General features: G+C 68.9%; 90 protein-coding genes and 3 pseudogenes (1 of these 93 running past the window's edge). 54 read left to right on the top strand and 39 right to left on the bottom strand.

The window, feature by feature from the left end; translation table 11 throughout:
• The 4 genes from HUA76_RS07705 to HUA76_RS07690 form a co-directional block, all read left to right on the top strand.
• Positions 1–624, top strand: the 3' portion of a protein-coding gene (locus HUA76_RS07705) for a lysophospholipid acyltransferase family protein (RefSeq protein WP_174460421.1). 99 nt of this gene lie to the left of the window's left edge; only the last 624 of its 723 coding nucleotides appear in the window; its start codon lies beyond the left edge, outside the window; it ends in the stop codon at positions 622–624.
• 103 nt (positions 625–727) lie between these two features.
• On the top strand, positions 728–1,516 hold the full coding sequence (locus HUA76_RS07700) for an alpha/beta fold hydrolase (protein WP_371817290.1): 789 nt from the start codon (positions 728–730) through the stop codon (positions 1,514–1,516).
• A gap of 169 nt (positions 1,517–1,685) precedes the next feature.
• Positions 1,686–2,621, top strand: coding sequence for a proline dehydrogenase family protein (locus HUA76_RS07695; protein ID WP_174460419.1), 936 nt, complete (start codon positions 1,686–1,688; stop codon positions 2,619–2,621).
• 186 nt (positions 2,622–2,807) lie between these two features.
• On the top strand, positions 2,808–3,683 hold the full coding sequence (locus HUA76_RS07690) for a hypothetical protein (protein ID WP_141647934.1): 876 nt from the start codon (positions 2,808–2,810) through the stop codon (positions 3,681–3,683).
• A gap of 64 nt (positions 3,684–3,747) precedes the next feature.
• Here the strand turns inward: HUA76_RS07690 and HUA76_RS07685 are convergent, their stop codons facing one another.
• Entirely contained in the window at positions 3,748–4,311 is a 564-nt protein-coding gene (locus HUA76_RS07685) for a hypothetical protein (RefSeq protein ID WP_174456169.1), read from the bottom strand.
• Positions 4,312–4,972: 661 nt separating this feature from the next.
• Here HUA76_RS07685 and amrB point away from each other — a divergent pair.
• Positions 4,973–5,785: an AmmeMemoRadiSam system protein B gene (gene amrB, locus HUA76_RS07680; RefSeq protein ID WP_174460418.1), complete on the top strand. Its 813-nt coding sequence runs from the start codon at positions 4,973–4,975 to the stop codon at positions 5,783–5,785.
• A gap of 6 nt (positions 5,786–5,791) precedes the next feature.
• Here the strand turns inward: amrB and HUA76_RS07675 are convergent, their stop codons facing one another.
• On the bottom strand, positions 5,792–6,406 hold the full coding sequence (locus HUA76_RS07675) for a TIGR02265 family protein (RefSeq protein ID WP_141647931.1): 615 nt from the start codon (positions 6,404–6,406) through the stop codon (positions 5,792–5,794).
• 133 nt (positions 6,407–6,539) lie between these two features.
• On the opposite strand from HUA76_RS07675, the gene HUA76_RS07670 reads away from it, so the two are divergent.
• Both HUA76_RS07670 and HUA76_RS45180 read left to right on the top strand, forming a co-directional pair.
• Positions 6,540–7,346, top strand: coding sequence for a hypothetical protein (locus HUA76_RS07670; RefSeq protein ID WP_174460417.1), 807 nt, complete (start codon positions 6,540–6,542; stop codon positions 7,344–7,346).
• A gap of 69 nt (positions 7,347–7,415) precedes the next feature.
• On the top strand, positions 7,416–7,889 hold the full coding sequence (locus tag HUA76_RS45180) for a hypothetical protein (RefSeq protein WP_254614011.1): 474 nt from the start codon (positions 7,416–7,418) through the stop codon (positions 7,887–7,889).
• On the opposite strand, the gene HUA76_RS07660 is transcribed toward HUA76_RS45180, so the two are convergent.
• Positions 7,880–8,185 (bottom strand): DUF3817 domain-containing protein, encoded by a 306-nt coding sequence (locus HUA76_RS07660; RefSeq protein ID WP_174456167.1) that lies wholly within the window; start codon positions 8,183–8,185, stop codon positions 7,880–7,882. The two genes, HUA76_RS45180 and HUA76_RS07660, sit on opposite strands and share 10 nt — an antisense overlap.
• A 166-nt stretch (positions 8,186–8,351) precedes the next feature.
• Here HUA76_RS07660 and HUA76_RS07655 point away from each other — a divergent pair, with 166 nt between their 5' ends.
• The gene (locus HUA76_RS07655) at positions 8,352–8,756 is read left to right on the top strand and encodes a hypothetical protein (RefSeq protein ID WP_174460416.1); all 405 of its coding nucleotides are present in this window, start codon (positions 8,352–8,354) and stop codon (positions 8,754–8,756) included.
• Positions 8,753–9,919: a hypothetical protein gene (locus HUA76_RS07650; protein ID WP_174460415.1), complete on the top strand. Its 1,167-nt coding sequence runs from the start codon at positions 8,753–8,755 to the stop codon at positions 9,917–9,919. The genes HUA76_RS07655 and HUA76_RS07650 overlap by 4 nt, the downstream gene beginning before the upstream one ends.
• A gap of 59 nt (positions 9,920–9,978) precedes the next feature.
• Here the strand turns inward: HUA76_RS07650 and HUA76_RS07645 are convergent, their stop codons facing one another.
• Entirely contained in the window at positions 9,979–10,605 is a 627-nt protein-coding gene (locus HUA76_RS07645; protein WP_174460414.1) for a molybdenum cofactor guanylyltransferase, read from the bottom strand.
• Between the two features lie 354 nt (positions 10,606–10,959).
• On the opposite strand from HUA76_RS07645, the gene glp reads away from it, so the two are divergent.
• The 12 genes from glp (at position 10,960) to HUA76_RS07585 (ending at position 25,748) form a co-directional block, all read left to right on the top strand.
• Positions 10,960–12,219, top strand: coding sequence for a gephyrin-like molybdotransferase Glp (gene glp / locus HUA76_RS07640; protein WP_174460413.1), 1,260 nt, complete (start codon positions 10,960–10,962; stop codon positions 12,217–12,219).
• Between the two features lie 242 nt (positions 12,220–12,461).
• Complete coding sequence (gene mobB, locus HUA76_RS07635; protein ID WP_174460412.1) at positions 12,462–13,868, top strand: molybdopterin-guanine dinucleotide biosynthesis protein B; 1,407 nt, start codon at positions 12,462–12,464, stop codon at positions 13,866–13,868.
• 315 nt (positions 13,869–14,183) lie between these two features.
• Positions 14,184–15,674: an exopolysaccharide biosynthesis polyisoprenyl-phosphate hexose-1-phosphate transferase EpsZ gene (gene epsZ / locus HUA76_RS07630; protein WP_141647187.1), complete on the top strand. Its 1,491-nt coding sequence runs from the start codon at positions 14,184–14,186 to the stop codon at positions 15,672–15,674.
• A gap of 107 nt (positions 15,675–15,781) precedes the next feature.
• Positions 15,782–17,332 (top strand): exopolysaccharide biosynthesis flippase, encoded by a 1,551-nt coding sequence (gene wzx / locus HUA76_RS07625; protein WP_371817289.1) that lies wholly within the window; start codon positions 15,782–15,784, stop codon positions 17,330–17,332.
• 18 nt (positions 17,333–17,350) lie between these two features.
• A complete protein-coding gene (gene epsY / locus HUA76_RS07620) occupies positions 17,351–17,989 on the top strand; it encodes an exopolysaccharide export protein EpsY (protein ID WP_174460411.1) in 639 nt (212 codons plus the stop codon).
• 3 nt (positions 17,990–17,992) lie between these two features.
• Entirely contained in the window at positions 17,993–19,243 is a 1,251-nt protein-coding gene (epsX, locus tag HUA76_RS07615) for an exopolysaccharide export protein EpsX (RefSeq protein WP_174460410.1), read from the top strand.
• Positions 19,244–19,254: 11 nt separating this feature from the next.
• Positions 19,255–19,431 (top strand): hypothetical protein, encoded by a 177-nt coding sequence (locus HUA76_RS07610; RefSeq protein ID WP_174456159.1) that lies wholly within the window; start codon positions 19,255–19,257, stop codon positions 19,429–19,431.
• A gap of 29 nt (positions 19,432–19,460) precedes the next feature.
• Positions 19,461–19,865 (top strand): exopolysaccharide biosynthesis response regulator EpsW, encoded by a 405-nt coding sequence (gene epsW / locus HUA76_RS07605; RefSeq protein ID WP_141647184.1) that lies wholly within the window; start codon positions 19,461–19,463, stop codon positions 19,863–19,865.
• A gap of 2 nt (positions 19,866–19,867) precedes the next feature.
• The gene (epsV, locus tag HUA76_RS07600; RefSeq protein ID WP_217439474.1) at positions 19,868–21,379 is read left to right on the top strand and encodes a PCP family exopolysaccharide biosynthesis protein EpsV; all 1,512 of its coding nucleotides are present in this window, start codon (positions 19,868–19,870) and stop codon (positions 21,377–21,379) included.
• A gap of 22 nt (positions 21,380–21,401) precedes the next feature.
• On the top strand, positions 21,402–22,610 hold the full coding sequence (epsU, locus tag HUA76_RS07595; RefSeq protein WP_141647182.1) for an exopolysaccharide biosynthesis GT2 family glycosyltransferase EpsU: 1,209 nt from the start codon (positions 21,402–21,404) through the stop codon (positions 22,608–22,610).
• Between the two features lie 162 nt (positions 22,611–22,772).
• The gene (locus tag HUA76_RS07590; RefSeq protein ID WP_217439471.1) at positions 22,773–24,866 is read left to right on the top strand and encodes a von Willebrand factor type A domain-containing protein; all 2,094 of its coding nucleotides are present in this window, start codon (positions 22,773–22,775) and stop codon (positions 24,864–24,866) included.
• A gap of 102 nt (positions 24,867–24,968) precedes the next feature.
• Positions 24,969–25,748, top strand: a complete 780-nt coding sequence (locus HUA76_RS07585; RefSeq protein ID WP_174456155.1) for a carboxypeptidase-like regulatory domain-containing protein — start codon at positions 24,969–24,971, stop codon at positions 25,746–25,748.
• A 15-nt stretch (positions 25,749–25,763) separates the two neighbouring features.
• Here the strand turns inward: HUA76_RS07585 and HUA76_RS07580 are convergent, their stop codons facing one another.
• Entirely contained in the window at positions 25,764–27,038 is a 1,275-nt protein-coding gene (locus tag HUA76_RS07580) for a serine hydrolase domain-containing protein (protein WP_371823438.1), read from the bottom strand.
• Between the two features lie 358 nt (positions 27,039–27,396).
• On the opposite strand from HUA76_RS07580, the gene HUA76_RS07575 reads away from it, so the two are divergent.
• Entirely contained in the window at positions 27,397–29,586 is a 2,190-nt protein-coding gene (locus HUA76_RS07575; RefSeq protein WP_174456153.1) for a von Willebrand factor type A domain-containing protein, read from the top strand.
• Here the strand turns inward: HUA76_RS07575 and HUA76_RS07570 are convergent, their stop codons facing one another.
• On the bottom strand, positions 29,587–31,284 hold the full coding sequence (locus HUA76_RS07570) for a DUF4091 domain-containing protein (protein ID WP_174460407.1): 1,698 nt from the start codon (positions 31,282–31,284) through the stop codon (positions 29,587–29,589).
• Positions 31,285–31,475: 191 nt separating this feature from the next.
• On the opposite strand from HUA76_RS07570, the gene HUA76_RS07565 reads away from it, so the two are divergent.
• The 4 genes from HUA76_RS07565 (at position 31,476) to HUA76_RS07550 (ending at position 34,315) form a co-directional block, all read left to right on the top strand.
• On the top strand, positions 31,476–32,189 hold the full coding sequence (locus tag HUA76_RS07565; protein WP_174460406.1) for a hypothetical protein: 714 nt from the start codon (positions 31,476–31,478) through the stop codon (positions 32,187–32,189).
• A gap of 154 nt (positions 32,190–32,343) precedes the next feature.
• Positions 32,344–32,754, top strand: coding sequence for a carboxypeptidase-like regulatory domain-containing protein (locus HUA76_RS07560; protein ID WP_246137745.1), 411 nt, complete (start codon positions 32,344–32,346; stop codon positions 32,752–32,754).
• Positions 32,755–32,859: 105 nt separating this feature from the next.
• Positions 32,860–33,444 (top strand): type IV toxin-antitoxin system AbiEi family antitoxin domain-containing protein, encoded by a 585-nt coding sequence (locus HUA76_RS07555; protein ID WP_174456150.1) that lies wholly within the window; start codon positions 32,860–32,862, stop codon positions 33,442–33,444.
• A gap of 70 nt (positions 33,445–33,514) precedes the next feature.
• Positions 33,515–34,315 (top strand): nucleotidyl transferase AbiEii/AbiGii toxin family protein, encoded by an 801-nt coding sequence (locus HUA76_RS07550; protein ID WP_254614009.1) that lies wholly within the window; start codon positions 33,515–33,517, stop codon positions 34,313–34,315.
• Positions 34,316–34,323: 8 nt separating this feature from the next.
• Here the strand turns inward: HUA76_RS07550 and epsH are convergent, their stop codons facing one another.
• Positions 34,324–35,631, bottom strand: a complete 1,308-nt coding sequence (gene epsH / locus HUA76_RS07545; protein ID WP_141648136.1) for an exopolysaccharide biosynthesis glycosyltransferase EpsH — start codon at positions 35,629–35,631, stop codon at positions 34,324–34,326.
• A gap of 54 nt (positions 35,632–35,685) precedes the next feature.
• Here epsH and wzy point away from each other — a divergent pair, with 54 nt between their 5' ends.
• Positions 35,686–37,269 (top strand): exopolysaccharide repeat unit polymerase, encoded by a 1,584-nt coding sequence (wzy, locus tag HUA76_RS07540; RefSeq protein ID WP_371823437.1) that lies wholly within the window; start codon positions 35,686–35,688, stop codon positions 37,267–37,269.
• A 4-nt stretch (positions 37,270–37,273) separates the two neighbouring features.
• Here wzy and mgtE read toward each other — a convergent pair whose 3' ends face one another.
• The 4 genes and pseudogenes from mgtE to epsE all read right to left on the bottom strand — a co-directional run bounded on the left by mgtE (position 37,274) and on the right by epsE (position 43,128).
• The gene (mgtE, locus tag HUA76_RS07535; protein ID WP_174460404.1) at positions 37,274–38,593 is read right to left on the bottom strand and encodes a magnesium transporter; all 1,320 of its coding nucleotides are present in this window, start codon (positions 38,591–38,593) and stop codon (positions 37,274–37,276) included.
• A 245-nt stretch (positions 38,594–38,838) separates the two neighbouring features.
• A pseudogene (locus HUA76_RS07530) lies at positions 38,839–39,822 on the bottom strand (hypothetical protein); the annotation flags it as partial.
• A gap of 102 nt (positions 39,823–39,924) precedes the next feature.
• Entirely contained in the window at positions 39,925–41,487 is a 1,563-nt protein-coding gene (gene epsF, locus HUA76_RS07525) for a response regulator EpsF (RefSeq protein ID WP_174460403.1), read from the bottom strand.
• Positions 41,488–41,826: 339 nt separating this feature from the next.
• Positions 41,827–43,128 (bottom strand): exopolysaccharide biosynthesis GT4 family glycosyltransferase EpsE, encoded by a 1,302-nt coding sequence (gene epsE / locus HUA76_RS07520; RefSeq protein ID WP_371817287.1) that lies wholly within the window; start codon positions 43,126–43,128, stop codon positions 41,827–41,829.
• A gap of 70 nt (positions 43,129–43,198) precedes the next feature.
• Here epsE and HUA76_RS07515 point away from each other — a divergent pair, with 70 nt between their 5' ends.
• The 8 genes and pseudogenes from HUA76_RS07515 (at position 43,199) to HUA76_RS07485 (ending at position 52,686) form a co-directional block, all read left to right on the top strand.
• Positions 43,199–43,720, top strand: a complete 522-nt coding sequence (locus HUA76_RS07515) for a hypothetical protein (protein ID WP_254614008.1) — start codon at positions 43,199–43,201, stop codon at positions 43,718–43,720.
• Positions 43,717–44,745 (top strand): exopolysaccharide biosynthesis glycosyltransferase EpsD, encoded by a 1,029-nt coding sequence (gene epsD / locus HUA76_RS07510; RefSeq protein ID WP_174460401.1) that lies wholly within the window; start codon positions 43,717–43,719, stop codon positions 44,743–44,745. Before HUA76_RS07515 ends, epsD begins: the two co-directional genes overlap by 4 nt.
• 5 nt (positions 44,746–44,750) lie before the next feature.
• A complete protein-coding gene (gene epsC / locus HUA76_RS07505) occupies positions 44,751–45,305 on the top strand; it encodes a serine O-acetyltransferase EpsC (RefSeq protein ID WP_254614007.1) in 555 nt (184 codons plus the stop codon).
• A gap of 36 nt (positions 45,306–45,341) precedes the next feature.
• Entirely contained in the window at positions 45,342–47,696 is a 2,355-nt protein-coding gene (gene epsB / locus HUA76_RS07500; RefSeq protein WP_174460400.1) for a GH44 family glycoside hydrolase EpsB, read from the top strand.
• Positions 47,693–48,505 (top strand): exopolysaccharide biosynthesis glycosyltransferase EpsA, encoded by an 813-nt coding sequence (gene epsA / locus HUA76_RS07495; RefSeq protein ID WP_174460399.1) that lies wholly within the window; start codon positions 47,693–47,695, stop codon positions 48,503–48,505. Before epsB ends, epsA begins: the two co-directional genes overlap by 4 nt.
• A gap of 393 nt (positions 48,506–48,898) precedes the next feature.
• A pseudogene (locus HUA76_RS45175) lies at positions 48,899–49,801 on the top strand (DUF6310 domain-containing protein).
• Positions 49,798–50,553 (top strand): DUF5953 family protein, encoded by a 756-nt coding sequence (locus tag HUA76_RS07490; protein ID WP_174460470.1) that lies wholly within the window; start codon positions 49,798–49,800, stop codon positions 50,551–50,553. The pseudogene HUA76_RS45175 and the gene HUA76_RS07490 overlap by 4 nt, the downstream one beginning before the upstream one ends.
• A 135-nt stretch (positions 50,554–50,688) precedes the next feature.
• Positions 50,689–52,686: a serine/threonine-protein kinase gene (locus HUA76_RS07485; RefSeq protein ID WP_174460398.1), complete on the top strand. Its 1,998-nt coding sequence runs from the start codon at positions 50,689–50,691 to the stop codon at positions 52,684–52,686.
• A gap of 12 nt (positions 52,687–52,698) precedes the next feature.
• Here the strand turns inward: HUA76_RS07485 and HUA76_RS07480 are convergent, their stop codons facing one another.
• The gene (locus HUA76_RS07480; protein ID WP_141642489.1) at positions 52,699–53,319 is read right to left on the bottom strand and encodes a hypothetical protein; all 621 of its coding nucleotides are present in this window, start codon (positions 53,317–53,319) and stop codon (positions 52,699–52,701) included.
• A gap of 123 nt (positions 53,320–53,442) precedes the next feature.
• Positions 53,443–55,662, bottom strand: a complete 2,220-nt coding sequence (locus tag HUA76_RS07475; protein ID WP_174460397.1) for a phosphodiester glycosidase family protein — start codon at positions 55,660–55,662, stop codon at positions 53,443–53,445.
• A gap of 267 nt (positions 55,663–55,929) precedes the next feature.
• Here HUA76_RS07475 and HUA76_RS07470 point away from each other — a divergent pair, with 267 nt between their 5' ends.
• Both HUA76_RS07470 and HUA76_RS07465 read left to right on the top strand, forming a co-directional pair.
• On the top strand, positions 55,930–57,507 hold the full coding sequence (locus HUA76_RS07470; RefSeq protein WP_174460396.1) for a serine hydrolase: 1,578 nt from the start codon (positions 55,930–55,932) through the stop codon (positions 57,505–57,507).
• 147 nt (positions 57,508–57,654) lie between these two features.
• Positions 57,655–58,485: an alpha/beta hydrolase gene (locus HUA76_RS07465; protein WP_174460395.1), complete on the top strand. Its 831-nt coding sequence runs from the start codon at positions 57,655–57,657 to the stop codon at positions 58,483–58,485.
• 33 nt (positions 58,486–58,518) lie between these two features.
• Here the strand turns inward: HUA76_RS07465 and HUA76_RS07460 are convergent, their stop codons facing one another.
• The 6 genes from HUA76_RS07460 to HUA76_RS07435 form a co-directional block, all read right to left on the bottom strand.
• A complete protein-coding gene (locus tag HUA76_RS07460; RefSeq protein WP_174460394.1) occupies positions 58,519–60,093 on the bottom strand; it encodes a hypothetical protein in 1,575 nt (524 codons plus the stop codon).
• Positions 60,094–60,096: 3 nt separating this feature from the next.
• Entirely contained in the window at positions 60,097–60,738 is a 642-nt protein-coding gene (locus tag HUA76_RS07455; protein ID WP_174456137.1) for a peptidoglycan-binding domain-containing protein, read from the bottom strand.
• A 164-nt stretch (positions 60,739–60,902) separates the two neighbouring features.
• Positions 60,903–62,162 (bottom strand): RNA polymerase sigma factor, encoded by a 1,260-nt coding sequence (locus HUA76_RS07450; RefSeq protein WP_174460469.1) that lies wholly within the window; start codon positions 62,160–62,162, stop codon positions 60,903–60,905.
• Entirely contained in the window at positions 62,162–62,557 is a 396-nt protein-coding gene (locus HUA76_RS07445; protein WP_174460393.1) for a YciI family protein, read from the bottom strand. The genes HUA76_RS07450 and HUA76_RS07445 overlap by 1 nt, the downstream gene beginning before the upstream one ends.
• 198 nt (positions 62,558–62,755) lie before the next feature.
• Positions 62,756–64,138 carry an FAD-binding oxidoreductase gene (locus HUA76_RS07440; RefSeq protein ID WP_174460392.1) on the bottom strand — a complete coding sequence of 461 codons (1,383 nt, stop codon included), beginning with the start codon at positions 64,136–64,138 and terminating at the stop codon, positions 62,756–62,758.
• Positions 64,139–64,315: 177 nt separating this feature from the next.
• Positions 64,316–65,035, bottom strand: coding sequence for a FadR/GntR family transcriptional regulator (locus tag HUA76_RS07435; protein WP_174460391.1), 720 nt, complete (start codon positions 65,033–65,035; stop codon positions 64,316–64,318).
• Positions 65,036–65,123: 88 nt separating this feature from the next.
• Between HUA76_RS07435 and HUA76_RS07430 the strand changes: the two genes are divergently transcribed.
• Both HUA76_RS07430 and HUA76_RS07425 read left to right on the top strand, forming a co-directional pair.
• Positions 65,124–65,687 carry a DJ-1/PfpI family protein gene (locus HUA76_RS07430; protein ID WP_141642479.1) on the top strand — a complete coding sequence of 188 codons (564 nt, stop codon included), beginning with the start codon at positions 65,124–65,126 and terminating at the stop codon, positions 65,685–65,687.
• A 302-nt stretch (positions 65,688–65,989) separates the two neighbouring features.
• The gene (locus HUA76_RS07425) at positions 65,990–67,522 is read left to right on the top strand and encodes a Fic family protein (RefSeq protein ID WP_174460390.1); all 1,533 of its coding nucleotides are present in this window, start codon (positions 65,990–65,992) and stop codon (positions 67,520–67,522) included.
• 58 nt (positions 67,523–67,580) lie between these two features.
• Here the strand turns inward: HUA76_RS07425 and HUA76_RS07420 are convergent, their stop codons facing one another.
• Positions 67,581–67,895 carry a hypothetical protein gene (locus HUA76_RS07420; protein ID WP_174456131.1) on the bottom strand — a complete coding sequence of 105 codons (315 nt, stop codon included), beginning with the start codon at positions 67,893–67,895 and terminating at the stop codon, positions 67,581–67,583.
• 134 nt (positions 67,896–68,029) lie between these two features.
• Between HUA76_RS07420 and HUA76_RS07415 the strand changes: the two genes are divergently transcribed.
• From HUA76_RS07415 to HUA76_RS07405, 3 genes are all read left to right on the top strand, one after another.
• Positions 68,030–68,800, top strand: a complete 771-nt coding sequence (locus tag HUA76_RS07415) for a class I SAM-dependent methyltransferase (protein WP_174460389.1) — start codon at positions 68,030–68,032, stop codon at positions 68,798–68,800.
• 187 nt (positions 68,801–68,987) lie between these two features.
• Positions 68,988–69,269, top strand: a complete 282-nt coding sequence (locus HUA76_RS07410) for a hypothetical protein (RefSeq protein WP_141642476.1) — start codon at positions 68,988–68,990, stop codon at positions 69,267–69,269.
• A gap of 17 nt (positions 69,270–69,286) precedes the next feature.
• On the top strand, positions 69,287–69,709 hold the full coding sequence (locus HUA76_RS07405) for a DUF4326 domain-containing protein (protein WP_174456247.1): 423 nt from the start codon (positions 69,287–69,289) through the stop codon (positions 69,707–69,709).
• A gap of 13 nt (positions 69,710–69,722) precedes the next feature.
• On the opposite strand, the gene HUA76_RS46235 is transcribed toward HUA76_RS07405, so the two are convergent.
• Positions 69,723–74,669 carry a tetratricopeptide repeat protein gene (locus HUA76_RS46235; RefSeq protein WP_174460388.1) on the bottom strand — a complete coding sequence of 1,649 codons (4,947 nt, stop codon included), beginning with the start codon at positions 74,667–74,669 and terminating at the stop codon, positions 69,723–69,725.
• A 257-nt stretch (positions 74,670–74,926) separates the two neighbouring features.
• Entirely contained in the window at positions 74,927–75,076 is a 150-nt protein-coding gene (locus HUA76_RS07395; RefSeq protein WP_174460387.1) for a hypothetical protein, read from the bottom strand.
• 79 nt (positions 75,077–75,155) lie between these two features.
• On the opposite strand from HUA76_RS07395, the gene HUA76_RS07390 reads away from it, so the two are divergent.
• The 5 genes from HUA76_RS07390 (at position 75,156) to HUA76_RS07370 (ending at position 85,114) form a co-directional block, all read left to right on the top strand.
• Positions 75,156–76,115: an ornithine cyclodeaminase family protein gene (locus HUA76_RS07390; protein ID WP_174460386.1), complete on the top strand. Its 960-nt coding sequence runs from the start codon at positions 75,156–75,158 to the stop codon at positions 76,113–76,115.
• Between the two features lie 484 nt (positions 76,116–76,599).
• Positions 76,600–79,452: an Ig-like domain-containing protein gene (locus tag HUA76_RS07385; RefSeq protein ID WP_174460385.1), complete on the top strand. Its 2,853-nt coding sequence runs from the start codon at positions 76,600–76,602 to the stop codon at positions 79,450–79,452.
• 262 nt (positions 79,453–79,714) lie between these two features.
• Positions 79,715–81,556 carry a chloride channel protein gene (locus tag HUA76_RS07380; RefSeq protein ID WP_174456126.1) on the top strand — a complete coding sequence of 614 codons (1,842 nt, stop codon included), beginning with the start codon at positions 79,715–79,717 and terminating at the stop codon, positions 81,554–81,556.
• A 14-nt stretch (positions 81,557–81,570) separates the two neighbouring features.
• Positions 81,571–81,888, top strand: a complete 318-nt coding sequence (locus HUA76_RS07375; RefSeq protein ID WP_371823436.1) for a hypothetical protein — start codon at positions 81,571–81,573, stop codon at positions 81,886–81,888.
• Positions 81,889–82,270: 382 nt separating this feature from the next.
• On the top strand, positions 82,271–85,114 hold the full coding sequence (locus HUA76_RS07370; RefSeq protein ID WP_174460384.1) for an Ig-like domain-containing protein: 2,844 nt from the start codon (positions 82,271–82,273) through the stop codon (positions 85,112–85,114).
• A gap of 15 nt (positions 85,115–85,129) precedes the next feature.
• Here the strand turns inward: HUA76_RS07370 and HUA76_RS07365 are convergent, their stop codons facing one another.
• Both HUA76_RS07365 and HUA76_RS07360 read right to left on the bottom strand, forming a co-directional pair.
• Positions 85,130–85,609, bottom strand: coding sequence for a cupin domain-containing protein (locus tag HUA76_RS07365; protein WP_174460383.1), 480 nt, complete (start codon positions 85,607–85,609; stop codon positions 85,130–85,132).
• A gap of 19 nt (positions 85,610–85,628) precedes the next feature.
• Positions 85,629–86,123 carry a hypothetical protein gene (locus HUA76_RS07360; RefSeq protein WP_174460382.1) on the bottom strand — a complete coding sequence of 165 codons (495 nt, stop codon included), beginning with the start codon at positions 86,121–86,123 and terminating at the stop codon, positions 85,629–85,631.
• Positions 86,124–86,576: 453 nt separating this feature from the next.
• On the opposite strand from HUA76_RS07360, the gene HUA76_RS07355 reads away from it, so the two are divergent.
• Positions 86,577–87,869, top strand: a complete 1,293-nt coding sequence (locus tag HUA76_RS07355; RefSeq protein ID WP_174460381.1) for a serine/threonine-protein kinase — start codon at positions 86,577–86,579, stop codon at positions 87,867–87,869.
• A gap of 136 nt (positions 87,870–88,005) precedes the next feature.
• Here the strand turns inward: HUA76_RS07355 and HUA76_RS07350 are convergent, their stop codons facing one another.
• On the bottom strand, positions 88,006–88,386 hold the full coding sequence (locus HUA76_RS07350; RefSeq protein WP_141642466.1) for a helix-turn-helix domain-containing protein: 381 nt from the start codon (positions 88,384–88,386) through the stop codon (positions 88,006–88,008).
• 160 nt (positions 88,387–88,546) lie between these two features.
• Positions 88,547–89,074 carry a hypothetical protein gene (locus HUA76_RS07345; RefSeq protein WP_141642465.1) on the bottom strand — a complete coding sequence of 176 codons (528 nt, stop codon included), beginning with the start codon at positions 89,072–89,074 and terminating at the stop codon, positions 88,547–88,549.
• Positions 89,075–89,427: 353 nt separating this feature from the next.
• Between HUA76_RS07345 and HUA76_RS07340 the strand changes: the two genes are divergently transcribed.
• The gene (locus HUA76_RS07340) at positions 89,428–89,697 is read left to right on the top strand and encodes a hypothetical protein (protein ID WP_254614006.1); all 270 of its coding nucleotides are present in this window, start codon (positions 89,428–89,430) and stop codon (positions 89,695–89,697) included.
• Positions 89,698–89,715: 18 nt separating this feature from the next.
• Here HUA76_RS07340 and HUA76_RS07335 read toward each other — a convergent pair whose 3' ends face one another.
• Positions 89,716–90,093 (bottom strand): response regulator transcription factor, encoded by a 378-nt coding sequence (locus HUA76_RS07335; protein ID WP_254614005.1) that lies wholly within the window; start codon positions 90,091–90,093, stop codon positions 89,716–89,718.
• A 308-nt stretch (positions 90,094–90,401) separates the two neighbouring features.
• On the opposite strand from HUA76_RS07335, the gene egtB reads away from it, so the two are divergent.
• Positions 90,402–91,748 (top strand): ergothioneine biosynthesis protein EgtB, encoded by a 1,347-nt coding sequence (gene egtB, locus HUA76_RS07330; RefSeq protein ID WP_141642463.1) that lies wholly within the window; start codon positions 90,402–90,404, stop codon positions 91,746–91,748.
• Between the two features lie 4 nt (positions 91,749–91,752).
• Complete coding sequence (gene egtD, locus HUA76_RS07325; RefSeq protein WP_174456121.1) at positions 91,753–92,781, top strand: L-histidine N(alpha)-methyltransferase; 1,029 nt, start codon at positions 91,753–91,755, stop codon at positions 92,779–92,781.
• A gap of 64 nt (positions 92,782–92,845) precedes the next feature.
• Here the strand turns inward: egtD and HUA76_RS07320 are convergent, their stop codons facing one another.
• From HUA76_RS07320 to HUA76_RS07290, 7 genes are all read right to left on the bottom strand, one after another.
• The gene (locus HUA76_RS07320; RefSeq protein ID WP_174456120.1) at positions 92,846–93,031 is read right to left on the bottom strand and encodes a hypothetical protein; all 186 of its coding nucleotides are present in this window, start codon (positions 93,029–93,031) and stop codon (positions 92,846–92,848) included.
• 266 nt (positions 93,032–93,297) lie between these two features.
• Positions 93,298–93,765, bottom strand: coding sequence for a CoA-binding protein (locus tag HUA76_RS07315; protein WP_174460380.1), 468 nt, complete (start codon positions 93,763–93,765; stop codon positions 93,298–93,300).
• A gap of 218 nt (positions 93,766–93,983) precedes the next feature.
• Positions 93,984–94,532 carry a hypothetical protein gene (locus HUA76_RS07310; protein ID WP_141642459.1) on the bottom strand — a complete coding sequence of 183 codons (549 nt, stop codon included), beginning with the start codon at positions 94,530–94,532 and terminating at the stop codon, positions 93,984–93,986.
• A gap of 1 nt (position 94,533) precedes the next feature.
• Positions 94,534–94,992, bottom strand: a complete 459-nt coding sequence (gene bacM / locus HUA76_RS07305; protein WP_141642458.1) for a bactofilin BacM — start codon at positions 94,990–94,992, stop codon at positions 94,534–94,536.
• A 3-nt stretch (positions 94,993–94,995) separates the two neighbouring features.
• A complete protein-coding gene (locus tag HUA76_RS07300; RefSeq protein ID WP_141642457.1) occupies positions 94,996–95,886 on the bottom strand; it encodes a ParB/RepB/Spo0J family partition protein in 891 nt (296 codons plus the stop codon).
• A 67-nt stretch (positions 95,887–95,953) separates the two neighbouring features.
• On the bottom strand, positions 95,954–96,745 hold the full coding sequence (locus HUA76_RS07295) for a ParA family protein (RefSeq protein ID WP_141642456.1): 792 nt from the start codon (positions 96,743–96,745) through the stop codon (positions 95,954–95,956).
• Positions 96,746–98,461: 1,716 nt separating this feature from the next.
• A complete protein-coding gene (locus HUA76_RS07290; protein ID WP_174460379.1) occupies positions 98,462–98,707 on the bottom strand; it encodes a hypothetical protein in 246 nt (81 codons plus the stop codon).
• A 5,986-nt stretch (positions 98,708–104,693) separates the two neighbouring features.
• On the opposite strand from HUA76_RS07290, the gene HUA76_RS07285 reads away from it, so the two are divergent.
• Positions 104,694–105,575, top strand: a complete 882-nt coding sequence (locus HUA76_RS07285; protein ID WP_174460378.1) for a hypothetical protein — start codon at positions 104,694–104,696, stop codon at positions 105,573–105,575.
• A 51-nt stretch (positions 105,576–105,626) separates the two neighbouring features.
• On the opposite strand, the gene HUA76_RS07280 is transcribed toward HUA76_RS07285, so the two are convergent.
• The 4 genes from HUA76_RS07280 to mnmG form a co-directional block, all read right to left on the bottom strand.
• Positions 105,627–106,019, bottom strand: a complete 393-nt coding sequence (locus tag HUA76_RS07280) for a VOC family protein (RefSeq protein ID WP_174460377.1) — start codon at positions 106,017–106,019, stop codon at positions 105,627–105,629.
• Positions 106,020–106,215: 196 nt separating this feature from the next.
• Positions 106,216–106,884, bottom strand: a complete 669-nt coding sequence (locus tag HUA76_RS07275; RefSeq protein ID WP_174460376.1) for a hypothetical protein — start codon at positions 106,882–106,884, stop codon at positions 106,216–106,218.
• 156 nt (positions 106,885–107,040) lie between these two features.
• Positions 107,041–107,694 carry a 16S rRNA (guanine(527)-N(7))-methyltransferase RsmG gene (gene rsmG / locus HUA76_RS07270; RefSeq protein WP_174460375.1) on the bottom strand — a complete coding sequence of 218 codons (654 nt, stop codon included), beginning with the start codon at positions 107,692–107,694 and terminating at the stop codon, positions 107,041–107,043.
• A gap of 98 nt (positions 107,695–107,792) precedes the next feature.
• The gene (gene mnmG / locus HUA76_RS07265) at positions 107,793–109,640 is read right to left on the bottom strand and encodes a tRNA uridine-5-carboxymethylaminomethyl(34) synthesis enzyme MnmG (protein WP_174456115.1); all 1,848 of its coding nucleotides are present in this window, start codon (positions 109,638–109,640) and stop codon (positions 107,793–107,795) included.
• A gap of 889 nt (positions 109,641–110,529) precedes the next feature.
• Here mnmG and HUA76_RS07260 point away from each other — a divergent pair.
• Together HUA76_RS07260 and HUA76_RS07255 are read left to right on the top strand one after the other, a co-directional pair.
• Complete coding sequence (locus tag HUA76_RS07260) at positions 110,530–111,777, top strand: multidrug effflux MFS transporter (RefSeq protein ID WP_174460374.1); 1,248 nt, start codon at positions 110,530–110,532, stop codon at positions 111,775–111,777.
• 436 nt (positions 111,778–112,213) lie between these two features.
• Positions 112,214–112,369, top strand: a pseudogene (locus HUA76_RS07255) (ClpX C4-type zinc finger protein); the annotation flags it as partial.
• Between the two features lie 139 nt (positions 112,370–112,508).
• Here the strand turns inward: HUA76_RS07255 and HUA76_RS07250 are convergent.
• On the bottom strand, positions 112,509–115,316 hold the full coding sequence (locus HUA76_RS07250; protein ID WP_174460373.1) for a pitrilysin family protein: 2,808 nt from the start codon (positions 115,314–115,316) through the stop codon (positions 112,509–112,511).
• Positions 115,317–115,343: the final 27 nt, after the last annotated feature.

Below are 115,343 nucleotides of genomic sequence, written 5' to 3'. Positions count from 1 at the left end.
ACCGAGCACCTGCCGTCGAGCGGCCCCGTGTTGCTGGTGGGAAACCATGGCGTGTGGGGTTACGAAACGCCCGCGTTCTTCCATCTGCTGCACCAGGCCACCGGGCGCCGGGTGCTGGGGTTGGCGGAGCGAGGTTTCTTCCGCATTCCCGTGGTCCGCACGGTGTTGCCCCGGCTGGGTGGCGTGGAGGGGACCCAGGACAATGCGTTGGCGGTGCTGCGCGACGGAGCGCTGGTCGTCTGTTACCCGGGCGGCGCGAGAGAGGTCTTCAAGCGGCCGCGCGGGCGCTATCAGTTGCGCTGGGAGCGGGCGCTGGGCTTCGCGCGGGTGGCCTCCGATGCGGGGGTGCCGGTGGTGCCCTTCGCGGGCTTCGGCGTGGACGACACCTTCCTCTGGCCGCCCGGCGAGGCGCGGCTGGGCGTGCACCTGACGAACGAGGCGAAGTATCGCGTGCCGCTGCTGGTGGGGCTGGGCCCTCTCCCATTTCCGGTGCGCCTCACCTTCGCGCTGGGCAATGCCCACAGCCCGCCGCCCTCGGGGGCCTCCGAGTCGCGGCTGCGCGCGTTCCGCGACAGGGTGGCCACCAGCGTGCACCGGCTGCTGGTCAGGGCTCGCCATGCTTGAGACACCTCCGGGCCCGAAGGCCCGGGCCCCCGCGCCGTCGCGCGTCCCGGACGTCGAGGACATTCCCTCTGGCTACGCGCACTTGCATTGCGAGGAGCGCCGGGTGAAAGGCACACCTTCGCGGCTGTTCACCTTTCCCAACGGCGATACGGATGTAGCCCGCACCGTGGTGTGTCTGCCGGGGTTGGGTGCCAGTGGAAGGTCCTTCGCGCCCATGGAGCCGCTGGCCGGACGGTTCCGGTTGTTGCTGTGGACGCCGCCTTTGCACACCCCGGCCACCCACACCCCGCTGCAGTGGAACCTGGCCGTGCTGAACGACCCCGAGGCACGGCTACCGGAGCGCTTCGCGCTCGTGGGTTCCTCCTATGGCAGCCTGCTGTCCATCGCCTTCGCGCTGGCGCACCCGGAGCGGGTGAAGGCGCTGGTGCTGGTGTCTCCGGTGGCCAGCGTGCGCCGGGTGAGGCGGTTGGCGGTGACGCTGTCCACGCTGGTGCGCACGCCGCGCCCGCTGGCGTATCTCTTCGCACCCACGGTGGCGCGAGTGCTCGGCGGCGCGCGGTTGCCCCCGGAGGGGCGCGCGGAAATCGTGCGCGAGGCGCGGCGGTTGACCCCCGTGGAGTTGCTGCGCCGGCTGCGCGACGTGCTGGCCGCGGACTTCCATCCCCGGCTCCATCAACTGCGAGTGCCCACGCTCGTCATCCAAGGTGGCAGGGATTTGCTGGTGCCGCCCCGGGCCGCGCACGACGTGGCGGAGCACATCCCTGGCGCACGGCTGGAGCTGCTCCGCGACGCGAGCCACCTGCCGTACATGAGCCACCCGGAAGCCTTCAACGCCGCCGTCGGCGCGTTCCTCCAGGAGCACGGCGCCGACACTCCGGAGCTCGGGCCATGAGCCGCACCACCGAGCGACTCTCACGCTCCGCTGTTCCTGTCGCGCCCGGAGCACGGTGCCGGAACTCCGAGGCTCGCGCCATGAGCCACACCACCGCGCGATTCTCACGCTCCGCTCTGCGGTTCCTGTCATGCCTGGAGCAAGGCATCGACACTCCAGGGCGCGCGCCATGAGCCACACCGCCGCGCGACTCTCGCGCTCCGCCCTGCTGTTCCTGTCACGCCAGGAAGGGCTGAAGGACCGGGCAACGCGCCTGGGACCACTCCGACGCCTTTCACGGCGCTTCGTCGCGGGCGAGAGTCTGGAAGAGGCAATGGACGCGGTGAAGGCACTCACCGCGCGCGGACTCTGGGCGTCGTTCGACCATCTCAACGAAGCGGTACGCGACGCGGCCCAGACGCGGGACGAGGTGCGCGAGTATCGACGGTTGCTGGCGCGCATCGACCAGACGGGCGTGAAGGCCAACGTGTCGCTGAAGCTGACGCAGTGTGGACTGCTGCTCGACCCGGCGCTGGCACTGGAGAACGCGCGCACCGTCGTGGCCGATGCGCGAGCACGAGACACCTTCGTGCGCATCGACATGGAGCACGGCGCGGTGACCCAGGCGACGCTCGACATCGTCCGCCAGTTGCACACGAAGCACGGCGAGCGACACGTGGGCGCGGTGCTGCAGAGCTGTCTGCGGCGCACGGAAGCAGACTCCCACGCGCTGTGCGCCGAGCGGGTGCGCATCCGTCTGTGCAAGGGCGCCTATCTGGAGGGGCCGGACATCGCCTTTCCAGACAAGAAGGACGTGGATGCCAGCTTCGTACGGTGCATGAAGGTGCTGCTCGACAGCGGCGTGTATCACGGCATCGCCACGCACGATGAGCGGATGATTGACGCGACGCTGGAGCATGCCGCGCGGCGACAACTGCCGCGTGAAGCGTTCGAGTTCCAGATGCTCTACGGCATCCGGGAAGACCTCCAGCAACGACTCTCCGAGCAGGGTCATCCGGTGCGCATCTACGTCCCGTACGGACCCCACTGGTATCCCTACCTCATGCGCCGCATGGCCGAGCGTCCGGCGAACCTCGCGTTCGTCCTGCGCCACCTCGCGCGGTGAGCGGCGACCCCGGCGCACCGGGCAGCCGGGCGTGGGGGAATGGACAAACGTCCCGTCCGCCAGTCCCGAGCGCTCAGGAATCCCTCACCACGCGCGTCTTTGCCTCACAGGAATACCCTGTCGGCCCGCGCGCCCCGCGCAAGCCCAATCCAACCCGGTGACGCTGTCACCCGGAGGGGGAAAGCCATGTCCATGCGGTCCATTCACCACGGACTCCGGGTGTGCGCTCGGACCGTGGGTGTCGTCATCCTCGCGACGAGCCTCGCGTGCGCGTCCGGCGGCACGGGCGGCTCGGGACGCGCGGGGACGGACGAGCCTTTCGAGCACGAGGAGGCCCGTCGCCAGGAAGCGCGGGAAGTGGCCCGGCAGGTGGCGGCGCTGGCGGGTGGCGTGCGTGACGTCGGCTCGCGCCTGGAGCTCACGTTCTGGTCGGAGCGCGGCGCCCTCACGCTGGTGGGCTACCAGTCGGTGCAGCGCGGCGGACGGCCGGGACGCGGCATCGACTCGGATGACTTGCGGCGAACAGTGGCCCGGGCGCTGATGTCCACCACGAGTCACTCCGCGGGCGAGGTGGTGCTGCGGCTGCGTCGCGACGCGTCCTCGTGGGCCCTGGAGCCGAGCGCGTCCTTCTCCACCGAGCGGCCTCCCGAGGCCCTTCACCTCGCCGGACGGCGTGAGGCCTCGACGCCCGAGTCGACCTGGATGGCCGCAAGCGTCCAACGCCTGCTCATGCCGGTGCGGGTGCCCGTGGACGGCACGGTGTGGGCGGACGTGTCCGTGCACGTGAGGGACGGCCGCGTGGTGGGTTGGGAGTTGGAGGGCTGGCGCGTGGTGCGAGCGGGCCGGGGGAACACGACGCGGTCGGTGTCACGCCGGGTCGTCGAAGAGGCGGCGGCGGTGCTGCGCCTCTACTCACCGGGCACGGGCTCGCGCACGCTGCACCTGGGCCTGCGGCTCATCCACGAAGGCAACGCGCCGTCCGCGGAGGGCTGGGTGGAGGAGACCCGCGTGGGCCGTCCACTCCGTCCGGGCGGGGGCGTCAGCCGCCTCACGCTGCCCTGACGAAGACGACGAAGCCCCGGCGCGCGGCGGGACACAGCCTGCCGCGCGCGGGGCCTCGAAACCGCTAGAAGTAACCGCCCACCGTGGTGCCGACGCTGAACGTCACGTCGACGTCATCACCCAGGCCGAAGGCCAGGCGAGGACCGGCGCCCACGAAGAAGTGGGACGTCACGTGGTACAGGAAGGGCGCGTAGCCCTCCAGGATGACCGTGGAGGCCGAGCCCGTGCCGTCGGGGAGCGACAGGATGTTGTCGCCGACGAACAGCGTGACGATGGCCTTGGGCCACACGGAGACCTTCTCCGTGAGGGAGATGTTGTAGCCCACGCGCGCGTTGATGCCGAAGGCGGCCACCGTGTCGCCTTCGCCGAACAACACCGCCAGGTTGACGCCGCTACCGATGGAGAGGTTCTCCTTCAGGAAGTAATCCACGCTCGGCGCCAGGTTGAAGAAACCGTACCCCGCGCCCTCCGTCGTGTAGCCCAGGTTCGCCGACGCATCCGAGCTGACGACAATCTGCCCGGCGTTGCCGAAAGCACCGGAACCACCACCCGTCGACTGCGCCAATGCACTCGTCGACACCATCAACCCGGCCGCTACGGCCATGGCCTGCCACTGATTTGCCTTCATGAAGCGTCCCTCCGTTGCGTGTGCCCGCGGTCATTCCCGGGCGCTCGGCGGCCCCTTCTAGTCAATGCGCGCCTGCGCGCATCCTTTTTTCGTTCCCTGTGTGTCATGTACCGCATGAGCGCAACTTGAGAATTCGCTCGGCGGAGCCGTTCCTCGCGCCATCTGCCGAGGAAACTCGCTCCCGGAGACGCCGCGCGTGAGACATCGCTGAGACATGGGCCCGGGCCTGGACACGGGCGCGCGGCGGGCCCGCATGGGCCAGGGCTCACGGACGGGAAGGTCGGCCAGGGTGGAGGAGTCAGAAGTCCCAGCCGGCCCTCCCATGCGCGAGGTTCCGTGCCCCGAACGGCCCTGAACCGCTCGGAAGGAGCGCACGGAACGAAGTCACCGGTAGCAAGCCTCACGCCAGACGAACGGCCGGTGAAATCAATCCTTTGTCATTCGTGGAGGGCCGGGAATGAGGCGCGAGGCGCTCGAAGTCGGGACCCGCACGTCCCATAAGCGAACAGACTTGCAATGATTCGCATATCCTCGCGTTGCCGTCTGTCCGTAGGATTCCACCCGGAGCCACGTTCGTGTGGAGCCCGGGGCCGCTGGTGGGACAGCCCGCCCCGCCCGTCAGTGCTCGCGGCGCCGCCCAGGGAAGGACGGGTTGGAGGACATGCCTCGTGTGCGTGCGCCCGCGGTGGCGGGCACCTTCTATTCCTCCAATCCCACCACGTTGATGACGCAGGTAGACGCGTGGCTGGAGCAGGCGCGGGGGCCGGGGGAGGGGCTTCCCACCGCGCTCATCGTTCCGCATGCCGGGTATGTCTATTCAGGCGCGGTGGCGGCGGCGGCCTACGCCACGTTGTGGGCTCGGCGAGCGGAGCGCACGCGGGTGTTGTTGCTGGGGCCGTGTCACTTCCACAGGCTGCGCGGCCTGGCGTACCCGGAGGTGGACCTGCTGTGTACGCCGCTGGGGGACGTGCGACTGGATGTGGACCTGCTGCGCCGGGCGACCGCGCTGGGACAGGTGAGCGCCTCGACGGAGGCGCACGAGTCGGAGCATGCGCTGGAGGTGCAGCTCCCCTTCCTCCAGCGCGTGTTGGAGCGCTTCACGGTGTTGCCGCTGGTGGTGGGGCGCACGGACGAGGAGGAGGTCGCCCAGGTGCTGGAGGCGTTGTGGGACGAGGACGTGTTGCTCGTCGTCACGTCGGACCTGTCGCACTACCGGCCGTATGAGGAGGCGCGGCGGGCGGACCATGCGACGGCGGCGCGGGTGCTGGCGCTGGAGGGGCCGTTGGACGCGGGCAGCGCGTGTGGCGCGGAGGCCATCAGCGGTCTGCTGCGGGTGGCGAAGCGGCGGGGGCTGCGGCCCAGGTTGATGGCGCTGCGCAGCTCCGGGGATGCGGCCGGGGCACGGGACGAGGTGATTGGGTACGGCGCCTTCGTCTTCGATGCGGATGCGCCCGCGAGGGGCGCGTCCCGGTAGAAGCGCTCAGTCGTCCCAGGAGAGGGAGTACTCGCTGTCGAGCAGCGATGTCTGGCGGCCCTCGACGCGGATGTCCTGGGCGCCGACGGCCTGGAGGGCACCTTCGAGCATGCCTTCGTTGTAGGCGACGGGGGTGAAGATGCGGCGCATGTGGATGAGGCCGGCGCGAGGCGCGGTCCATTCGACCTGGAGCTCGCCGAAGTCGATGGCCATGCGGTAGGCCTCTGGGAGCATGTTGACGAGGAGCTTTGGATCTCCGCCGACCTGCTGACGGACCTCGGTGCCGAACATGGAGCGGACGAAGGCGAGCGTGCCCTGGACGCCAATCTGGCGCATGGCCTCCTCGACGCCGCCGAGTTGGGGCGCGAGCAGGTTGGCGGAGGCGAAGAACAGCCTCATGAAGGGAGGGACGGGGTAGAGCTCGGTGGGGTCAAGGTCGGGGGGGAAGTCACCGGCGTCGACGATGTGTTTCACCGCCTGCTCACCGCCCAGGAAGCGCACGGTGTCGAGCACGGCGGCGAAGTGCATGCCGCGAATGTGCTCGGAGGACTGCACGAGGGCGAGCCGCGAATCCAGCTCCCGCTGCACTGCCTCTGGCGTGTTCCAAGTGCCGCGTTCCATGAGCCGACCTCCACCGCGAAAAAGCGCGCGGAATGCTCGCACAGCTTCCTCGCGCGCGCGAACTCCTGGAGGTCATCCACACCCTGGCGCGTCCCGTTCCTGGGAATGCGGCCAATGCACTACGTTGGGTGAAATGACGCTCTCGCGCATTCCCGCACGGCTCCGGCGCCTCGCGCCGCGGTGGATTGCCTGGCTCGGTCTGCCACTCGTCATCGCCTGCGCGAGCACACGACGCTACTACCTGCATTCGGAGTTGCCTTCGCTGGACGGTGACACCTTCCTGGCGGTGGCGCCGGGACCCTGGCCCGAGGTGCCCACCGTGCTCGACACGTCGGCGGCCGTTCCGGATGACCTGGTCCTGCCCACCCTCCAGGCGTTGATGGCGCTCCCCAGTTCCATGGACGCCTGCGACGCCCGGACGGGGCGTCCCCGTCCCGATGCGACCGAGTACTGCGTCGCCATCTACCGCACGCCGGACGACTGGCGTGTGTCCTGGCCCATTCGCGATGGGGGAACATCAGCGAGCGCATGCCGACCTCCATTTGGCGGCGTGGATGACGTGGACTTCGGAAGGGACCTGCCCATCTTCGGCTATGCCCACAACCATCCCTGCGGAGCGGAGGTCAGCGCCAAGGACCTCGTCGTCTGGCCCCTGGCGAAGTCGGGCGAGGGACTCTGGGTGATGATGGCGTATGCGACCACGCCGAGCGGCAGACTGGCCCGAGATGCGCGAGGGCAACCCGTTTCGACCTGGGGATGGCTCGCCACGGGCCATCGAAGCGCGCCTCGGTTCTACAAATGGAACCCGGCGGGTGAGGTCTTTCTCTGGGACTCCGCCCGGAAGAAATGGAGCTTCCAGGCCACCTGTCGCCCTCGCCCCTCCAGCGCCATCAGGCCTCACGGCACTCCTCCTGATTGCTCTTCCGCGATGTCCCCATAGGCTGCTCGACGCCACGCCCATGAGCCCTCGCGCCACGTCCCGCCGTCCCGCACGTTCATCAGGTGCCACATGCTGAGACTGAATCCCCTGCTCCTGCTGGTGTCCCTGCTGACGGATGGCGGCGCTGCTCCGCCCACGCCCGACGCGGGGAGCCCGGATGCGGGAGTCGTGAGACCTCAGCCCACGACGACGAGGGATGCGGGGCTCTCTCCGACTGCAACGGGCGAACGCCCCATTCAATGGCCAGAGGAGATTCGCCCGCTGGCCACGTTGGATGGCCCCGCCGTGCTCGCCGCGCACACCGCGCTGCAAGAGGCCATGAAGCGCTTTCCGAAGCAGCACACCCAGCAGTGTGCGTTCTCGCCCCGCTCCCTGGAGCTGCGCGTCGGCTTCGAGGCCGGTATCTACTTCGTTCAAGTCGAGCGACGCGTGGACAGGTGCCCTGGCTTCGGCCCCGGCGTCACGCTCGAGTTCGATTGGTTCGAGGTCTACGCCATCGCGCCGGATGGGCGGTTCCTCGAGCGCGCCCCGTATCACCCCTGAACAGGGGCGTTCTCCTTGCGCAGCTTCGCGTCGAGCAGGAAGTTGCCGAAGGGCACCAGCGACGCGCCGAACGCCACCGCCACGCGCACGAAGGACCAGCGCAGCGCGATGGCCGCCTCCATCAACGCGAAGAGGTACAGCACGAACAACAGCCCGTGCGCCATTCCCGTGAAGCGCACCGCCAACGGCATGTCCGCCGCGTACTTCAGCGGCATCGCGATGAACAACAGGCACACGAACGACAGGCCTTCCAACAAGGCCACCGCGCGGAACCGTCCAAGAGGGGTCTTCAACATGGCGCTCTCCCCCTCCTGTCTCCCACCCTCCGACCCTCCCGTCCATGCGTCAGGGTGACGCACCCGGTCGCCCGCCCGCCTGGCTTCTTTCCACGTCATCCCTCCCACTAGAATGAACCGGGTGAGGCCGGCAAAGCCCGCCATCACCCGTCGAGGGGGGAACACCATGTCAGGCAACGACAAGCTGGAGTCCATCATCCAGGTGCCACGCGCGGACCGGAAGGGCGTGAAGCTGGTGCTGGAGCGGCCCTCCGGTGTCCTCAACACCGTCGCCATGCGCCTGGTCGTCAGCGGGAAGATGCAGGGCCAGGAGCGCCGCCAGCTCCACTCGGACGTCTTCACCGGCGACGGCACCGTCCCCCTGCCCGACGACTTCCTGCCCACCGCCGCCCAGGGGTGGGTGCGCGCCGTGTTCTCCGTCGCGGACCCGACGGGCGCGGGCGCACGGTTCCTCCAGCGCGCGACGCTCGTCTTCGAGAAGGGCCAGAAGGAAGCCCTCTGGGACGACTTCTCCCTCCAGCAGGGCGCGGTGGCCGACTTCATCACCCTCACCTGGACGGTGGTGGAATGAGGGCGCTCCTCGCGCTGCTCCTCCTCTGCGCCTCCGTCGCGAACGCCCAGGATGGTGGCACGCCGGACGCGGGCACCGTGGAGCTCGACTTCCCCAGCATCCTTCGAGGCGGCTCGGAGACCGCCGCCGGCCTGGACATCGCCACCGCCGGAGAAGTCGTCCACCCCTCCAACCCCTCCGCCCTCGTGGCCAGCCTGCGCGGCGTGGGCGCGGTGCTCGACGGCACCCAGGCGTCCTTCGCGCTCCAGCTCAACCCCTACCTGCTCACCGACGGCTTCGAACGGCTCTACTCGGAGGCCGTCGCCGCGCGGAACGCCTCCGTCCTCACCCGCCTGCTCCAGGACACCGCCCTCACCCTCGGCGTGGGCCAGGACACGCCCTTCCAGGACGCCGTCCCGGAGAAGGGCCGCTTCGCCACCGTGATGGCCGGCCTGTCCGTGGACGTCCTCGGCGAGCGCAGCATCTACGGCTCCACCTACAACACCTGCATCACCCGCGTCCTCGCGGACCCGAGCCTCTACGAGTTCCCCGACAAGCCCCTGCCCGGCGACCATGTGAATCCCGCCGACTTCGAGAAGGCCCTCGCGGACTACCGCCTCGCCATGGAGGCCGCGCGCCAGGCGGGCATCGCGAAGATTCGCCAGGGCCTCCCCGCCTGCACCCGCGAGACACGCCAGGCCTCCAGCGCCCTCTTCTTCTCCGTCGGCGGACGCTGGGTGACACCCGGCCTCAAGTCACATGACGGCGACGGCGTCGCCATCCAGCGCGGCTTCGGCGCGGCCACGCTGGAGCTGTTGAGCAGCGCGGACTCCAACCTCGAGGTCGCCATGCAAGTGCGCGTACTCCAGGAACGTCCGCGCCCGGAGCTCTCCATGGACAGATGGGTCGACGTCGGCCTGTCCTTCGGCGTCGCCTCGCAGCGCTTCCAGCTCAAGCTCGAAGCCACCCAGTCACTGTTGAAACTGGGAAACACGGACACGAAACGCGCCAGCGTCGTGGCCACCACCCGCGTCATGGTGGGCGACCGCTTCACCGTGGGCCTGGGCGTACAGGGCCAGGGCGAGGACATGTCCGATGCCGTCGGCCAGATTCGCCCCAGCCTCGTGCTCGACCTGGCGGAGCTGCCCACCCTCCTCCAGCCCGTCCCGACGCCTCGCTCCTGACGGCGCCGGGCGGTGCGAGGCGATGGCACGCATTCATGGCGCGTGTCTCGAAGTGAGGACTACTCGCCAGGCAGCGTCACCGCGTACCGCGTGAGGTCCTGAGGGGTGTTCACGTTCACCAGCGCGCGCAGCGACGGGTCCACGGCGCGCAGCGCGGACTCGGGCAGCAGTCGCGCGCGGAAGCGGGAGAGGAGCTGACGCAGCGACGGGTCTTCGGACAACGTCGCGCGCCAGACCCGCGCGAGCGCGGCGCGGTACACGGCCAGCAGGGGCTCCACGCGTCCGCCCGCGTCGAAGCACACCGCGTCCACGTCGTCACCGCGCGCGTCGAGCAACACGCGCAGGACATCGGGCGAGATGAAGGGCATGTCACATGCGACCGCCACCACCCAGGGCGTCCGCGCCGCGGAGAGTGCCGCGTGGACGCCGCCGGGCGCGCCCTTGTCCGGCACCACATCCGCGACGGTGCGCAGCGCATAACGGGCGTAGGGCTCCGGTGCGTTGGCGACCAGGAGCACCTCACCGAAGCGGGGCGCCAGCGCGAGCAGTCGCGCCAGCACCGTGCGGCCCTCCACCTCCAGCATGCCCTTGGGCACACCGGACAGTCGTCGTCCCTGGCCTCCCGCGATGATGGCCAGCGTCACGTCCGGATATGTGTTGCCGAGACTGCCGCTGTTGGGGTCCATGGCTCGTGTCTCGCTCTCCCCTGGAACGTCGGCACTTGCCCCCGGCCACGCGCGACGTCACACGTTCCATCCCGAGTGCCGCGAAGCACGCACGAGAGCCCTTCCCCTCAGAATGCCACACCTCGCTCGGAGAGGTGAGCACGCCCCTTCGATTCGAGGTCACTCGCGAAGTGACGCGGCGAGTCCACGCGCTGCCTCTCCGAGCACCGAGGCCCTGCATCGAGGATCCATGTCGAAGCGGTGCATCCCACGCCGCGCCATGCCCGAGCCCACCGCGAAGGACAGCAGGCGAACAGACGGCCCGCGGCCCCGTGGACAACGGACAGGGCCCGCGGCGTAGTCTGCGCGTCCCCGATGCCGCTCACGTCCCTCTCCGCCGCCCGGCAGGCCGCGCTCGAAGCCATTGCTCCCGCGGCTCCCGAGCCCGTGCCCCTGCTCGATGCCCACGGCCGCTTCCTGGCCACGGACGTCCGAGCCTCGCGCTCGCTGCCCGGCTGCGACAACTCCGCCATGGATGGCTGGGCCGTGCGCGCGGAGGAGACTCGCGGCGCCAACCGTGACAGCCCCACGAGGCTGCGCGTCATCGACACCGTCTACGCGGGCGCCCTGCCCGCTCGCGCACTCCAGCCCGGCGAGGCCGCGCGCATCTTCACCGGCGCGCCCATCCCCTCCGGTGCCGATGCCATCGTGCGACAGGAAGCCGCGCGCGCCTCGGACGATGGCCTGGCCGTGGACCTCTTCATCACCGTGCCCCCCGGCCACGACATCCGCCGCACGGGCGAGGAGGTCCGCGCGGGCGCGCCGCTGTTCCGCGCGGGCCAGTGTGTGAATGCCTCCGTGCTCGGCGTGCTCGCGTCCCAGGGCGAGACCACCGTCCGCGTGCGTCCGGCACCACGGGTGGCCGTGCTCGCCACGGGTGACGAGCTCGTGCGCCCCGGTGAGCCCGCGCTCGCGCATCAGGTCTACGAGAGCAACCTGGTCCTGGTCGCGGCGCTCGCGCGCGAAGCGGGCGCCCACGTGCTCCACATGTCCCGGGCCTGCGATGACGAGGACGCCCTGCGCGAGGCCCTGACCGAGCTCGCGCCGCGAGTCGACGTGCTCATCACCACGGGCGGCGCGTCGGTGGGAGACAAGGACCACGTGAAGCGCGTGCTCACAGCGCTGGGCGCGCATTTCTTCGTCGACGGCGTGGCCCTGAAGCCAGGCAAGCCCGTGGCCGTCGCGCGCCTGGGGGACACCGCCATCGTCGTCCTGCCGGGCAACCCGGGCGCGGCCACCGTCGCCTTCGACCAGCTCGCGAGGCCGCTGCTGCTCAAGCATCAGGGCGTGCTCGAAACGCGCCGCCGCGTCCGCGCGCGCCTGTCCGAGCCCCGTCACAAGCAGGCCGGCCTCACCTACCTCATCACCGCCACGCTGGAGCACGGCGACGAGGGTCTTCGCGCCTGGCTGCGCCCCCAGGGCGCCGGGCAGATTCTCCAGAACGTTCAAGCAGACGGCTGGGCCGTCCTGCCTCCGGGCCGCGCCGACTTCAACGAGAACGACCTCGTCGAGGTGGAGCTGTTCGACCGCCCCCACCACCACCCGGCGGACTCAGCCCCGGACACCGCGCCGTGAGCCATGTGCCCGCTCTCAACGCCGTCGAGCCATTCGACCGCCACCACCACTACCCGGCGCACTCAGCCCCGGACACCGCGCCGTGAGCCATGTGCCCGCTCTCAACTCCGTCGAGCCATTCGACCGCCCCCACCACCACGCGGCGGACTCAGCCCCGGACACCGCGCCGTGAGCCATGTGCCCGCTCTCAACGCCGTCGAGCCATTCGACCGCCCCCACCACCACGCCGCGGACCTGAAGCCATGAGCCGCGTGCCCGCCCTCAGCATCGTCGGCTGGTCCGGCGCCGGGAAGACGACGCTCCTCACGCGGCTGCTCCCGGAGCTCGCCTCGCGAGGACTGCGCGTCGCCGCTGTGAAGCACTCCTCGGACACCCACCCGCTCCACCGGGGAGGCAGCGACACCGCCCGCTTCCAGGAGGCCGGCGCCTGCCTCACCGGCTTCGCCACACCCCAGGGCGTGCAGCTCACCACCGGCACCGCCCCCACGGAGGCCCTTCCGGAGCTGCTCATCCGCCTCGCGGGCACCCTGGACCTCGCGCTGGTGGAAGGCTGGAAGGACGGCCCCCTCCCCAAGCTGGAGGTGTGGCGCGAGGGATTGGGCCCGCCCCTCGCCTCCTCCCGTCCGGAGGTCTTCGCCCTCGTCACGGACGCGCTCGTGTCGAGCCCCTCCGCGGCGCGGCTGCTGTCACCGGTCGACACGCGCGCCATCGCGGACGCCCTCCTCGAACACCTGCGCCCGCCCCGACGCGCGCCACTGCCGCCCCAGGATGCGCGGGGCGTGGCCTCCCGTCCGGTGCGACGCTGGAACGGCGCCACCCTCCTCCCCGCCGAGGACGACACCATCGCCGTCGAGGAGCCGCTCGAGCTGCGCGTCAACGGCGAAGCCCTGGCCACCACCATGCGGACACCCGGACATGACCGGGAGCTGGCCGTGGGCTTCCTGCTGGCCGAGGGCCTCATCCGAAGCGCGGACGACCTGGGCACCCTCTCCCACTGCGGCCGGCCAGGCGAGGAAGGCTGGGGCAACGTGCTCGAGGTCACTCCCGCCCCAGGTGTTGTCATTGACCCTGATCCACTAAAGGCCACGCGACGGGGCACCCTCACCACCTCCGCATGTGGCGTCTGTGGCCGGCGCAGCGTGGAGGACCTGCTGTCCCGCTGCACCCCGCTCCCGCCCGGCCCCCGGCTTTCCCCAGAAGTCGTGGCCCGCGCCACCGAGCGCCTGCGCGATGTGCAGCGCAACTTCGCCCGGACCGGGGGAGTCCACGCCGCCGCCGCGCTCGACGCCGACGGCCAATTGCTGGCGTCCTTCGAGGATGTGGGCCGCCACAACGCCGTCGACAAGGTCGTGGGCGCTCTCGTCCTGGCCAGGGCTCCGCGCGCAAGCCCGGCGCCGCCCGTCGCCCTGACGCGTCAGCCCGTGCTGCTCGCCGTCAGCGGACGCGTCAGCTTTGAAATCGTCCAAAAAGCAGTCATGGCCAGAATCCCAGTCATTGCGGGTGTTTCCGCGGCCAGCACGTTGGCCATCGACCTGGCGCTGCGTTCCCACGTGACGCTGGCGACGTTCGTCCGGAACGGGCGCTTCAACGTCCACACCCACCCGGAACGGCTGGAATCCGCGCAACCCCGCGAAACTCCTGGACCCTGACCCCATGCATCCATCCCACCCACGCGCTCCGTACCGTTCGCGTCAGACCGGCACCGTAGATGCAATGTGTTGGGGGACGTCACCTTCGCGCGGGGAAGCGAAGGGGCGACTCCCGGTGTTCGCTGGGACCCCCTGAGATGCGACGAGAGTCGGATGATCCAAAGATTTCACACCATGTCACGTCTTACTCACAGTGCGGGGGGTTGCAACGCGCCGCACAAGCATGGCAAAAAGCAGTTCTTTCCGACTTGAAGATTTTCAGCCTCAACGGCATCCTCTACCGGAACTGAACACTCAGTGGGCGGGTAGAGGGGGGTGGACACGATGAGCAGCGCAAGTACTGGTGCGGCGGTCGGTGCTCCTGGGTCGGCATCCGCTCAGGGCAATGTGGGGGGCGCGGCGGAAGAGCTGGTTCCCGGGCCCAAGCTGGCGCCCGGCTTCGCGGCGAAGCTGAACCTCACCGTAGACCTGGTCTTGATGTCGGCGGTGCTGACGGCCTCGGCGTGGCTGGACGGGCTGCTGTGGGCCCAGCCCGGCTGGCTGTTGCCCGCGCTGGTCATCGCGTCCCTCATCGTGTGGATCATCACCGGCACCGCGCTGTGTCTGTACGACTCGCGCTTCGCGGAGCGCAGCAAGCTGGACCACGTGGCCCTCGTGTCGGTGACGACGCTGGCCGTCGTCACGGTGCTGGCCGTGGTGCACCTGGCGCTGCCGGAGACGATGAAGGTCCCCGGCCTTGCCCCGCTGCTCATCCTCTTCTGGCCCGTGGCGTTGCTCCTGCGGCTGTTCGTCTTCCGCTCGGTGGCCTCCCAGGAGCGCCCCACGGACACGGTGGTCATCGTCGGCACGGGCGCCATGGGCCGCTACTCCGGCGAGGACCTGGCGCGCCGCGGCCGTCGTCAGCTCATTGGCTACGTGCGCTTCCACGACGACACGGGCTCCATCGGTGAATTGCCCGCCAAGGTGCTGGGCACGGTGGATGACCTGGAGCACATCCTGCGCAACACCGCCGTGGACGAAGTCTACATCGCCGGCAACACGCTCAAGCAGGGCGAGGCGATGCAGGCGTCCATCAAGCTGGCCGAGCGCTTCGGCGTCCCCTTCGCGCTGCCCGCGCACAGCTTCCGCCTGGACCGCGCGCGTCCGGTGGACAGCCGCGCGGTGGCGGATGGCTTCCTGCACTTCGCGGCGGTGAGCCCCAAGCCGCACCAGATGGCGATGAAGCGCCTGTTCGACATCTGCGTGTCCGCCGTCGCGCTGTGGATGCTGCTGCCGCTGCTGGGCTTCGTGGCGCTCGTGGTGAAGCTCACGTCGAAGGGCCCCATCTTCTTCAAGCAGTACCGCGTCGGGCAGAACGGCAAGCCGTTCTACATGCTCAAGTTCCGCTCCATGGTGGTGAACGCGGAGGAGCTGAAGGAGAAGCTGGCCGCGCAGAACGAGCAGACCGGCCCTGTCTTCAAGATGAAGAACGACCCGCGCATCACCGGCATCGGTCGCTTCATCCGCAAGTTCTCCATCGACGAGCTGCCCCAGTTCATCAACGTGCTGCGCGGCGAGATGAGCATCGTCGGCCCGCGTCCGCCCGTGCCCAACGAGGTGGCCAAATACGAGACGTGGCAGCGCCGCCGGCTGTCGGTGCGCCCGGGCCTCACCTGCATCTGGCAGGTCTCCGGTCGCAACCAGATTTCGTTCGAGGAGTGGATGTACCTGGACATGCAGTACATCGACCACTGGACCCTCACGAGCGACCTGCGCCTGTTGCTCCAGACGGTGCCCGTCGTGATTACCGGGCGCGGGGCCAGCTAGGCTTCCAGGCGGCCTGACTTCCTCGGGGGCGGCATTGACGCGCCGCTCCCGCTCGTCTTCTATGCACACGGGCTGGCCGGCCAATTGCCGGAGCGCCCGCTCCCACCGTGACGACCCACAGCGAATCCTCTCAGCATGACGCCCAGGAGCGTGAACGCTCCCATGAGGCGATGGGCGCGGTGCGCAACGGCCTGCAGCTCGGCGGCTCGCTGCTGGTGACGTATGCCATCGCCTTCGGCATCCGTCCCCTGCTGACGCACTACCTGTCCCCGGAGGCCTTCGGGCGCTTCAACTGGGCGGACAGCTTCTCCGCCATCTTCTTCATCGCGACCAATCTCGGCCTGGAGATGTACATCCGCAAGGAGGTGTCGCGCCGGCCCGAACACGCCAGCGACTTCTTCGGCGCCTCCATGCTGGTGCGGCTGGTGCTCACGGGCGTGTTGATGGGCGCGCTCGCGCTCGTCATGAACTACCGGGACGACCCGCCGGAGATGCGCGCGCTCGTCTACGTCTTCGGCGCCGCGCAGCTACTCGTCATGTGCAACGCGTCCATGGCGGCGCTGCTGCATGCCAAGGGCAAGGTCGCCGGACTCTCCATCTCCAACGTCGTCACCAAGCTGGTGTGGGGCGGCGGCCTGTTCGCGGTCGGCGTCATGGGCCTGCCCCTGCCGTGGCTCGCGGTGCCCGTCGTCGCGTCGGAGGCCATCAAGCTGGCGGTGGGCTGGCACCTGGCGCGCCAGCACATGGGGCTGGTGTTCCGCGTGGACTTCCCCGCGACATGGCGGGTGTTCAAGGCGGGCCTGCCCTACTTCCTCACCGCCGCGGCGCTCGCGACCAACGGGCGGCTGGACATCATGATTCTGGGGATGCTCGGCAACCACGAGGAGGTCGGCTGGTACAGCGCCGCGTGGAGCATCTCCAACGTCACCTTCGCCCTCAACCCCGTCATGGGCTGGGTGCTCCTGCCGCTGATGTCCCGCGCCGCCGCGCGCTCGGAAGAAGAAGTCAGCGCCATCGCCCGCCGCGCGCTGGAGGGCACGCTCGCCGTCACCGTCCCCATGATGATGCTCATCGTCATGGGCGCGCCCCTGTGGATTGGGCTGCTCGGCAAGGACTACTCGCTGGCCGTCAATCTGTTGCGGCTCCAGTCGCCCCTGTTCGTCCTCGCCTTCGTGACGATGACGTGCGGCGCCTGGCTCACCATGACGAACCGCGAGTGGTGGGTGACGGGCACCAGCATCTTCGGCAGCCTGCTGCTCAACCCGCTGCTCAACCTGATGCTGGTGCCGCGCATGCACGCGGCCTACGGCGACGGCGGCGGCGCGGCGGGCACCGCGATTTCCCTCCTGCTGATGGAGGTGGTCATCACCATCATCATGCTGGGCCGCATGGGCCGCTCCGCGGTGGACCGCCGGCTGCTCGTCAGGGTGGCCAAGACGGCGGTGGTCTGCGTGGCCATCGTCGCGCTGGACAGGACGGTGCTCCTCTCCCTGGAGGACTGGCCCCGGCTGGGCGTGGAGGCCACGCTGTATGTCTTCGGAGTCCTGGCGCTCGGCGCGGTGAAGCCGGGTGAAGTCCTGGCCGTGGTGAAGCTCGCGCGCCGCCGTGGCACCCCTGAACCGGAGCCGGCCGTCATCGCCGTCGCCCCCACTCCCTAGAGGAAACCGTCAGAGCCCATGTCGTCCTCGCCCCGCACCCATCGCCCCGCGCTCCACCTCCCGCCGCGCGTCCTCGCGTGCGCCGTGCTGCTCGTCGTGGCCTCCGCGTGCAGCGGGCTGGGCAAGTACACCTGGGTGGACGAGTACCAGGAGAAGCCGCCTCCGCCCGACGCCAGCTACCGCATCGCCGCGGGCGACTTGCTCAACATCCGCGTGTGGAACCAGGAGTCGCTCACCACGCAGGCGCGCGTGCGCGACGACGGGCGCATCAGCCTGCTGTTCCTGGACGACGTGGAGGCCGCGGGCCACAGCCCCGCCATGCTGTCGCAGCAAATCCAGACGCGGCTGAAGGACTACATCAACCACCCCGTCGTCACCGTGGCGCTGGAGATGGCGCGCCCCATCAAGGTGACCATGGTGGGCGAGGTCAACCGCATTGGCCCGCTGGAAATCGACGTGGGCGCAAGCCTCCTGCAGGCCCTGGCCGGCGCGGGCGGCTTCACCGAGTACGCGCACCAGGACTGCATCTTCGTCATGCGTCACGAGGACGGACAGGGCCCGCTGCGCATCCGCTTCCGCTACCAGGACCTCATCCACGCCGAGGGGCGCGCGCCGACTTTCCGCCTGCGCCCTGGTGACGTGGTGGTGGTGGAGTGAGCAGTGCTGGGGGCGGCGCTCACCGCGATGTGGCTGGAGGTCTCCTCCACCGCCATCACCTACACCGCGTCGGTGCGGGTGGACTCGCGCGTGCGCTCCAACGAGGACCCCGCCGAGGACGCGCCCTCCGTCGCCGGTGACACCGACTTCACGCCGATATTGGGCCTGGAGCGGCGCGAGGGGAACACCACCCTCCAACTGGACTACGCCCCGCGCATCAGCCTGCGCGAAGTCACCGCCCAGGCGCGCACCGAAGTGCAGCACGTGGGCCGCTTCGCCGCCCTCTGGCGTCCCGAGCGCGGCCTTTCCTTCCGGCTGAGCGAGGAGCTGGTGGTGGGCAGCGTCAACCTGCTCACCACGGACGCGCTGCCGGACTTCGACCCGGACCCGATAGACCCGGACGGCCCGCTGCGCCCGCCCGTGGGCGGCGGTCCGCTCCAGCCGCTCCCGGAGACGGACACCGTCCACTTCGTGTCGTCCGCCACCTCGCTCACCGGCGAGACGAGCTGGCTGGGACGGCGCTGGCAGTTGTCCGCCACCACCGGCTTCTCCGTCAGCGGCGGCCTGGACGGCCCGGCCAGGGAAGCCGTCCCCCTCCAGTACGGCCCGCGCCTGGACACGTCGCTGAGCCACGCGCTGTCCTCGCTCAGCGCGCTGACGACATCCGCCGCCGTCACGCACGCGCGCTTCTCCACCGGCGCCAACAACACCGTCGTGACGCTGACGGAGAGCTGGACGCGGCGGATGACGCGAAGGACTTCAGTCGAGGCCGGCGCCGGGGCCAGCATCGTCCGCTCCCTCACCGCGACGGGAGTCGACCCGGACCCCGGCGAGGAAGGCGCGGACGCAGGCCCCCGCACGGAGCTGTTGCCCAACCTCACCCTCGCGGTGGGCCACCGGATTCCCTCCCGCACCGCGGACTTCGACGGAAGGTTGGGGCTGCGAGTGTCTCCCTTCACGGACCGGCTGACGGCGCGCGTCTACCCGCGAGCGGACCTCACCGTGACGGGGACGTGGGCGCTGGGGCCTCGCGTGCGCGTGGCCACCACGGGCGGCACCGCCTTCGCGGTGGGCGGCGCGACAGGCGACCGGCTGGTGTCCGGCGGGGTGACGGCATCCTGGATTCTCAACAGTTGGATGTCGGTGGATGCCGACACACGCGGGACGTGGAGCCGCTCGCCCGAGTTGCCGGCGGCCCGCTTCCAGTGGGCGGCGGCGTTGGGCCTGTCGCTTCGTCAAACTGGTATCCTCTGAGTTCAAGGCCCATGGCGAAGCTCATCCTGATGTCCGTCCTCATCCTCACCATCACCCTCCCCGCGATGGCGGCGAGGGATGAGAATCCGATGAGGGGACTGAAGAAGGCCATCCTGTGGGTGATCCTCTTCAACGCGGCATACACCTACGGCGTCATCGTCTGGGTGCCACGGCTCGGCTTCCACTGAGCGCGACTGAGAAGAAAGGCTGACGACGGATGGAGCCCCAAATGCACACGGTTCTCCTGGTGGAGGACGCGCCCTTCTTTCGGAAGATGCTGGGCGACTACCTGCGTGCCATGGGATTCAAGGACGTGGTGGAGCTGCCCAATGGCCAGGCCGCGCTCAAGCACCTGGCGGGAGCGGCGCGTCCGGACCTCGTGTGTCTGGACCTGACGCTGCCGGATATCTCCGGCTACGACTTGTGCGAGCACATCCGCCGCACCGTGGGCATGGCGGACGTGCCGGTGCTGGTGGTGAGCGCGCGCGACTTGCCGGAGGACAAGGCCCACGCCGAGGAGGCGGGAGCCAACGGCTACCTGGGCAAGCCCTTCACGCAGGATGAGTTCTCCCGTCGGGTGGGCCAGCTCCTGAAGAGCGCCGCGGCGAGGAGGACGTCGTGACGATGCCGGCCCCCGGGCCGCGGGGTCCACAGGCCGTCCCTCCCCGACCGGCGTACACGCCGGAGCGGGCGGAGACGAATGCGCCGTCGGACCTCATCGACTGGGGCTTCGCGATTGACGCGGTCTTCTATGTGAAGAACGCGGTGCTGCGGCACTGGTTCCTGGCGCTGCTGGTGATGGTCGCGGTGTCGGGGCTGGCGGCGGGCGTCAGCAAAATCATGCCGCGCAAGTACCACGTCGAAACGCGGATGCTGACGCAACGCAACTTCATCATCGCCTCGCTGGCGAACCCGGGCCGCTCCATTCCGGTGGACGCGGACCAGCCCACGCGCGCGGCGTGGGAGATGGTGATGAAGACGGACAACATCAAGGCCATCGTCCGGGACGCGAAGCTGGTGGAGTACTGGGAGCTGCAGCGCTCGCCCATGAGCAAGCTGAAGGAGACGCTGCTGCGCAAGCCGCCGCCGCCCATGTCGGACGACGACAAGCGCGATGCGCTCACCGCCATGCTGGAGCAGGCCATGCTCGTCATGGTGGAGGGTGGCACGGGCACCGTCACCATCGGCGTGGACTGGAGCGACCCGCAGCTGGCGCTCAACATCGTGGAAGCGGCGCAGAAGAACTTCCTGGAGATGCGGCAGGCGGCGGAGATGGGTGCGGTGTCGGAGGCCATCACCATCCTCGACAAGCAGGTGATTGACGAGGGCGAGGGAATCAAACAGGCCATCGCCGCGCTGGACGCCACCGTGAAGCGCGTGGAGACGAAGCGCAAGCGCGACGAGGCCAAGGCCGCGACGCGCGGAGGCCGGAACGCGCAGGCGCAGGCGGGGCTGGGCATCAACACCAACCACCTGCTCGCGCAGATGCGGTTCATGGTGCAGACCAAGCGCCGGGCCATCTCCGACGTGGAGGAGTTCCGCGCACGGCGGCTGACGGAGCTGCGCAACCAGTTGGCCGAGCAGCGCGTCATCTACTCGCCGCAGCACCCGCTCATCACGGACCTGGAGCAGCGCATCATCGCGCTGACGGAGGACTCGCCGCAGTTGGTGGCGCTGCGCTCGGAGCTCAACGAGCTCATCAACGAGTACATGCGCAACGGCGGAGACCCGGGCGAGCTGGAGCAGGGGACGACGGGGCCGCTGTTGGGCGCGGCGGCGTTCGGCGGGCCGACGACGGCGGACAACCCGGAGGTGTCGGTGGCGGCGGACCGGGTGCGCATGCTGGTGATGCGGCATCAGGAGAAGATGCGGCGACTGGACCAGGCGAAGACGGAGCTGGAGATTTCGCGCGCGTCGATGAAGCACCGCTTCAGCGTGCTGGCGCCGCCGCAGTTTCCGGAGAAGCCGTCCAAGCCGAAGGTGCAGCTCATCCTCGCCGCGGGCGTGGTGGGTGGCATCGCCATGGGCATCTTCGCGGCGGTGGCGCTGGACATCATCCGTCGGCGCATCCTGGAGAAGTGGCAGGTGGAGCGAATCCTGAAGCTCCCGGTGCTGGCGGAGCTGGAGCGGCGCTGACGCGCGCTCGGGGGAGAGTCTCGTGACGGTGTGGACCTGGGTGGACCTGGCGCTGTGCGTGGCGCTGTTGCCGGTGGTGGTGGCGTGCGGCTACCTGCTGCTCCTGACGCTGCTGTCGTGGCGGCGCGCGGCGCCGGTGCCTCCCGCGCCCACGCGCAAGTTCGACGTGGTGATTCCCTCGCACAACGAGGAGCTGGGCATCGCCCGCACGGTGGCGAACCTGTCCGCGGTGGACTACCCCGCGTCGCTGCGGCGCATCCTCGTCGTGGCGGACAACTGCTCGGACGCCACGGCCGAGAAGGCGCGCGAGGCGGGCGCAACGGTGCTGGAGCGGCACGACACGGAGAAGCGCGGCAAGGGCTATGCGCTCGCGTACGCCTTCGAGTTCAGCCAGAAGGACGGCTTCGCTGACGCCGTCGTCGTGGTGGACGCGGACACGGTGGTGTCCCCCAACCTGCTGCATGCGTACGCGCGGCGGCTCGCGGACGGCGCGCACGCGGCGCAGGCGCACTACGGGGTGATGAACCCGACGGCGTCGTGGCGCACGCGGCTGATGACGATTGCGTTGGGCATGTTCCACAAGGTGCGCTCGTCGGGGCGCGAGGCGATGGGCGTCTCCTGCGGCCTGCGCGGCAACGGCATGTGCTTCACGCACGCGGTGCTGCGCGAGGTGCCGCACGACGCCTTCAGCGTGGTGGAGGATTTGGAGTACGGCATCCGCCTGGGCCGCAAGGGCCACCGCGTGCACTACGCCTGGGAGGCGGAGGTGCAGGGGGAGATGGTCTCCGCGGAGAAGCAGAGCCGCTCGCAGCGCCAGCGCTGGGAGGGTGGGCGCAGCCAGATGCGCAAGCTGCACGGCTGGCCGCTCCTGAAGGACGCGCTGAAGCAGCGCAGTGGGTTGCTGCTCGACTTGTCCATGGACGTGCTGGTGCCGCCCTTGAGCCAGTTGGTGCTCGCGGCGGTGGGCAGCGCGGTGGCGGCGTCGGTGCTGGTGTGGTTGTCGGGTGGCACGGCGGTGTGGGCGTCGGCGCTGGCGGGCTTCGGGCTGATGAGCCTGGGTGCGTACGTGCTGCGCGGCTGGTGGGTGTCCGGCGTGGGGCCTCGCGGCCTGTTGGACCTGGCCTGGGCGCCTGTGTACGTCGTGTGGAAGGTGGGGCTGATGTTGCGCGGCCCCGGCGCGGAGAAGCGCGGCGAGTGGGTGCGCACCTCGCGCGAGGCCGAGCGCCCTTGATGCGTTGATGTGCCGGGCCCTCCGGGGCTCGTGACGTCCGCTTCGTGCGGAAACCATGATGGAGCCTGGAGCCTCGCGTGCGATGCGCGGCGTGGGCCCTCTGGATGATGGCTACCTCTCGAAACACAGGGGTGGGCTCTCGTGAACGCTGTCATTCCTCGGATGCTGTGTGGACTGCTGGCGCTGTTTGCCTCGCAGGCGCTGGCCCAGAGCAGCACCATCACCGGCACGGTCATCGACGCGCAGAGCCGTCAGCCCGTGCCCGATGTGGTCATCACCGCGACGTCGCCCAATCTCCAGGGCGAGCAGACGGTCCTCACCGACGCCCAGGGCGAATACCGCATCCCCCAGCTCCCTCCCGGCGTGTACACCCTTCGCTACGAGAAGGCGCAGTACAAGCTCTATGCGCGGAGCGACGTGCAACTGCGGCTGAACCGCACCATCCGCGTCAACGTCGAGCTGCTCCCCGAGTCCCTCGGTGAGGTGATGGAGACTTGCGGCGCTCCGACCATCTGCGAGGGCTGCTATCCCACGGGCGTCAACGTGGACCAGGAGTTCATCAAGCGCATCGCCGCTCCTGGTTCGGGCGGCACGTCACGGTCCTTCGAATCCCTGGCCGAGCTGGCCCCGAGTGCCGAGAGCGACCAGTACGGCGTGCCCATCGAGGAGGCGCTCACCGTCGTGAGCGCGGCCCCTGTGTACAACCTCTCCCCCGCGATGCCCGGCATGTCGATGACGCTGCGGCTCCATCCCCTTCCGTCGGGGCAGCCCCTCAGGAGACTCCGGCGCGGCGAGCCGATGACTCGCGCGCACTACTTCGACATGTACTTCAAGGGGTACGGGGTGAACCCCACGGTGGAGACGGAGGACGAGCGCTTCTCCACCTTCTCCGTGGACACCGACACCGCCTCGTACACCATGGCGCGCGCCTACCTGGAGCGCTCGTCACTCCCGGAGGAGGGGGCCGTGCGCGTGGAGGAGTTCGTCAACACGTTCGACCATGCCTACCCGGCCCCTGCCGATGCCCCCTTCAACGTCCACGTGGAGGGCTTTCCCTCCCCCGCGCGCAAGGGCTACCAGGTGGTGCGCATCGGTGTGAAGGCGCGCGAGGTGAGCGACGCGCAGCGCAAGCCGAGCCACCTCGTCTTCGTCATCGATGTCTCCGGTTCAATGCAGGGAGACCAGCGGCTCGGGCTGGTGAAGCGGGCCCTGCTGTTGCTGGTGAACGAGCTGGACGCGAGAGACCGGGTCTCCATCGTCGTCTACGGCTCCGAGGCGCGGCAGGTGCTGCCTCCCACGAGCGCGGAAGACAAGGAGCGCCTGCTCACCGCCATCGACGGGCTGCACAGTGAGGGCTCCACCAACGCACAGGCCGGCATGGAGCTCGGCTATCGAATCGCCTCCGAGCACCTCCTCGAAGGAGGCACCAACCGCGTCATCCTCTGCTCGGACGGAGTGGCCAACAACGGCATCACCGACGCGGACGGCATCTGGTCGCGAGTGAAGAACTTCGCCGCGCAAGGCATCACCCTGTCCACCGTGGGCTTCGGCATGGGCCACTACAACGACGTGCTCATGGAGCGGCTGGCCCAGGTGGGCGAGGGCAACTACGCCTACGTGGACCGCCTGAAGGAAGCGCATCGCATCTTCGTGAAGAACCTCACGGGGACGCTCCAGGTGGTGGCCAAGGACGTGAAGCTCCAGGTGGAGTTCGACCCGAAGGCCGTCTCGCGTTACCGGCTGCTCGGTTACGAGAACCGGATGCTGTCCAAGGAGCAGTTCCGCGATGACCGCGTGGACGCGGGTGAGGTGGGCGCGGGCCACTCCGTCACCGCGCTCTACGAGGTGAAGCTGAACAAACCCGCGCCGAGCCTGGGCACGCTGCGCATCCGCTACAAGGCACCGGAGGGTGGGGACTCGAAGGAGCTGGAGACGAAGCTGGCTCGCGGTGCACTCCAGGCCAGCTATGGGGCGGCGGCACCCACCGCACGACTGGCTTATGTGGCGGCGGCCCTGGCGGAGAAGCTGCGGGGTTCCTACTGGACGCGCGCGCTCACGTACGGCGCCCTGGTGGAGCTGTGGGAGGGCCTGGGCGCCCCCCTGAAGGCACGAGAGGACGTGAGCGAACTGGGCGGCCTCATCCAAAGGGCGGCCTCACTGGACCAGCGTCAGGACCTCTTCGAGTCGTTCGCTCCGATGAAGTCGATGGACTTCGACCACGAACCCTCGGGGCCCCAGGACGTCGGGCTCGAATGAAGGACGTGCCGAAACCATGATGAAGCCTGGAGCCTCGCGTGCGGTGCGAGGCACGGGCGTTCTGGATGATGGCCACCTTTCGAAACGCAGGGGTGGGCTCTCGTGAACGCTGTCATTCCTCGGATGCTGTGTGGCCTGCTGGGGCTCCTCGCCTCGCAGGCGCTGGCCCAGAGCAGCGCCTTGGTCGGCACGGTCGTCGACGCACGGAGCCTCGAGCCCCTGGCCGGCGTGGTCGTCACCGTGACGTCGCCCACGTTCCTGGGCGAAATCGCCGTGCTCACCGACGCCCAGGGCACCTATCGAATCCTGGAGCTTTCGCCCGGCATGCACACCCTGGTGTTCCAGAAGGAGCCGTACCAACCCTTCATGCGCGACAACGTCCAACTGCGACCGAACCGCACCCGCCGCGTCAACATCGCGCTGCCGCTCATCCCCATCGATGAGCCGTTGGAGGTCATCGGCGAGCCACCCCTCATCGACGCGGGCGCACGGAACACGTGCGTCAACATGAGCGAGGAGTTCGTCAAGTGCACCGACGTCGCCCGGCCGGTCGCGCGGGGCCAGGGCAACAACTCCCGCGCGTCCAAGTGCTGGCCCGAGGCCGAGGCCAGGCCCGAGCCCTTAAAGCAGGAGCCCCCCGTCAGCCACGCGCCCCCTCGGTACAACTTCTCCCCCGCCATGCCCGGCATGTCGATGACGCTGCGGCTCCATCCCGTCCCCAGCGTCGAGGTCCCCAGAAGCCCCCGGCGCGGCGCGCCACCGAGCCGCACGCGCCTCCTTCGTCATGCACCTCCGAGGACGTCAGCGAGCCGCGCGACCTCCTCCACGAAGCGGCCTCGGGCCACCTGCGCCAGGACCGCATCGAGTCGTTCGCTCCGGTGAACACTTGGGACCCCGTCAGTTCGGCCGCTCGCTCACGCTGAGGACCGTCACGCGGCCGTCCGGGATGAGCGCCACCCTGTAGACATGGGTATCCGCGCCGAAGCGCACCAGGTACGTGTAGACGCGGTCATCGCCCACCACCTCCCTCTGGGCCAGCACCAGGGGCCCCGCGGCGCCCAGGCGCTCGAGCAGCTCGCGGAAGTGCGGCAGCGCCTCGTCGACGAGCCACTTCGGGGCATACGCGAAGCGGGCGCGGTCCACGGTCCACATCCGGACATCCTCGAGCAACTCCGTGAGCTGGGCGGTGACCTGGGGCTCACCGTCCTCGATGGGCCCAAGCTTCGGCACGGCGAGCGCGGGGTTGACGATGGCGGCGATGCCCTCGACGAATCTCGCGGGGCTGGCTCGATTCGTGTTGGCCAGCACGATGATGGACAGCGAGTCCCCGAGGAAGCGGGAGTAGACGGTGCGGAAACCCTGCCATGCACCGCCATGCTGATGCAGGGGATTGCCGTTGCGCTCCAGGAGCTGCCAGCCAAACCCATACGGCTGGGTGGCCCCGCTGTTGAGCCGCGCGGGGGACAGGATTTCGCGCCAGCTCTCCTCGCTCAGCAGGGAGCGCTGCTGCACGGCGGCATCCCACGCCAGCATGTCCTTCAACGAGAAGTAGAGCGACCCGTCTCCCGTGGTGTTGAGGGACTGGGAGACCCAGGTCTGGTGCTTCACCTCGCTGCCCACCAGTCGATAGCCGGAGGAGCGGTTGGGAATGACGTCTGCCTCGCTGATGCCGCGCGCCGTCTTCATCCCCGCGGGCTTGAAGACCTTCGTGGCGAGGACTTCGCCGTAGGGCGTCCCCGCGACGCGATTCACCAGGAGCCCCAAAAGGACATAGCCGGAGTTGCTGTAGCTCCACCGCACGCCCGCGGGGAAATCCAGGGGCAGCGCGTAGATGAACCGGGCGAACTCCTCGTCCGTGTAGTCCTTGCGCTCGTCGAGCTGGCCCTCCAGGTCCTGGATGCCGGAGGTGTGATTCAACAGGTGGCGCACGGTGATGGGTGCCCACGAGGCCGGAGCGTCGGGGAAGTACTTCGTGATGGAGTCCGACAGCGAAATCCGGCCGGCCTCCACCTGGGCCATCACCGCCATTGTGGTGAACATCTTCCCCACGGAGCCTGACTGGAACAGCGTGTCCGTCCCCACGGGGACGCGGTGCTCCAGGTTGGCGGAGCCATAGCCCTTCGCCAGGACGACGCGCCCATGCTGCACGACGCCCACCGCGAGCCCCACCACGCCCTGACGCTTCTGCTCCGCGCGAACGCGCGAACGAACGCGTCGATGCGCTCACGAAGCGAGCCCTGTGCCGCCGCGGGCCCCGCCGCGAGCAGCCCGACAAGGACGACGACGAACGCCGAGAAAGACCGCGAACCACGTCGCATGAAAGCTCCTGACCCCAAGAGGACGCCGCACCAGAGCATCCCCGGCCTCCTCTCGTGAAGACGAAGGACGACACCGGGACAGGTCCTTGCCGCGTGAGAAGCATGTGGAGTGCCCCATGATGAAACGATGACTCAGCAAAGAGGCGCACGTGCGGTTCACGCGGTGCGACTCACGGACGATGGACACCTCTCCAAGCTCCGAGGTGGACGTCATGACGCCAGTCATTCGCGGTGTGCTGTGTGGTCTGTTGCTGCTGTTCGCCCTGCCCGCGCTGGCACGGAAGGCCACGGGCACCCTCATCGGCACGGTCATCGACTCACGCAGTCACAAGTCTCTCGTCGACGTGGAGGTGACCGCGACCTCGCTCCAGCAGTCTGGCTCCTGGTCGGCGAAGACCGACACCTGGGGCAGCTACCGGATGACCACGCTTCCACCGGGCGTCTACACCCTGCGCTTCGCGGGCAAGCAGTTCTATCCCAGCATCCGGCACCAGGTCCGCGTCCAGGCAGGGCGAATCCAGCGCGCCGACGCCAGCCTGCTTCCCGATAACTCTCGCGGCGAAGGCATCGAGGTCGTCAGGACGGCACCTCCCGGCACACGGCAAATCATCGACGTGGCAAGCACGGCGGCGGGCGTCAACGTGGACCAGGAGTTCATCAAGCGCGTCGCCGTCGCTCGGCCCGGAGCCCGGGGTGGACCCTCTCGCTCCCATGAGTCCCTCGCGGGCACAAGCAGCAACGAGGAGTACGGAGTCCCCGTCGCGAACCCCGGCCCCATCTCCCCCAACATCCCCAACACCAGCTACGGCATCGGTCCCGCCGGCCTCGTCGAGTCCCGCCGCTCCTACGGCGTCAACGGCCCGCCACCGGGCACGTCCGTCAGCCACGCCTCCGCTCCCACGCCTCCGGCGGCCACGCCCGTTGCCCTCCCCGCTCCAGCGAGCCCGCCGCGAGCGCCCCTCGTCCCGCCGAACGGCGCCCGGTTCCTCGACATGTACTTCAAGGGCCACGGGGTGAACCCCACGGTGAACACGGAGGAGGAGCGCTTCTCCACCTTCTCCGTGGACACGGACACGGCCTCGTACACGCTGACTCGCGCGTACCTGGAGCGACAGGCCCTGCCCGACGAGCAGGCCGTGCGCGTGGAGGAGTTCGTCAACACCTTCGACTACGGCTACGCGGACGCGGAGGACGCGCCGTTCGGCGTCCACGTGGAGGGCTTTCCCTCGCCCGTGCGCAAGGGCTACCAGGTGGTGCGCATCGGTGTGAAGGCGCGCGAGGTGAGCGACGCGCAGCGCAAGCCGAGCCACCTCATCTTCGTCATCGACGTCTCCGGTTCGATGAACATGGAGAACCGGCTCGGGCTGGTGAAGCACGCGCTGCGGATGCTGGTGGAGGAGCTGGATGAGCGGGACTTCGTGTCCATCGTCGTCTACGGCTCCCAGGCTCGCCGGGTGCTGGCGCCCACGAGCGCGACCCAGCAGGCCCGCCTGCTCGAAGCCATCGACGGGCTCTACAGCGAGGGCTCCACCAACGCGCAGGAGGGGCTGGAGCTGGGCTATCAAATCGCCTCCGAGCACCTCATCCCGGGAGGCATCAACCGCGTCATCCTTTGCTCGGACGGCGTGGCCAACGTCGGCGTCTCCGACGCGGATGGCATCTGGGCCAAGGTGAAGGGCTTCGCCGCGCGGGGCATCACCCTGTCCACCGTGGGCTTCGGCATGGGCAACTACAACGACGCGCTGATGGAACGCCTGTCCCACGTGGGCGAGGGCAACTACGCCTACGTGGATGGCCTGAAGGAAGCGCACCGCATCTTCGTGCAGAACCTCACCGGGACGCTGCAGGTGGTGGCCAAGGACGTGAAGCTCCAGGTGGAGTTCGACCCGAAGGACGTCTCCCTGTACCGGTTGCTCGGCTACGAGAACCGGATGCTGACGAAGCAGCAGTTTCGCGATGACCGCGTGGACGCGGGCGAGGTGGGCGCGGGCCACTCAGTCACCGCGCTCTACGAGGTGAAGCTGCGTGAGGGCGCCTCGAACCTGGGCACGCTGCGCATCCGCTACAAGGCGCCGGAGGGTGGGGACTCGAAGGAGCTGGAGATGAAGCTGCCCGTCACCGCGCTGCGGCCCTCCTTCGCCACCGCCGAGTCGACGACGCGTCTGGCCTACGTGGCGGCGGCCTTCGCGGAGAAGCTCCGGGGCTCCTACTGGACGCGGCCCCTGACGTACGACTCGCTGCTGGAGCTGTGGCGGGGCGTGGGCCTGAAGGACCGTCAGGACGTGAGCGAGCTGGGGGACCTCATCCGCAAGGCGGCGGCGCTCGACCAGCGGCAGGACCGCTTCGAGTCGCTCGCCCCCTTGAAGAGCATGGACTACGACCAGGCGCCCTCGGTGCTCTAACTAGCGCTCTCGCGCGCGCAGCTCCAGGTAGCGTCGGATGAGCCTGAGGCGGGCGCGTTCGAACAGCGCCCCGTCGTCGGGCACCGCCCACGCGTGGGGGATGAGCTGCTCGGCGACCTGCATCGCGAACGCGGGGTCGCCCGCGTCACTCACCCGCTGGAGCCACTCGTAATCCTGGAGGCCCTGGCGGATGAGCTTCAACCGGATGGAGGGCAGCGGCACCTCCGTGGTGCCTCCGATGACCGATGTCAGCCCCGGATAGAAGAGCGTGCCGTCCCCGTTGCCGTTGAAGCGGAACTGCGTGGTCCACGCCGTGGAGAGCAGCCCCACCGTCTGGTAGTACAGCTCACCGGTGGCGCCCATGCGGAAGGTCAGCCACTGCATGCCCCGCGCCTTCGCCGCCGAGCGGTCCACCATGTACGAGGGCCAGCCCTGCCCCGGCTGGTTCTCCGGTGGCGGCGGCTCGCCCTCCACACAGCCGTGGCTCATGCAACTCTGATACATCCAGAGTTCACGGTTCGGCCTGGCGAGGAAGGCGTCGTACTTCGGCCGCTGGTTGCCCTCGTACGGGGGCTGCGTCCCGTCGATGAAGTTCACCAGGACGCTGAGGATGTCGATGTCCTCGATGAGTCCATGCGCCTGGGTCTCCGTCACCGTGGTGGTGAGGAACGTGCGCAGGTCCGGCGCGGCGGCGCGCGTGAGCCGGGCCCGCTCCGTGACGGCCTCCCAGGACGTGCCATAGGGCGGCTCGTCGCCCACGTAGTCGAACGAGCGGCTCAGCCAGCCTCGGGTGCGGGCCTCTTGCTCGAACTCCGCGAGGTCCGGCGCGGTGCCAGGCCCCAGGTACTGGAGGCTCGTCATGCGCGCACCGGGCAGCGGGTTCGGCGCCGAGCCGTCGAGGAACGGGCCCCAGCGCGCGTCGAAGGTGTCGTAGTCGGGCAGGTCCCAGGTGGGCTGCTCGGGGAGGCGGGGGAACGCGCTCGCCAGGGTGAAGCGGTGGGATAGCGCCAGTTGGTGGAACTGCTTCAGCAGGCGCACCTGCGTGTCCACGGGACAGCTCGGGTCGCCGGTGAAGGCGCGGCAGACATGGGGCGGCCACAGCAGGAAGGCCGTGCGCAGGGAGGGCGTGCTGGACAGCGTGGCCTCCACCACGGTGACTCGGACCTTCACGTACTCGCGCAAGCCCCGGCCCGTCACCTCGACGAGACCGTGGTAGCGCCCGGGGCGCGCATCCTCGGGCACTCGAACATCCACCCAGAGGCCCCGAGCCTCCCGGGCAGGGACGTCGAACGGGAAGGCCGAGCGCTGCTCACCGACGACCTCGTCCACGTCTGGAATCAGCCCGTCTGGCCAGCGCCCCGGCTCCGTGTCCGGCGGGGTGGGCCGGGTGATGTCCAGGAGGGCCTCGCGGTAGAGGAGGATGTCCGGTCCGTCGATGCGCCGCAGGCCGTTCCAGAGGGCGGGCAGCCGGGCCCGGACGTCCCTCAGGCCCGAGGTGCCTCCGTGAAGGCCCACCTGGAAGGAGAGGTATTCGTTCCGGGCGCCGACCAGCTCCACCTCCCGTTCGACCCGAGGCTGCGTCTGGGGCCGTATCTTCACCATGGAGCTCTCGGCCCAGACGGGGCCGGGGCGGGGATGGGCGGCGGAGACCCCGGACAGCACCAGCGACAGGATGAACCCCTGGATGAGCAAGCGCATGGAACGGAAGGCTAGTGAGTCCAGGGCACCCCGGAGGATTCACTCCGGACGGAAGGTCGGCTTTCACACGCTGCGCCCGGGTGTCGTGCCGGGCTGCCCCCGGGTGGATCCACCCCACCGCGTCCTCCTCCGTGACGAAACCATGACCAGGTCAGGAGCCTCTCGGGGAGATCATCCCGAGGAGCTTCCGGATGATGGCGTTCTCTCAACGCTTCGAGGTTGACCGCATGAAGTCCGTCCTTCGTGGGGTGCTGTGTGGACTCATGTGGTGGGTGGCCCCGGCCGCCTGGGCTCAAGCCGAGGACGTCCGCGTCACCGTCACTCGGAACACGGGACCTGGCACGGACGAGTCGCTGACGGGGTGCGTGGGCGAGGAGGAGAAGGCGCCCCGCTTGGAGGCAGGTGAAGCGAGCCGCACGTCCACGGTGAGGCGGCGCCCGAACCGTCCCGTGGTCGCCCTGGATGCGGCGCGAGCCACCGGGCCCATCGAGACGTTGGAGCCGGGGAGTGTCGCGCCGACCGTCGACGTGGGTTCCATGACAACGGGGGTTCAGGTGGACCAGGAGTTCCTCCGGCGCATCGCCGTCACGGGCTCGGAGGTGCGCATCCGCATGGGGGACGAGATGGAGCGGATCTCCGACGTCCCGGAGTTCACCGAGGTAATGAGCCTGCGCAACGCGCCCCTCATCAGCCTGCGCGGGTCATGGGCAACGCGGGAGGCCCAGGGCGCGCCCGTCGCGGAGGCCGACGAGGGCGAGCGTCGCGTGAGCATGGGACTCCAAGGTCCGCCGCGGGGCTTCCAGTCCCTGGCGGAGCTGGCACCGGGGACTCCCGAGCAGCTCCTGCGCGAAAGCCTGGAGGAGCAGTCCTCGCGGACGTCTGTGTCGAGCGTCTCGAAGCGCTGAAGCGAAGCGCGTCGGGCACGGGGCGCGCGTGGGACCCGCGTGGGCACCGGCGGCCATGCTGAAACCGTGATGCAGCGACGAGCCGGGCGTGAGGCTTGTCGCGGGCCAGGTCGAGAACATGGACACCTCACTCGCGAGTCTGAACGAGGTTTCCATGATGAAGCTCATCGCCCCCTATGCGCTGTGCATGCTGGTGTTGCTGGTCGCCGTGCCAGTGCTGTCGCGGGCGGAGACTCCCGAGCACGCGCCTCCGCCCGGGGTGTTCATTGGCACCATCATCGGCGTGAAGAGTCGCAAGCCCGTCGCGGACGTGGCGGTCATCGCGACCTCGCCGAGCTTCAGGGGAGAGCGCGGTGCGGTGACGGATGAGCAGGGCCGCTACCGCCTGCCGATGCTGCCCGCGGGCACGTACACGCTGCGGTTCGAGCACCCCGACTTCAACACCTACTCCCGCTCGGACATCCTGCTGCGCGCCAACCGCACCGTGCGCGTCAAGGTGGAGCTGCTCGAGCTCCCGCCTCCGCCTCCGCCGGCCCCGGTCAGCGTGAAGCAGACCCGGAAGTGACACGGAGGCCCGGGTCATTCCGCACGAAACTCAAAGGGCATTTTAGTTTCGTGCGGGTTCCTGGCCGACCTTGCACGAAACTCAAATGGCATTTTAGTTTCGTGCATGGCTCGCAAGCGCGCCCTGGCGCCGGACTGGAATCGGCTCTTCGACTTCGCGCTGGGGCAGGCGGGCCTGTTCACGACGAAGCAGGCGGCGGAGGCGGGGTATTCGCCCCAGCTCCTCGTCCACTACGTGCGCATCGGCAAGGTCGTCCGAGTCCGGAGAGGGGTGTACCGCCTGGTGCACTACCCGCTCGCCCAGGATGAAGCGCTCGTCACCGTCTGGCTCTGGTCGGAGCAGCAGGGCGTCTTCTCCCACGAGACGGCACTGTCCCTGCATCAGCTCTCCGACGTGCTGCCCAATCGCATCCACCTGACCTTGCCCGCGGACTGGAAGCATCGCCGGTTCCGCGTCCCTCCAGGCGTCGTGCTCCACCACGCCGATATCTCCAAGGCCGAGCGCACCCGGCCCGCCGCGATTCCCGTCACATCGCCGCTCCGCACGTTGCAGGACTGCGCGAGCGCGCAGCTCTCACCGGAGCTGCTGCATCAAGCCATCTCCCAGGCCCTTGCCCGGGGGCTCATCCGCAAGTCCGACGTGGCGCGAATCCAGGCCGCTACGCCACCAACAGGACGCCGGAAGAGATGAGCACTCGCCGCTACCTGACGGGCGGCAGAAGACCTCAAAACACGGGGACGACTTCAGCCGTCGGCGCCAGTTGCTCGTCTTCCATCGCTTCCTCGCGCGCACCACCCAGGCCTTTGGAGACGCTGTCACCCTGAAGGGCGGACTGGTCCTCGAGCTGCGGCTCGAGCGGGCACGGACGACGCGCGACGTGGACCTGCGCCTCACGGGAAGCCCCAAGGATTTGCTCGCGCGCCTTCAGCACTCAGGGCAGCTCGACCTCGGCGACTTCATGCGCTTCGAGCTTCGGCTCGACACCCACCATCCTGAAATCCAGACCGAGGGCCTGAGATATGACGGACGGCGTTTCCGCGCCGAGTGCCGCATCGAGCGAGAACTGTTCGGCCACCCCTTCGGCGTCGACGTGGCGTTCGGGGACCCGCTGCTCGGTGAGCCCGATGTCCTCGATGCGGAGGACTCACTGGGCTTCGCGGGCATCCCTCCACCCCGGCTCCGCCTCTATCCTCTCGAGACGCATCTCGCGGAGAAGCTCCACGCCTACACCCTGCCGCGCGCTCGACCCAACACCCGGGTCAAGGACCTGCCGGACCTGGCGCTGCTCGGGACGGTGCGGGCCATCGACGCGAACCTTCTGCGCGCGGCCTTCTCTCGGACCTTCACCTTCCGAAAGACACACCCCTTGCCCTTCTTCCTTCCACCGCCTCCCGCCGAGTGGAGCGGGCCCTACCGCGCCATGGCCGAGCAGGATGGCCTGCCCTGGAAGACCCTCGACGCGCTCCTCGCTGCGGTGCGCGGCTTCCTCGACCCCATCCTCCTGGAAGAAGAGGACGCCACGTGGAGTCCTCGAGCCTGGGCCTGGAGGCCCAGGAAGTGAGGCGCGCGTCAGTCCGCCAGGGGCATGCCCCAGTCCGGCTTCTCGCGCTCACCCATCACCCAGCGGTACACCTCCAGCACCTGCTCCGCCTTCGCCTTCCAGGTGAAGTATTTGAAGATGCGCTCCCGCGCCCGCTCCCCCATGGGACGGATGACGGACGGGTCCGCCACCAGCTTCGTGAGCACCTCGCGCACCCGCGCCACGATTTCCTCCGGCGTCCCAATGGGCACCGCGAACCCCGTCGCCGGACTGACGATTTCTCCCGGACCGCCGTAGTCCATCACGATGGGCACCAACCCCAACGCCATCGCCTCGCACACCACCGCGCCGCCGAACTCGCGCACGCTCGGGAAACCGAACACGTGGTTCTTCGACAGCCGCCCCTGCAACTCCTGGTGCTTCACCCACCCGGCGAACGTCACCCCGGACTCGATGCCCTCTCGCGCCGCCTGCGCCTTGAGGTTCGGCATCTCCTGCCCATCGCCGATGTACTCCAGCACCACCTTGCCCTCACGGATGAGCGGCGCCGCCGCCTCCATCAGCATGGCCATGCCCTTGTACGGCACGAAGCGCCCCACGAAGGCCACTCGCAAGGGCAGCTCCACTGGCCCCTCCGACTTCGACGTGCCGAAACGCTTCGTGTCGATGGCGTTCTCCGGCACGTACACCGTCTTGCCCTGCCACGTGTCCGCCACCTGCCCCCGCGTCGCCCGCGAGCCGGTGATGATGGCCGCCGCGCTCTCCCGCGTGGACTTGTAGAAGGGCATCAGCTTGTACGCATCCCGCACGTAGCTCAGCCACTCCTTCTCCCGCCGACGCGCCCCACCAAACCCCTTGGGCCACGGCAACCCGCCGTTGAGCGGCCCCATCACGAAGGGCACCCCCGCCGCCTTGCACCGCCGCGCCAGCGTGCTCGGCGTCGTCGGGCTGATGGGCGTGTAGCGGTGCACCAGGTCGAACTCCTTCGCCTTGATGCGCGCGCCAAAGCGCTGCCACAGCACCTCCTCGAAGTAGTAGTACGGCAGCACGCTCAACGCCGTCGCCGTCGTCCAGCCCACGCCCGCCGTGCCCCGCAGGAGCTGCCCCACCTTGTCGAGCGGCTTCTCCACCGGCGTGGAGTCCAGCGCGGTGAATCCAGCGCCCTCCAGCACCCCCTGCTTCAGGATGTTCTCCCGGTTGCGCACATGCGTGACGAGGTGCACGTCCGCCACCTCGGCCAACGCACGGTAGAGCGACCAGCCTTCCAGCGGGACACTCACCCAGTCAGGGTTGCACAGCTCGGCAATCAGAAGGACGCGTGGTCTGGGAGCAGGCATACGTGTGCCTTCATCTATCCCAACCGGCCCTCCAGATGTAGCCTCCCCCGCGTCGTGACGTACGCCCCGGACCGGCCTTCCTACCTGCGCTTCGTGGCGCTGCTCGGCACCCTGGTGCTCGCCACCGTGGGCGGGGCCCTGCTGCACCCTGTGGTCGCTTTGGCCCCAGTCCTGGTGGCCGCCGTCCTGTGGCTGGTGGTGAAGGTCCCCGTCCGCTACCCCGTCATGGCCGTCACCTACCTGGTCCTCGCCGTGGACTACGTCCCCGAGCGCCCCCAGTCCGGCTTCTGGCCCTCGCCGCTCCACCCCCTGGGTGAGCTGCTCTTCGCCCAGCTCAGCTACATCACCAAGATTGGAGCGCTGCGCTTCCCCCTGGTCGACGTGCTCATCCTCGGCCTGCTGGGGCTGGCCATGTACCGGCGGGTGACTCGGTCGAAAATCGACCCGCCCGCGCTGCCCATGCCCCGGCCCCTCATCGCCGTGGTGACGCTGTCCCTCATCGCCATCCTCTTCATGGAGGTGCGCGGCGTCATGCGCGGCGGGGACATCAAGAACTCGCTGTGGCAGTGGCACCAGGCCGCGATGATGCCGTTCATCGTCGCGATGTATCACTATGCGATGCGCGGGCCGGAGGACTGGCCCATCTTCGCGCGCACCGTCATCGCCGCGGGGCTGACCAAGGCCGCCATCAGCGTCTACTTCGGCGCCATCGTCGTGCCCTCCATGGGCGTCTTCGTCGAGTACACCACGTGTCACTCGGACTCGATGACGTTCAACTTCGCGCTGCTGGTGGCGACAATGCGCTTCCTGGAGAAGCCCAAGGGCGCTCACGCGCTGCGCGGGCTGCTCCTCATGTTCTGCATCTTCATGGGCATGATGTACAACGACCGCCGGCTCGCCTACGTCAGCTTCGTGGGCTGCCTCCTGGCCGGCTACCTCATCACCCCGTGGCCCGCAATCAAGCGCACCTTCAGCCGGGGCATGGTGCTGCTGGCCCCGCTGCTGGTCGTCTACTTCGCGGTGGGGTGGAACGCGCGCGGCGGCGCCTTCGCGCCCGTGCACAAGGTCCGCTCACTCATCGACGGCGAGGGCGGCGAAGGCAACCTGGACTATCGCGACATCGAGAACCTGGACGTCATCGCGACGTGGACCCAGTTCCCGCTGCTCGGCACCGGCTACGGCCACGAGTTCCTGGAGCCGATTCCACTGCCCAACATCGCCTTCGTGTTCCCCCAGTACCGCTACCACCCGCACAACTCCCTGCTGGGGTTGTTCGCGTTCGGTGGAATGGTTGGCTACACGGGCGTGTGGATGTACCTGGTCGTCACCCTCTATCTCGCGGTGCGCTCCTACCACCGCTCGCACATCTCCGAGCACCGCGCCGCAGCCATGGTCATCGTCGGCGCCATCGTCTGCTACATCAATCAGGTGTTCGGAGACATGGGCATCATCTCGTACATCTGCACGTTCATCACCTCGCTGTGCGTGGTGACGTCCGGGAAGCTCGCCGTGGCCACCGGCGCGTGGCCCATGCCGAACAGCGCGCTGGTGCCCACCGCGCCCCTGCTCCCCGAGCCGCCTCCAGGCGCCATCGTCTACGTCAACGCGGACGACCCGGCGCTGGCGAAGCGGAGCTGAAGGGCTACAGCAGCGTGCCGCGCAGGAGCAGCTCCGCGGTGGTGAAGTAGATGACCAGTCCGCTGACGTCCACCAGCGTGGCGACGAAGGGCGCGGACGCGCTCGCCGGGTCGAAGCCGAGCCGCCTCAACACGAACGGCAGCATCGCCCCGGACAGCGTCCCCCACGTCACCACGCCCAGCACCGACAGGCCCACCGTCAGCGCCACCCGCGACGCGTGCTCGCCGTAGCTGTGGAACAGGTGCTGCCAGAGCAGGATGCGCGCCAGGCCCACCGTGCCGAGCACCGCGCCCAGCACCAGGCCCGACAGCAGCTCCCGCCGCAGCACGCGCCACCAGTCGCGCAGGCGCACGTCCGTCAGCGCGAGCGCGCGGATGATGAGCGTGGTGGCCTGACTGCCCGAGTTGCCTCCCGAGGAGATGATGAGCGGCACGAAGAGGCTGAGCACCACGGCGCGCGCGATTTCGTCCTGGTAGCGGGACATGGCGGTGGCGGTGAGCATCTCCGACACGAAGAGCACCAGCAGCCAGCCGGCGCGCTTTCGCACCATGGCGAAGAAGCCCACGTCGAAGTAGGGCGCGTCGAGCGCCTCCATTCCGCCGACCTTCTGGATGTCCTCGGTGGCCTCCTCCTGGACGACGCTGACGATGTCGTCCACGGTGACGATGCCCCGCATGCGGCCTTGCGCGTCCACCACGGGGATGGCCGACAGGCCGTGCTCCGCGAACAGGCGGCTGACGCCTTCCTGATGGGTGTCCTCCCGCACGGTGACGGGCTCGGTCCGCATGACGTCGCGCACCGTCTTCCCGGGCGCGGCCTGGAAGAGCTGGCGCAGGGAGACCACGCCCAGCAGGTGCTGCTCGGAGTCCAGGACGTAGGCGGAGTAGACGGTCTCCACCTGCTCGCGGGCCTGCCGGCGCAGGTAGCCGAGCGCCTCGTCGATGCTCATCTCCGGCCGCACGCGCACGAAGCGCGGGTTCATCAGGCCGCCCGCGGCGTCCTCGGCGTAGGCCAGGAGCACCTGCACCTCGCGGCGAGAGGTGTCATCCAGCAGGGCGAGACAGGCGGCGTGTTCCTCGACGGGGAGGCTCTGGATGACGTCCGCGGCGTCGTCCGGGGGGAGCACTCGCATCCAGATGCGCCGCTCGCTCGGGGTGAGGGCCTGGAGGAGCCCCGCCTGGTCATTCGAGGAGAGGGAGAGGAAGAAGTCGTCCGCGCTCGACGGCGGCAAAAGCCGGAAGCCCTCGACCCGGTCTCGAGGTGCGAGCACGGGCCACGCGTCGCGCAGCTCGTCCTCGTGGATGGGGTCCGACTCGGGGGCCACGGCTCGCCTCCCTGCACGCACGGGGCCGGATGCCGGCCTCGCACTGGGGACGCGTTCAAGCACGGCGCCCGAGGCGTGGAAACCTCAAACGCCCGCTGGAGGACACCCGCGAGCACGAGTGTGAACCCGCGCGCACGAGCCGTGACGAGTCCTTCACGGGTTCGGACAGGAACCCGTATCCCCTCCAGGTTGAACGACCTCGACCCGCGGCCCGCCTACCGCTTCCGCGCGTCGCGCCCCGTCATCAGCGCGGTGGGCGCCAGCTCGACGGTGAAGCCCTCCGCCGTCAACGCCACCGACTCCACGCTCCGCAGCGCGCTGAAGGCGAAGCCCGCCTGCCCCTCGACGGCCAACGCGGCCTGCGCCGAGCCCGGCAGCCCCACGCCCGTCACCGCCAGCCCCGCCGTGCTCCCCACCGCCGCGGTCGCCAGCATCACGAAGACTCGCGCCGCGTTCTCTCCCAGCACGTCCCCGTACGCCTCACCCGCCGCGCTGAGTTCCTCGAACGTGCGCGCCGCATCCACCCTCCGCACCATCACCACCCACGCCTCCAACGCCCGCCACACCGTGTCCACACCCAGGTACGCAATCGCCGTCGCCGTCAGCAACGACGCCAACCCCTTCGACAACGGCTCCGGCAGCGACCACAAGAGCAGGTACATCGCCACCGACGCCGTCAGCGTCGCCCGGACCGCGTGTGGATTCGCCAGGCCCTCCAGCGCCTCGTCCGTCTCCTCCCAGACCCCCTCCATCGCGATGGCCAGCGCCAGCGCGTACCTGCCATCGCTCCCCAACAGCGGCCCCTCCTCCAGCAGCCGGAGACAGTCGCCGCCCTGATGCTCGCGCTCACACCAGCGGCCGTAGTCACGCGTCAGCACCTCGTCCGCGTACGACTCCAGCAACTGGGGCGCTGACGCATCACCCCCGTCCCCCACCGGGACGAGCCTGCGCCCTTCATACAGATACACCCCGCCACGCTCCGGTACGCCGAAGCGCTGTCGCGCGTCCCTCAAGGGATGCTCGAAGGGCCTCACGTCCCGCGCGAGCTTCGCCACCGCCTCCTCGAAGGCGTCCTCATCCAGCTCCACCGGAGCCGCGTCTTCGTCCTCTCGCGGAGTGTGGACCCGAGGCGAGCCCGTGCCCGTGTCCAGACGGACCACCCGGGTCGACGAGCAACCCGTCACCCCGAGCAACAACAACCACCATACCAATGCCCTACCACGACCCATCGCAGCCCTCCGGCATGGGGCGCCAAACCACCTGAGTGGTCTTCACCCATACCAATGCGCTCCGACATTTCGCGGGGGCAGGACTCGCTCAGCGCGAGGGCATCAACTCAAGGACCTCGGCAGCAGGATGTGGAGGGAGCTGCCCTCGCCCGCGCGGCCCGCCGACTCCGCCCAGATGCGTCCTCCGTGGCGCTCGACGATGCCTCGGGCGATGGCCAGCCCCAGGCCCAACCCGCCGTAGGCCACGCCGTGCGCGCGACCGAAGCGCTCGAAGATGCTCTCCAGCCGGTCCGAGGGAATCCCCAGCCCATGGTCCATCACCTCGACGTGCACCCACCCGGGCTCCGCTCTCGCGACCAGTTGGATGGCCCCTCCGTCCGGCGAATAGCGCAGCGCATTCGACACCAGGTTGCTGAACACCTGGTCCAACCGCTCTCCATCCGCCCGCAGCGACAGGTCCTCCGGCGCAGACACCTCGATGCGCCACCCTTCCGGCAGGGGCTCGAAGTGCTTCGCCACGTCGTGGAGCAGCACGCCCACGTCCACGTCGCTCTCCTCCAGGCACAGCTCTCCACGCTGCAGGCGCCCCACGTCCAGCAGGTTCTCCACCAGCCGCGCCATGCGGCTCACGCTGCGATGGATGCCCGCCAGCGCCCGGTCCACGTTCGGCGTCAGCTCCGCCGCCGCCTTCACCTTCGCCAGGTCCGCGTAGCTGCGCGCGGCCTGGAGCGGCGTGCGCAGCTCGTGCGCCGCCATGGTGAGGAACATGTCCTTCGCCTCGCTCGTCGCCCGCAGGGACTCCACCGCGCGGCGCGCGTCGTCGATGTCCGTCGCCGTCGATATCCACCCGACGAGCCGCCCCACCTCGTCCCGCTCCGGCAGCGTGCGACAGAGGAACCACCGGAACTCTCCGTCCGTCGCGCGGCGCAGCCGGTACTCCTGCTCCTTCGGCCGCCCCGAGCGCTGCAAGGCATTCCAGGTGAGCTGCACGCGCCCCACGTCCTCCGGATGGAAGCAGCGCAGGTTCTCCTCGCGCTGGCGCCCCTGCTCGGGTGACAGCCCCGCGTAATCCAGCCATCCCCGGTTGGCGTAGCTGATGGTGCCGTCCGCCAGCAGCGCCCAGACGAACTGGGGCATGCAGTCCAACACCCGGCGGAACCGCTGCTCGCCCTGTCGCTCCAGCACCCGCCGCTCACGCTCCCACAGCGCCGCCTCCTGCAACTGCAAGGCGCGCTGACGCAGGTGGAGCGCGACGAAGGCCTCCGCCTTCCAGCGCAGCACGTCCGGATGGAACGGCTTGACGACGTAGTCCGCCGCCCCCGCCGCATAGCCGTGCACCAGGTTCGACTCGTCGCGCCCGTGCGCGGTGAGGAAGATGATGGGCGTGTAGCGGGTGCGCTCTCGCTGCCGGATGATGCGGGCCGTCTCGAACCCATCCATGCCGGGCATCTGCACATCCAGGAGGATGAGCGCGAAGTCCTCGCGCAAGAGACATCTCAGTGCCTCCCTCCCCGACGACGCCTTCACCAGCCGTTGTCCCATCGGCTCGAGGATGGCCTCCAGCGCGAGCAGGTTCGATGCGTGGTCGTCCACGATGAGGATGCGGGTGCTTTGTGGCTCCACCTGGACGGGAGCGCGAGGGGTGAGCTGCTCGGTGCCTTCCAAGGCCGGTCCTCCCTTCTCTCCCGAGGTCCCCTTCGCTTAATCAGCGCGGCCCCGATGATCAGCCCCCCACGACACCTCGGCCCGCCCAGCCCCTGACGACACAGGGCCTGGACGCCCGGTCGCCCTCCTCACGGCGAAGCACGAGGATTCCACCGGTTCAGTCTCAAAGGTATGGAGCCAGGGACGCGGTGGCACGCTCCCCCGTCATGTCGACGGGCGCGTGGCCAGGGTCCGAGCGACTGGGCGGCGAAGCGCCGAAGGCCCCGTGGATCCACGGCGCGGCTCGTGGAGGGCGCCCGCATGCCGCCCTTCCCTCCGAGCCACCCCTCGCCGTGCGGACTACACCACCGCGCGCTGAAGCATCAGCGCGAGCATGTCCGCGCTTCTTTCGCTGCTGAACTGCGTCTCCACCTTGCGACGGCCGGCCTCGCCCAGGCGCGCGGCTTCCTTCGGGTCCCGCGCCACCTGCTCCAGCTTCTCCGCGAGAATCCGAGGCTCCTGCGGCGGCACGAGCAGCCCGTCCACGCCGTCGTCCACCAGCTCCTTCACGCCGCCCGCGCCCGTCACCACCACCGGCGCGCGCATGGCCATCGCCTCCATGATGGCCACGCCCAGCGGCTCCTGGAGGCTCGCCAGCGCGAAGATGTGCGAGCGCTCGATTTCGCCCCGCACCTTGTCCTCGCTCACCGCGCCCAGCAGCGTCACCGCGTCGCCCAGCTTCGTCTCCGCGAGCTTCGCCTCCAGCACCTTGCGGTACGTGGTGCCACCCGCCTCGTCCTCGCCTGCAATCGCGAGCCGTGCGTCGATGCCCTTCGCGCGCAGCATGCCCACCGCGTCGATGAGGTCCGCGTGCCCCTTGCACGGGTTGAGACGGCCACACGAGAAGATGCGCAGCGGACCCTCGCCCGTCCACGCCGAGTACGGCACCGTGCGGTTGAACTTGCCCAGCTCCACGCCCATGGGCGCCAGCTCGATGCGCGGAGGCAGGTGCCCCGCCAGCTCCTGGTTCACTTCCCCCAGCAGCTTCTTCGTGATGACGAAGGCGAACTTCGCGTGGCGCCACTTCTCCTTCTGGTTCGGCCCGTAGTCGTCCAGCGGACCGTGCAGCGTCATGCTGTACGTCAGCCCCGACAGGAGGTTCGCGAACAGCGCCACGTGCGCCGCGTTGGCACACGAATGCACATGCACGTGCGTCCACCCGCGCTCACGCGCCAGCGCCGCCAGGCGCCCACCCATGACGGCGAAGGCCAGGAGCTGCGCGCGCCCCTTCGCGTCCAGGCCCTCCGCGCGAGCAATGGACGCCAGACAACGGGCCCATCCCGTGGGCATGGCGCGAGCCACCTCCGCCGCCGCCTTGGCCACGCCCAGGGCCCCCGGAGGTGAGAGGTACTCGGTGCGAGCCATCGCCTCCTGCGCCCAACTGTGCGAAATGATGCGCGCGGGCGGAGGACGGGTGGATACCAGCTCCGGCGTCACGCCCTTGCCCGGCAGCGCCTGAAGCTCACGCCAGAAAAAGATGTGGGTCTGTCCGGGAAACTCAGGGATGAGATAGCCAATCTTCTGCACGAACTTTCCATAACACGCCCGCCCCCACGCCCGGGCGGCGGGCCCCGGAATCACCGGGGGCAGGTCGATAGACACCCGCTCCCCCGCCCGCCCGGGCAGGTCGTTGGGCCGACGCCATGCGTTGCGCTATACCGGGCGGCGCTCCATGGCCGATTCCAGCGCACCCTCCACTCCCTCGGACGCCGAGGTTTCCGACGGCACCGTGCCGTCCCCGGCGCTTCAACGGCTGTGGTTCGCCCTGGAGCGCACCGGCTGGGCCTGGCTCACCGTGGTCCCCGCCCACCCGGGCGCCCCCGCGCTGGAGGCCGCCACCGCCATCCTGGAGGCCGGCGCCCCATACGCGGCCACGCAGAAGATCCACCTGGAAGACGCCACCAGCATCTCCCCCGCGGAGGCGCCCCGCCGCGTGCTGGAGCTGCGCGAGCGCGTCGCCCGGGGTGAGCGCGTCGTGGCCGTCATCGACTCCGTCCTCACCCGTCCCGCAAGCCTCCCCCTGGCGCTCGCCGCCGACGGCGTCCTCCTGTGCGTCACCCTGGGGGAGACCGACTTCGGCTCGGCTCGCAAGACGATGGACTTCATCGGCGCGGAGCGCTTCGTGGGCAGCGTCACCTTCCCCCGGCCGAAGAAGAAGGGCCGGGCCTCGTCGTCCAGGAAGAAGAAGCCATGACGTCTTCTGACGCCCCGTCGCTCCGCCTCAGCGTCGTCGTCGCCACCTACAACCGGCTCCCCCTCATCTCCCGACTGCTGGAGCAGTTCGCCACCCAGACGCTCGCGCCCGAGCGGTTCGAGGTCGTGGTCGTGGATGACGGCTCCAAGGAGCCGGTGAAGGAGCCGCTGCTCGCCCTCACCGCGAAGCTGCCCTATGCCCTGCGCGTGGAGGTGCAAGCCAACGCGGGCGCCGCGGCAGCGCGGCACCGGGGCGTGCTGGCCGCTCGGGGTGAAGTCGTGCTCGTCACCGACGACGACATGCAGGTGGCGAACGACTTCCTGGAGCGGCACCTGGACCACCACCCCGCGGGCTCGCGGCACGTGGTGCTCGGCCGCATCCGGCCGGACCCGTCCATTGGCGACATGCCGCTGTTCGAGCGCTGGTACGCGTACCTCAACCACCGCATGGCGGAGGAGCTCTCCGTCCCCGGCGCCCGCGCGCACGGCAACCACCTGTACACCGGCAACGTGTCCTTCCATCGCGAGGACTACGTGGGCGTGGGCGGCTTCGACAAGTCGCTGGGCCAGTCCGAGGACGTGGAGCTGGGCGTGCGGCTGGAAAAGGCCGGCTGCTCCTTCGTCTTCGCCAGCGACGCGTATGTGTTGCACGGCAGCGACCACGTGTCCTTCGAGCGCTGGCTCAAGCGCGCGCACCGCTACGGCATGTTCGACACGCAGGTGGCGCGCAAGCACCCGGACGTGCGCGGCGTGAATCCGTGGCGGCTCCTGTTCGAGACGAACCCGCTGGCGCGCCCGCTGCTCGCGGCGACCGTGGTGGCCCCGGAGGCCACGCGCCTTTTGACGGGCGCGGTGATGCGCGCGGCGAAGGCGGCGGACAAGCTGGGGCTGGAGAAGGCGGCGTTCGCGGGCACCTCCGTGGTGTACGGCATGGAGTACCTGCGGGGCGCTCGCAACGAGGCGGGTGGATGGACTGGCATTGCCCGCGAGGTCGCGCGTTACCTCCAGGGCGGGGGGAGACGATGAACATCATGAAGTCGAAGCGCTCGATGCTCGGCGCGCTGGTCTCCGATGCACTGGAGCTGGCGAAGGCCGCCAACGGCGACACCGGCGCGAAGTCCATCGCGAAGATGGTGCTCACCAGTGACTCGTACCGTATCACCGCGCTGAACCGCGCCCGCGAGGCGGCGCTCGACTACCACATCCCCCTGGTCAACCACGTGCTGCGCGTGGCGCAGACGGCGGTGCTGGGGATTGAGATTGGCAAGGACGTCACGCTGGGCAAGGGCGTGTACTTCGTGCACAGCCTGGGCATCGTGATTGGCGGCGACGCGCGCATCGGCGACCGGGTGCGCTTCTACGGCAACAACACCGTGGGCACCGCCAAGGACAACGGCTACCCGACCATCGAGGACGATGTGTGGATTGGGGCCGGGGCGCGCATCCTCGGGCCGGTGCGCATTGGCGCGCGCTCGCGGATTGGCGCGAATGCCGTGGTGCTCCAGGACGTTCCGCCGGACAGCGTGGCCGTGGGCATTCCCGCCCGCGTCTTCCCACGCAAGGACACCGACGACGTGGTGCTGTGAGGCCCGCCTCACGGCGAGCCCGGGGGAGATGAGTTCATGGAGGACGGCGTGAAGGGTTCGCGGAGGAAGGCCGGCGCGGCCGTGTTGACGTGCGCGCTCGTCGTCGGCGGCACGGTGGCGGTGGCCCAGGGACTCCAGGCCCAGGACGGCACCGGCGCCGAGCCCGTGGCCAGCGCGTCGCCCAAGGCGGCGGGCAAGGCGAAGAAGGCGTCTGGTACCACGGCGGCTTCCGGTGAGGCGAAGAGCACAGCCGGAGCTTCGGCGGAGAAGGCTTCCGGCGAGGCGAAGAACGCGTCCGGCACCACGGAGACCTCCGGCGAGGTGAAGAACGCGTCCGGCACCACGGCGGCCTCCGGAGCGACCGCATCCTCCGCCACGCTGGAGGCGCTCTACGACGGGGGCCTGGGCACCGGGTGGAAGGACATCGGCTGGGCGCCGCGTGAGCTGCCTCGGGGCGCTCCGGCGCGCATGCGCCTGTTCAACTATGGCGGCTGGATTCTGTACCGCCCGAAGCTGGAGGGCTCGTTCGGCGCGCTGTCCCTGCGCCTGAGCGCGCCCGCGTCCTACGGCGAGTTCCTGGAGGTGCGGCTGGACGCGCAGGGCTCCACCTCCTTCCCGCGCATCCCGATTACCTCCGAGCTCCAGGTCCGCAAGGACGGCGAGTGGTCTGAAATCCTCATCCCCATGGAGCTGCTCAACCCGCGCGGAGAGGCGTTCGACCGCGTGGTGCTGCGCGCGTCCAAGGACGTGGGGCGCGACTGGGTGCTCTTCGACAAGGTGTCGCTGGTGCCGCTGCCTCCCGAGGTCGCCGCCGCGCTCGCCGCGGGCGGGGGACGCACCGGCAAGGGCAGCGGGCGCGAGACGAAGCTGACCATCGACTGCACCGCGCCCGGCCATCGCATCAGCCCGCTCATCTACGGCATCGCCATGGATGGCCTGCGCGAGAAGAAGGACCAGCACCAGTACCGCATGGGCGCGACGACGCGCCGCTGGGGCGGCAACCCCACGTCCCGCTACAACTGGAAGCTGGGCGGCGCGTGGAACACGGCCAACGACTGGTTCTTCCAGAACGTGGACATCGGCCTGAGCTACGAGGACTTCATCGCCTCCAACCGGAAGCACGGCATGATGTCCGCCGTCACGGTGCCGCTGATTGGCTGGGTGGCGAAGGACACGACGTCGGTGGGCTTCCCGGTGTCGAAGTTCGGTCCGCAGCGCGGCGAGGACAACGGCTCCGGCAACGGCGTCACGCGCGATGGCACACCGCTCAAGCCAGGCGCGCCGTCCCAGACGAGCACCGAGGCCTCGCCCGAGTTCGTCGCCGAGTGGGTCCGCACCATCCGCGAGCGGGACCTCGCGCGCGGAGGGGAGCGCAACGTCCGGATGTACATCCTGGACAACGAGCCCATGCTCTGGAACTCGACGCATCGGGATGTCTTCCCGGAGCCGCTCACGTACGACGGGCTGTTGTCCCGGACGATTGCGTACGGCACCGCGGTGCGGAAGGCGGACCCGGAGGCGCTCATCGCGGGCCCGGCCGAGTGGGGTTGGACGAACTACCTCTGGTCGGCGGCGGACTTCGCGCCGGGCAAGGCGCCGCACTCGGACCGCCGCGCGCACGGGGATGTGCCGCTGTTGCCGTGGTACCTGCGGCAGCTTCGCGAGCACGAGAAGAAGACGGGCGTGCGCATCCTCGACGTGGTGGACGTTCACTTCTACCCGCAGACGAACGTCGGCGTGGGGCTCGAGGGGAACACGGACCCGGAGACGAACGCGCGCCGCATCCGCTCGACGCGGGGCCTGTGGGACCCGACGTACAAGGACGAGTCCTGGATTGCAGAGCCCGTGCGCCTGTTGCCACGCCTCAAGGAGTGGATTGCGCAGAACTACCCGGACCGGAGCATCTCCATCGGCGAGTACAACTTCGGCGCGTTCGGCCACATGAGCGGCGGACTGGCGCAGGCCGAGGCGCTGGGTCGCTTCGCGCAGGAGAACATCTACTCCGCGTACTTCTGGCAGTACCCCACGAATGGCAGCCCGGTGTTCTGGGCGTTTCGAGCGTTCAGGGACTTCGACGGGCGCGGTGGGCACTTCCAGGACTACTGGGTGCCGGCGAAGGCGGAGGAGGGCACCAGCGTGTTCGCCTCGCGAGACGAGTCGGGGACGAAGCTGGTGGCGGTGGTGTTGAATTTTGATCCGGACCAGGCCGCGCAGGCGAAGGTTGAGTTGAAGGGTTGTGGGACGCTCGAGGGTGCGCGCGTGCTGGGGTATTCGGGCGCGCCGGGTGGATTCCTGGAGCAGACGGCTGGAAGCAAGACGGCGGGGACGCTGACGCAGCGGCTGCCGCCCTACTCGATGACAGTGCTTGATTTGACGGTGAAGAAGCCATGAGTGCCGCGACCCCCGAGACTCCGAAGCCGACGCCGTTCACCACGGGCCGCCCGCGCCTGCACATTGGCCAGTTGGCCATCGACCAGCTGACGTTCGAGGACGCCGTGCAGCAGATTGGGCGCCTGGTTGATTTGCACCAGGGCGGCTACGTCTTCACCGCCAACGTGGACCACGTGGTGCTGGCGGAGGACAACGTGCAGTTCCGCGAGGCGTACTCGCGCGCCACGATTTCGGTGGTGGATGGGATGCCGATTGTCTGGGCATCGAAGGCGATGGACGTGACGTTGCCCGAGCGCATCGCCGGCTCGGACCTGATTCTCCCGCTGATGAAGCTGGGGGCGGAGCGCAAGTGGCGGGTGTTCCTGCTCGGCGCGGGCCCTGGCGTGGCGGCGAAGGTGGCGAAGCAGGTGAAGGATACGTACGGCGTGGAGGTGGTGGGATGGGACTCGCCGATGGTGAAGACGGATGGAGGGGATGCGCAGAACGACCCGATTGTGGCGAAGATTCGGGAGAAGGATCCGCACCTGCTCTTCGTGGCGTTGGGGAGTCCGAAGCAGGAGGTGTGGATTTCGCAGGTGGCCGGGAAGCTAGGGCCCACCGTGGCGATTGGCATCGGGGCGGGGTTCGACTTCATCGCGGGTACGGCCAAGCGCGCGCCGCAGTGGATTTCCAAGGCGGGCTTCGAGTGGCTCTACCGTCTGGTGAATGAACCCAAGCGCCTGTGGCGCCGGTACATCCTGAATGACTCGCGCTTCGCGACGATTCTGGTCCGTGAGTTCTGGCAGCGGACGGGTGGGAAGTCGGAGTAGCCACCCCACGTCTGCCCAGGTGGCGACGAGCGCGGCCTCGCACATCCCCCGAAGGTCAACGAGGCCGTGAAGCCGCTGCAGCACTGACTCACCACCAAGAGCCTCCAGGCGAAGCAAGTGGTGCGCGCGAATCGACTTCCCCTCAAAGCTCGCTCGGCTGCCCATGGGTTCTCCGAGGAGAACCTTCAAACGAGGGGATAGCTCAGGGTTGGGCCCGACCCGACCTTCAGTCTGCCTGACGCCATTCTTTACGGCGTTCCCCACCGAGCCCCGTCGCGCCGGAGCAGCCGCGCTGGCACGGCCCAGGCGTCTTCACCGCACATCGTCGTGGCATACTCCGGAGCAGGCCGACTCTGACCCGCGGCTCGCTGGCTCGACTGAAAGGACGCGCCCATGCGACTCCGCGCCTGCGCCACGCTTCTGCTCTTCCTCTCGGCGTGCGCTACGTCGGCACCGAGCCCAAGGGAGCAAGTGCCCTTGAACCCAAGGGTCGCCAACCTCCAGAGAGCAGCGACGCTGCCGTGGGCGGATGGCGGGCGCTGCGTGGTGCGGGAGGCATCCAACGAATGGGCCGTGCTTGTGGAGAGGTGCTATCAGGCGCTCGACCATCAGCGGGTCCAGTTTCGCGATGTCACGGGAAGATGCTCTGTCGCCTCCGCGGGGGCCGCGACCTTGGGTTTAGGAGTCTGCATCCTGATAGCACCCGAGATAGTCGTTGGAGCCGTGATTGTCGCTGGAACAGTCGTGGTGGCAGTCGCCATCAAAGAGGAGTTGGCTGCATATCGGAGGGCATCTCGTGAGGGTGCGCAGCCCGAGACCCAAACGCGGCCATCCCATGAGCAGGAGCGTTTGACGCACCGAAAGCCCGAGCCAGCAGGGCAGGACTGGTTCCCGCCGGCGCCGACCGATCCACTGGACCGAGAACGCCATCCGGAGTGCAGGCCCGTCCCTGTGTCGCACGCGGGCGAGGATGCTCCGCATAACGAGTGCGCCGACACGTTTCCGCCTAACCGCTATCCCGGCAATGACGTGCTCGTTGGCGGCAAGCGCTTTGATGCGCTTCAAGTCGGCGCGCGTGTGCTGTAGGAGATCAAGACCCATCAGTTTGACACGTACAGTGACTTCCTCCGGGATCGGGTCGTCGAAGATCAGTTGGAAGAACTCCAGGAGGACCGCGACATCGCAGCGGCCTGTGGATATAGCTTCGTCGTTGGGGTGAGTAGTGCCGCGCACAAAGATGCGCTGCTGCGACAGGACTCCAGCCTCAGAATCGTCGTCACGGGATGCAAACGATGACCACGCGAAAGCGCCTCGATATGACCGTCTACGCGCCTACACTCGCGGAGCACGACGGCCGCACACTCGCTGTCGTCCGTGGCATGGAACGGGCGCTGCCCGGTTTGCGCCTGGAGTGGGAAGTGAGCAAAGGAGGGCGCCCCATCGAGCTACCACAACGCGAGGCCTGGCTCGCTGAGGCGGCAACACGCGGAAAGTTCCCACTGCTATGCAACGGCGAAGAGAGCTACCCAGTAACCATTTCTGGGATGCGACGCTCCGCGAGCGCAAGCCCTGGCGGCCAGCAACAGCTCCAAGTCCATGCGAAGTTGCCACTGGATGCGGCCATCATCACGGCAGCGGCGGAGCTGCTGGAGGGCATGGCGGAAGGCGCACGCGCGTTCTGGGGGCATGCGACGCCGGACAGCGCCGCGCTGGACATTGCGTATCAGACAGCACCCACGCTGGAAGGGCCGCCGTCCCCACGCAGGGGGCTGCCCGCCCTGAAGCTCTTCGAGCACATCCGCTCGCCTGAGATTCCCTATTACCTCGGCTGGCTGAACTACTGGTCGGATGCTGCCGCGGAAGCCATCGGGTTCCCCGACCCTGCCCGCGACACGGACCTGCTCTCACGGGCGCGGCGCACGGCAACGGGTGGATGGATTGTGCCGCTCACCGAAGCGCCGCTCGAGCTCGACAACCCCGCCCACCTGGACGCGCTCTTACGGGCCTACGAGCGCTTCCCGAAGATCGGCGGTCGCTCAACGCCTTGACGCCTCAGCGCGGGCCTCAGCAGACACCTCTCCCCTCAGATGGCCAACATCTGACATTGTCAGGGCCAACACCTCGCACCTCGTTTTGAGTGGCCTCACACGCCGGCACTAGGCTCCGTGGCAAGACCGATGACCGTGAGAGAGACAACGAGGGGGGAACGAAGTCCACGAGTCAAAGACTCGCTGATTTCGACCCAGGTCAATGACTTCATCATCGAGGAGCGCATCGGCGAGGGAGGCATGGGCGTCGTCTATCGCGCCGTCCACCCCCTGATTGGCAAACAAGTCGCCATCAAGGTCCTCCGCGCCGAGCACGTCACCCAGCAACAGGTGGAACGTCTGCTCATCGAGGCACGCGCCGTCAATTCCATCCGCCACCCGGGCATCATCGACATCTTCGGGTTCGGACGCCTGCCCGACTCGCGGCCCTACATCATCATGGAGCTGCTGCGCGGCCAGTCCCTCTCCGAATCCCTCAAGCAACTCGGACGCCTGGACCCCAACACCACCGCCTGGATTCTCGACCAGATTCTCTCGGCGCTCGGAGCCGCTCACAAGGCGGGCGTGGTGCACCGGGACATGAAGCCCGGCAACGTGTTCCTCGCGGAGATGCTCGACGGCTCGCGCGCCGTCAGGCTCGTCGACTTCGGCATCGCCAAGCTGGTGCGCAGCCACGACGGCCCCACCACCGTGGACGGCACCATCCTCGGAACGCCCGAGTACATGGCCCCCGAGCAGATTCGCGGAACCACCGTCACTTCCGCGACCGACCTCTATGCCGTCGGCATCATGGCCTTCCAGATGCTGACCGGCGAACGCCCCTTCAAGGGCGAACAGCTCCAGGTCCTCTTCGCTCACGTCGAGCAACCACCCCCACTCCCCTCCTCACTCGTCCCCGGCATCGCGCCCGAGTTCGACACCCTCGTCCTTCATCTGCTCGCCAAGGACCCGGCCCTGCGCCCCGAGTCCGCCGAGGCCGTGCAACAGGCGCTGAAGCGGATTCCGCCCACCGTCGTCCCTCCGGTCGGCCCCGGAACGACCGCGACCGTTCAACCCATCGGCCGTGAAGGTGGGACGAAATCCACCTGGTCCCAGGTGAAGCTCCCCCACCCCACGACACGACGCGGACGTGTCTGGCTGGCCGCCGGCGCCGCGCTCCTCTCCAGCGTCGCGACGGCAACCTTCCTGCTCTCACCCTGGGGGCCCGGACGCACGGGGACAACACCCGTCCCGACCACCGTCACCGCGGCGGAGGCGCCCCGTCAGAATCCTCCGGAGCGCGCGCCCGCTCCTGCTCCGCCGCCGCCCACGCAAGAAGCCTCCGCGCAGCCTCTCGCGATCAACGCCCCGGCGCTCCCAACGAAAGGCGCGACTCCAAACCTCCCCGAGCCCGGCTCCGAGGGAAGCACACAGCCCTCCAACTCGGCGGCGCACGAGGCTGCATCCACGCCCGCTGTCTCCGACGCGGACGCCTCCACGGCCACCCCGGCCGTCCACAAGGCCGCGACCGACCCCAAGCAGCAGCCATCGCGACCCACGCCGAGGCACCCAGCGGCCTTCCTGCCACGCGGCGAGAAGGCGCCCCCGGACCCCAAGCTGGTCCAGCGCGTCTACAACCTCGAGGAGCGCTACTTGAAGCAGACCTCGGGCCGCGCCCCTTCGGAGGAGTTCGAGAAGGAGCTCAAGCACCTCCACACACGCGCACTCAAGGCGACGACCCGGGCCGAGAGCACACAGGTCAGCGCGTCAATCTCCACGCTGACGCAGCACCTGCGCGCGCTCCAGGCCCCCAAGGTCGCCACCGCGCCGCCGTCGTCAGCGGACACGCATCCCGAGCCCACGCCACCGCCTCCTTCCGTGGTGCCCCTGCGCGCGCCGGGCCCTCACGTGCTGGCGATGCTTTCGACTCCAGCCCTGACGCCCAGCGATGACCGGCTGGCGCGGCGCTTCGTCCAGTTCAAGGCGATGTACCTGGAGCGCGCGTCCAAGCATGAGTACCCCCGGGTCATCGAGGAGTCGCTCGTCCGCATCCATGACCTCGCGATGAAGGAGACAACCGCCACCGAGCGCATGGACATCCACCGCGCGCTCGATGCCTGGAAGGAAGTCCTGGACCACGCCACGCCGAAGTGAGCGGAGCAGCGCTCAGACGCTCATCGACTGCATCATCTCCGAGGGCTTCATCATCGGCATGTTCGAGGAGAACGCCGGCTCCATGCTGTTCGCGGACTGCGTCCGGCCCATCATCTTCTCCATGTCAGGCTGGCGCTGCCCGTCCTCGAAGGTCGACTGCGACTTCTCGTTGGCCTTGGGCTGCTCCTTGCCAAATGGCCGAGGCTGCCCCGCCCGCTCCGCCGCGTCGTTCGCCTTCTTCTTCGCCTCATCCGCGCGACGCGCGGACTCGGACGCCTTCGCGGAAGCGGACTCGAGCTTCTTCTGCGCGTTGGCCAGCTTCACCAGGGCGGTCTGCTCGTCCGCCTGCGCCTCCGCGAGCGCCTTCGCCGAGGACTCCTGCTGCTTCGGCGTCTGCCCCGGCGCATTCGCCTTCATCTCCGCTTCCACCCGCCTCTTCGAAGCCTCGTCGAGCGCCTTCTCCGCGGCCTCGGCCTGCTTGCGCGCGTTCTTCTCCGCCTCCTTCGCCGCCTTCGCCGCCCGAACCTCCGCCTCCGCCTTCTTGCGCGCATCATCCGCGCGCTGCGCGTCATCCGCCTTCGGGCCCTGCTGGCGCATCGTCGAACGGCCATCCACCTTGGTCAGCGAATTCACGGGTCACTTCCTTCCAAGTGCGATGAGGGACAGACACCCCTTCTTCGCCAGAAGCGCCCACACGGTTACATCGGGAATTACTTTTCCGGGGCCCGACACACATCCGGGCCCCCGTCCCCCACGTCACGGCAGGCTCAGCTTGAGCCCGTAGGGGATGGTCCTGTCCTTCACGCCACCAGGGTCCACCTTTACCTGGTCATCCCGAACCAGCGTGGCCGAGTCCGAGCCGTCGAACGACACCGCGTCATCCACCCCCAGCTTCACCAGCGAGTCGCGAATCTCCGCGAGCGTCTTGCCCGGCTTCGACCCGTCGTCCTGCGCGACGACATACGTGGTGCCCGTGTCCCGGTCGTAACCGACGACGACCTTTCCACTGTTCGCACCCCGCTCGTTCTGGTCCTTGAAGCCCTCGTTGTTCCGCTGCGTCAGGTCGGACGCATACGCCCCCGGGTCTCCCGTGCGCGGCGCCGACGAGGACGTCCCGGCCTTGTACTGATTCCCGTCGCCATACGGCGTGTTGTTGATGATGAGCGGCACCGCCCCACCAAACGCCACCTTCGAATCCGCCGGCGGATCTCCCTGCCCGAACTTCAGGCCACTCGACGTCCACGCCGCATAGAACCGGTCCGGTGACGACTCACCCCCCAGCACCTTCCCGTTCTCAATCACCTTCCCCACCGGACTGCTCCCGGAGAAAGGGACGTCATAGAAGCTGGTGTTGATGATGGTGTCGCTGCCTGGCTGGCGCCCCTCCTCCTGCGCCAGCTTGGAGAAGGGCTTCGCCGCCTCCGGCCTCGCCCAGCTCCCCAACACGTTGTCGACGATGCTGCCCCCATGCTCGACAACGGATGGCGTGGCGTTCTTCATCGCCACCACGTGGAGGCCATCGGCCTCGAACTCCACCGGCTGTCTTGGATTCGCGTTGATGCGCTCCGTCACCGCCGCGGACAGCCGCTTCCCGTCCGCCTCCGTCGTCGGAAGCTTCAGCTCCTGCGTCCGCGCCGAGTTCTGGGCCTCGCGCAGCAACACGTCCGACGTGGCCGCCGAGCGGCGCAACGTGATGTCCCCGTTGCCCGGCAACGCGTAGCCGTCCGTCTTCTCGCCGGGTAGCTCCGGATAGGACGCGTCGTCCACCACGTTCACCTGGACACCGCGCGCATCCAGGTCCGCGAGCGCCTTCTGGCCCTCCGGCGTGGCGCTCAACTCCTGCCGCAGTCGGTCAACAGACGACTTGTTCGCCTCGTCCTTCAACCGCTGCGTCGTCGCGGTGTGTTCGGCGCGAAGCTCCTGGCGCAGGCCCCCTGGAACGTCCCTCAAGTCCAGGCCCTTCTTCACGTGCGCGTCGTAGCGGTCCCACGCCTCCTTCTCCGGCGTGCTCACGTCCGCGACCATCATCGACTGGAGTTCGGGAGACAGCTTCGCCTTGTCCAACTCCGTGGCGCGCTCGGGTGAGCCGGGCGGCGTGTCGAAGATGCGCTTCGCATCCGTCGCCGACACCGTCCCCGCCTCCGTGTATTGCGGCTGCGCCTTCTTGTACGCGTCCAACGACTCGTACGACTGGTTCGTCGTCGGGTCCAACACCTGCTCGCCCTGGCGCACCACCACGTGCCCCGTCTGGCCCTCCGTCCCCGGCCGCTGGTCCTTCAGGAAGACCATCTCCGAGCGCGCGAGCAACTCCGGCGACGCCTTGTCCACCCAGTCCGCCGCCGTATCCAGGCAGTTGACCTTGCCGTCCTTCGCGTCCTCCGTGAGCAGCGACGACGCCTCCGAGCTCCCCGGGGGCGCAGGCACATGGCCCAGCAGCTTGTCGCGCAGCACGTTGCGCGAGGCGTCCTCGAAGCTCGACACACTGCTCCGCACCGGATTGGACGTGGCGCCCGAGAGGCGCTGCGCGTCATACGGAGGCGGCAGGCCCTGGACACCCGCCTGCGTGTTCGCCTCACGCATCGCGCCCTGCGCACGCTGGGCGGAGCGCGCGGCATGCTCCTCCGCGGCCCGCTGCGACTCCTCGGCCCGAGCCGTCCGCTGCGCGGCGAGCTTCTCCGCCCGCTGCGCCTCCACGGCCTCCTTCCTGGAGTCCTTCGCCTCTGTCGGAGTCTGCCCCGGCGCCTCGGCCTGGGACTTCGCCTTCGCCGCCTCCGCGCGCGCCTTCTCCTGCGCGCGACGAGCGGCCTCCGCGGCACGACGCGACTCCTCGGCGGCACGACGCGCGGCCTCCGCCGCCTTCCTCGCCGCCTCCGCGCGACGCCGAGCCTCTTCCGCACGCCGGGCCGCATCCGCCTCGGCGGTCCCCGTCGACGACGTCGTCGGTGAGCCACCTCGAATCGCTGCCGTGCCCCCCATGCGTCACTTCCTTCCGGAAAGTCGAAGCCCGTCTCCTCATTTTCGATTCGGTGATTTCGGGGTTTCCCAGCGCACGCTGAACCCAGCGCGTCTGTTCCCCGCTCGACACCTCCAGGGGTTGCCGCAGGACATTGGTGGGTGTCCGCTCGGGGGTTTCCACGGGGTCGTGACACGCCTCATGAGCAGACGAGCGCAAGCGACCCGGGGGAACCGCGTAGGGTTCGTGTGACGCGGCATTTCACGCGAGTCCCTCCAGGAACCCCTTCCATGAACCCAAGACCTTCGTCCCGCCTCCTCACCGTGGCCCTCTCGGGCCTCACGGCCCTGGGCCTCCTCACCGCCGCGGACACCCGCAAGCCCGCGACGCAGTGGCTGGCCCGGCCCACCGAGGCCGCCCGCATCGCTCGCGTGGAGCAGGGCCTGCCCGCGGTAACCCTCCCTGGCGAGGCGCCACGTCAGCTCTCGCTGCCTCAGTGGATGGAGCTGTATGGCATCCCTGGCGTGAGCATCGCCGTGTTCGACCAGGGCTCGCTCATCTGGGCCAAGGGCTATGGCGTGAAGCAGGTGGGCGGCACCGACGCCGTCACCGTCGACACGCTCTTCCAGGCCGCGTCCATCAGCAAGCCCGTGGCGGCGCTCGCCGCGATGCACCACGCGGAGAAGCGCAAGTGGTCGCTCGACGCGGACATCAACGACACGCTCGTCTCCTGGAAGCTGCCCGACAACGAGTTCACCAAGGAGCAGAAGGTGACGCTGCGCCGGCTGCTCTCGCACAGCGCGGGGACGACGGTGAGCGGCTTCCCCGGCTACTCGGTCACCGGGCCCGTGCCCACGACCCAGCAGGTGCTCGATGGCGAGAAGCCCGCGAACACGTCCGCCGTGCGCGTGGACACCGTGCCCGGCACGCTGACGCGCTACAGCGGCGGAGGCACCACCATCGTCCAGCAGATGCTGGTGGATCAGCTCAAGAAGCCCTTCCCCCAAATCATGAAGGAGACCGTGCTCGCGCCGCTCGGCATGAAGCACAGCACCTACGAGCAGCCGCTGCCCAAGCACCTGGCGCCCATGGCGGCCAGCGGCACGTACTCCGGGGGCAAGAGCGTCGAGGGCCGCTGGCATGTCTACCCGGAGATGGCCCCCGCCGGACTGTGGACGACGCCGTCGGACCTCGCCCGCGTCGCGCTGGAGATGTCCAAGGCGACGAAGGGGCAGTCCCGCCGCGTGGTGTCCCAGGCGATGGCGAAGCAGATGCTCACCCGCCAGTCGGAGAGGTTCGGCATCGGCTTCGAGCGTCCCGCGGACCAGGACTGGTTCGGCCATGGTGGCTCGAACGAGGGTTTCCGCTGCTTCCTCATGGCCTTCGAGTCGGGCAGCGGCGTGGCCATCATGACCAACTCAGATGCGGGCTCGCGCCTCTTCGAGCCCATCATCGCGAGCGTCATGGCCGAGTACGGCTGGAAGGGCTACACGCTCGCTCCCGACAATGCCTTCACCACGGTGGACCTGCTGACGCGATTGAAGGGCGCCGAGGCCGCCATCACCTGGTTCAAGGGCCGCAAGAGCGCCACCCCACCCGAGGACAAGCAGCTGTCCCCCGCCGTCCTCAACGACATCGCCTACTCGCTCCTGCGCTCGGGCAAGGTCCCCGACGCCGTGAAGATGTTCGAGGCCAACGTCGAGCTCTACCCGCAGGACTCCAACGCCCACGACAGCCTGGGTGAGGGCTACGCCGAGGCCGGGCGGAAGGACGAGGCCATCTTCCGCTACAAGAAGTCGCTGGAGCTGGACCCCAAGAACACCAACGCCGTGATGATGCTGGAGAAGCTCGGCGCGGCCTCGAAGTAGCGAGTCTCCCCTGGGGAGGATTGTTTCCCGCGTGGAAACAGTCCTCTGCCTGGCGCCCCATTTTTCGCGGACGCGCAGGTCTCTACTGTTCCTCTTGTCAGCAACGCACACCGCGGCAGACGCGGTGAACCCAAGAGGGAGTACGCCATGAGCGCCACCGTCCAGAAGACCCAGACCCAGCCCGACACCATCGTCCTCGTCCACGGCATGTGGATGACGCCCCGCAGCTGGCAGGGGTGGATTGACCGCTTCACGAAGGCCGGCTACCGCGTCATCGCCCCGTCGTGGCCCGGCCTGGAGGTCGGCGTGGAAGCGCTCCAGAAGGACCCGACGCCGCTGGAGAACCTGCGCGTGAAGCAGATTGTCGACCACTACGAGCGCATCATCCGCGCGCTGCCCACCCCGCCCATCCTCATGGGCCACTCCTACGGCGGCGCCTTCGTGCAGATGCTGCTGGACAGGGGCGTGGGCGCCGCGGGCGTCGCCATCCACTCCGCGCCGGTGAAGGGCGTTTACACGCTGCCGTTCACCACCATCAAGTCGACCGCGTCCACGCTGCTCAACCCCGCCAATGTGAACCGCCCCGCGCCGATGACGCCCGAGCAGTTCCACTACGCCTTCACCAACACGCTGACGCAGGAGGAGTCGGACGAGGTGTACCGCACGCAGTACGTGCCGGGCTCGGGCCGCGCGCTGTTCCAGGGCGCCCTCGCCAACCTGACGCCGCGCTCCGAAGTCACCGTGAATCTGAAGAACGACGAGCGCGCGCCGCTGCTGTTCCTCTCGGGTGACTCGGACATCATCCTCCCGGCGAAAATCCAGCGGGAGAACGTGAAGCGCTACGCGAAGTCGAAGGCGGTGACGGAGTACGTGGAGCTCAAGGGCCGCTCGCACTACACCGTGGCGCAGCCGGGCTGGGAGGCCGTCGCGGACCTCGCCCTCAACTGGGCCACCGAGCACGCCACCGTCCGGAGCTGAGTCGTTGTTTCGATATCGCGGAACTGGGGAGGCTCAGGACGACGCGAAGAGCGTGTCCCAGTCCGGGCCACCCAGTCGGGACACGAGCGCCTCCATGTTCGCGCGAGTCGTCTCGGCCAGCACGTAGTCGAACCTGAAGCCACAGGCTCCGAAGTCACAGGGCTCCAGGTCCTGGATTCGAGTCGAGCATCCTCGAGACCCGGTGCAGGTCGACTGGCGCGCGGGACAGAGCGCTCGCTTCGACAGCACCGCCATCCGGAGGAAGGTCTTGAAGTCCTCGGGTGAGCGGAACACCTGACGGGCCTCGACGCCCGACCCTCCGACTCCGGGTGGATGGAAGCCCGCGCCACTCGTCGTGCCGAGCGTGACGAGCACGGACTCCGCCGTCAGCCGCAGTGTCCTTGGCGGAGACGACGGGGGTGTCTTGAAGACACACCGCAGGCCCGACTTCATCGGAGCCGTCTCGTCCTCCACGACCTCCAGATGAGCCAGCGCGTTGCCTTGTGCCGTGAAGTCCTGCGTCTCCGTCCCGTTTGCATCTTCCAAGCGCAGACACCGCTCCTGTGCTTCGAGCCTCGCCTTGAACGCCTCGAAGACTGACACCGCCTGTCGCTTCCGGTGCTCGGCCACCCGCGCAACGTCGGTCCGTGACTGGGGCTCCGTCACCGACGCGTCCGCATCGTTCAGCGCGGGCCCCGCCTGAGACGTCCTCGTCGTGGTGTCCTTCTCGAGGAAGCCCACTCGAATCACCTCGTCTGTTTCCTGGTCGTGTGCCGCCTGCGCGGACTTCAACAACTCAGCGATGAGGTGACGCCTTCTCACGGGTATCGCGTCCTCGGAGAGCCGCAGCACGGGCGACGCCGCCGCGTCTTCCTGGCGCGGTGCGACCCGGTTGGACTGGCTCTTCTTCTCGGGAGGCGCATCGTCAGAGCGTCTCGGTGCGGGAGAGGACTCCGCTCCCTCCTCGTGCGGTGCGATTCGGAAGTGCGCGTTGTAGAGCCCCGGCGCTATCGCGCTCAGGTGAAGGGACTTCGTTCCCCGCGCGGCCTCCTCCGGTGAGTGGCCCGTCTCCGTGGTGAGGGGGAACATCGCCACGCGCCAGTGCTTGCACTTCGGACAGGACACATCCACGCCCGGAAATGGCCAGTCCCTTGGTGGCGCATGCACGCGGTCCTCCAGCACCGCGTCCACATACGCCTGCGCGTCCTCCAGGTTCGCCTCGCGCAAGCCCTCCGCATCGAGCAGGGGCCGCTCCGCATCCACGAGCAGCGCCGGGTCATAGAGCACGAGCAGCAGGTCCTCGAACCCCGGGGCCACGCCGCGCTCCCGACGCAGTCCCACGAGCTGAAGCGCCAGGGGCGTCGTCCGCGAGAACTCCAGCGCCTCGTCACCCTTCAAGTGGAACCGTCGGTTCCCCGGGTCCGCCTTCCCCTGCCTGCGCAGGCTCGCACTCACGTACTGCCGCAGCAGTCCCACCGCGCAGTCCGTACACTGCGCTTCTCTCAGCGTCGCGTGGTGCGCCTCTCGCTCCGGCGCCGTCGCCACCGCGACCTTCTTCGGAGATTCCGCTTCCGCCCCGCCCCGCCTCTTCGCCGCCTTCGCCGTCATGCCTCAGCTCCCGTGCAACGCTTCGAGCCTTGTCGACGTCTCCGCGTCCAACCGCCCCGTGACGGCCAGGCCATTGCGGTGCTGGAAGGCTCGAAGCGCGCTGCGCAGCTCCAGCGTCATCCGCCCCGTCGGCGCCAGCGCGTACCCCAGGTTGATGAGCCGGGCCTCCGCCCCCGCGACACCGTCATCCGGCACGTCGTGCATGGGACGCAGCGTGCCCAGCTCCAGCTCCCACCACTGGTCCTCACACTCCAGCTCGGCACGACTCGCGCTGAGCGGAACACGCTGCACCAGGAGGCCGTTTCCGTCCGTCTCCCCCTCCACCACCCGGGGACCGAACAACAACAGATAGGGCCTGCTCGCGAGCGGTGCGCCCACGTCGTCTCGCAACTCGAGCCGCAGATAACGGGCACTCGCATTGACAGTGAGAGAGCGCGGCAACCCTTCACAGAGCGGCATCAACGAGGGGCGCGGCTCCGGGATGAACACCGTGTCCCCGGGATAGAGCACACTCGGATTGGGCCGCTTGCGACGCAGCTCCGCATTGGCCGGATGCTCGTAGACCTGCCGGTAGTCCAGGATTCCGTAGCGCCGTGCGACCAGCAACATGCACTCGCCACGTCGAATGACATGGGTGGTGGACATGGTCTTCCCCCTCGTCGATGAAAGAGCCCCAACTCCCTCACCGTCCAGGAACGCTAGTCGAGGCTCCGCATTTCGCGGCATGCACCTCAGGGCATAGCGGCTTCCCCTTCCTTCCACTCGGCCGTCACCGGTTCGCCGCGCCGCGCCAGAGTGTCCGTCGCGCGCTACTTCTTCGCGTCGCTCAGCCTCGCCGCCTGTGTCAGCAGATAGTTCCGCTCCGGCAGACTCGTGGTGCGCGCCGCGGCCTTCCGGTAGTGCTCCACCGCCGCCTCGTGCTTCCCCGCTCGCTCCAACAGGTGCGCGCGGACCGCATCGAGCCGATGGCTCCCCTCCAGCCGCCCCTCCTCATCCAGCCCCTTCACCAGCACCAACCCCGCCTCCGGCCCCAGCACCATCGCCGTCGCGATGGCGTGGTTGAGCGCCACCACCGGGTTGTCGGACAGGCGCATCAACACGCCGTAGAGCGCCAGCACTTGCGGCCAGTCCGTGTCCTCCGCGCGCGCCGCCTCGTCATGCACGGCCGCGATGGCCGCCTGCACCTGGTACATCCCCAGCGAGCCCTTCGACAGCGTCGCGGAGATGAGCGCGATTCCCTCGGTAATCATCCTCGCGTCCCACAGGGTCCGGTCCTGCACGTCGAGCGGAATCAGCTCCCCCGCCGCCCCCGTCCTCGCCTTCCGGCGCGCGTCCGTGAGCAGCATCAACGCGAGGAGCCCCGCCACCTCGCCGTCCTCGGGCAGCAGCGTGTGCAACAACCGCGTCAGGCGAATCGCCTCGCCCGACAGGTCCGTGCGGTGCAGCTCCGGACCGGACGTCGCCGTGTAGCCCTCGTTGAAGATGAGGTAGAGCACGTGCAGCACCGTGCCCAATCGCTGCGCGGTCTCCTCCGGCGTGGGCTTCTGGAACGGCACCCCTGAGCTCTTGATGGTCTGCTTGGCGCGGCTGATTCGCTGCGCCATCGTCGATTCGGGGACGAGGAACGCCTTGGCGATTTCGGCCGTCGTCAAGCCGCCCACCGCGCGCAACGTCAGCGCAATCGCGGACGTCGTCGACAGCGCCGGGTGACAGCACATGAACAGCAACACGAGCGCATCGTCCCGCCCCAGCGCCTCGTCGCTGTCCAGCGAGAGCACGAGCTGCAGCTCCGGCGGCACCAGGCTGACGACCAGCTCCTCGCGGTGGCGACGTGCCGCCTCCGCGCGCACATGGTCTGTGATGCGCCGCGAGGCGACCTGAATCAGCCACGCGCGCGGGTCGTCCGGCACGCCCTCGCGAGGCCACTGCAGGGCCGCCGCGAGCAGCGCTTCCTGGACCGCGTCCTCCGAGGCTCCGAAGTCTCGAAACCGCCGGATGACCGCGCCCAGCACCCGCGGCGCATGCTCGCGCAACAGGTGCTCGATTTGGACGTGCTCCGCGACCCCCATCACGCGATGTCGGGAGGGGGACCGCTCATCACCTGCCGCACTTCAATCGACAGGTTGAGCGGCTTGCCACCAGGTCCGGGCGCGGCGGAGGCCTCGGCGGCGATGGCATAGGCGCGCTCGGGGTTCTCCACCTCGACAATCCAGTAGCCCGCGAGGAACTCCTTCGACTCCGGGAACACGCCATCGGTGATGGGCTTGCCGTCCGCCCCGGCCCGCACGCTCTTCGCCTGGTCGGGTCCAGCGAGGCCCTCGGCGCCTAGAAGCTCGCCCGAGGCGCCGAGCTTCTTCGCGAAGCCCTTCATGAACGCGATGTGCGCCTGGAGGTCCTTCTGCGGCCAGCTGGCGACCTGGTACGCCCCACCGGCCGGGGTGTTCATCATGAGCATGTACTTCATGGGTGGCTCCCTCTTTCTCTTGGCACCGCGCCCCTCCATTGGGGCGCGTTCATCGAGATGTCGGAGCCAGGAGCGAGGTCTCGACATCGTCGATGACGATATTCGACCGACCTCCCGGGTCGGCGAACAACCGCGCGCGATTCCACGGGAAATGCGCGGCGCGTCGAAGGCCCACGCGCCGCGCGAGGCCGTGGGGATTCAGAGCACCTTGCCGGGGTTGAGGATGCCCAGTGGATCCATCGCCCCCTTGATGCGGCGGTGCAGCCGCAGCCCCTCCTCCCCCAACTGCCGGCCCAGGAAGGGCTGCTTCAGCGCGCCCACTCCGTGCTCGCCGGTGATGGTGCCGCCCAAATCGAGCGCCGCGCCGAGGATGTCGTCGAACGCCCCGCGCGCCCGCTCCAGCGCCGCCGCGTCCTGGCGGTCGAAGACCACGGTGGGGTGCATGTTCCCATCACCCGCGTGACCGAAGGTGCCGACGAGGACACCCCGGTCGGCGGCGATGCGCTCGACGGCGGCGAACAGCTCCGGGATTCGCGACAGCGGCACGCCCACGTCATCCAGCAACGTGGCGCCCTGCCGCTCCAACGCCGGGTAGGCGAGGCGGCGCGCGGTGAGGAGCAGCTCGCCCTCGGCTTCATCCGAGGTGTGCATGACGAAGGTCGCCCCGGTGGCCTCGCAGCAGCTCGCCATGGCCTCGATTTCCGCCACGCCCTGCTCGCCGCCCGCGTCCGAGCGCGCCAGGAGGAACGCCGCCGCGTCCACGTCCAGGCCCAGGGGTTTGTAGGCCTCCACGGCGCGGCACGTGGCCTGGTCCATCAGCTCCAGCATCGACGGACGCGTGCGCGCCATGATGTCCGTGACGGCCGCGCCCGCGCTCGCGAGCGTGGGGAAGGTGGCCACCAGCGTCGTCGCCTTGGGCGGCTTGGGGCGCAGCTTGAGCGTCGCCTCGGTGATGACGCCCAGCGTGCCTTCCGAGCCGACGAACAGGCGCGTCAGGTCATAGCCCGCGACGTTCTTCACCGTGCGCCCGCCCGTGCGCACCACGGAGCCATCCGCGAGGACGACCTCGAGTCCGAGCACCGCGTCCCCCGTCACGCCGTACTTCACGCAGCACAGTCCACCCGCGTTGGTGGCGAGGTTGCCGCCCAGGCTGGAGAACTCCCAGCTCGCCGGGTCCGGCGAGTACCAGAGCCCGTGCGCGGCGGCGGCGGCCTTCACCTCCGCGTTCAGCACGCCGGGCTGCACGACGGTGAGCATCCCCTTCGCGTCGACCTCCAGCACGCGGTTCATCCGCATCAACGACAGGACGATGCACCCGTCGAGCGCGTTCGCTCCGCCAGACAGCCCCGAGCCCGCGCCCCGAGGCACCACGGGGACTCGACGTGCCGAGGCGATGCGCAGCACCGCGCGCACGTCCTCCGTGCACGTCGCGCGCACGAGGACCTGGGGCATGCCCGCGGGGGCCCACTCGGCCTGGTCCCTCCGGTGCGCGTCGAGTACGTCCGCGTCCGTGACGAGCGCCTCGGCGGGGAGCACCGCCGCCAGCTCTCGCAGCAAGGCTCCGTTCCCATCGGTCGTCATGGAGCAACCTCCTGCCGCGGCGACGTGAGCGCGCGTCCTCGCGAGGCAATCCCGGCACTCATGAGGCTGCCCTCACGGCGATGAGTTGACTGACGCAGCGAGGTTGCCTTCCCACCGGTCGTCATGGGGCATCCTCCTGGCGCGGCGTGGGCGTGAAGTCACACGCGCCCTGGCCGCTCATCGCGCGGCCTCCGCCGGCACCGAGACGGACGCGCGGTAGAACCCCACGATGTGCTCGCGCAGCAGCGCCGCCGCGCCCGCCGCGTCACCTCGCTCCACCGCGTCGAGCATCGTCGCGTGCTCATCCGCGAGCCGCTGGAGCACTCCCGGTCCCTCCGTCCCCAACGCGTCGAGCAGGTGCCTCGCCATCGCGTCGCGCAGCGCGAGCATCACCAGGTGCATGGCCCGATTGCCCGACGCCGCCACCAACTCCACGTGGAAGCGCACGTCGGCCTCATGGAAGGACTCCGCGGTGACACCCGGCCGCCGCATCTCCTCCAGCGCCGCTCTCGCGGCCTCCAGGTGCGTCCGGTCCGCCCGCCGCGCCGCCCGCTCCAGCGCCGCCGCCTCCAATACACACCGCAGGTCGACCAGATCCTCCAGTGACGCCAGCCGCAGCCGCACCACGTGCGTCAGCGCCTCGCTCAGCAGGCCGCTCGCCGCCCGAGCCACCAGCGACTTCCCCCGCCCCACCACCAACCCCTGCGCCTGGAGCGCCCGGAGCGCCTCGCGCACCGAGGCCCGGCTCACCCCGAACTGCTCCGCCAGCTCCCGCTCCGGGGGCAGCGCATCCCCAGGCGGCATCCCTCCACTGAGGATGGCCTCCCGAATCCGCTCCGCCACCTGGAGATACAAGGGGTTACGAACCACCGCCTGGAACGTCCGTCCGGAAACCATGACGGACAGACTACCTGATTGACTGATGGTCAGACCAGCGGAGACGATGGAGCGGTCGTTCGTTGAGACCCCAATGGAGGTGACACCCATGGCCAAGGTCCTGATGCTCGCAGGCGACGCGGCGGAGTCCCTGGAGGTGATGTACCCGTACCAGCGACTGCTGGAGGAGGGTTACGAGGTCCACCTCGCGGCCCCGTCGAAGAAGAAGCTCCAGTTCGTGGTGCACGACTTCGTGGACGGCTTCGACACGTACACGGAGAAGCCCGGCTACACGTGGCAGGCGGACCTGGCCTTCTCCGAGGTGAAGCCGGCCGACTATGTCGCGCTCGTCATCCCCGGCGGCCGAGCCCCCGAGTACATCCGCAACGACGCCGATTGTCAGCGCATCGTCCGGCACTTCTTCGACAAGAACCAACCCGTGGCCCACATCTGCCACGGCCCGCTGCTGCTCACCGCGGCCGGCGTCCTCAAGGGCCGCAAGAGCGCCGCGTACCCCGCACTGAAGCTCGACGTGCGGGACGCCGGCGCGGAGTTCATCGACTCCGCCGCCGTCGTCGACGGGAACATGGTCTCCGCCCGCGCCTGGCCGGACCACCCGGCCTGGATGCGCGAGTTCATGAAGATTCTGCGCGCCAAGGCGCCCGCGGCCTGATCCGCCGTCCACGCGTGGCCCCTGAAGCGAAGCCGCCTGGCGGGTAGCGCGTGAAGGCCTCCACAGTGGGGGCCTTCTTTGTTTGAGGAGGGCGGGTGAACCGGACACGGCCGCTCTCTCATCAAGCATCCGTCGTAATTATTTCTTGTCTGAACCGGCTTTTTCTAACGATTTCGACAGAAAATAACGCAGTCATGGGCTAAAGCCCTCGGAACTATCGAGCTCCGCAGTGCGCCTGTCCTGCAATCAAGTGCAGGCAACAGGCCCTCAAACCGAGGAGAGAGGGACAGGAGGGGTCCGCGATGTTGCCGGGAAAAGGCAGCCCCATCGGGTACGCGAAGGTCATCGCGGATCATGATCTCGAGGTGCTACCGCCCCATCAGCTTTCATCCTGCGCGGCGGTCGCGGGCAAGCAAATGCAGAGCAGCGATGGGCGCGAGTTCGTCACCTACCCGAACCCGTACAATCCAGGGCCCGCGATTTGCGACCAACTGGAGTTCGCGCTCAAACACGAAGGCATCTCCCTGGAGATTCTCGCCGCGTTGTTCCGAGCGGTGAAGCAGGGGCCTTTCGAGGACGAGCTGACCTACCACATCCAGGCACGCCCCACGGGGCAGAACACCCGGCGACTGTGGTTCCTCTATGAGTTCCTCACGGAGCGGCGTCTTCCCCTGGAGGATGTGAGCCAGGGCAACTACGTCGAACTGCTCGACCCCAAGCGCTACTACACCGCCCGGCCCATCAACAGCCGGCGACATCGCGTGCGCGACAACCTGCTGGGCGACGTGAACTTCTGTCCCTTGGTGCGGCGAACCTCCGTCCTCCAAGAGTTCGAGGCGAAACAGCTCGCGAGCGAGGCCGTGCGCATCGTGGAGTCCTACGACGAGGACGCGCTCCATCGTGCTGTCGACTACCTCTACACCAAGGAGACCCGCTCCTCTTTCGACATCGAGCGGGAGGAACCCAGCCAGAAGCGCGCCGCGCGGTTTGTCTCCCTCTTGCGTGAGATTCCCTCCTGGGACTCCCTGAGCAAGGCCGCGCTGGTCCAGATGCAGAACGTGATTGTGGAGGACCGCTTCGGGGAGCGGAGTTACCGCGCGGAGCAGAACTATGTGGGTGAGTCCGTCGGCGTGGGACTGCGTCAACACGTCCACTTCGTTCCGCCACAGCCCAAGATGGTCCCCCGACTGATGCGAGGACTGCTCTCCTCATTGGAGCGGATGACGGATTCCGCAGTGGACCCCATCGTTCATGCGGCCGCCATCTCCTTTGGCTTCGTCTTCATCCACCCCTTCGAGGATGGCAACGGACGACTCCATAGACTGCTCATCCACTACATCCTCTCCCGGGCGGAGTTCACTCCCAAGGGGCTCATCTTCCCCATCTCCGCGATCATGTTGCAGAGGCGAGGGCAGTACGACGCCTGCCTTGAGTCCTTCTCCAAACCCCTCATGAAGCTCGTCGACTACACCGTGGACGAGATGGGGCGCCTCTCCGTGAAAGGAAAGACAAGCGGCTTCTACCGCTACGTCGACTTCACGCGCATGGCGGAGGACCTCTACCGGTGGACTGAAGAAACCATCCGCACGGAGTTCCGCGACGAACTGGACTTCATCGTCCGCTACCGTGAAGCCCGCGAAAAGCTCGATGGCATCGTCGAACTGCCGGACACGGCGCGCAATCGCTTCGTCCAGTTCTGCCTCCAGAATGGAGGCCACTTGTCCAAAGGCAAGCGGACCAAATACTTCAGTGCCTTGAGTGACGACGAAGTACGGGCACTGGAGAAGGTCGTTCAGAAACACCTCATGCCTCGCACGAGGACCCGCCCGGGTTGAGCACCTGGTGAAGGTTCGCGTGCACCCCAGAGGGCATCGAGTCACTCCACCCGAACGGCTAGCGCGACTGTCCGTCGTGCTTCTGGCGATGGATGCGGCGGTTGAGCTGGTTCTGCTCGCGCTGGATGCTCGCGCGCTCCCGGACATCGAGTCGGCCGTCATCCGCTCGCGCCGCACGGATGTCCCGCCGGAGCTCGCGGTGCTGGGACTGGAGCCGCACCGCCTCGCGGCCCGTGAGTTCTCCACTCTTCACGCCCTGGACGATGCGCGCCTGCTGGCGCACCTGCCGACGGTCCGCCTTCGCCGCGCTCGCGGGCAGCGCCAACAACAACCCCAGCACCAGCGTCCCCACGGTCCACACGTTCCGCTTCATGGCTCATCTCCAGCGTCAGGCCGGTCAGGCCGGCTCATCGGGTCTGGAGGTACGAACCCGGGTCCCCGCGAAAAGTCGCGGGGCACCTCGGCACGGCCTTGCTCTCACGAGTGCTACCCTCGCCCGCCCCAGCCATGGCCGAGGACTCACCCAGCCCGCCCGCGCGGCGAGATTCGTCATCCGACGACGACCTCCACATCTCCCTCCCCCGACTCCTCGTCATCCGCGTCTGGAGCCTGGGCCTGGAAGGGGTGAACCGGCTGGGGGATTTTCTCGTGCTCGCGTGGCGCCCCCGGCTCCTGCTCGCCTGGCTGCGACTGTGGCTGCGCGAGGTGCTCGTCTCGCCCTACCGCCCGCGTCGCTCCTTCGAGTTGATCCGCGTCCTGCGCGCGAGCCACCAGGACTTCCACGAGCTGATGTACGGCGAGACGCCCGTGCACACCGCGCTGTCGCTCTTCCGGAAAGCCGGGCTGACGAAGGGCTCCCGGCTGGTGGACCTGGGCGCGGGACGCGGGCGGGCCCTGCTCGCCGCGCGCTGGCTGGGCGCGGAGGCCCTGGGCCTCGAACTGCTCGAACAACACGTCGCGCTCGCCTCGGGGCCCCTGGCCAGGACGGGCGCGGTGCTGCGGCAGGCGGACGCCACCCAGGCGGACCTTTCGCTCGGCGACGCCACCCACGTCTTCATCAACTGGACGGCCTTCTCTCCAGACACCCGGGCCCGGCTCGTCACCCGCCTGCTCGCCTGCCGCCCCGGCACCCGCGTCCTCACCGTCACCCGCCCCGTGGAGGCCAAGGGCTTCACCGTCCTCTCCCGCCACCGCGCCCTCTTCACCTGGGGCCTCGAGTCCGTGTGGATTCACGAAGTCCAAGGAGCTGGCACTGCGGGGCCCGGCGCCGCGCTTTGAGATGCAAACACTCCCTCCCCAGCGTGAGCGCATCCGACGCAACGGTGGCTTCCGCTCGTGACGGCTCCATGCCTAGGCTCGCCGGCTCGATGCCGGTGGGACGGGTGGGCTCCTCCGGCCCCTTCCCCTCACCGAATGAATCAAGTCCCCAGGCCCTCGGGCCCGGGGCACAGAGGAGCAGACTCACATGAAGGCATGGATGGCCGTGGCGATGCTGGCGGTGGTTCCCCTCGTCGGATGCGGTGGTTCGCGCGAGCTGAACCGCGCGAAAGTCGAAGTGAACGTGCTGCGCAAGGACAAGGAGACGCTGAGCGCGGAGAACGAGGCGCTCAAGACGAAGGTCGGCGAGTTGGAGGGTGAGCTGGCCAACGTGTCGAAGGAGCGCGACGAGCTGAAGGTCGCCGCCGAGCAGGCCGCGGCCGCCGCCCCCGCCGCCGTCCCCGCGTCCGGCAAGAAGCGCAAGAAGTAGCCCTGAAGGTGATGCCGATGACCGGGACGCGCACCACGGCGGTCCATGTGCACGAAGGCTGTGACGTGTACGTGGGCCGGGCCTTCCGCGCGTGGGCGAAGCCGAGCCCCACCAACCCCGTGCCCGGTCGTTTCGGCAACCCGTTCAAACCCGGAGGCGTCGGCACTCCGGGCGCCATGCTGAAGAAGTACTTCGTCCCCTGGCTCGGCGCGCTGCCGGAGACCGAGCAGCAGCAGGTCCGCGAAGAGGCCCTGCGTCGCATGGGCCCGGACGTAGACGCCTTCGAGTCCTTCCGCTGGTACCTGGACTTGCGCACCCGTCACGACGCCGCCTGGCGCGAGGACGTGCTCGCGCTGCGGGGCCAGCGGCTGGGTTGCTGGTGCAAGCCCGGCCCCTGTCACGCCGACGTGCTGGTGTCCTGGCTGGACTCGCGGCGCTGACCGCCGGCGGCACTCAGAACAAAGAGCGCAGCCACGCGCGCCAGCCCACCACCGCGCGCACCCGGGCCACCGCGTCGCGATGCGCCCTGCGCGCCAACGGATGCGAGTGGAAGCCCTCCATGCCCTGCTCCGCCGTGGCCAACGCAGCGCGCGCCGCGCGGGCCCCCGACTTCCGCGCGGCTTGCACCGTCCTGGCCAGCCCGAGGGCGAGCTTGAGCAGGCCATCCGTGGGCACGTGCGTCACGTCCAGCAGCGCCGCGTCCAACAAGGCTTCGGGGTCATCCCGCAGCGACGTGAAGAAGGCATGCCACACCTTCATGTGCCCGCTCGTGGGCTCCTCCGGCAGCGCCAATCCCAAAGCCAGTGCCGCCTCGGCGTCCTCGCGGCGTCCGTGCTCGTAGCAGGCCACCAGCACGTTCATCATCATCCAGGGACGCAGCTCGTCGGCGGGCTGCTCGCGCCAGTCGCGCAGCCAACGCCATGCCCACGCCCGGCGCTGCTGCTTCATCAGCGCATAACCCACGGCGCCCCAGGTTCGCGAATGCGAGCGCAGCGGGGTCGCGTACAGGAAGACGAACAGCGCCAGCAGGACGGTGCGCCCCAGCTCACCCAGTCGCTCCACGTACACCGCCAGGGCCTCGACGCCCACGGCGCTCTCCGAGGCCAGCGTGTGCAGTCTTCCCCACGCCCTCCAGGTCCACGTCCGCTCCGCGTGCTGGAGACTCCAGGCTCGCGCGAGCACCTCCGAGGTCTCGCCTCCACGCGCCGCCATCGCCGCGTCCACCGCGCGCTCCATCACCGAGCCCCAGCCTCGTGAGCGCATGGCCTCCGTGCAGCGCTCCATCGCCCAGGTGCTGTCCCCCACCACCGCCAACGTCTGCTCCACGTGGCGCGCGGCCGCCTTCGCGTCGCCCCGGGCACAGGCCAGCCGCACCTCACGCGCGGCCACCAACACTTCCGGGGCATGTCCCCGCGCCGCCTCCAGCGCCCGCGCCGCCTCGTCCAGCTGGCCCTGCTCCAGTCGCGCGTCGAAGAGGTGCGTCGCGGCATAGGCGTAGTCCGGCGCCAGCTCCAGCGCGCGCTCCCACCCGGCGATGGCGCTCTTCAAATCGCCCGCCTTCGCGCGCACGTCGGCCAGCCGCGCGTGCGCCACCGGGTCCTCGGGGCCCAGCTCCACCAGGGCCTCCCGCGCCTTCGTGAGGAGGGCGTCGTCCTCGAGCGACTGCGCCCACTCGCCCAGCGTCTGCCAGCCCCAGCCGTAGCGAGGCGCCTCCGCGAGCACGGCCTCCATCGCCGTCACCGCGTCACGCTGCGCGCCCTTCTCGAAGAGCACCCACGCGGCCCGGCCACGCAGCGCCAAGGGAGGCTCGCCGCCGTAGGCCGCCGGAGCGCAGGCCGCCAGCGCATCGTCCAGTCGCCCCGCCTCGACGAGCATCCGTGCTCGCGCGTCGTGCGCGTCATCCATGCGAGGGAAGGACTCCAGCGCTCCGTCGAGCAGCGCCAATCGCTCCTCGCGCGTGGCCTCCCCTGCTTCCTCCAGCAGCTCCGCGAGCGCCAGCCGCGCCATGGGGTCCGGCAGGGGGCCCTCGCAGAGTTCCCGCGCGAAGGCCACCGCGTCCGCCTGCCGCTCCAGTTCCTCCGACCACTCCTGCAACCGCGCCCAGCCCCACCCGTACGTCGGGTCCAACCGCAGCGATTCGAAGAGGCGCTCCAGCGCCAGGTCATGCTCCTCCGAGCGCCACAGCAGGTCCGCCAGGAACCCCCGCGTCATGCCATCACGCGGATTCTCGCGGCCCACGCGCTCCAGCACCTCGCGCGCCTGGGCCACCTCGCCCACGCGCTCCAGCAGCTCCGACAGCTCGCACGCCGGACGCGTCCAGCCCGGCGAGTGCCGACACGCCGCCTCCAGCGCCTCACGCTCGCCTGCGTCGTCCTCTCGTGCCCGGTGGACCAGCGCGCGCTCCAGCCACACCGGCGCCAGCATCGCGAAGCGCGTGGTGGCCTGCTCCGCCACGCGCGCCGCCTCGTCCAGGTCCCGCGCGCGCAGCAACTGACGCAGCCGCGCCACCCACGCCTCCCAGCAGTCGGGGTGGCGCTGGAGCAGGCCCTCCAGACAGGCCCCCAGCTCCTCGGTCGACAGCACGTCGCCCGCCACCTTCTCGAAGGCCAGCACCGAGTCATCGAGCTGCGCCATGCCCTCCAGCGACTCGCGCACGAAGGCCAGCGAGGCTCGCCGCGCCTCGGGCGTCGTCGCCAGTGCCATCAGCGCGTGCATCCCGGGCCGGGAGGGTTGAATCCTCAGGGACTCGCGGTAGGCGACCTCCGCCTCGGCGTTGCGTCCGCACGCCTCCAGAATCTGTCCTCGGCAGTAGTGCAGCGACGGGTGGCGCGGCTCCAGCGCCTCCGCGCGCACCAGCTCCTCCAGCGCCTCCTCGCGGCGTCCCTGGTCCGACAACATCGACGCGCGCTCGCGCCGGGCCCACGCGTCCTCCGGGTGCGCGGACAGGAAGGCCTCCAGTGCATCGAAGGCCGCCGACGGCGCGTGCTCCCGCGTCCACGCGACGCGCAGTTGCAGCAGGCCCGCGTGAAGAGGGAAGCGCGCGCACACCGCATCCAGGTGCGCCTTCGCCTCCGGAGCACGGCCCAGGTCGGTGAGCAACCGCACCCGCTCCCGGTGCGCATCCGAGGGCAGCGGCTCCCGTGCGAGCACCTGCTCCCAATGCCCCAGCGACACCGCGAGCTCTCCGCGCGCGGACGACAGGATGGCGGCGGCACGGTGCCACGCCACGTCCCGCACCCGGCCCTCCGCCGAGCGCAGGTGACGCGACGCCGCCTCCTCGTTGCCCAGGCGCGAGTGCATCTCCGCGGCGAAGAGGGCCAGCTCTCCATCCTCGGGCCGCAGCGAGCACGCCTGCTCCAGCAACTCGAGCGCCTCCAGCGGCCGGCTCAGCTCCTCCAGCGCGCGGCACAGCGTGCGCGCGGGCGCGGCGTTGCGCGCACCGAAGCGCTGGAAGCGGTCCGTCACGAAGTCCAGCGCGCGCGCCGTCTCTCCTCGCGCCTGGGCCGCCACGAAATAGCTCCAGGCATACCCCTCGCTCAGCTTCTCCAGGCACGCCGCCGCGCGGTACAGCCGCAGCGCCTGGTCCCGACGGAGCTGGGAGTCACGCAGCTGTGCCAGCGAGCGATACGTGGGCGCGAAGGTGGGGTGCATGCGCAAGGTGCGAGCCAGCAGTCGCTCCGCCTCGGCCTCCTCGCGCGCGTCTGTCATCAGCTCGGCCGCCAGCGCATGCCACAGGATGGGGTGCGCCTTCTTCTCCCGAGCGCGCTCGCGCAGCACGCCAAGCAGCTCCTCGCGGCGGCCCAGTTCGTTCAGGCAGCCCAGCCACGACATCAGGTAGTTGAGGTTGTCGGGGTACGCCTCGCGCAGCCCGCTCAGCGCCGCCAGCGCGTCCAGCGTGCTGTCGTCGTAGCCGGCCAGCGCGCGCTTCGCCTGCCACGTCAGCCGGTGCCCGGGCGCGTCGCGCTCCATCGACTCCAGCACGCCCGTCGCCGCCGTCCGGTCATTCGCCACCAGCGCCGCGTCCATCTGGTGGAGCGCGTCGTACAGCGAGGCCTCCGGCAGCTCCACCGCGTCCAGCCGCGCGGTCTGCGCCACGGGCACCAGCGCCATGCCGCGGGGACCGCAGGAGGCGTAGTGCGCCAGCGCCTTCTCCGTGTCGAACTCGACGAGGTGGCGCGAGGACGGGTCTCTCACCAGCAGCGTGCCCCGGCGCTCGTCGTAGCCCACCACGGCCTGCAGGTGGCTGTTGCCCGGCTCCTGCGTGGTGAGCGTGAAGGCGATGCCCTGGTCCAGGAGCGCGCGGGCGCTGTCCCAGGTGACGCGGAACTCGCGCACGTGCCAGCCCGTGGTCGCCGCCCAGTGGCGCTCCTGGTACGCGGGCGTCCCGTCGTAGCAGATGGACTCCGCCACCTGCAGGTGCTCCACCGGTACGTCCCACAGCGCCGCCACCGAGGCCAGCGTCGCGGGCGCACACGTCTTGTGGTGCTGCCGCACGAAGCGCACGGGCAACAGCCGCCGACGGCCCTCCGTGCTCGCCGCCATCCGCTCCGCCACCTGGGCGTGGAAGGGAGAGCCACTCAGTTGGGCCAGGTCGATGGCCCGCTGCACATCCCCGCGCAGGTAGGCCGTGTCCGAGCACATGGACATCAGCATCGAGAAGTTCTTCGACTCCAGCCTCGGTGCCAGCAGCAACGCGCGCTCCCAGCTCGCCCAGGCGTCGTCGTACAGGCCCAGCTCCTCCTGGAGACGCGCGAGCTGTCCCGACACCGCCGAGCACTCCAGCCGCTGTGACGCCGTCGACAGCAGCTCCAGCGCCTCCGCGTCCTGCCCCAGGTGGGTGAGGAGGCTCCCCGCCGTGTGCACGGCCGGGCGATAGAAGGGGTGCAGCGAGAGCGAATACCGCACCGCCTCGAGCGCCTCTTCACGCCGGTCCTGTTCCTCCAGGAGCGACGCGCGCACCACGTGGACCCAGGGATGTTCGGGGACGAGGGTGAGCGCCTCCTTCACCCAGCGCTCGGCGTCCTCGAAGTCGCGAAGGACGACGAGCGCCTCCGCGCGGGCGAGCAGCAGATCCGCGCGCTGCTCCAGCGAAGCGGACTCCAGGTCCGCCGCGCCCTCCAGGAAGTCCAGCACGGCCAGTGGGCCCTTGCGGCGCGCGAGCAGTGCCGAGAAGTAGTAGCGGGCCTCCGCGTGATTCGGCGACTCGCGGAAGGCGCGCGTCCACTGGAGACAGGCCGCGCGCGAGGCGCCGAGCTGGTGCAGCAGTCGCCCCGCCAGCACCCGCGCCCGAGGCCCGGTCCACCGCTCCAGGGGCACGCCCGCTTCGGTCAGCCGGTACGCCTGGACATAGAGGCCCTGCTCGTAGAGGTCCCGCACCCGCGCATACAGGTCGGGCGTCACGGACTCGATGGGCGGATTCGAGAGGAAGAGAGGGGCCGGCGAGAGGACGGAGGACAGAGATGGATCAGGGCGCATCGGCGGGTCAGGACGCCGCGAGGATGACCGCCTGACAGCGACCTCCCAACCCTCCCAGCGCCCTCGACATCCTAGCCCTGTCCGTCATGGCGGCGGGCATGGCCTGACCTGTCGGAAGCCATGTCGGAGGCTCCATCGCCCGAGGATTCCCTGGGAATCCAGGCGCCATCCCACACCCGACGTCACACCGGGATGTCCTTCCACGGCCGGATGGACAGCGAGGCGCGGAACATCTCGATGACGAGGTTCATCTCCCACGGCGTGCGCGTGTCCTTCAGCGCGTCCAGGTACAGACAGCGCCGCTCCAACAGGGGCGAAGTGAACAAGTCCATGGGGCGAAGTCCTTTCCCGAAGCACCGCCAATACCGCGCTTACGGCGCCATCCCGGCCGCTCCGGTATATAGCGCCGCCATGTCCACCCTCATCCTCAGCGCGAAAGAGCTGCGCGGCCTCTACACCGTCGAGCTCGGCCTGGACGCCGTCGAGCGGGCCTTCCGGGCCCACGGTCGTGGCGAGTCGCTCATGCCTCCCAAGGTGTACCTCTCCCTGCCGCAGTACGACGGCGACTTCCGCGCCATGCCGGCGTTCCTCGACGGCGCCGCGGGCGTGAAGTGGGTCAACGCCCATCCCCAGAACCCCAAGAAGCACGGCCTGCCCACCGTGCGCGCCCTCTACATCCTCAGCGACCCGGACACCGCGTCCCCGCTCGCCATCCTCGACGGCACGCTGCTCACCGCCTGGCGCACCGGCGCCGCTGGCGGCGTCGCATCCAAGTTCCTCGCGAAGCCCAAGCCCCACACCCTCGGCCTCGTCGGCTGTGGCGTGCAGGCCCGCGTCCTCATCGACGCGCACCGCGCCATCTTCGGCGAGCTGGAGCTGCTCCTGGCCGACGTCTCGGAGGTCTCCGCCAAGGCCCTCCAGGCCGAGAAGGGTGGCCGCGTGGTCAGCCTCCAGGAAGCCTCCGGCGCGGACATCGTCTGCACCTCCACGCCCTCGCGCACCCCCGTGGTGAAGCGCGAGTGGCTCAAGCCCGGCGCGCACATCAACGCCATGGGCGCGGATGCCCCCGGCAAGCAGGAGCTGGACCCACGCATCCTCACCGAGGGCCGCGTCTTCATCGACGACACCGACCAGGCCCTCCACTCCGGCGAGGTCAACGTCCCCCTGCATGACGGCCTGCTGCGCGCCGAGCAGATCGCCGGCACCCTCGGAGAGGTCGTCGCCGGCAAGAAGCCCGGCCGCGCCGGAGACGAAGTCACCATCTTCGACTCCACCGGCCTCGCGCTCCAGGACGTCGCCCTCGCCCGCGCCCTCTACGACGTCGCGCGGACCCGAGGCGTCGGCCAGACGCTCGACATCGTCGGCGGCTGAGCCTCGACCGACTCACGGCCCCCTGCGCGCGAGCCTCTGCATCCAGGCTCGCGTCCGCGGGCTCGCGGGGCGGCTGGGATGACGCCCGGCTCGGGCTGAACACCCGCCCCACCGTCGGCGCCACCCTCGCCTTCGGCCTGGGACAACCCCACCAGACGCCCGAGTCACCCGCCTCCCACGCTCCCGGGTCTTTCACGACCACAGGCGATGCACGGCCCTCTCATAGAGGGTGGGTGTCACTCAAAACCCCGTTATCACTGGGACTGTCCGATTTTCGGCTACTGGACAATTTCAGCAACCTTGCAGTATTTCACGAATACGCGCTGCCTGTGGGGGGGGCCACTCACTCTTTGGACACACCCGTTCGGACAGGAACCCTGGAGGGATTCCGGCTCCGGAACGGCACGGCCACGTCCCAGAGCCCCGAAAGGTGTCGCGCACGGCGCCAATGGCTGGCGCCAGCCATCCACCTCTTCGGAGCACCATGTCTTCCCTTGCTACCTCGTCGCGGCGTCCCGCGCGGCGGCCGGCCCTGTTGGGCCTGCTGACGCTCGTCGTCGCCTTCTTGTCCGCGCCCGCGTCGGCGCAGACGCAGACCAACACCCAGTCCACCCAGCGCGCCATCAACTTCCTGAGCGCGGACGTGTCCAACTGGGTCACCGCCAACGGCTGCGCGGCCTGTCACCGCGTGGGCGCCACGACGTTCGGCATCGCCGCGGCGCGCGCCAACGGCTACGACATGAACGTCGTCGCCTCCAACGGCCGGACGAACCAGTTCAACCTGGAGTTCCTCGGCCAGCGCATCAAGAACGAGCAGCTCGCCAACGGCTCGTGGATTCACGAGGGCGCCTCGTTCCGCAACGAGAAGACGTCCTACGCCACGTTCGGCCTGGCCGGGTATGACCAGAACGTCTCCACGCAGTACAGCGCGACGCTGGTGGCCGCGGCCAACTGGGCGCTCGCCACGCAGGAGGCCAGTGGCCGGTGGGCGTCCGACCACGCCAGCTTCCCGGTGGACCACGGCAGCCTGCCCACCACCGCGCGCATCATGACGGGCATCGCCCAGGCGAAGCAGCGCGTGGACCCGGCCAGGGCCGCCGCATACCAGGCCGCGCTGGACCGCTCCGCCGCGTACATCCGGGCCAACCTGGACAACGGCGACACGTCCGCCACAGGCAACGGCATGCCGTACACCTTCCAGGTCGCCTGGGCCGTGGTGGGCCTGAAGGCCGCGGGCCCCGGCCCGGCCAACGCGAATGTCACCGCCATCAACACCCTGGCCAACCGGCTGCTCACCCGCGTCTCGCCCGGCAACCCGGGCTGGGGAGACTTGCCCAACGCCGCCGCCAACGACGTGGCCACCGGCAGCGCCATCTACGCGCTGTGCCTCGCCGGCCGCGAGCCCGCCACGGACCCGCGCGTGCGCAGCAGCATCGAGTGGCTGAAGACGCGCCAGTCCGCCGACGGCAGCTGGCGCACCGGCTCCGCGACGTTCGACATCCCCACCACCTTCGCGTCGCTGGGCCTGTCCTGCTACGGCGACTTCAGCGTGCACGTCACCGTGGTGGGCGCGGCCCGCAAGGAGCTGGTCATCGGCTCGCAGCAGGCGCAGCAGGTCACCTTCACCTTCAACGTGAAGAACCACGGCTACCAGGCGGACACCTATACGCTGAGCACCACGGGCGGCCTGCCCGGCTGGACGTCGTTCCCCACGCCCGTCAGCCTGTTCCTGGCCGCGGGTGACGAGAGCACCGTCACCGTGACTGTCACCGCGCCTGCGGGCCTGATTCCCGCGCTCACGTCTGAGTTCACGCTGGTCGCCGCCTCGGGTGGCGCGCCGGGCGTGTCCGGCTCGGCCCGCGTCAACGCGTACACCCCGCCGCTGCCTCCCGTCACCGGCCTGCCCACCGTCACCACCATCCAGGCGCCCGCCGTCAACGCGCACATCACCATTGGCACGGGCAACGTGCTGTCCGCGCGCGTGCGGGACTCGAACAACCTGCCCGTCGTCGGTCCCAACCGCGGCGTCGTCACCTTCTACGTCGCGGGCGTGCCCGTGGGCGGAGACGCGGACGTGGATGGCGATGGACTCTTCACCTTCAACTGGGTGCCGCCCACCGACACGTGGACGGTGACGGGCTCGCAGGACTTCCGCGCGGTGTACTCGGGCGTGGAGCTGGCGCCGCCCCTGGCCAACCTGCTGGGCAGCACCGACGCGCGCACCGTCATCATCGACGCGTTCCCGCATGACACGCCGTCGGTCACCATCGGCAACCCGCCGGCCTTCACGCAGGAGACGACGCTGGACATCTGGGGCTATGCCACGCCGCGCGCGCCCGGCGCCGTCATCACCTACGCCGCCTTCATCATCAACGGCGCGACGACCATCCCCCTCACGCCCGGCAACGGTGGCCTCATCTACACCACCATCACCCTGACCGAAGGCCCCAACATCATCCAGCTCACCGCGCGCGACAGCTTCGGTGGCGTCACCACCAAGCAGGTCAACCTCACGGTGGACCGCGTGCCGCCCGTCCTCACCATCCTGGCGCCCACCAACGGCGCGGCGCTCAGCGGACTGAACGTCACGGTGACGTCGTCGGTTCAGGACCAGACGCCGGTGCGCGTGGAGACGCAGTGGGTGGCCACGTCGCTCCTGGAGTTCGGCAACGGCACGGTGGAGCACACGGTGCCGATGAACTACGGCGACCAGGTCATCCTCGTGCGCGCCACGGACAGCGCCTTCAACGTGACGGAGAAGCTGGTGTTCATCTGGGTGGACCCGGGCTCGCCCGTGGTGAGCACCAACCCGGCGGACAACCAGCTCTACGGCCCGCTGGCGAACAACGCCCTGACGTACACCGTCAACGTCCAGTCGCTCTCCGCGACGACGGTGCGCATCAACGGCGGCGCGCCCATCGCGGTGGGACGCGGCGGCGGCGCGGTGCAGACGACGCTCACCCTCAGCCCGGGCGTCAACAACCTCTCCATCGTCACCCTGAGCGAGACGGGCGTCTCCTCCACCCTCACGCGTCGGGTGAACTACGACGTGCAGGCCCCCACCGCCACGCTGCTCGCGCCCACGACGGGCAGCACCGTCAGCGGCACCATCACCCTGCGCGCTCGCGTCACCGACAACTTCGGCCCGGTGTCCAACATCGGCTTCAGCCGCGACATGTCCGGCATCCGCCAGGGCACGCTCCAGCCGGACGGCAACTGGACGGCGCTGCTCGACACCACGGAGTTGCTCGACGGCGCGCACACCATCGACGTGTGGATGAGCGACGGCGTGGGTAACTCCACCGTCCAGCGCTTCAACTTCTTCGTCGACAACTGATGCACCTCCCCGCGCTCGGGGTGGCCTCGAAGCACGGAGGCCCTCCCGGGCGACGGGGTCGTCGTTTCACCCCCTCAGGCCAACAGGTCGGCCAGCGCCGTGTGGCCCTTCTGACGGGCCCGCGTCCCGTTGGAAGCGCGCATGCACTCCTCGCGCTCCCGGAAACCCGAGGACATTCGCCCGGGTGCGCGTGCTCCGCATCCAGGTTCGCGAGAACCCGAGAACCTCTGGGGACAAGAGGACAGGCGGCCCGCCTCGAGTGATGGGCAGACGAGTCCACGGGCGCGGAGCCTGGACGCCAGGGTGCCTAGGTTGGACACGCGTGGGCCCTCCGCGCGACACCCCGCCAGACCCCGAGGTTGGACCTCCCGGCGTGAACGTCACGCGCAAGTTCCACCACTCCGTCGCGGACTACCTGCGCGACCTCACCCGGGTGGAGAAGCGCTTCTGGGTGCTGGTGGTGGCGGTGGGTCTCATCGCGGGGCTGGGCGCGGTGGGGTTGCTCAAGGTGCTGCGCTTCACCCAGGAGCTCTTCTGGCGGAGCGCATCGGAGGACTTCCTGTCCGGAGTCGCGGCGGCGCCCACGTGGCGGCGACTGCTCATCCCTGTGCTGGGCGGGGCGCTGGTGACGTTGTTGTCGCTCGTCGTCGGTCAGCCGCTGCGGGGCCACGGCACCGCGGGCATCATCGAGTCCATCTGGGTGCGCTCGGGACGACTGCCCCTGCCGCGCGCGCTGTTGCGCGGGTTCGTCTCCATCCTCGCCGTGGCCATGGGTGCGCCCCTGGGCCGTGAGGGCGCGCTGCTGTCCACAGGGGCGGCGAGCGGCTCGTCGCTCGCCCGGTGGCTCCGGTTGGGTCCGGGACAGGCTCGCCTGCTGGTGGCGTGCGGGGCTTCGGCCGGCATGGCGTCCGCGTACAACGTGCCCATCGGCGCGGCCCTCTTCGGGCTGGAGGTGCTGCTGGGCAGCTTCGCGCTGGAGCTGTTCGGCCCCATCGTCGTCTCCTGCGTGGTGGCCACGCTCGTCTCGCGCCTGCTCATCGCGGACCACCCCAGCTACGTCATCCCCGACTATGCGCTCCTGCACCCGCGCGAGCTGCTCCTGGCGGTGGTGCTGGGCGCGGTGCTCGGCGTCGCCTCCGCGTTCTACGTGCGGGGCGTCAACGTGATGTCGGATTTGCTGGACCGCGCCGCGTCGTGGCTCGCGCCGTTCCTGCCGCTGCTGGCGATGACGTTCGTGGGAATCACAGCGGTGTGGCTGCCCCAGTTGCTGGGGAACGGCTACGACGCGGTGAACTCGGCGCTGCTGGGGCGACTGCCCTTCGCGCTGCTGCTCGTGTTGCCCCTGGCGAAGCTCGCGCTGACGTCGCTGTGCGCGGGCGCGGGGGTGCCGGGCGGACTCTTCACGCCGTCGCTGTTCTACGGCGCGCTGCTGGGCGGCGCCTTCGGGATGATGGCCGAGCGGCTGCTTCCCGGCGGTGCCCCCAGTGGGGCGTATGCGCTGCTGGGCATGGGGGCGGTGCTGGCGGGGACGACGCATGCGTCGGTGTCCGCGGTGCTGCTCATCTTCGAGATGACCGGTGACTATCCGCTGGTGTTGCCGCTGATGCTCAGCGCGGTGGTGGCCGCCGCCGTCAGCCGGCGACTGGAGCCCGAGTCGCTCTACACATCCGTGCTCAACCGTCGCAACGTGCGCATGCCGGCCACCATCCCCCATTGGCTGCGACAGGAGGGCGCGCGGGCGTTGCTGAAGCCCGTGAGCCAGCGCGTATCGCCCTCGGCGCCGTTCCAGGAAGTGGTCGCGTTGCTGCTGGAGGCACCCGCGGGGGAGGACCTCTACGTCACGGATGAAGAGGGCCGGTACCGGGGCATGCTGGTGCTGGATGCACTCAAGGGGCATGTGCCGGACCACGCGCTGCTCCAGGCGACCATCGCCGAGGACGTCATGGACACGCAGGTGCAGCCCATCACACCCGAGCTGTCGCTGGGAGAGGTGGCCTCCCGGTTCGCGCGGACGGCGCTCGAGCGGCTGCCCGTGGTGGACGGTGGCCGTCGGCTGCTCGGAACCATCTCCAAGAGAGACGTGTTGAGCCAGGGTACTTTCTGAGGTCGAGGACCCCCGTGGACGAGCCAAAGGGACTGCGCGGACCCGCACGCGCGTGGAGCATCGTCGCGATGTCCCTGCTGTGCATCGTGCTGGGCACCGTGTTGCTGCGCGAGCCCATGCCCGCCGCACCCCGGAACGCACCCCGCGTCGAGGAGCCCACCGAGGCACCGCCCCCGCTCACGCCCGAGGAGCGCCGCTCCATGTACCGCGCATGGCCCATGTTCGAGGGCTGGCCGCTGCCCCAGCTTCCGGCCGGCGACCTGGAGCCGGAGCAGCCGTCGCGGCCCGCGCCACGTGAGGACGAGTCACCCGCTCGAAAGACCGGGGAATGACGGAGCCTCGCGAGCCGAAACGAAAGCCGCTCCAACTCCGCGCGAGGGAGAAGCAGCTCGCCCGCTCTCCGACCCTGGCGCCGAGCCCAGGGCCCGGGGCTTGTTTCACAATGACTGTCATTCGGGATTCCACGGACTCGATGACACGACTCGTGGATTCCTCTCTCCAGCCCCGGCGCTGACACTCCTTCCTGTTTTCAGACATGCGTCATCCACGCTCTGAGCACGGCGCGACTTCACGTTCCGCCCTCTCGCGCGGAGGGGCGCGGACACTCGTGTGGCTTTGTTTGTGATGAGGCCCGCACGCGCGATGATTCGTCTCAGGCGCCAAGGCACCTGGGCGTGAAACACGCGCGGTCCGGCCCATGGGTACACACTTTCGATGCTCTTCCGCGCGCTCTCGCTTCGTCCTGTCTCGTCCGCCTCGCTGGGGCTCGTGCTCACGCTGCTGTTGTCCGTCACGTCGGCGGGCGCGGCCACCAACGCGGAGGCGGCGCAGAAGGCGCTCGACTTCGTCAGCGCGGACGCGGTGGGGTGGTCGGGCATCTTCGGCTGCACCGCCTGTCACCGGCATGGCGCGGCCCTCTACGGCCTGGCCCACGCGGGCGCCTCCGGCTTCGACCTGGAGGCCGTCACGCGCAACGGCCGCACCAACCGCGAGAACATGGAGACGATGGCGCGGGACCTCCAGGCGCAGCAGGAGCCCGACGGCTCGTGGATTCACGAGCGCATCCACTACCGCAACGCGCGCTCCAGCTACTCGGCCTTCGGGCTCGCCGGTTACGACGCGAAGGTGGGCACGCGCTACACGGAGGCGCTGGTGCGCGCGGCCGACTGGGCGGTGAGCACCCAGGAACTGAGTGGCCGGTGGGTGGAGGACTTCCCCTTCGAGCCCGTGGGCGCCTCCAACGTGGGCATCACCGCGCGGCTGATGACCGCTGTGGCCCAGGCCCGCGAGCGCGTGGACCCGGCCAGGGCCGCGCGCTACCAGGAGTCCCTGCGACGCGCCGCCGCGTACATCCGCGCGCACCTGGATGACATGACCGACGGGCCGCTGGAGGACAGCCAGCGCTACACGTTCCAGGTGGCCTGGGCCGCCGTGGGCATGAAGGTCGCCGGCCCCGGTGAGCAGGGCGAGAACACCGCCGCGCTCGACTCGCTGGCCTCGCGACTGCTCGCGACGAGAGCCCTGGGTGATGCACCGGGCTGGGGCAACCTGGACGGAGCACCCGCGGACGAGACGTCCACCAGTCTGGCGCTGTACGCGCTGTGCCTCGCGGGTCGCAAGCCGGGCGCGGATGGACGGATGACCCAGGCGCTCGACTGGCTCAAGTCGCGACAGGCCGAGGACGGGAGCTGGGGCGTGGGCACGCGCTATCCGGACATCCCCACCACCTTCGGCGCGCTCGCGCTCGCGTGCTTCGGGGACTACAGCGTCAGCGTCGCCGTGGACGGCGCTCCGAGCAGGCCGCTGGAGCAGGACCTGCCGCGAGTCCAGAGCGCCACGTACACGCTCACCGTGCGCAACCATGGCTACAAGGCGGACACGTACACGCTCGACACGCAGGGTGGACTGACGGGGTGGACGGCGACGATTGCCCCCACCACGTTGGAGCTGGGCCCCGACGCCGAGGCCACCGTCACGCTCACCGTGTCCGCGCCTCCGGGGCTCGCGCCGTCCCTCTCGTCGGGCGTCATGGTGGTGGCCGCGTCGGACAGCACGCACGGCGTGAAGGGCTCCGTGCTCGTCACCACGTACACGAATCCGCCGCCGCCCACCCAGGGCCTGCCGACCACCACCACCGTGGAGTCACCCGTGGACGGACAGCTCACGGTGGCGCTGGACAACGTGCTCTCCGCGCGAGTGACGGGTGAGGACGGCTGGGAGGCGCGAGGCCCGGGTCTGGGTGTGGTGACGTTCATGGTGGCGGGTGTCACCGTGGGCGCGGACAACGACGCGGATGGGGACGGCGTGTACTCGCTCGTGTGGCGACCGCGTGCGACGTGGGACGTGCTGGGGGCCTCGGATGTGCGCGCGGTGTACTCGGGCGTGACGCTCCAGCCGATGCGGGACAACCGACTGGGCAGCTCCTCCTCGCGCGCGGTGGAGATTCTGCCGTCGCCCTATCCGAGGCCCTCGGTGACGCTGTGCGGACTGCCTGGCTTCACGAGTGATACCTCCGTGGGCGTGTGTGGCTTCGTGACGGCCCTGGCCCCGGGTGCCTCCATCGAGTCCGTGGCCTTCCTCCTCCATGGCGAGCGCTACCCGGTGGTGCCGGACTTCAGCGGCGGCTTCGTGTGGACCGAGCTTCCGTTGCGCGACGGAGCGAACGTCATCCGGCTGGTCGCCATGGACACGCTGGGCGGACAGGCGAGCCAGGAGGCAACGGTGATGGTGGATGCCACCGCGCCCGAAATCACGGTGCTCTCGCCCGAGGAGGACTCGACGCTGGCGGACGGACAGGTGGAGGTCCGCGTGGTGGTGCGTGACTGGTCGCCGGTGCGCGTGGAGACGAACTGGATTCACGTCACCGACCTTCCCGCGGGCGGTGGCGCGGTGACGCACACGGTGGGGCTCGCTCAGGGGGCGAATGACGTCCTGATTCGCGCGACGGACGCGGTGGGCCATGTCACCGAGCGCGTGGTGCGCGTCTGGGTGGATGCGCAGGCCCCTTGGGTGGCCACGGGACTTCCGGACGGGTGGCTCGTGGGGCCGCAGCCCGATGACGTCCTGGCCTACGACCTCGGCGTGTACGCGGAGTCGGCGACCCAGGTGGAGGTGAGCCCTGGTGGAGGCATGTACTCGTTGCCGCGCGGGGGTGGCGGAGTGCGGGCGCTGCTGCCCCTGAGGCAGGGTGACAACGTGTTCACGCTGACCGTGACGAACGAGGCGGGCCTGCGCACGACGCTCACTCGCACGGTGCGCTACGACAACGCGCCTCCCGTGGCGGAGCTGCTGATTCCCCAGGCGGAGGGGACGTACAGCGGCGTGGTGACGTTGACGGCGAGCGTGACGGACGCGGTCAGCGGCGTGCGGAGCGTGGCCTTCACACGAGACGGCTCGGGCATTCGCGGCGCGACGCTGAACGCGGAGGGCCTGTGGACCGCGGAGCTGGACACGCGCGAGCTGATGGACGGCGCGCACACCGTGGAGGTCTGGCTGGAGGACCCCGCGGGGAACTTCGCCCTCCAGACGTTCCCCCTCTTCACGCACAACGCGCCATAACGCACGAGCACATGGCTAGGGACGGGTCCGAGACAGCCGGCGCATCAGCTCCGAGTGCGCGGGGTGCTCGGACACCAGCGACTCCGGGGTCGGCATCTCCCAGTCGGAGAAGTCGAAGCCCGGGGCCACCGTGCAGCCCACCAGCGAGTACGCGCCTCGAGACTCCCCCGCCTGCAACACGCCCGCGGGGACGACGACTTGAGGCTGCTCGCCCTTCGTCACGTCGCGCCCCAGCACGACCGTCTCCAGCCGTCCGTCCTCGCCCACGAGGTACAGCGCGAGCGGCGCTCCTTCGTAGAAGTGCCACACCTCGTCGGAGGTGACGCTGTGCCATGCGGCGAAGGTATCCTGCGTCAGCAGGTAGTAGATGGCCGTGCCCGCGGAGCGAGTCCCCCGAGGGGTCTCCACCTTCAGCGCCGCGCGGTACGTCTCCTTGTAGAAACCACCCTCGGGATGCGGCACGAGGCCCAGCCCGCGAATCAGCTCGTCGACCATGGGCGCAGTCTACGCGCCGTCAGCGAGGCAGCGGGGTGGCGACATAGTCCGTCCCGTTGGCCGCGTGGCATCCATGACAGGTGTCGTGTCCCCGGCCGTAGTAATTGTCGTCGTAGTCCGGCCCGAAGCCCTCGTAGAAGACCCAGGTGTTCTTGCCCGAGCCCTCGGACACCTTCACGTCGAGCGCGTGCCCTCGCACCGTCTTCCCGTCCGACTCGAAGAGCTCCTTCACCGTGATGCTGCCCACCGGGTGCGTGGCGTTCCCCGCCTCCATCGACTGCGCCAGCATCGGGTTGAAGAACACGCGGACCTTGTCCCCATGGGAGTTCACGGACTTGCGTGGCGCGGGCTCGGCGAGCCAGCCCCGGTAAAGCCCCTGCCGCACGAAGGCGGTGATGCCCGCCTCGGACGTGTCCAGTTCCCCCACCACGCCCAGCCCTTCATCCACGGAGGAGGACGGACCACAGGCGGTCAGCAGCAGGAGCACGGCGCACGGCGCGAAGCACAGTCGCACAGGGGGACCTCGTCACGTGACGGCGGGCCATGGGCCCACCCGAAGGGTGTCGTTCCCCGCTACGTCGGCGCGTGCCCCGTGGTTACAGCCCGGAGGTGCATGGATTCCAGGAGGGTCCTCCGTCCCCCAAGCGCGAGACCCTACCTGTTCCATCTTCCAACGTGGGGCCACCCTGTTAGGTTGTGACCCAGGAGGTCGTCACCCATTGTTCCAACCCAACCCCCGGGTCCTGTCGATGATTGCCCCCTTCTCCCGCCTCGCGTGCCTTCACCTGGAACGGTCGATGCGTCCGCTGTGCGACGCGTCCGCCAGGAGGACTCTCGCGAGGCACGGATGCACCCACGAGCACACCGCGTCGATGGATGACGTGGACGCGTCCCTCACGAGGCACGACCGGAGCGCGGGGTCCAGGCGTCTCGGACGCACCACCGTCACGGTGCTCCGGGGGTCGCCATGATGACGGGCCATCCGCTCGCGCTGCGTCCGGGGATGAAGGTGGGCCCCTGGCGTGTCCTCGCTCGGCTCGGCCAGGGCTCCTTCGGCGCGGTGTTCCAGGTGGAGCACGGCGGGCGACTGCATGCGCTCAAGTTCGCGCTGCGCGGGCCGGGCAGTGACGACCTGGACCGCACGGACGCACGGGCCATCCGGGAGCTGGCGTGTCTGCTCCATGCCGTGCACCCCCATGTCGTGCGCGTCTGGGCCCACGGGCGCTGGCCAGATGCGCGGACGGGCTACCACTACGTCGTCCTCGACTACGTGGAGGGCGCCACGCTGGCCGCCTGGGTGAAGCGCGAGGCCCCCTCCGCGCGCCGCGTGGCGCGCCTGTTCTCCCGACTCGCACTGACGCTCCAGGAACTCCACGCGCGCAGCGTCTTCCACCGCGACCTCAAGCCGTCCAACATCCTGGTGCGCGCCATCGATGACTCCCCGGTCCTGGTGGACTTCGGCAGCGCGAACCACGCCGAGTCCCTGCCACTCACCGAAGGTCCCCTCCCTCCAGGCACGCCCCAGTACCGCAGCCCGGAAGCCCTGCGCTTCCACCGCGAGCACCACTCCCAGAAGAGCGCTCGCTATGCCTTCCGCGCCACGGATGACCTCTACGCCCTGGGCGTGACGCTCCACGAGGTCCTCACGGGAACACCCGCCTTCTCGCTCACGCTCCCACGCGAGGTGCTGGCCGAGCACATCGAGACGCGCATGCCGCCACCGGCCTCCACGCTGAACGAGCACGTCCCCCTCGCACTGGAGGCCATCACCCAGCGGCTGCTCCGCAAGCGTCCCGAAGAACGGTTCCCGGATGGCGGCGCGCTGCACGATGCGCTCGAAACGGCGCTGCGCGCGGCGACGCTCGACTGGGACAGGCCCCTGTTCTCACGACCACCTCCCGAGAAGAACGCGACGGACTCCCGACGCGCCCCGGGTGATTCCTCCACCCTTGGCCCCTGGCCCACACCCCTGATCCACAGGCCCCCGAGGAGGCTGACACCTCCAGGAGGCTCCCGTTCCCAGGCGAGGCCCACGTCCTCATCCGGAGGAGGCGCGCGGGCGCATCCCCGGGAGGCCCTGCCCCGCAAGGCACGCCGAGAACTCCGCATCACGCTGAGCCCCTGGATGGTGGGCGCGTGGGTCGTGTTGATCCTCCTGCTGGGGTGGGCGCTCTCGGCCCTGCGCTGCGCACCGGAGGCCGCCCTCTCTGGGACGATGAGCCCCGACAAGGTGCTCGTGGCATCACCCGTCCCGAGGTGAGTCACCCCAGCGGGCACGTCGGTGGATCCTCCGCACGAACCGGTCGGATCCACACGGACTCCAGCGGACCTCCGAACCTCGCGGCCCACGAGCCCAGGACACAGCCCCCGCGCTCACGGCGCCGGGGCCCGGTGCCTCACTTCTTCTTCTGCTGCATCGCCGAGGCGACCAGGTTCATCAGCTTGAGCTGCACCGGGGACAGCTTGCGCAGGTTGCGCATCAGCCGCCGCATCTCCGGCGTGTCATCCTCGCGAGACTTGCTGCCCGCCTTGTCCTTCGCGGGCGGCGGCGCGGCCAGGTCATCACCCAACCCCAGCAGTTGGTGGGGCGGCACATTCAGCACCACGCACAGTCGCCGCAGGTTCTGCACGCTGGGGAGCATGTGACCTCGCTCCAGGCGGCCGTACACCTCCGACGCCATCCCAATCCGCTCCGCCACATCGGCCTGCGTCAGGCCCATCCGCACCCGGGCAGCCCTCGCCGCCGCGCCCAGCATGCTCGCCAGTTCTGTGTCCATGCGTGTGTCAGTCGTCCACGAAAGGAGGGCCCCGCTCCAGGCGCCTCGGAAGCCCCTAGATAACCCTGAAGGTCGGGTACTTTCACCATACCTTCAGCGTTTTTTCAAACGCGCGCCACGCCTCGCGCGCGCCTCTCGCGGCCTCCGCTTCACTCGCACGTCACGGTGATGAAGACGCGCTCTCCGCCACGTCCATCAGCGCGCGGCGTCGCTCCGCCGCGGTGAAGAGCAACGCCAACGGCAACCCGAGGAACACGGCGTGCAACACGATTTGGGGGAACTGCGGCACGTCGAGGAACCACGGGTAGTAGCCCCGCGCGATGAACTGGAAGTCCACCAGCCACACCGCGATGCCGAACAACATTCCCACCGCGGCCTGGAACTCCCAGCGTCCCCGTCCATCCACCGGAAGCATGGCGTCGAGGAACGAATAGAACACGCCCACCAGCGCGGACACCGCCAGGTGGAGGCCCACGCCCACCAGCACCATCGTCCCCATGGGGAAGCCTTCGCCAAAGACTCGAGGCCCCAGCACCATGCCCGCGGACATGCGCACCGGCCGCATGGGACTGTCACCCGCGGCCAGGGCCATCACCACCTCCGCCAACCCCAACACCACGCCCGCGATGACGCCGAACAGCAGCCCGTTCGTGGCAGACCAGGGGGTGTATCTGCGCCGTGCCGCCATGGCTTCTCCTTGTCCGGGGCCACGTGCCTCCCCGTGTGTCGAAACGTGAGCACGCGGGCCGCGAGCGGGCAGCCAGGGCACGACGACGGCTCGGGGTGCCGCCTCCCCCCCGGCCACCCGGGCGGGCTCGTCCTCTTCTCGGGCGAGGGCACGGCGAGGCTGATCCCCCGCCCTCCTTCCGAGCGGAGGACCCCTCGTCACCTGTCGTTTCTTCCGGCCTCTTTTGCTTCCTCCTGTAACTCCTTCAGCTTCGAACCATCTCCCCCGCACCCAGAGGGGAAGAACGGGGTGGATCCGCGCGGGCACGGGATTGGCAAGGGAGTCCCCCTGGAAAGGAACGTCGACGCCAGGACATGCCGCAGCTCCGCCACCGCCCACCCGGACCGCACCGCATCCACTACTCGCCCCAGGCGTGGCGAGAGGTGGGGCGTATGAGCGCGGAGGCCTTCGGGGCGCTGCAGGGCGCGCTGGAGCGGCTGGGGGACACCACCGTGCGGGGTCCGTTGCCCGAAGGCGGCGGCCTGGGTCGACACGTGCTGGCGCACCATGGGCTCGTCCTGGGCTACTCGTGGGACGAGCGCTCGCGCACGTTGACGTTGCTCTCCCTGGAGCGCGAGCCGTGAGCGCCGGCCCCCCGCCACTCAGGCGGCGATGGGCAACATGCTGCGCACCGCCTCCAACAGCTCCTCCACGGAGAAGGGCTTGCGCAGGAGCGCATTGGCGCCGGGTGGAATGTCGGTGGTGACGGCGGTGAGCACCATCACCGGAACGTTTCGCAACCGGGGGATGGTCTGCCGCCGCGCGAGGAACTCATGCCCGTTCATCTCCGGCATCATCAAGTCCAGCAGGATGAGCCGGGGCACGTAGCGCACGTCGGAGAGCTCCTCCATCGCCTCGCGCCCATTGGTCGCGATGGTGACGTCGTAGCCCTCGCTCTCCAGAATCTCCGCGATGGCGGCACGGATGTCGTCCTCGTCCTCCACGACGAGCACGGAGCTGTGCTTCGCGACGCTGGCCATGGTGGACAGCATAGAGGTCCCCTCCCCCTCACGGCGACCCTGGGGGCGAGTCTACGCGGCGAAAGTGGACAGAATCGTGCGCCCGCGCGTCGGGCGCCACGCATCCTGACGGGGAGGACGGGCTCGCTCACGACGCGCGGGAAACACGCGAGGCGCGAGGCGATGTCACGGGTGGAGTGCCAGCGAGGTGTCGCAGCATCGGCCAGGTCGGCCGCCCCCCACGGAAACGTACATTCCCGCACGGGGACCTGCGGCCGAGGGGCCCGGGACTTACCCTCACGCCGTTCCACGCCCTAGCTTGAGGCGCCATGTCCCGCACGACGGACAGCTCGACGACACGACAGCCAGGCAGTGCACCGGGAAGGGCTTGGAAGGCGCGGGCCTGGGCCGAGCTGGAGGCCGCACGCGCCCGCGTGCTGCGCATGCTCGCCGGACTTCCGGAGCACGTGCTGATGAACCAGCACTCGCCGTTGATGTCACCGCTCATCTGGGACGTCGCGCACGTCGCCAACTACGAGGAGCAGTGGCTGCTGCGAGCGCTCGGCGCACCGGCGCTGACGGACCCGGCCTTCGACGCCATCTACGACGCCTTCCAGCACCCCCGGAACACGCGCGCCCTGCTGCCGCTGCTGTCCCCCGAGTCCGCGTTCGCCTACGCCGCGCGCGTGCGTCAAGCCGTGCGCGCGCACCTGTCGGACCACGTGCCCGAGGACAGCGAGGCCCCGCTGCTGGTGGGCGGGTACGTCTTCGGCATGGTGGCGCAGCACGAGCAGCAGCACGCGGAGACGCTCGCCGCCACGCTCCAGTTGATGACGGACGTGGAGTACCGCATCAGCTCGCCGCGTCCGCATCCGAGCCCCGTTCCCATCACCCGCCAGCCCGTCTTCATCCCCGGCGGCACGGTGCGCCTGGGCAGCGAGTCACCGTGGGCGTACGACAACGAGCGGCCCGCGCACGCGCGCGAGGTCGCGCCCTTCCTCATGGATGCGCACCCCGTCACCAACGGGGACTACGTCGCCTTCGTCGAATCGGGGGGCTACGACGACGCGCGCTGGTGGCATCCCAAGGGCTGGGACTTCGTGCGCGCGGAGCAACTGCGCCACCCGCAGTTCTGGCTGCCCCAGCAGGGCGGGCACTGGCTGCGCAGGCGCTTCGGACAGGTGGAGCCGCTGCCCTCGAACGAGCCGGTGCAGCACGTGTGCTGGTACGAAGCGGACGCGTACGCGCGCTGGGCGGGGAAGCGGCTGCCCACGGAAGCCGAATGGGAGACAGCGGCGCGCGGCTCGGACGGCGTCGCGCGCGAGCACCCGTGGGGCGACGACGCGCCCACGCCCGCGCACGCCAACCTGGGCGGTGACGCGTGGGGCCCCGCGCGAGTGGGCAGTCATCCCCAGGGCGTCAGCAGCGAGGGCGTCTGGGGCCTGTTGGGAGATGTCTGGGAATGGACGGCGAGCGACTTCCATCCCTATGCGGGCTTTCGCGCATATCCCTATCGCGAGTACTCGGAGGTGTTCTTCGGCGACGACTACAAGGTGCTTCGAGGCGGGGCCTGGGCGAGCGCGCCCGTGGCGGTACGCAATGGCTTTCGCAACTGGGACTACCCCATCCGGCGGCAGATTTTCGCCGGCTTCCGTTGTGCGTCAGAGGTGAGGTGAATCAATGAGGTCGACAGTGCAGCCGGTGGAGACGACTTCGGGCGAGGGGACGCGGGCCGTCCCCGGGGTGAAGGTGGAGGTGTACGTGAAGCCGGGCGACGCGAAGCGCGCCCTGCGACAGGAAGTGCTCCAGGGGCTGTGCGGCTCGCCCAAGGAGCTGTCACCCCGGTGGCTCTATGACGAGCGGGGCAGCCAGCTCTTCGACGACATCACCCGCCTGCCGGAGTACTACCCCACGCGGCGTGAGCGGGAAATCCTGCTGGCCCATGCCGGAGACGTGGCGAGGCTGAGCGGCGCGACGACGCTCATCGAGCTGGGCAGTGGCACCAGCGAGAAGACGCGCCTGCTCCTGGATGCGATGGAGGAGGCGGGACAGCTGTCGCGCTTCGTTCCGTTCGACGTGAGCGAGGCGTTCCTCCGGCGCGCGGCGGCGTCCCTGGCGCGCGAGTACCCGGGCATCACCGTGCACGCGGTGGTGGGCGACTTCGAGCACCACCTGTCGTGCCTGCCCGGAGGCGGACGGCGACTGGTGGCGTTCCTGGGTGGCACCATCGGCAACCTGAAGCCGACCGAGCGAGCGCGCTTCCTGCGCGAGCTGTCCTCGGGCCTGCAGCCCGGTGACGGCCTGCTCCTGGGCACCGACCTCATCAAGGACCGCGCGCGGCTGTTCGCCGCCTACAACGACAGCGCCGGGGTGACGGCCGAGTTCAACCGCAACGTGCTGCGCGTGCTCAACCGCGAGTTGGGCGCGGACTTCGACCCGGAGGCGTTCGAGCACGTCGCGCCCTTCGACGAGCACAACGCCTGGGTGGAGATGCGCCTGGTGTCGCAGCGCACGCAGTCCGTCTGGCTGTCCTCCCTGAAGCGCCGGGTGGACTTCGCCGAGGGCGAGGTGCTGCGCACGGAGGTGAGCTGCAAGTTCGAGCAGGCACGCGTCGAGGCGGAGCTGGACGCGGCGGGGCTGGGACTGGCGGCGTGGTGGACGGACGGAGCGGGTGACTTCGCCCTGTCCCTCGCGCTCAAGCGCGGCTGAGTTCCAAGGGCTCGGACCTGGGGTCGGGCATCACCCGGCCACCAGGTCCGGCGTCATCCGACGACTAGCGTCGGGGGTTGCGACGGGACTGCACGCGCACGGGCACGGGCTGCGGCATGGGCCGAGTCCAGGCAAACCACAGCGCGGCGAGGACGGTGACGGCGAGCCCTCCAGCGGCGAACAGCCGCTCCCCCACGGGGCTGAGGTCCACGGTGGCAAGGTGAAGGGGGAGCATTCCGGTGAACGACATGCGGGGAACTCCTTGCGGGGCGCTGCGTGGAGGTCCGGAGGATGGGCTGGGGTGTTGACCCACCACGGGCCGGGGGAACGACAAGGTTAGGGACTCGCGAAAGAATCTGGAAGTCCCCGTGCGACGATGGCGACGCGGCGTGCACGGAAGTGCACCCCTCGTCCCAAGCTCGGAGCCATCCGGTTCATCTTCTCATCCATAATCGGATGGACGCCCGGCGCTCGCTGAATGTTCAGCACCGCGCCACGCCTGCCTGCTCTCGGGCGTCAGACAGGGAGCGCGCCACCAGGTTGGCGCTCCTGGAGCAGCCGCATCAGCTCCACCTTCATGCACCGGTCCTGGACCACGCGGATGCCGGCACGGGCCAGCTTCTCCGCCGCCGCGTCATTGCGGATGCCCAGCTGGAACCACACCGCGCGCGGCTTCTTGGCGAGCAGGTCCGGCACGTGCGCGTCGATGTCCTCCGGGCGACGGAACACCTGCACCAGGTCCACGTCCCCCGGGATGTCCGCCACGGCGGAGTACACGGGCCGGCCGAGGATGGGCTCCTTCTCGCCGTGCACCGACACCGGGACGATGTCGTAGCCGTGTTTCTGGAGGAACGCCGGCACCGAGTACGCCGGCTTGTGCGCCTGCGCCTCCGAGCGGATGCCCAGCACCGCCACCCTCCGCGAGTGCTCCAGCACTTCCCTCACGCCCGCGTCGTCCTCGACGAGATTCGCTCTCCAGTCCATGACCACCTCCTGGAGCCAACCTTGCCATGCTCGCTCCCGGTGACGACCCGTCCGACGCCGAAACGGCGCGTTCGTTCTGCGGAAGGCAACTGGACCCTGGAGGTCCAGTGCTCGGGAGCGCGCGCCTCTTCGTGAGCGGGGACATGGGCCGGGCCAGGGGCTCGGTGGCTCGCTCGCGGGGCGAGGAGGCACCGGCCCGTCATCGCAAGGCCGCGCGGCTACTTGGACTGGGAGGACTGGACTTCGATTTCGCGGCACGCCTCGGTGGCAAGCCGGACATCTTCCGGTGAGGCGCCGGGCAGCGTCGCGCAGAGGAACAGGTCGTTGCCCACGCGGCGGGCACCGAAGAGCGCGGGGGCCTGAAGGCCAATGCCACCGTCCGCGAGCTTCGGCGCCATCGTCACGCGCAAGAGCGAGTAGGTGTCCTTGGACTCTTCCTGGTCCAGCGACACCTCGAAGTTCTTCGACTCCTCGCGCACGCGCTCCGCCAGCGCGTCCACGGTGGGCAGCTGCTCACCCTGGCCTCGGCGCAGGTCCACTCGAAGCACCGGGCGGCCGGGCGGGCCCGCCTGGAAGCTGTCGTCGGGAGCGACCTGCGCGGACCAACCGTCCGGCAGTGGAACCTTCACACCGGAACGAGGGGTCTGCGCGGCGCCGTCCGGAGAGAGGGCGCCGGAGTCGGCACCCTCGTCCTTGCAGCCCTTGCAACCGGACAGCAGCGACAGCGCCAGCACCAGGGCTGGCGCGATGTGCGCGCGCTGACGCACCTTACTTCTTCGACTCGCCGCCAGGAGGAGGAGGACGCGCCGAGGCGGCGTTGCCACCCAGGTTCTCCATCTTCAGCGTGCCCTCGAAGACGACGCCACGGTCCATGGACAGCGACGGCGTCTCTAGATTTCCCTTCACGCGGCCCGGAGTCTTGAGCTCGATGATCTGGGTGGCCTTCACGTTGCCTTCGACCTGACCGTTGATGATGACGGTGCCGGCCTGGATTTCGGCATTGACCTTGGCGCCATCCCCAATGACGAGCACGTCCTTGGTGATGATCTGCCCCTGGAACTTGCCGTCGATGCGGACCTGCCCCTCGAAGGTAAGCTTCCCCTCGAACTCGCTTCCCTTGCCCAGAAGCGTATGAACCTCACCAGAGCGCTGCGACACGGATTCCTCCTCCCGCTTGAACAGGGGCTTGCTGGGTGCTTCGTCTTTCTTCCCGCCAAGGAGCGCCACGCGCTACTCCTTCCTGAGCAGCTTCAACAGCCGGTCCAGGTCATCGTAGGAGAAGAAGTCCACCTCGATGGTGCCCTTTCCGGGGCTTCGTTCGGTCAACCGGACCTTCGTCCCCAAACGACGTTGGAGCTCTTCCACCAAGGACTTCACCTGCGGGCTCTGTTTCGGCGGCGTCTTGCCCGCATCCTTCTTGCCGTGGGTGCGACTCTGCTGGACCAGCCGCTCCGTGTCACGCACGGACAGCTTCTTGTCGGCCACTTGCTTGGCCAGGTTTTGCAGCTCGGGCAGGCGGGGGACGCCCAGGAGGGCGCGCGCATGTCCCATGCTCAACGAGCCGTCCGCCACCATCAGCTTCACGTCCGCGGGCAGCGCGAGCAGGCGCAGCGCGTTGGCCACCGTGGAGCGCTCCTTGCCCACGCGCTGGCTGACCTGCTCCTGCGTGAGGCGGAACTCGTCCGTCAGGCGCTTGTAGCCCTCCGCCTCTTCAATGGGGTTGAGGTCCGCGCGCTGGAGGTTCTCCACGAGGGCCAGCTCGAAGGCCTGGACCTCGGTGACGTCCTTGATGATGGCGGGCACTTCCTTGAGGCCCGCGGCCTGGGAGGCGCGCCACCGGCGCTCACCGGCGATGAGCTTGTAGCCGCCGTCCCCGTCCTTGCGCACGAGGATGGGCTGGAGGATGCCCTGCGTCTTGATGGACTCGGTGAGCTCCTTGAGCTTCTCCTCGTCGAAGTAGCGCCGGGGCTGGTCCTTGTCCCGGTGGATGGCCTCAATCGGGAGCTTGAGGACGCCGGCCTTGAGGGCGGCCTGTTCGGCGGCCTTGCCGGGAGCGGCCTGGGGGATGAGTGCGGAGAGCCCACGACCGAGGGCGCGCTTCTGCGTGTCTGCTTTCACCAAGTCAGGACTCCAGCGCCGCGAGGAGACTCACGACGGGCATGGGCGACGCAAAGGCTCGCGGAGGGCTTCAGGCGACCCGCCGGCGGGGCGTCTTGGGAGTATCGCGCTTCATCAGTTCGCGGCCGAGGGCGAGGTAGCTCTCGCAGCCCTTGGACTTGATGTCATAGAGGATGATGGGCTTGCCGAAGGACGGGCACTCGGACAGGCGTACGTTGCGCGGGACGACGACCTGGAAGACCTGTTCCTTGAAGTAGCCGCGCACCTCGTCCACGACCTGGTGGGCGATGTTGGCGCGAGCGTCGAACATGGTGAGGAGGATGCCCTCCATCTTCAGGTCGGGGTTGAGGCCCTGCTTCACCAGGTCGATGGTGTGCGTGAGCTGGGAGAGACCCTCGAGCGCGTAGTACTCGCACTGCAGCGGGATGAGGACGGAGTCCGCGGCGGACAGGGCGTTGAGGGTGAGCAGGCCGAGCGAGGGCGGGCAGTCGATGATGATGTAGTCGAACTCGGAGGCCAGGGGGCGCAGGGCGTCGCGGAGGCGGAACTCGCGGTTCTCCAGGTTGACGAGTTCGACTTCGGCGCCGGTGAGGTCGGGCGTGGCGGGGACGACCTGGAGGTAGCGCAGCTCGGTCGGGTGGAAGAGCTCCTTCATGGGGCGACCATTGAGGAGCGCGTCGTAGATGGTGCCGTGGAGCTTGTCCTGCTTGAGGCCCAGGCCGCTGCCGGCGTTGCCCTGCGGGTCCATGTCAACCAGGAGCGTGCGGCGCTCGGCGGAGGCGAGGCTCGCGGCGAGGTTGATGGCGGTGGTCGTCTTACCCACGCCACCCTTCTGATTGGAGATGCAGATGATTCGACCCACGAGCCCCATCCTCTCTCTTGCCCGGCGAGAGCCGGGCGCCGTGCGTGATGCGGTGCACGACTGCACGCTGATCCGCTGCTAGCACGCGATTCGGTGTTGGATCAAATTCACGGCGCTCCCAGCGTGACGACTCTTTTCGAGGGCTTCCAAGCAAGCCGGAAGGCCTGATTCCGGAGACTTGGAGCACGGTTTCCTACGTCCAGAACCCGGCCGACCGGGCGTTCGCATCCTGGATTCGGGCGGCGTGGGGAGACTGCTCGGATGCCCTCCTTATAAGGGGGCACGCGGGTGACGGGGGTCGGTGTCGCCGCTCAAGTCCGTCCGCGCACGCGTTCCATATGGAACGGGCCTGCTCGACTCGCGACCTCCGTGCACCGTTCAAATGGGTTGGGTGACGTGGAAGCGCTGGGCAACCTCGCCGGACGATGAGGCCCACCCAGGCAGCATCGGAAGTGCCGGTTCGTACCGACTCGCAACCTTCATCGCCTGTCCGCCATGAAGCGCACTGCGGTTGCCCTGCGATGGCGCGCACCCTCCATGCGCTGTCACGAGCCCTCGCGTGAGCCACCTCTTCGCCCGTGACTCGTTCGACATGAAGTGCGCTTCGACTGTCTTCCGCGGTGGCAGCTGTTCATCGCTGCGCTGTTGGTCGCCTTCGCATGAGCCGGACCACCATGGCGCTCGTCCGTTCAACATGAAGTCGCCTCGGGGTCATCGGAGGTGGCGGCTGTTCATCGCTGCGTTGTTGGTCGCCCTCGCGTGAGTCGGCTCACCACGGCTCTTGTCCGTTCAACACGGCACCGTGCGGCAACCCGATGCATTGTCGGAAGCACCAATATGAACCGGGCCGTCACTGCTCATGCCTGTTCGTCATGAGGTGCGGTTCGGCCACCGTCCGATGCGTCATCATCGAGCGCCCTCGCACGGGCAGGTCCGCCATCTCCATCCATCACTCGTTGGACTTGATGCATGGGTCGACCACCGTCCGATGCAGCGCTCCTCAATGCTCATCGGCGAGAGCCTGCGCATGAGCGAGCTCGGCACCTCCATCGCGCGTTCGACCTGAGACGTGGGTCGACCACCGTTCAGTTCATTGAGGCGTCATCATCGAGACCTCCGCATGCGCCACTTCGCCACCTCCATCACCCATCCGGTGTGAAGCGCTGCACGACCCCGTCCGATGCGTCACCACCAAGAGCCTCCGCATGAACCGGTTCGCCACCTCCCCCGCTCATCCGGCGTGAGGCACGGCACGCCCTCCAATGCGTCGCCCGTCGAGGTCTCCTCATCGAGAGCCACCGCGCGAACCGGTTCGCCCACTCCATCACCCAGCCAACGCGAGGTGCGGTTTGGCCACTGCCCCATGTGGCAACCCTCGCGCCTCATCAACGAGCCTCCGCAGGAACGAGTTCGCTATCGCCAGCCGCCGGTCGACGTGAGGTGTGGGTCGACCACCATCCAGTCCGGCGCCCATCGCTGACTCAGCATCGGAAGCCTCCACGTGAGCGCGCTCACCACTCCCAGCACCCGTTCGACGCGAGGTGCAGTTCGGCCACTGGCCGGTGCGGCGCCCATCGCTGACTCATCATCGGAAGCCTCCACATGAGCGCGCTCACGACTCCCGACAGCCGTTCGACGTGAGGAGTGGCGCGACCACCATCCGGTCCTGCGCCCAGCACTGACTCATCACCGGACGCCTCCACATGAACGAGTTCGCTACCGCCAGTCGCCGTTCGACGTGAGGATTGGCGCGACCACCATCCGGTCCGGCGCCCATCGCTGCCGCATCATCGAAAGCCTCCACATGAACGAGTTCGCTACCGCCAGCACCCGTTCGACGTGGGGCATCGCGCGAACACTCTTCGCTGGTTCCAACTGACGCGGCGCGAACCGGCTCGCGACCTCCATCGACCATTCGACATGAAGCGAGGTGCAGCCTCGTTCAGCGATGAGCTCCGCCATCCGAGAGCTTTCAGCGGCGCCGCCTGAACTGCCCTACCGGCTCAACGGCCAGTTCGACACGCCATCCGTACCGCGAGCACCACGCTGGCATGAACCGGCACCCCCATCGCCACTCCACATGAAGCGATGCGCGCGGCCTGCGGTGCTTGGCGAACCCCAGCTGCCCGTTCGGCACCATCTGGACACGGGGCCGCGGACCGCACCTCCGTTTCACGCGGGCCACGGCGCGCGCGGCATCGAACTGGCCAACTCGCGCCAGACATCCTCCGCATCGATCGATTCAGCGTGAGGCTCTGCTTCGTTCCATCTGGTGCGCGCCGCGACCCTCACTCGATGCCGTGAAGTCATCGAAGCGTTGTCCGGCCTCCAGCGCGCGACCACCGTCCATCACACAGCTCGCTTCACGCTGAAGCCAGCAAGGATGAGCACACGGCATCGCCACAACCGGGGACGGACCCGACACGCGAACCACGTGGAGCCTGGGTCGGCACCCGGCCTCGCGAGTCCTCATCTCCACCCCCAGGACTCAGCGCGGTCACTTCACCTGCTCCGCGTGGAAGGCGACACGCGTTCGTCGCCGCCTCAGCACGCATCACCACCGCGGCGTTCCACATGGAACACGGCGGCGGCAACGCGGGCCCAAGTGGCTCACCGTGTTCACACGATGCCCGTTGTCCGCACCCATCGAACACGACACCCGTTCCCGCGTGGGACACGCCACGCTGAAGCGCGCTTCGGATGAACACCCGCGCACCGCATCGGCGCGCGCGTTCCACGTGGAACAGCCTCAAAGGCCACGGCGACCTCGGAACTCGCGCGCGACGCGCCGGCACCAGGCATCTGCCTGTCCGCGACATCGGCTCGAAGCGAGGGCACGTTGTCTTCGCGGATGAAGTCCGCCCTTCCGACTCGTGTCCGCGTTCCAATGTGGAACACGGCACGAGGGCCTTCAGACCATCGCGAAAGCGCAGCGTGTGAACACCTTCTCATCGGTCTTCAACACCACGTCGATGAGGCCGAGCACCCGTCACCACCCTGGCTGCTTCCGCGTTCCACATGGAACACGGCACCAGCGCACCACCACTGCTCCGCCCCCATCACCGTTCCACGTGGAACACGACCCGCGTCGCCTCAACTGCTCGCCGCAGCGTCACGCGGGTCAGCGTCGTTGAGCCTCACCGGACCAAGGTCCAACACCACGTCGATGAGGTGACGGCACATAGCGCGCGCCACCACGTGAACGGCTTCTGCGTTCCACGTGGAACACGAACTGCTCGCGACAGCGTCATGCAGGACGGCACCGTTGAGCCTCACCGGACCAAGGTCCAACACCACGTTGACGAGGTGAACGGCGCGCGGCGCGCAACACCTCGCGAACGGCTTCCGCGTTCCACGTGGAACACGACCGCGTCGCCTCAACTGCTCGCGACAGCGCCACGCAGGTCAGCGCCGTTGCGCATCACCGGCCAAAGCCCAACACCACGTTGATGAGGTGAACGGCACGTAGCTCGCCACCACGTGAACGGCTTCTGCGTTCCACGTGGAACACGAACCGCTCGCGACAGCGTCATGCAGGACGGCACCGCTGAGCCTCGCCAGGCCAAGGTCCAACACCACGTTGATGAGGTGAACGGCGCGCGGCGCGAACCACCTCGCGAACGGCTTCCGCGTTCCACGTGGAACACGACCGCGTCGCCTCAACTGCTCGCGACAGCGTCACGCAGGTCAGCGTCGTTGCGCCATCACCAGCCAAGGTCCAACACCACGTTGATGAGGTGAACGGCACGTAGCGCGCGCCACCACGTGAACGGCTTCTGCGTTCCACGTGGAACACGGGAGCATGAGGCTCCGCTACCGGCACGCCTCCTTGAGACCAGTTCAGGCGTCACCTCGTTCCACGTGGAACACGGCATCGCGTGAGCACGGGTTTCGACCGCTCGCGCGGACCGCTTTCGTGTTCCACGTGGAACACGATTCGCGCCGCATCGACCTCGCATGACCTCACGCATGGCGACATGCGGACATCATCGAGAACTCGCTCACGACCCTTTCTCGGCGAAGGCATCGACGCATCGCGAGCGCTGTCTCTTCGCGTTCCACGTGGAACACGAACGCGCGTGCATGGGCCGCACGGCACCAGCAACTGGACGGTCCACACAGTCCACGCACCACCGCGTTCCACGTGGAACACGGCACACGTCGCGCATCAGGAAGAGGGTTCGCCATCAGCTCGTTTCGCGGCAACACGTGGTGATGGAGGCCTCACGTGAGGCCCTCACCACCAGCCGCGGCATCTCGTTGAAGAGGTGGTGAAGCGCGTGATGCGTTCCACGTGGAACACGGATGCTCACCAGAACACCTGCGCGCGAAGGCGGCACATGCGTCGCCAGACCGAGCATCGCGGCGCACCTCCTCCGCGCATCGATGCCGATGCCCGGGCACGTGGAGCGGTGCTCATGCTCGCATCGGTTCCACGTGGAACACCGCACACGAACCATCAGGCGTCGCCACCACGAGACGGCTTCTCAGCCACTTCATCAGCAAGGCGAGGAAGCCAACGCGGCGCTCATCCGGACCCCTTCTTCGTTCCACGTGGAACACGGCGCACGGCATCGCGGGATGGCAGCGGCTTCATGCGAGTTCGCCAGCACCAACACCGTGAAGAAGCTTCGCGGCGGTCTCTTCAACCAGGTGAGGCCAGCACGCGATGGCCATCTGGACCTCTTCTTCGTTCCACGTGGAACACGGCATCGCCGGTTGGTGGAGGCATCACGCAAGTCGCCGCGCATGGCATCGCGAAGCACCTCCTTCAACCGGGCGCGACCTCAACGAGGCCCTCATCCCGGACCTCATCAGGGTTCCACGTGGAACACGGCATCGCTGGTTGGCGGGGCTTCGCACGAGTCGCCGTGCACGGCATCACGAAGCCTCTGCTTCAACCAGGCGCGGCCTCAACGAGGAACTCACCCAAGGCCCCGTCACCGTTCCACGTGGAACACGGCATCGATGGTTGGCGGGGCTTCGCACGAGTCGCCGTTCACGGCATCACGAAGCCACTGGTTCAACCAGGCGCGCCCTCAACGAGGAACTCAGCCAAGGCCCCGTCACCGTTCCACGTGGAACACGGCATCGCTGGTTGGCGGGGGCTTCGCACGAGTCGCCGTGCACGGCATCGCGAAGCGACTGCCTGAACCAGTTCAGGACCCGTGCCCCACCCTGGTCCCTTCACCGTTCCACGCGGAGCACGGCATCGCTGGTTGGCAGAGACTTCAGGTGAGTCCGCCGGCACGGCATCGCGAAGCGACCCCTTGAGCTGCTGAGGACGAACTCACCCAAGGCCCCTCCACCGTTCCACGTGGAACGCGGCATCTCCGGTTGGTGGAGGCACCACGCGCGTCGCCGTGCCCAGCATCGCGAAGCACCTGCTCCAACCGGGCGCGGACTCAACGAGACCCTCACCCAAGGCTCCGTCACCGTTCCACGTGGAACGCGGCGCGTAGCAACGCTGGATGACCGAGACCTCACGCAAGCCGGTGCGCACGCCTTCGCGAAGCGGCTGCTTCAACCGGGTGAAGAAACCCAGAGGACTCACCCTCGACCCCGTCACCGCTCCACATGGGGCGCGGCGCGTGGAAACCGCTGGCTGGCCGAGCCCTGCCTCACGTGATTCGGCGCGCGGCATCGAGAAGCCACGACTTCAACCGGGTGAAGCCACCAAGAGAACTCGCCCTGCCCCCCGCCACCTTCTGGGTGGAGCACGGCGCATGGCAACCGCTGGCTGACTGAGGCCCGCCTCACGTGATTCGGCGCACCATCGAGAAGCACCGCCATCAACCAGGTGAAGCCCCACCAAGAGAACTCGCCCTGGCTCCCGCCACCTTCCACGATGGAACACGGTGCGCGGCAACGCTGGCAGCGGCTTCACCGCGTCGGCATGCACGACCTCCAGAAGCGGCCCCTTCAACCAGGTGCAGCCAGCACGCGGCGCCCATCCCTCTTCGCCGTTCCACGTGGAACCTGACGCGCGGCAAGGCGTGATGGTTCGGACTTCACGCGAGTCGATAGCCACCGAAACCCTGAAGGGACTTCTCGGCGTCCTCACCAGAAAGAGGACGACCGCGGCACCCAAGCCGTGAACCACGGGGACCCGCACCACGAAGCCTCGATGGGTGAGCGACCTCGCCAGCGAGAAGCAACCCGAGCGGGACCGCATGACGTCGCGCACCGATGAACGGGGCACCACGGGGCGCGACCTCTCAAGAAAGCCAGAGGCTCCCTCACCGCATGGACTCGTCTCCGTTCCCGGGGTGCGCGGCTGAACGAGACCTCTCACGCGTCCTCATGGTCGGGCACCATCGAGACACGGCTTCTCGGGGTGACGGTGCAGGCGGCTCCGCACTCCGCCAACAACTGGCGCCCCCTCCCCCACCCACCAGGCAGTCTCTTCCCTTCACTCGAATCACGCCGTCCGCTGCACGCCGTTGCAGCGAAAGCGGCGCGAGTCGACTCCTCGCTTCGGGTTCCACATGGAACCTCACCGCGCTCCCCCTCTCGTTGAAGCAGGCTCAGCACGGGCCAGTCGCGTGGGTCTTCACTTCACGCCACCAGCAGGACCCTGTGCTCGACATCCCTCACGGGGCAGCAACTCCGGAGAACGGTCCGACAGCCGAGAGCACTCGCTGACTCCAGAGTTCGCGCCGTGGGGTGCAGGGCAGAAGTGACGGACAGCATCCCCTCCCCTCCCCCATCCGCGCTCCGTCTCGAAGGTCCACGAACGAGCACCTCGAAGAACCCTCACCCGGACGAACATCCGATGCGCCCCCATCTGGCGCGCTCGCATCCTCACTGCCTTGCGAGGTCCCTTCTCGCGCCCGTCCTTTCAGAGCCAGCAGTCGCCGCGAAGGTCCGGTCCCGCTGCCGCGACGCAAGCACCCCGCGTCCCTCACTCGCGACACCTCGCCGTGCGGAGGTTCGCGCTTCACGACCAGACCACCACCAACCTGCCCTCACCGATTCGGCTCAAGTGGGTCTGGGTCTCGCGAAGAATCCGCAGGCCCCACCGAAAAGAGTCTGCGTACGGCCCATCACCTGCGCCGGTGCGCATGGCGTCCGAACCGTGGGCACGAACCTCCAGGGATACACACGTCGAACGGCCCTCATGTCCACGCGTCACGAACGATGGAGCTCACCGACGTGTGGTTCGAAGGGCTGGCCTGCATCACCACGGGCTGCAGGAACTTCAGCCACGAGCGGCAAACTCACGCGAGGTCCGTTCGAAGCCATCGCTTCACGATGACGCCTCCGTCTTCACGGTCGGAGCCCGCGCTGACTTGGACCCGACTCACCCTGTTCCACGTGGAACGAGCAGTAGCCGCGGGCTCAGAACCCGCGCAACAGGGCCTGCGGGCACCTGCTTGGACGCTCGCATCAAGTCATGACAACCGTGCAGGGCTGAGCACGCAGGAATGCTCCTCCTCCAACCTCGTGACGCGACTCCATCCGCAGCACCTCGCCTGAGTACGCCATGGGCTCGAACGGAGTCACTCGCGAACAGTCCTGGCGTCACGCGTCCGCTTCGAGAGCAGTCGCCCCGATGCCACACGCGCCGAAAGACTCCCGCGCGATGAGTGGCAGCACAGCCGCGTGCAACGGAGTTCGCGCCGTGGTCCAAAGCTCGCTCACCTCTCGCCTCGCGAGCAGACAAGCCCACCACTAGACCTCTCGCTGGTCGAGTGAACGGCCCATCGAGCGTGTGCTCTCGCACTCAGCTTCACGCCAGACCAGGCAGGCGTGTTCCCCGACTGAAGGAACCGTCCGCTCGCACTCCCCTCCCCTGCCCCGAGCCAGCATCCGCGCGAGTGCCTGGTCACATCCTGAGCTGGCAACCACAGCGCTCGAACCCTTGCGATACTCCGCGAGACACAGGACCCATCGCGGGCATCGTCCGCGGCGACACGCCGACACCTCCACTCGCAAGGCTCACTCCGTGCTCCCGCTTCAACGCTGGTTGTCTCCCGAGGAAGCCGCCGAGGTGCTCCGTCCCTACGCGGCCTTCAAGCAACGAAGCGCCGGCAACGGCATGGACGTGGACGCCCTCGTCCTCTCCGACGGCTTCTTCAGCGGCGCCGGGCTGTTCACAGGCGGGCGCGTCTCATCACTCAGGCTGGAGAACACCCGAGGCTCGACGTTCATCGACGGCGACCTGGTCGTCGATGGCTGGCTCGAAAACCCAGGCGGACTCGTCTTCGTGCGCGGCAACCTCATCGCGCACACCGTCTACACCTCCGAGTACCTCGTCATCCTCGGGGACCTTCGAGTCCGCCGCCTGTTCGGCGAAGACGAACCCCTGGGCACCTGCGTCTTCGGCGATGCCCATGTCGAGAGCGCCATCTTCTCCCACAACCATCAATTCAACGTCTGGGGCACCGCCCACCTGGGCGAAGAAGTCCATGACGAGGTCCACGGACGCGAGGCCTTGCGGAAACGACTCGTCGACTGGGGCCTTCTCTCCGACCCGCGACAGGAAGCACCGCTCGACGTGGTCCGACTCGGGCTGCGCGGACTCGCCGAATCATGGGGTCCGCTCTCCGATGAACTGGCCTCGCTTCGATACACGCCGAAGCCCTCGGACCTCATCGCGGAGCCTCCGGTTCGACCACCCCGTCCCGACATCATCCTCGAGCTGGAGCAATGGTTCGCATCGACACCCCTCCCCCAGCGACAACAACTCGAAGCACTGCGCACGCAGTGGCTCGCTCGACTCAGTGACTCAACGGTCCGCGCGGAGGCGGAGCGCGTGATTCGCAAGCACCTCAATTCGAAGAAGCTCATCACGGACCGCGACGCGCTCCTGCGCGACCTGGGGTAACAACGCCCAACGCAAACCCAGGGTTCGCGAGACCTCGCGCCTCGACACAACTCAGCGCGTCCACTCTCCCTGGTAGAGCACGACGCGATATCCATCGGGGTCCTCGAAGGTCTTCCCGTACACGTCCCAGTAAGGGTTGTGTGAGCGCACCGGATGGAAGCCCGCTTGCACCATGCGCCGCACCCGCGCGTCCCACTCCTCGCGCCGCGACACATAGAGAACCAGCAGATGGTCCGACGAAGGAGCGCGAGGCGCCTCGTGTCCGCGTTCCACCGTGAACTCCAAGTGGTACGGCGTCCCCACCTGGCCGAGCATCACCCCGTCGAAGCCCGCATGGTCCTCGAAGCCTCCCACGAGCTCGAAGCCAAGCCCCTCTCGATAGAACCGCACCACCGTCGCCAGGCTCCGCGTCGGTCGAGCGACTCGCAGCTTGCACATCTCCATCCCAGGTCCGTCCTCACCACGAACGAACCCGGTGAAGGTTCGCGCGTCTCACGGTCGTGACGCGTGCGCACTCAATGACGAGCAGTGCGCGGTGCACGATGAAGTCGCGGAAGCATCGCGCCATCTCCGGCGCGCGTGTCCGCACACGGCAAGGCAATGGCAGAAGGCCAACGCGTCAGCGCCGTGGGCCGACACCTCACGGATTCGGAGGAGACACGGGCTCCACGAAGTACGCCTGTTTGTGCCGAGGCTCGGAGTCGTACGCGGCGGCCAGCTCCCGCGCGCGCCGCTCGGTCCGAAACACGGCCACCTCCGCCCGGTTGCCGTGCTCATCCTGCCGAATCACGGCCCAACCCTGACGCGGACGGGACTGCCGCACGGACGGTGTTCCACGCTGCTCCACGGCGTACCACTGCTTGTGCGCCCGAGCCTCCATGCGACGCGCCAGGCACTCCGCATGTCCTCGGCTCGTCATCACGCAGACATCATGTCGATGACCCGTGTCGTCCTGCCGGTACACCGCCCAGCCATCCGTCAGCGGCGGCGCTCCAGGGTTGGCCCGCCACACCACTTCATCGCGCCACCAGTCGAGATGCGCGAGCGCATGGCTCAGCTCTTCTTCCGAGGTCATGACATGGAAATCGTCCGTGACCTGCAGATAGAAGACGAAGAACTGGAAGCCGCAGTCCGCGCGCCAACCCCAGTAGTCAGTGGGTCCGAGTCCATCACCTTCCACGTCTCGGAAGTGCGGAGGTCCCCAGCGTTGCTCGAAGTCGGCGCGGGACGCTCGGGCCACCGCGACTTCAGACTCATGAGGCTCGTCGTCACCCCAGACCACCGGTCGGTCCGTCGGAATCGGCTGCATGCGAGGCACCTCCGCTTTGAAGCTAACGCGGCCCCTCCTCGCATGCCTGCCCCCTCACTCCCACGCCACGTCCCCAACTGACACTGGATAGCAGTTGTCCGCATGGCGCCACGCGCGCACCTCCACCGTGCACGCGCGGGCCCGCCCTCCCCTGCCCTACTCCTTCGCGAACACCGCGACCTGACGCTCCGCGCCGGAGAACGGCAGCCGGTACGCCCTCGCGGAGACCACTCGCAGCTGTCGCTCCGCGGCGCGCGACGCCAGCTCCGCGTCCGTCTGCGACTTGCCGAGCATCGCCACCACGCGCCCACCCGGCTCCACATACGCCGGCGCCAACGCCAGCCAGTCCGGCAGGTCCATGAACGCGCGCGCAATCAACAACTGCGCGCGCGGAATCCCTTCCGTCTCTGGCTGTCCCTCCGCGCGCGCGTGCAACCCGCGCACGCCCTGCAACCCGAGGCTCGCCGACGCGGCCTTGATGAACGCGACCTTCTTGCCCACCGTGTCCACCAGCGTCACGCCGAGCGCTGGCAACGCAATCTTCAACGGCAGTCCCGGGAAGCCCGCACCCGCGCCCAAATCCAACAACGACGCCGCGCCCGTCACCTCCGGCAGCACCGCGAGCGAGTCCAGGAAGTGCTTCTCCAGCACCTCCTCCGGCGCCGTAATCGCCGTGAGATTCACCTTCGCGTTCCACTTCAGCAGCTCCGCCATCAGCCGCTGCAACCGGGGGCCCACGTCCTCCCCCACCGACACGCCCAGCGCCTGGCAGCCGGATGCCAGCAGATCTACGAACCTCGTGTTATCCACAGCACCTCCACAGCGCGGAGGGGCATAACCCTCCGGAATCATTCAGGGGATTTCTATCCCCAAAGTTGTCCACACGTTGTCCACACCCCCTGTTCTGATCACTCCAGGGGTGTTTCGCCGCCGCCCGAGGGGCCCGAGACGCGCTTGAGCGCGACCAGGAGCAGCGACACCGCCGTGGGCGTCAGGCCTGGAATCCTCCGCGCCTGTCCCACCGTCGAAGGCCGGTGCGCGCCGAGCTTTTCCGCCGCCTCCTTGCTCAGCCCCCGCACCTCCGTGAAGCGAAAGCCTTCCGGAATCCGCCACCGGTCCGTCGCCTCCGACTCGCGCGCCGCCGCTCGCGCCGCCTGGGCGATGTAGCCCTCGTACTTCACCTCCACCTCCACCTCCTCGGCCACGTCCTCCGCCACCACGGGCCAGTCCACCCTCCCCTCCCCCAACTGCCCGTACGTGACTTCGGGCCGCTTCAGCCGCGCCGCCAGGCCCGTGCGCTTGAGCCGCGTCACTTCGTCCGTCACCGCGCGCTGCCGCGCCTCCGCCCGCTCCAACGCCTCGCGCGGCAACAGCCCCACCCGGTGCCCGTGACGCGCCAGCCGCAGGTCCGCGTTGCCCTCGCGCAGCCGGAGCCGGTGCTCGGAGCGACTGGTGAACATGCGGAACGGCTCGTCCACGCCCTTGGTCACCAGGTCATCCACCAGCACCGCGCCATGGGCTTCGTCGCGGCCGAGCAGCAGCGGCGGCTCGCCCTTCACCATGAGGCCCGCGTTGAGCCCGGCCCACAGGCCCTGGAAGGCGGCCTCCTCGTAGCCCGAGGTGCCGTTGAGCTGGCCCGCGAAGAACAGGCCCGCGACGGCCTTCGTCTCCAGCGTGGGCTTGAGCTGCGTGGGCGGCGCGTAGTCGTACTCCACCGCGTAGCCGTAGCGGATGACCTCCACCCGCTCCAGTCCGGGGATGGTGCGCAGGAAGTCGAGCTGCACGTCCGCGGGCAGGCTGGTGGACAGGCCCGCCGGGTACACCAGCGGCGAGTCCGGGCCCTCGGGCTCCAGGAACACCTGGTGCCGCTCGCGCTCCGCGAAGCGCACCACCTTGTCCTCCAGCGACGGGCAGTAGCGCGGCCCCCGGCCGACAATCTCCCCCTGGTACAGCGGCGAGCGGTGGAGGTTGTCGCGCAGCACGCGGTGCGTCTGGAGCGTGGTGGCCGTGATGCCGCACGTCACCGAGGGCTGACGCGGAAACGGCACTCCCGAAGCCGACTCCGCGCGCGTGCGCCAGGAGAGCGGACGCGGCGGGAAGTCGCCGTGCTGCGGCTGCACCGCGTCCCAGTCGATGCTCGCGCGCGCGAGCCGCGCCGGAGTACCCGTCTTGAAGCGGCCCAGCGTGAAGCCGAGCGCGCGAAGCGAATCGGACAGGCCTCGCGCCGCGTCGTCGCCCAGCCGTCCGCCGACTTCCTTCTTCTCGCCCACGTGCATCAGCGCCTGGAGGAAGGTGCCCGTCGTGAGCAGCACCGCCGACGCGGACACCTGCGTGCCGTCGCCGAGCAGCACGCCCGTCACCCTCCCCTCCTCGACCACCAGCGTGGAGACCTCGCCCTCGCGCACGGTGAGGTTCGGCTCGTTGAAGAGGACCGACTGCATCAGGGCGGAGTACTGCTCGCGGTCGCACAACACGCGAGTCGCCTGGACGGCGGGGCCCTTGGAGGCGTTGAGCGTCTTGAAGTGCGTGCCGGCGAGGTCCGCCACGCGCCCCATCTGTCCCCCGAGCGCGTCCAGCTCCCGCACCAGGTGTCCCTTGGCGGTGCCACCCACGGCGGGGTTGCAGCTCATCACCGCGGAGCGCTCGCGCTTGAGCGTGATTCCCAGCGTGGCCAGGCCCAGGCGCGCGCAGGCCAGCGCCGCCTCACAGCCCGCATGGCCCAGGCCCACCACGATGACGTCGTACCGGAGTCCCATTGCTCACGAGGGTCGCCGGAGGGTTTCGGGACCTGACGTGGCGCCCGCTCCGTCATGGCACCGAGCACCCTCGCTCCGCGCGCCGCGACCTGTGAGGTCCCCTATGTCTCCGGTGCGCCCCCTTGGCAAGCAAAGGGAAGGTTTACGGGAGCGCGCGAGGCGGGCAGTGGGAGGGGTTGAGGAGCTGCCTGCCTCGCGCGCACCGGCCATCCTCCGGAAGGGCAGGTCCCGTGCAACGGGCTTCCCCTCCGGCGTGGATGGCGATTCAAGAATGTCGGGCGAGCCCGAAGGCGTCGCCGGTACCTCATGGGGCCCGCGCGTCCCGAGCGCGGCGCCCCATCCCCCTGCGCGCGAGAGATGGCCCCTGCCTCCTCGCGTGCTTCGTCTTCATGGTGTCGCACACACGGAGGGCGGACCTGGGACCGTGGCGGTGAGGGCGCGACGGTAAACTCGAGCTCGAGACTCCGAAGGGTCCTGCACCCCCGTGTGCGCGACGGGGAAAGGAATAACCGGAGGGTCTGACATGCCGGCCTTCGCCCGGCCGGCCCCTCCGAGGGTGAGTTGGCGTGGAGGTGGGACCCGGCCACTCCCCTCCCCCGCATGCGGCTGCTTCATCCTGAAGACGGGCGGAGGCAGGACTTGTGACGCCCGCCGGGGACAGGCGCGGGGATTGTTCCGTGCGTGGAACACTGCGTGGAACCTCGTGTCGCTGGTCAGCCAGGGTCCGCGCCGCTAATCCAGCGTCGACGATGATGAAGCTCCGGAGAACCTCCCAGGGAGTCGCCACCGCGTTGCTCGCGAGCGGCCCGCCGAGAGGTCGCCTGCTCGGCATCCGGAGCCCTGAACGAACTCGCGCGCGCGGCGGTGCGCGCCTCACGCCTGGGATGGCATGAACACCCTCACGAAGAAGTCGCCCCCATCGGGCACCCTGTCGCTGGAGCTGCTGCTGGGAGCGCTCACCGCGTTCGCGCCGCTGTCCATCGACATGTACCTGCCCGCGCTGCCACGCATCGCGACGGACCTGCAGTCGACCCAGTCCGTCATCCAGCTCACGCTCGCGTCGTGCTTCGCGGGGCTGGCGTTGGGACAGCTCTTCACCGGTCCGCTCATCGACCGGTTCGGACGGACGCGGCCGTTGTACGCGGGGCTGGCGGTGTATGTGCTGGGCTCGCTCGGCTGTGCGCTCGCGCCCACGGCGACGGCGCTGGTGGCGATGCGCTTCTTCCAGGCGCTGGGCGGCGCGGTGGCGTTGGTGGCGCCGCGCGCGGTGGTGCGGGACTTGTGGTCCGGCGCGGACGCGGCGCGGACGATGTCGCGCTTGATGCTCGTGGTGGGCGTGGCGCCCGTGCTCGCGCCGTTGCTGGGTGGCTTCGTGCTCCAGCACACGAGCTGGCGGGTCATCTTCGTGTTGCTCGCGGGCATCGGCGCGGTGGCGCTGGTCGCCACGTGGAGGGTGTTGCCGGAGACCGCGCCCGAGCACTCGAAGACGAAGAGCATGCGCGCGCGCTTGGGGGAGCTGCTGCGGGACGCTGACTTCGTCGGCCCGGCGCTCGCGGGTGGCTTCGCGTACGCGGGAATGTTCGCATACATCGCGGGCGCGCCGTTCGTGTTCATCACGCTGCATGGCGTGAAGGAGCAGGACTTCGGCTGGTTCTTCGGTGCGAACGCGGTGGGGCTGGTGGCGCTGGCTCAGCTCAATCGCAAGCTGCTGCGCCACATCCCGTTGCACCGGCTGCTGCGTCTGGCATTGGCGCTGTATGTGGTGACGGCGGCGGGGGTGATGGCAGTCACGTGGAGTGGGGTAGGGGGCTTCTGGGGGATTGCCGCCGCGCTGTTCCTGTTCGTGCCGACGCTGGGATTGGTGGGACCCAACTCCGCGGCCATCGCGCTGGAGCGACACGCCGCGCACGCGGGGCTCGCGTCCGCGGTGCTGGGCGCGCTCCAGTTCACCGCCGCGGCCTCCGCGTCCTGGGCGGTGAGCGTGCTCAATGACAACACCGCGAAGCCGATGGGCGGCGTGGTGTTGGCGGCGGCCGTGCTGGCGTGGCTGTCTGGCTTCCTGGGCCACCGGGCGCGCTCGCGAACCGCGAGCACGGAGCCCACGATGACCGGGGCGTCACGTGTTGGCGAAACGTGATGTGTGAAATGTGACGTCGAGCCTGTCGCCCGCGGGTGCCCCCCGAGAGAATGCCTCTCATGAAAAGGCTATCTTCTCGTGTGGACCATCGGGTTCCCGCACCGACGTGGGTCTTCTCCTCCATCCGCCTCGCGGGAAGAGGTGCCACCGCATGGACAAGAAGGAACGGTTCGACCGCTCGTGGTTGCCAGAGGGCGTCTCATTCGACCGGAAGGAGGGGCTCTACGCGGAGCTCGGTCCAGACGGACTGGTGGTGCATCTGGGTGTCTACGAGGACGGTGAGCGCAAGCCTGACAGTTGGGCCCTGAATGTGGCGCCGGATGGGAGCTGGGCCCGCCTTGAAAAAACCATGGTCCTCGAATGGCGGGCCGACCTGGTCCGCTCCGAGGACGCGGAGAGAGCACTGGCGTATTGGAGTTCTCTGTGGTTCGACAAGATCGCCGACGCCACGCGGAAATTCGACCCCGGCATCAACGTCCAATGCTCATTCTGCGAGAAGTACCAGCGCGAGGTGAGAAAGCTCATCGCGGGCCCGAACGTCTTCATCTGCGACGAATGCGTCGGCCTGTGCAACGACGTCATCAATGAGGAACGTTCCTCGACCTAGGGCATCGGCGAGGTCCGCTCCCACATCTCTCACGCCCCCGCGCGGGCATGAAAAAGCCCCGAGGCGCCACGCGGGCACCTCGGGGCTGAGCGCTCAACCCCGTGAAGGGTGAGCAGTCACCGCGTCACGGCGCGGCCTGAGCCGGTACGGGGGCCTTCGCCTTCTTCTCCGCGGTGGCGAAGTCACCCGCCTTCACCTGGGTGACCTTCGTCCAGTCCAGGTGTCGCGACATGGCCTGACGCACGTCCGTCGGCTTGAGATTGGAGAGCTGCTGTTCCACGCCCGCGTCGAAGGTGAGGGTGCGGCCCAGGTACAGGTAGCCGGCGAGCTTGCGCGCCAGGTTGCCGTCCTGCGCACGAGCCGCCTGCCGGTACTCCAGCAGACCCGCGCGAGCCTTCTCCAGCTCCTCCGCCGAGTAGTCCTTCTGCAAGACGTTCGTCACTTCCTCGCGCATCGCCGTTTCGAGCCGGCTCGCGTTCTCCGGCGCGTAGATGGCGTAGGTGATGAACGTGCCCACCGCGTCCAAATCGCCCGGGTCGATGTTGCTCGCGACGCCGTAGGACAGGCCATCCTTCTGGCGGATGCGCGTGGCCAGCCGCGAGTTGAGGAAGCCGCCGCCGAGCACGAAGTTGCCGAGCATCAGCGCCGGCCAGTCCTTGTCGTCCTCGCGCAGCTTGAGCGTCTGCCCCGCGTAGAAGTACGCGTTCGCCTTGTCCGGCGTCTCCAGGGCCACGGCCTTGGGGCCCACGTCGTTGAAGACCTCCGGCACGCGCGCGTAGGGCGCCGGGCTCTTCCAGTCGCCGAACAGCTTGCCAGTCTCGGCCACGAGTTCCTTCGGGTCGAAGTCACCCACCACGGCCAGCTCCGCGTTGGCGCCGCCGTAGAACGCCTTGTGGAAGGCGCGGGCCTGCTCCAGCGTGGTGTCCTTCGCGCCGGCGATGCGCTCGTCGAGCGTGGGCACGTAGTAGGGGTGGCCCTTCGTGTAGTGGCTCGACAGCGTCCGCCAGAAGGCGATGCTGCCCTGCGTCTCCGGCTCGCTGCGCTGCGACTCCAGGTCCGCCAGCCGCGACTGCTTGAGCAGGGTGAACTCCTTCTCGTCGAAGGAGGGCTCGCGAAGAATCTCGGCCACCAGCGCCAGCACCTTGGGCAGGCTCGCGCGCGGGCACTCGATGGACACCGACGCTCCGGCAAGGCCCCCGTCCACGCCAACGCGCGCCTTCAGCTTGTCGAACTCGTCCTGGATTTGCTGCCGCGTGTGCTTCTTGGTGCCGCGCATCAGCATGCGGCCCGCGTACGACGCCGCGTCGGCCTTCCCGCGCAGCGCCGCCTCCGTGCCCCAGTGGAAGGACAGGGACGCGTTCACCATCTCACCGCGCGTCTTCTTGGACAGCACCGCGTACTTCATGCCGCCCGGCAGCTCGCCGCGCTGCACGCGCGCCTCGATGTTGGCGGGGGAGGGGTCGAACGCCTCGCCCTGCGCCACCGCGGCGCGGCCCTTGTAGCCGTCCATCATCTTCGCCATCTCCACCGGCGGCGGCAGCTCCGAGCGCTCCGGCTTCGCCGTGGGGATGAACGCGCCCAGCGTGCGGTTGGAGGCCTTGAGGTAGGTGGCCGCCACGCGCGTGACGTCCACGGGCTTCACCGCCTCGATGCGGTCGCGGTGCAGGAACATCAAGCGCCAGTCGCCGGTGGCGGCCCACTCGGACAGGCCGATGGCGGCGCGCTCGGAGTTGTTCAGCGTCAGCTCCATCATCTTCAAGAGCGTCGTCTTCGCGCGGGAGACCTCCTCCTCGGTGAAGGGCGTGCGCGCCGAGTCCTCCACCGTCTTCAGCAGCGCCTCGCGCGCGGCGGCCAGGGGCTGGTCCTCGCGCATGTCCGCGCTGAACCCGATGATGCCCGGGTCGCGGAACTGGTAGTTGTACGCGGACACGTTCGACGCCTTCTTCGTCTCCACCATGCTCTTGTAGAGACGGCCCGACGGGTGGTCGCCCAGCGCGAGCGTCAGCACGTCGATGGCGGCGAAGTCGGGGTGGGCGCCCTCGGGCACGTGATACACGCTGGCGAGCAGGGTGTTGTCGCCCACGCGGCGCAGCGTCACCTCGCGCTCACCGTCCTGGGTGGGCTCGGCGGTGTACGTGACGGGCAGGGGCGCGGCGGGCTTCTTCAGCTTGCCGAAGGAGGACTGGATGAAACCCAGCGTCTTCGCCTCGTCGAAGCGGCCGGCCACCACCAGCATCGCGTTATCCGGGCGGTAGTACTTCCGGTAGAAGGCCTGGAGCCGGTCGATGGGCACGTTCTCCAAATCGGAGCGCGCGCCGATGGTCGACTTGCCGTAGCTGTGCCAGATGTACGCGGCGCTGAGGACGCGCTCCTGGAGGATGCTGCCCGGGTCGTTCTCGCCGGACTCGAACTCGTTGCGGACGACGGTCATCTCGCTGTCGAGGTCCTTCTTGGCGATGAAGCTGTTGACCATGCGGTCGGCTTCGAAGGACAGCGCCCAGCGCAGGTTCTCGTCCGAGGCGGGCAGCGTCTCGAAGTAGTTGGTGCGGTCCAGCCACGTCGTGCCGTTGGGGCGAGCGCCCCGCTCGGTGAGCGCCTGGGGCACGTTCTTGGTGGTGGGCGTGCCCTTGAACATCAGGTGCTCGAGCAGGTGGGCCATGCCCGTCTCGCCATAGCCCTCGTGCTTGCTGCCCACGAAGTACGTCACGTTCACGGTGACGTTGGGCTTGGTCGGGTCGGGGAAGAGGAGCACGCGCATGCCATTGGCGAGGCGGTACTCGGTGATGCCCTCCACGCTCGTCACCGGAGTGAGCGCGGAGCCCTTGGCCTTCGCGGCGGGGGTAGGGGAGGGGGCAGGGGCCTGGGCCCATACAGGAGTGGTGGCCACCAGCATCAGGGGGGCCAACAGGGAAAGCGGGGTACGACGCCTCATGCGGTCCTCGCGGGTCTTCATAAAGTG

This window comes from Myxococcus sp. CA056, assembly GCF_013336715.1.
Taxonomy (GTDB): Bacteria; Myxococcota; Myxococcia; order Myxococcales; family Myxococcaceae; genus Myxococcus; species Myxococcus llanfairpwllgwyngyllgogerychwyrndrobwllllantysiliogogogochensis.
The sequence above is the reverse complement of the archived record's forward strand: the minus strand, read 5'-3'. Positions and strand labels throughout refer to the sequence as shown.

Coding starts and splice junctions, on each gene's coding strand:
- HUA76_RS07560 (WP_246137745.1), top strand. CDS start 32,344: ATGATGAAGCTCATCGCCCCCTATGCGCTGTGCATGCTGGTGTTGCTG.
- HUA76_RS07410 (WP_141642476.1), top strand. CDS start 68,988: ATGAAGGCATGGATGGCCGTGGCGATGCTGGCGGTGGTTCCCCTCGTC.
- epsY (WP_174460411.1), top strand. CDS start 17,351: ATGTCGTCCTCGCCCCGCACCCATCGCCCCGCGCTCCACCTCCCGCCG.
- HUA76_RS07425 (WP_174460390.1), top strand. CDS start 65,990: ATGTTGCCGGGAAAAGGCAGCCCCATCGGGTACGCGAAGGTCATCGCG.
- HUA76_RS07395 (WP_174460387.1), bottom strand. CDS start 75,076: ATGGACTTGTTCACTTCGCCCCTGTTGGAGCGGCGCTGTCTGTACCTG.
- HUA76_RS07355 (WP_174460381.1), top strand. CDS start 86,577: ATGATGACGGGCCATCCGCTCGCGCTGCGTCCGGGGATGAAGGTGGGC.
- epsB (WP_174460400.1), top strand. CDS start 45,342: ATGGAGGACGGCGTGAAGGGTTCGCGGAGGAAGGCCGGCGCGGCCGTG.
- HUA76_RS07565 (WP_174460406.1), top strand. CDS start 31,476: ATGATGGCGTTCTCTCAACGCTTCGAGGTTGACCGCATGAAGTCCGTC.
- HUA76_RS07655 (WP_174460416.1), top strand. CDS start 8,352: ATGTCAGGCAACGACAAGCTGGAGTCCATCATCCAGGTGCCACGCGCG.
- epsD (WP_174460401.1), top strand. CDS start 43,717: ATGACGTCTTCTGACGCCCCGTCGCTCCGCCTCAGCGTCGTCGTCGCC.
- HUA76_RS07450 (WP_174460469.1), bottom strand. CDS start 62,162: ATGGGGGTCGCGGAGCACGTCCAAATCGAGCACCTGTTGCGCGAGCAT.
- HUA76_RS07335 (WP_254614005.1), bottom strand. CDS start 90,093: ATGGCCAGCGTCGCGAAGCACAGCTCCGTGCTCGTCGTGGAGGACGAG.
- HUA76_RS07660 (WP_174456167.1), bottom strand. CDS start 8,185: ATGTTGAAGACCCCTCTTGGACGGTTCCGCGCGGTGGCCTTGTTGGAA.
- epsH (WP_141648136.1), bottom strand. CDS start 35,631: ATGCCTGCTCCCAGACCACGCGTCCTTCTGATTGCCGAGCTGTGCAAC.
- HUA76_RS07280 (WP_174460377.1), bottom strand. CDS start 106,019: ATGGAGATGTGCAAGCTGCGAGTCGCTCGACCGACGCGGAGCCTGGCG.
- HUA76_RS07435 (WP_174460391.1), bottom strand. CDS start 65,035: ATGGTTTCCGGACGGACGTTCCAGGCGGTGGTTCGTAACCCCTTGTAT.
- HUA76_RS07390 (WP_174460386.1), top strand. CDS start 75,156: ATGTCCACCCTCATCCTCAGCGCGAAAGAGCTGCGCGGCCTCTACACC.
- HUA76_RS07315 (WP_174460380.1), bottom strand. CDS start 93,765: ATGGACTGGAGAGCGAATCTCGTCGAGGACGACGCGGGCGTGAGGGAA.
- HUA76_RS45180 (WP_254614011.1), top strand. CDS start 7,416: ATGCTGAGACTGAATCCCCTGCTCCTGCTGGTGTCCCTGCTGACGGAT.
- HUA76_RS07365 (WP_174460383.1), bottom strand. CDS start 85,609: ATGGTCGACGAGCTGATTCGCGGGCTGGGCCTCGTGCCGCATCCCGAG.
- epsC (WP_254614007.1), top strand. CDS start 44,751: ATGAAGTCGAAGCGCTCGATGCTCGGCGCGCTGGTCTCCGATGCACTG.
- HUA76_RS07675 (WP_141647931.1), bottom strand. CDS start 6,406: ATGGAACGCGGCACTTGGAACACGCCAGAGGCAGTGCAGCGGGAGCTG.
- HUA76_RS07320 (WP_174456120.1), bottom strand. CDS start 93,031: ATGTCGTTCACCGGAATGCTCCCCCTTCACCTTGCCACCGTGGACCTC.
- HUA76_RS07645 (WP_174460414.1), bottom strand. CDS start 10,605: ATGGACCCCAACAGCGGCAGTCTCGGCAACACATATCCGGACGTGACG.
- HUA76_RS07670 (WP_174460417.1), top strand. CDS start 6,540: ATGACGCTCTCGCGCATTCCCGCACGGCTCCGGCGCCTCGCGCCGCGG.
- HUA76_RS07650 (WP_174460415.1), top strand. CDS start 8,753: ATGAGGGCGCTCCTCGCGCTGCTCCTCCTCTGCGCCTCCGTCGCGAAC.
- HUA76_RS07440 (WP_174460392.1), bottom strand. CDS start 64,138: ATGACGACCGATGGGAACGGAGCCTTGCTGCGAGAGCTGGCGGCGGTG.
- HUA76_RS07490 (WP_174460470.1), top strand. CDS start 49,798: ATGACCACGCGAAAGCGCCTCGATATGACCGTCTACGCGCCTACACTC.
- HUA76_RS07250 (WP_174460373.1), bottom strand. CDS start 115,316: ATGAGGCGTCGTACCCCGCTTTCCCTGTTGGCCCCCCTGATGCTGGTG.
- epsW (WP_141647184.1), top strand. CDS start 19,461: ATGGAGCCCCAAATGCACACGGTTCTCCTGGTGGAGGACGCGCCCTTC.
- HUA76_RS07465 (WP_174460395.1), top strand. CDS start 57,655: ATGAGCGCCACCGTCCAGAAGACCCAGACCCAGCCCGACACCATCGTC.
- glp (WP_174460413.1), top strand. CDS start 10,960: ATGCCGCTCACGTCCCTCTCCGCCGCCCGGCAGGCCGCGCTCGAAGCC.
- HUA76_RS07455 (WP_174456137.1), bottom strand. CDS start 60,738: ATGTCCACCACCCATGTCATTCGACGTGGCGAGTGCATGTTGCTGGTC.
- HUA76_RS07380 (WP_174456126.1), top strand. CDS start 79,715: ATGGGCAGACGAGTCCACGGGCGCGGAGCCTGGACGCCAGGGTGCCTA.
- HUA76_RS07345 (WP_141642465.1), bottom strand. CDS start 89,074: ATGGCGGCACGGCGCAGATACACCCCCTGGTCTGCCACGAACGGGCTG.
- HUA76_RS07385 (WP_174460385.1), top strand. CDS start 76,600: ATGTCTTCCCTTGCTACCTCGTCGCGGCGTCCCGCGCGGCGGCCGGCC.
- epsA (WP_174460399.1), top strand. CDS start 47,693: ATGAGTGCCGCGACCCCCGAGACTCCGAAGCCGACGCCGTTCACCACG.
- HUA76_RS07415 (WP_174460389.1), top strand. CDS start 68,030: ATGGCCGAGGACTCACCCAGCCCGCCCGCGCGGCGAGATTCGTCATCC.
- HUA76_RS07340 (WP_254614006.1), top strand. CDS start 89,428: ATGCCGCAGCTCCGCCACCGCCCACCCGGACCGCACCGCATCCACTAC.
- HUA76_RS07430 (WP_141642479.1), top strand. CDS start 65,124: ATGGCCAAGGTCCTGATGCTCGCAGGCGACGCGGCGGAGTCCCTGGAG.
- egtD (WP_174456121.1), top strand. CDS start 91,753: ATGAGGTCGACAGTGCAGCCGGTGGAGACGACTTCGGGCGAGGGGACG.
- HUA76_RS07610 (WP_174456159.1), top strand. CDS start 19,255: ATGGCGAAGCTCATCCTGATGTCCGTCCTCATCCTCACCATCACCCTC.
- HUA76_RS07420 (WP_174456131.1), bottom strand. CDS start 67,895: ATGAAGCGGAACGTGTGGACCGTGGGGACGCTGGTGCTGGGGTTGTTG.
- HUA76_RS07470 (WP_174460396.1), top strand. CDS start 55,930: ATGAACCCAAGACCTTCGTCCCGCCTCCTCACCGTGGCCCTCTCGGGC.
- HUA76_RS07405 (WP_174456247.1), top strand. CDS start 69,287: ATGACCGGGACGCGCACCACGGCGGTCCATGTGCACGAAGGCTGTGAC.
- HUA76_RS07445 (WP_174460393.1), bottom strand. CDS start 62,557: ATGAAGTACATGCTCATGATGAACACCCCGGCCGGTGGGGCGTACCAG.
- amrB (WP_174460418.1), top strand. CDS start 4,973: ATGCCTCGTGTGCGTGCGCCCGCGGTGGCGGGCACCTTCTATTCCTCC.
- HUA76_RS07370 (WP_174460384.1), top strand. CDS start 82,271: ATGCTCTTCCGCGCGCTCTCGCTTCGTCCTGTCTCGTCCGCCTCGCTG.
- epsV (WP_217439474.1), top strand. CDS start 19,868: ATGCCGGCCCCCGGGCCGCGGGGTCCACAGGCCGTCCCTCCCCGACCG.
- HUA76_RS07460 (WP_174460394.1), bottom strand. CDS start 60,093: ATGACGGCGAAGGCGGCGAAGAGGCGGGGCGGGGCGGAAGCGGAATCT.
- HUA76_RS07570 (WP_174460407.1), bottom strand. CDS start 31,284: ATGCGCTTGCTCATCCAGGGGTTCATCCTGTCGCTGGTGCTGTCCGGG.
- egtB (WP_141642463.1), top strand. CDS start 90,402: ATGTCCCGCACGACGGACAGCTCGACGACACGACAGCCAGGCAGTGCA.
- HUA76_RS07575 (WP_174456153.1), top strand. CDS start 27,397: ATGACGCCAGTCATTCGCGGTGTGCTGTGTGGTCTGTTGCTGCTGTTC.
- HUA76_RS07555 (WP_174456150.1), top strand. CDS start 32,860: ATGGCTCGCAAGCGCGCCCTGGCGCCGGACTGGAATCGGCTCTTCGAC.
- HUA76_RS07350 (WP_141642466.1), bottom strand. CDS start 88,386: ATGGACACAGAACTGGCGAGCATGCTGGGCGCGGCGGCGAGGGCTGCC.
- HUA76_RS07695 (WP_174460419.1), top strand. CDS start 1,686: ATGAGCCACACCGCCGCGCGACTCTCGCGCTCCGCCCTGCTGTTCCTG.
- HUA76_RS07515 (WP_254614008.1), top strand. CDS start 43,199: ATGGCCGATTCCAGCGCACCCTCCACTCCCTCGGACGCCGAGGTTTCC.
- mobB (WP_174460412.1), top strand. CDS start 12,462: ATGAGCCGCGTGCCCGCCCTCAGCATCGTCGGCTGGTCCGGCGCCGGG.
- HUA76_RS07290 (WP_174460379.1), bottom strand. CDS start 98,707: ATGGCGGAGCTCATCGCTGAACGAGGCTGCACCTCGCTTCATGTCGAA.
- HUA76_RS07685 (WP_174456169.1), bottom strand. CDS start 4,311: ATGAAGGCAAATCAGTGGCAGGCCATGGCCGTAGCGGCCGGGTTGATG.
- HUA76_RS07275 (WP_174460376.1), bottom strand. CDS start 106,884: ATGCAGCCGATTCCGACGGACCGACCGGTGGTCTGGGGTGACGACGAG.
- HUA76_RS07260 (WP_174460374.1), top strand. CDS start 110,530: ATGAACACCCTCACGAAGAAGTCGCCCCCATCGGGCACCCTGTCGCTG.
- mnmG (WP_174456115.1), bottom strand. CDS start 109,640: ATGGGACTCCGGTACGACGTCATCGTGGTGGGCCTGGGCCATGCGGGC.
- HUA76_RS07690 (WP_141647934.1), top strand. CDS start 2,808: ATGTCCATGCGGTCCATTCACCACGGACTCCGGGTGTGCGCTCGGACC.
- HUA76_RS07475 (WP_174460397.1), bottom strand. CDS start 55,662: ATGGGGGGCACGGCAGCGATTCGAGGTGGCTCACCGACGACGTCGTCG.
- HUA76_RS07590 (WP_217439471.1), top strand. CDS start 22,773: ATGCTGTGTGGACTGCTGGCGCTGTTTGCCTCGCAGGCGCTGGCCCAG.